The sequence below is a fragment of the Pseudarthrobacter enclensis genome (genome assembly GCF_030811655.1).
GTDB lineage: Bacteria > Actinomycetota > Actinomycetes > Actinomycetales > Micrococcaceae > Arthrobacter > Arthrobacter enclensis_A.
Genome location: NZ_JAUSRE010000001.1, coordinates 56,099 through 171,441, shown reverse-complemented (window position 1 = coordinate 171,441; position 115,343 = coordinate 56,099). Strand labels below are relative to the sequence as shown.

The 115,343-nt window shown below is 67.3% G+C and carries 86 protein-coding genes, 1 tRNA gene and 1 pseudogene (2 of these 88 running past the window's edge); 40 read left to right on the top strand and 48 right to left on the bottom strand.

The window, feature by feature from the left end; translation table 11 throughout:
* The 12 genes and pseudogenes from J2X98_RS00730 to J2X98_RS00670 form a co-directional block, all read right to left on the bottom strand.
* On the bottom strand, positions 1-1,003 hold the 5' portion of the coding sequence (locus J2X98_RS00730) for an FHA domain-containing protein (RefSeq protein ID WP_307303447.1). 989 nt of this gene lie to the left of the window's left edge; 1,003 of the gene's 1,992 nt are visible here — the first part of the coding sequence; the start codon lies at positions 1,001-1,003; its stop codon lies beyond the left edge, outside the window.
* Entirely contained in the window at positions 990-1,925 is a 936-nt protein-coding gene (locus tag J2X98_RS00725) for a PP2C family protein-serine/threonine phosphatase (RefSeq protein ID WP_307303445.1), read from the bottom strand. Before J2X98_RS00725 ends, J2X98_RS00730 begins: the two co-directional genes overlap by 14 nt.
* Entirely contained in the window at positions 1,922-3,385 is a 1,464-nt protein-coding gene (locus J2X98_RS00720; RefSeq protein ID WP_307303700.1) for an RDD family protein, read from the bottom strand. Before J2X98_RS00720 ends, J2X98_RS00725 begins: the two co-directional genes overlap by 4 nt.
* Before the next feature lie 294 nt (positions 3,386-3,679).
* Positions 3,680-3,760, bottom strand: a pseudogene (locus tag J2X98_RS00715) (zinc-ribbon domain-containing protein); the annotation flags it as partial.
* The gene (locus tag J2X98_RS00710) at positions 3,757-6,351 is read right to left on the bottom strand and encodes a transglutaminase-like domain-containing protein (protein ID WP_141940663.1); all 2,595 of its coding nucleotides are present in this window, start codon (positions 6,349-6,351) and stop codon (positions 3,757-3,759) included. The gene J2X98_RS00710 and the pseudogene J2X98_RS00715, both read right to left, overlap by 4 nt.
* On the bottom strand, positions 6,348-7,691 hold the full coding sequence (locus J2X98_RS00705) for a DUF58 domain-containing protein (protein WP_307303444.1): 1,344 nt from the start codon (positions 7,689-7,691) through the stop codon (positions 6,348-6,350). Before J2X98_RS00705 ends, J2X98_RS00710 begins: the two co-directional genes overlap by 4 nt.
* 70 nt (positions 7,692-7,761) lie before the next feature.
* Positions 7,762-8,733, bottom strand: a complete 972-nt coding sequence (locus J2X98_RS00700) for an AAA family ATPase (protein WP_307303442.1) — start codon at positions 8,731-8,733, stop codon at positions 7,762-7,764.
* Between the two features lie 53 nt (positions 8,734-8,786).
* Entirely contained in the window at positions 8,787-14,879 is a 6,093-nt protein-coding gene (locus J2X98_RS00695; protein ID WP_444964464.1) for an Ig-like domain-containing protein, read from the bottom strand.
* Between the two features lie 208 nt (positions 14,880-15,087).
* Positions 15,088-16,296, bottom strand: a complete 1,209-nt coding sequence (locus tag J2X98_RS00685; protein ID WP_141940659.1) for an adenylate/guanylate cyclase domain-containing protein — start codon at positions 16,294-16,296, stop codon at positions 15,088-15,090.
* Positions 16,286-16,885, bottom strand: a complete 600-nt coding sequence (locus J2X98_RS00680; protein ID WP_141940658.1) for a PH domain-containing protein — start codon at positions 16,883-16,885, stop codon at positions 16,286-16,288. The genes J2X98_RS00685 and J2X98_RS00680 overlap by 11 nt, the downstream gene beginning before the upstream one ends.
* The gene (locus tag J2X98_RS00675; RefSeq protein WP_141940657.1) at positions 16,878-17,786 is read right to left on the bottom strand and encodes a biotin--[acetyl-CoA-carboxylase] ligase; all 909 of its coding nucleotides are present in this window, start codon (positions 17,784-17,786) and stop codon (positions 16,878-16,880) included. The genes J2X98_RS00680 and J2X98_RS00675 overlap by 8 nt, the downstream gene beginning before the upstream one ends.
* Before the next feature lie 57 nt (positions 17,787-17,843).
* Positions 17,844-18,731 carry an SDR family oxidoreductase gene (locus J2X98_RS00670; RefSeq protein ID WP_307303434.1) on the bottom strand — a complete coding sequence of 296 codons (888 nt, stop codon included), beginning with the start codon at positions 18,729-18,731 and terminating at the stop codon, positions 17,844-17,846.
* A 215-nt stretch (positions 18,732-18,946) separates the two neighbouring features.
* On the opposite strand from J2X98_RS00670, the gene J2X98_RS00665 reads away from it, so the two are divergent.
* From J2X98_RS00665 to J2X98_RS00650, 4 genes are all read left to right on the top strand, one after another.
* A complete protein-coding gene (locus tag J2X98_RS00665) occupies positions 18,947-20,530 on the top strand; it encodes an acyl-CoA carboxylase subunit beta (protein WP_307303433.1) in 1,584 nt (527 codons plus the stop codon).
* The gene (locus J2X98_RS00660; protein ID WP_307303431.1) at positions 20,527-20,766 is read left to right on the top strand and encodes an acyl-CoA carboxylase subunit epsilon; all 240 of its coding nucleotides are present in this window, start codon (positions 20,527-20,529) and stop codon (positions 20,764-20,766) included. Before J2X98_RS00665 ends, J2X98_RS00660 begins: the two co-directional genes overlap by 4 nt.
* A gap of 152 nt (positions 20,767-20,918) precedes the next feature.
* Entirely contained in the window at positions 20,919-22,604 is a 1,686-nt protein-coding gene (locus J2X98_RS00655; RefSeq protein WP_307303429.1) for a DUF885 domain-containing protein, read from the top strand.
* Between the two features lie 187 nt (positions 22,605-22,791).
* A complete protein-coding gene (locus tag J2X98_RS00650) occupies positions 22,792-24,231 on the top strand; it encodes a dicarboxylate/amino acid:cation symporter (RefSeq protein WP_307303427.1) in 1,440 nt (479 codons plus the stop codon).
* A gap of 98 nt (positions 24,232-24,329) precedes the next feature.
* On the opposite strand, the gene J2X98_RS00645 is transcribed toward J2X98_RS00650, so the two are convergent.
* Positions 24,330-24,887, bottom strand: coding sequence for a hypothetical protein (locus J2X98_RS00645; RefSeq protein WP_141940652.1), 558 nt, complete (start codon positions 24,885-24,887; stop codon positions 24,330-24,332).
* Between the two features lie 165 nt (positions 24,888-25,052).
* Between J2X98_RS00645 and J2X98_RS00640 the strand changes: the two genes are divergently transcribed.
* The 6 genes from J2X98_RS00640 to J2X98_RS00615 all read left to right on the top strand — a co-directional run bounded on the left by J2X98_RS00640 (position 25,053) and on the right by J2X98_RS00615 (position 32,118).
* Positions 25,053-25,724, top strand: coding sequence for a TetR/AcrR family transcriptional regulator (locus J2X98_RS00640; protein ID WP_307303424.1), 672 nt, complete (start codon positions 25,053-25,055; stop codon positions 25,722-25,724).
* Positions 25,725-25,741: 17 nt separating this feature from the next.
* Complete coding sequence (locus J2X98_RS00635; protein WP_307303422.1) at positions 25,742-28,264, top strand: MMPL family transporter; 2,523 nt, start codon at positions 25,742-25,744, stop codon at positions 28,262-28,264.
* A 9-nt stretch (positions 28,265-28,273) separates the two neighbouring features.
* The gene (locus J2X98_RS00630; RefSeq protein ID WP_141940649.1) at positions 28,274-28,918 is read left to right on the top strand and encodes a Maf family protein; all 645 of its coding nucleotides are present in this window, start codon (positions 28,274-28,276) and stop codon (positions 28,916-28,918) included.
* Positions 28,919-29,048: 130 nt separating this feature from the next.
* A complete protein-coding gene (locus J2X98_RS00625; RefSeq protein ID WP_141940648.1) occupies positions 29,049-30,854 on the top strand; it encodes an acetyl/propionyl/methylcrotonyl-CoA carboxylase subunit alpha in 1,806 nt (601 codons plus the stop codon).
* A gap of 17 nt (positions 30,855-30,871) precedes the next feature.
* Entirely contained in the window at positions 30,872-31,309 is a 438-nt protein-coding gene (locus tag J2X98_RS00620) for a YybH family protein (protein WP_141940647.1), read from the top strand.
* Positions 31,310-31,386: 77 nt separating this feature from the next.
* The gene (locus tag J2X98_RS00615) at positions 31,387-32,118 is read left to right on the top strand and encodes a glutamine amidotransferase (RefSeq protein WP_307303419.1); all 732 of its coding nucleotides are present in this window, start codon (positions 31,387-31,389) and stop codon (positions 32,116-32,118) included.
* 70 nt (positions 32,119-32,188) lie between these two features.
* On the opposite strand, the gene J2X98_RS00610 is transcribed toward J2X98_RS00615, so the two are convergent.
* Positions 32,189-33,598 carry an MFS transporter gene (locus tag J2X98_RS00610; protein WP_307303416.1) on the bottom strand — a complete coding sequence of 470 codons (1,410 nt, stop codon included), beginning with the start codon at positions 33,596-33,598 and terminating at the stop codon, positions 32,189-32,191.
* A 281-nt stretch (positions 33,599-33,879) separates the two neighbouring features.
* Between J2X98_RS00610 and J2X98_RS00605 the strand changes: the two genes are divergently transcribed.
* From J2X98_RS00605 to J2X98_RS00595, 3 genes are read left to right on the top strand one after another with little or no spacing between them, the layout of a single operon-like run.
* Positions 33,880-35,292, top strand: a complete 1,413-nt coding sequence (locus J2X98_RS00605; RefSeq protein WP_307303414.1) for an MFS transporter — start codon at positions 33,880-33,882, stop codon at positions 35,290-35,292.
* Between the two features lies 1 nt (position 35,293).
* Positions 35,294-37,519 carry a molybdopterin oxidoreductase family protein gene (locus J2X98_RS00600; protein WP_307303411.1) on the top strand — a complete coding sequence of 742 codons (2,226 nt, stop codon included), beginning with the start codon at positions 35,294-35,296 and terminating at the stop codon, positions 37,517-37,519.
* Positions 37,516-39,075 carry an FAD-dependent oxidoreductase gene (locus J2X98_RS00595; protein ID WP_307303409.1) on the top strand — a complete coding sequence of 520 codons (1,560 nt, stop codon included), beginning with the start codon at positions 37,516-37,518 and terminating at the stop codon, positions 39,073-39,075. Before J2X98_RS00600 ends, J2X98_RS00595 begins: the two co-directional genes overlap by 4 nt.
* Here J2X98_RS00595 and J2X98_RS00590 read toward each other — a convergent pair whose 3' ends face one another.
* Together J2X98_RS00590 and J2X98_RS00585 are read right to left on the bottom strand one after the other, a co-directional pair.
* Positions 39,076-40,209, bottom strand: a complete 1,134-nt coding sequence (locus tag J2X98_RS00590; RefSeq protein ID WP_307303407.1) for a hypothetical protein — start codon at positions 40,207-40,209, stop codon at positions 39,076-39,078.
* 108 nt (positions 40,210-40,317) lie between these two features.
* Positions 40,318-41,733 carry an NAD(P)H-quinone dehydrogenase gene (locus tag J2X98_RS00585; RefSeq protein WP_141940641.1) on the bottom strand — a complete coding sequence of 472 codons (1,416 nt, stop codon included), beginning with the start codon at positions 41,731-41,733 and terminating at the stop codon, positions 40,318-40,320.
* A gap of 103 nt (positions 41,734-41,836) precedes the next feature.
* Here J2X98_RS00585 and J2X98_RS00580 point away from each other — a divergent pair, with 103 nt between their 5' ends.
* Positions 41,837-42,655 carry a purine-nucleoside phosphorylase gene (locus J2X98_RS00580; protein ID WP_141940640.1) on the top strand — a complete coding sequence of 273 codons (819 nt, stop codon included), beginning with the start codon at positions 41,837-41,839 and terminating at the stop codon, positions 42,653-42,655.
* A gap of 56 nt (positions 42,656-42,711) precedes the next feature.
* A complete protein-coding gene (locus J2X98_RS00575; protein ID WP_307303404.1) occupies positions 42,712-44,463 on the top strand; it encodes a phospho-sugar mutase in 1,752 nt (583 codons plus the stop codon).
* 69 nt (positions 44,464-44,532) lie between these two features.
* On the opposite strand, the gene nirD is transcribed toward J2X98_RS00575, so the two are convergent.
* Positions 44,533-44,913 carry a nitrite reductase small subunit NirD gene (gene nirD / locus J2X98_RS00570; protein WP_141940638.1) on the bottom strand — a complete coding sequence of 127 codons (381 nt, stop codon included), beginning with the start codon at positions 44,911-44,913 and terminating at the stop codon, positions 44,533-44,535.
* Positions 44,914-45,172: 259 nt separating this feature from the next.
* On the opposite strand from nirD, the gene nirB reads away from it, so the two are divergent.
* The 6 genes from nirB to J2X98_RS00540 all read left to right on the top strand — a co-directional run bounded on the left by nirB (position 45,173) and on the right by J2X98_RS00540 (position 52,241).
* Entirely contained in the window at positions 45,173-47,815 is a 2,643-nt protein-coding gene (gene nirB, locus J2X98_RS00565) for a nitrite reductase large subunit NirB (protein ID WP_307303401.1), read from the top strand.
* A gap of 2 nt (positions 47,816-47,817) precedes the next feature.
* Positions 47,818-48,849: a uroporphyrinogen-III C-methyltransferase gene (gene cobA, locus J2X98_RS00560; RefSeq protein WP_307303399.1), complete on the top strand. Its 1,032-nt coding sequence runs from the start codon at positions 47,818-47,820 to the stop codon at positions 48,847-48,849.
* A gap of 14 nt (positions 48,850-48,863) precedes the next feature.
* Complete coding sequence (locus tag J2X98_RS00555) at positions 48,864-50,027, top strand: uroporphyrinogen-III synthase (RefSeq protein ID WP_307303397.1); 1,164 nt, start codon at positions 48,864-48,866, stop codon at positions 50,025-50,027.
* A 216-nt stretch (positions 50,028-50,243) separates the two neighbouring features.
* The gene (locus J2X98_RS00550) at positions 50,244-51,113 is read left to right on the top strand and encodes an FAD-dependent oxidoreductase (protein WP_307303395.1); all 870 of its coding nucleotides are present in this window, start codon (positions 50,244-50,246) and stop codon (positions 51,111-51,113) included.
* A 92-nt stretch (positions 51,114-51,205) separates the two neighbouring features.
* Positions 51,206-51,925 carry a deoxyribose-phosphate aldolase gene (gene deoC / locus J2X98_RS00545; protein WP_307303393.1) on the top strand — a complete coding sequence of 240 codons (720 nt, stop codon included), beginning with the start codon at positions 51,206-51,208 and terminating at the stop codon, positions 51,923-51,925.
* 52 nt (positions 51,926-51,977) lie between these two features.
* Positions 51,978-52,241: a hypothetical protein gene (locus J2X98_RS00540; protein ID WP_307303390.1), complete on the top strand. Its 264-nt coding sequence runs from the start codon at positions 51,978-51,980 to the stop codon at positions 52,239-52,241.
* A 96-nt stretch (positions 52,242-52,337) separates the two neighbouring features.
* Here the strand turns inward: J2X98_RS00540 and J2X98_RS00535 are convergent, their stop codons facing one another.
* Positions 52,338-53,150 carry a metal-dependent hydrolase gene (locus J2X98_RS00535; protein ID WP_141940631.1) on the bottom strand — a complete coding sequence of 271 codons (813 nt, stop codon included), beginning with the start codon at positions 53,148-53,150 and terminating at the stop codon, positions 52,338-52,340.
* A gap of 6 nt (positions 53,151-53,156) precedes the next feature.
* Complete coding sequence (mfd, locus tag J2X98_RS00530) at positions 53,157-56,840, bottom strand: transcription-repair coupling factor (protein WP_307303388.1); 3,684 nt, start codon at positions 56,838-56,840, stop codon at positions 53,157-53,159.
* A gap of 236 nt (positions 56,841-57,076) precedes the next feature.
* Here mfd and J2X98_RS00525 point away from each other — a divergent pair, with 236 nt between their 5' ends.
* The 3 genes from J2X98_RS00525 to J2X98_RS00515 are packed head-to-tail and all read left to right on the top strand — an operon-like array spanning position 57,077 to position 59,349.
* Entirely contained in the window at positions 57,077-58,582 is a 1,506-nt protein-coding gene (locus J2X98_RS00525; protein WP_307303386.1) for an SDR family oxidoreductase, read from the top strand.
* Positions 58,583-58,626: 44 nt separating this feature from the next.
* Positions 58,627-59,124, top strand: coding sequence for a DUF2505 domain-containing protein (locus J2X98_RS00520; protein ID WP_141940629.1), 498 nt, complete (start codon positions 58,627-58,629; stop codon positions 59,122-59,124).
* Between the two features lie 3 nt (positions 59,125-59,127).
* Positions 59,128-59,349 carry an SCO4848 family membrane protein gene (locus J2X98_RS00515; protein ID WP_307303383.1) on the top strand — a complete coding sequence of 74 codons (222 nt, stop codon included), beginning with the start codon at positions 59,128-59,130 and terminating at the stop codon, positions 59,347-59,349.
* A gap of 69 nt (positions 59,350-59,418) precedes the next feature.
* Here J2X98_RS00515 and sufU read toward each other — a convergent pair whose 3' ends face one another.
* From sufU to J2X98_RS00470, 9 genes are all read right to left on the bottom strand, one after another.
* Positions 59,419-59,868, bottom strand: a complete 450-nt coding sequence (sufU, locus tag J2X98_RS00510) for a Fe-S cluster assembly sulfur transfer protein SufU (protein ID WP_307303381.1) — start codon at positions 59,866-59,868, stop codon at positions 59,419-59,421.
* 23 nt (positions 59,869-59,891) lie between these two features.
* Entirely contained in the window at positions 59,892-61,217 is a 1,326-nt protein-coding gene (locus J2X98_RS00505; protein WP_307303380.1) for a SufS family cysteine desulfurase, read from the bottom strand.
* Positions 61,218-61,678: 461 nt separating this feature from the next.
* On the bottom strand, positions 61,679-64,252 hold the full coding sequence (locus J2X98_RS00500) for a LuxR family transcriptional regulator (RefSeq protein ID WP_307303378.1): 2,574 nt from the start codon (positions 64,250-64,252) through the stop codon (positions 61,679-61,681).
* Between the two features lie 70 nt (positions 64,253-64,322).
* Positions 64,323-66,959 (bottom strand): helix-turn-helix transcriptional regulator, encoded by a 2,637-nt coding sequence (locus J2X98_RS00495; RefSeq protein ID WP_307303376.1) that lies wholly within the window; start codon positions 66,957-66,959, stop codon positions 64,323-64,325.
* Positions 66,960-67,167: 208 nt separating this feature from the next.
* Complete coding sequence (pth, locus tag J2X98_RS00490; RefSeq protein ID WP_141940624.1) at positions 67,168-67,773, bottom strand: aminoacyl-tRNA hydrolase; 606 nt, start codon at positions 67,771-67,773, stop codon at positions 67,168-67,170.
* Positions 67,774-67,893: 120 nt separating this feature from the next.
* Positions 67,894-68,514, bottom strand: a complete 621-nt coding sequence (locus J2X98_RS00485) for a 50S ribosomal protein L25/general stress protein Ctc (protein WP_141940623.1) — start codon at positions 68,512-68,514, stop codon at positions 67,894-67,896.
* 328 nt (positions 68,515-68,842) lie between these two features.
* Positions 68,843-69,823, bottom strand: a complete 981-nt coding sequence (locus J2X98_RS00480; protein ID WP_141940621.1) for a ribose-phosphate diphosphokinase — start codon at positions 69,821-69,823, stop codon at positions 68,843-68,845.
* Positions 69,824-69,825: 2 nt separating this feature from the next.
* Positions 69,826-71,304, bottom strand: a complete 1,479-nt coding sequence (gene glmU, locus J2X98_RS00475; protein WP_307303373.1) for a bifunctional UDP-N-acetylglucosamine diphosphorylase/glucosamine-1-phosphate N-acetyltransferase GlmU — start codon at positions 71,302-71,304, stop codon at positions 69,826-69,828.
* Positions 71,305-71,407: 103 nt separating this feature from the next.
* Positions 71,408-71,479, bottom strand: a tRNA-Gln gene (locus J2X98_RS00470).
* Between the two features lie 133 nt (positions 71,480-71,612).
* Between J2X98_RS00470 and J2X98_RS00465 the strand changes: the two genes are divergently transcribed.
* A complete protein-coding gene (locus tag J2X98_RS00465; RefSeq protein ID WP_141940619.1) occupies positions 71,613-72,239 on the top strand; it encodes a TetR/AcrR family transcriptional regulator in 627 nt (208 codons plus the stop codon).
* 171 nt (positions 72,240-72,410) lie between these two features.
* Here the strand turns inward: J2X98_RS00465 and J2X98_RS00460 are convergent, their stop codons facing one another.
* The 5 genes from J2X98_RS00460 to J2X98_RS00440 all read right to left on the bottom strand — a co-directional run bounded on the left by J2X98_RS00460 (position 72,411) and on the right by J2X98_RS00440 (position 78,568).
* Entirely contained in the window at positions 72,411-74,240 is a 1,830-nt protein-coding gene (locus tag J2X98_RS00460) for an ABC-F family ATP-binding cassette domain-containing protein (RefSeq protein WP_307303371.1), read from the bottom strand.
* A 33-nt stretch (positions 74,241-74,273) separates the two neighbouring features.
* On the bottom strand, positions 74,274-75,233 hold the full coding sequence (locus tag J2X98_RS00455; RefSeq protein WP_307303368.1) for a 4-(cytidine 5'-diphospho)-2-C-methyl-D-erythritol kinase: 960 nt from the start codon (positions 75,231-75,233) through the stop codon (positions 74,274-74,276).
* Positions 75,230-76,102, bottom strand: coding sequence for a 16S rRNA (adenine(1518)-N(6)/adenine(1519)-N(6))-dimethyltransferase RsmA (gene rsmA / locus J2X98_RS00450; RefSeq protein ID WP_141940616.1), 873 nt, complete (start codon positions 76,100-76,102; stop codon positions 75,230-75,232). Before rsmA ends, J2X98_RS00455 begins: the two co-directional genes overlap by 4 nt.
* A gap of 109 nt (positions 76,103-76,211) precedes the next feature.
* Positions 76,212-77,405, bottom strand: a complete 1,194-nt coding sequence (locus tag J2X98_RS00445) for a resuscitation-promoting factor (protein ID WP_307303365.1) — start codon at positions 77,403-77,405, stop codon at positions 76,212-76,214.
* Positions 77,406-77,662: 257 nt separating this feature from the next.
* Positions 77,663-78,568: a TatD family hydrolase gene (locus J2X98_RS00440; RefSeq protein ID WP_307303363.1), complete on the bottom strand. Its 906-nt coding sequence runs from the start codon at positions 78,566-78,568 to the stop codon at positions 77,663-77,665.
* A gap of 162 nt (positions 78,569-78,730) precedes the next feature.
* Between J2X98_RS00440 and J2X98_RS00435 the strand changes: the two genes are divergently transcribed.
* The 3 genes from J2X98_RS00435 to J2X98_RS00425 are packed head-to-tail and all read left to right on the top strand — an operon-like array spanning position 78,731 to position 83,781.
* The gene (locus J2X98_RS00435; RefSeq protein ID WP_307303361.1) at positions 78,731-79,822 is read left to right on the top strand and encodes an AAA family ATPase; all 1,092 of its coding nucleotides are present in this window, start codon (positions 78,731-78,733) and stop codon (positions 79,820-79,822) included.
* Positions 79,823-79,831: 9 nt separating this feature from the next.
* On the top strand, positions 79,832-81,295 hold the full coding sequence (locus J2X98_RS00430) for a DUF58 domain-containing protein (RefSeq protein WP_307303359.1): 1,464 nt from the start codon (positions 79,832-79,834) through the stop codon (positions 81,293-81,295).
* Entirely contained in the window at positions 81,292-83,781 is a 2,490-nt protein-coding gene (locus J2X98_RS00425) for a DUF3488 and transglutaminase-like domain-containing protein (RefSeq protein ID WP_307303357.1), read from the top strand. Before J2X98_RS00430 ends, J2X98_RS00425 begins: the two co-directional genes overlap by 4 nt.
* A gap of 66 nt (positions 83,782-83,847) precedes the next feature.
* Here the strand turns inward: J2X98_RS00425 and J2X98_RS00420 are convergent, their stop codons facing one another.
* Together J2X98_RS00420 and rsmI are read right to left on the bottom strand one after the other, a co-directional pair.
* A complete protein-coding gene (locus J2X98_RS00420; protein ID WP_307303356.1) occupies positions 83,848-85,347 on the bottom strand; it encodes an NAD-dependent succinate-semialdehyde dehydrogenase in 1,500 nt (499 codons plus the stop codon).
* Positions 85,348-85,527: 180 nt separating this feature from the next.
* Complete coding sequence (gene rsmI / locus J2X98_RS00415; protein WP_307303354.1) at positions 85,528-86,403, bottom strand: 16S rRNA (cytidine(1402)-2'-O)-methyltransferase; 876 nt, start codon at positions 86,401-86,403, stop codon at positions 85,528-85,530.
* A gap of 45 nt (positions 86,404-86,448) precedes the next feature.
* Here rsmI and J2X98_RS00410 point away from each other — a divergent pair, with 45 nt between their 5' ends.
* Both J2X98_RS00410 and J2X98_RS00405 read left to right on the top strand, forming a co-directional pair.
* Positions 86,449-88,170, top strand: coding sequence for a dolichyl-phosphate-mannose--protein mannosyltransferase (locus J2X98_RS00410; RefSeq protein WP_307303352.1), 1,722 nt, complete (start codon positions 86,449-86,451; stop codon positions 88,168-88,170).
* Positions 88,171-88,237: 67 nt separating this feature from the next.
* Positions 88,238-90,067, top strand: coding sequence for an AMP-dependent synthetase/ligase (locus tag J2X98_RS00405; RefSeq protein ID WP_307303350.1), 1,830 nt, complete (start codon positions 88,238-88,240; stop codon positions 90,065-90,067).
* On the opposite strand, the gene J2X98_RS00400 is transcribed toward J2X98_RS00405, so the two are convergent.
* Together J2X98_RS00400 and J2X98_RS00395 are read right to left on the bottom strand one after the other, a co-directional pair.
* Entirely contained in the window at positions 90,058-91,230 is a 1,173-nt protein-coding gene (locus tag J2X98_RS00400; protein ID WP_307303348.1) for a TIGR01906 family membrane protein, read from the bottom strand. The genes J2X98_RS00405 and J2X98_RS00400 overlap by 10 nt on opposite strands.
* A 123-nt stretch (positions 91,231-91,353) precedes the next feature.
* Positions 91,354-92,346, bottom strand: a complete 993-nt coding sequence (locus tag J2X98_RS00395) for a stage II sporulation protein M (RefSeq protein ID WP_186338478.1) — start codon at positions 92,344-92,346, stop codon at positions 91,354-91,356.
* Between the two features lie 88 nt (positions 92,347-92,434).
* Here J2X98_RS00395 and J2X98_RS00390 point away from each other — a divergent pair, with 88 nt between their 5' ends.
* On the top strand, positions 92,435-93,235 hold the full coding sequence (locus J2X98_RS00390; protein WP_307303346.1) for an RDD family protein: 801 nt from the start codon (positions 92,435-92,437) through the stop codon (positions 93,233-93,235).
* 1 nt (position 93,236) lies between these two features.
* Here the strand turns inward: J2X98_RS00390 and J2X98_RS00385 are convergent, their stop codons facing one another.
* The 4 genes from J2X98_RS00385 to J2X98_RS00370 form a co-directional block, all read right to left on the bottom strand.
* The gene (locus J2X98_RS00385; RefSeq protein WP_307303344.1) at positions 93,237-94,475 is read right to left on the bottom strand and encodes a L,D-transpeptidase; all 1,239 of its coding nucleotides are present in this window, start codon (positions 94,473-94,475) and stop codon (positions 93,237-93,239) included.
* Between the two features lie 64 nt (positions 94,476-94,539).
* Positions 94,540-96,006, bottom strand: coding sequence for an adenosylhomocysteinase (gene ahcY / locus J2X98_RS00380; RefSeq protein WP_141940604.1), 1,467 nt, complete (start codon positions 96,004-96,006; stop codon positions 94,540-94,542).
* 72 nt (positions 96,007-96,078) lie between these two features.
* Positions 96,079-96,306 carry a Trm112 family protein gene (locus tag J2X98_RS00375; RefSeq protein ID WP_141940603.1) on the bottom strand — a complete coding sequence of 76 codons (228 nt, stop codon included), beginning with the start codon at positions 96,304-96,306 and terminating at the stop codon, positions 96,079-96,081.
* Positions 96,307-96,384: 78 nt separating this feature from the next.
* Positions 96,385-96,771 (bottom strand): DUF3499 domain-containing protein, encoded by a 387-nt coding sequence (locus J2X98_RS00370; protein WP_307303340.1) that lies wholly within the window; start codon positions 96,769-96,771, stop codon positions 96,385-96,387.
* A 118-nt stretch (positions 96,772-96,889) separates the two neighbouring features.
* On the opposite strand from J2X98_RS00370, the gene J2X98_RS00365 reads away from it, so the two are divergent.
* Entirely contained in the window at positions 96,890-97,402 is a 513-nt protein-coding gene (locus tag J2X98_RS00365; protein WP_141940601.1) for a metallopeptidase family protein, read from the top strand.
* Positions 97,403-97,429: 27 nt separating this feature from the next.
* Here the strand turns inward: J2X98_RS00365 and J2X98_RS00360 are convergent, their stop codons facing one another.
* From J2X98_RS00360 to J2X98_RS00350, 3 genes are read right to left on the bottom strand one after another with little or no spacing between them, the layout of a single operon-like run.
* Positions 97,430-99,136 carry a DUF5719 family protein gene (locus tag J2X98_RS00360; protein ID WP_307303338.1) on the bottom strand — a complete coding sequence of 569 codons (1,707 nt, stop codon included), beginning with the start codon at positions 99,134-99,136 and terminating at the stop codon, positions 97,430-97,432.
* Positions 99,129-102,503: a glycosyltransferase gene (locus J2X98_RS00355; protein WP_373460815.1), complete on the bottom strand. Its 3,375-nt coding sequence runs from the start codon at positions 102,501-102,503 to the stop codon at positions 99,129-99,131. The genes J2X98_RS00360 and J2X98_RS00355 overlap by 8 nt, the downstream gene beginning before the upstream one ends.
* 29 nt (positions 102,504-102,532) lie before the next feature.
* Entirely contained in the window at positions 102,533-103,066 is a 534-nt protein-coding gene (locus J2X98_RS00350) for a WhiB family transcriptional regulator (RefSeq protein ID WP_141940598.1), read from the bottom strand.
* Positions 103,067-103,455: 389 nt separating this feature from the next.
* Here J2X98_RS00350 and J2X98_RS00345 point away from each other — a divergent pair, with 389 nt between their 5' ends.
* A complete protein-coding gene (locus tag J2X98_RS00345; RefSeq protein ID WP_141940597.1) occupies positions 103,456-104,157 on the top strand; it encodes a TIGR03089 family protein in 702 nt (233 codons plus the stop codon).
* Between the two features lie 11 nt (positions 104,158-104,168).
* Here J2X98_RS00345 and J2X98_RS00340 read toward each other — a convergent pair whose 3' ends face one another.
* The gene (locus J2X98_RS00340) at positions 104,169-104,729 is read right to left on the bottom strand and encodes a GtrA family protein (protein ID WP_307303332.1); all 561 of its coding nucleotides are present in this window, start codon (positions 104,727-104,729) and stop codon (positions 104,169-104,171) included.
* Positions 104,730-104,952: 223 nt separating this feature from the next.
* Here J2X98_RS00340 and J2X98_RS00335 point away from each other — a divergent pair, with 223 nt between their 5' ends.
* From J2X98_RS00335 to manA, 4 genes are all read left to right on the top strand, one after another.
* Positions 104,953-106,101: a 5-(carboxyamino)imidazole ribonucleotide synthase gene (locus J2X98_RS00335; protein WP_307303696.1), complete on the top strand. Its 1,149-nt coding sequence runs from the start codon at positions 104,953-104,955 to the stop codon at positions 106,099-106,101.
* Positions 106,098-106,682 (top strand): 5-(carboxyamino)imidazole ribonucleotide mutase, encoded by a 585-nt coding sequence (purE, locus tag J2X98_RS00330; RefSeq protein WP_307303331.1) that lies wholly within the window; start codon positions 106,098-106,100, stop codon positions 106,680-106,682. The genes J2X98_RS00335 and purE overlap by 4 nt, the downstream gene beginning before the upstream one ends.
* 10 nt (positions 106,683-106,692) lie before the next feature.
* Positions 106,693-108,345, top strand: a complete 1,653-nt coding sequence (locus tag J2X98_RS00325) for an LCP family protein (RefSeq protein WP_307303329.1) — start codon at positions 106,693-106,695, stop codon at positions 108,343-108,345.
* A gap of 61 nt (positions 108,346-108,406) precedes the next feature.
* On the top strand, positions 108,407-109,651 hold the full coding sequence (manA, locus tag J2X98_RS00320; protein ID WP_307303327.1) for a mannose-6-phosphate isomerase, class I: 1,245 nt from the start codon (positions 108,407-108,409) through the stop codon (positions 109,649-109,651).
* Between the two features lie 75 nt (positions 109,652-109,726).
* Here manA and J2X98_RS00315 read toward each other — a convergent pair whose 3' ends face one another.
* Together J2X98_RS00315 and glpX are read right to left on the bottom strand one after the other, a co-directional pair.
* Positions 109,727-110,782, bottom strand: coding sequence for a lipid II:glycine glycyltransferase FemX (locus tag J2X98_RS00315; protein WP_307303325.1), 1,056 nt, complete (start codon positions 110,780-110,782; stop codon positions 109,727-109,729).
* Positions 110,783-110,870: 88 nt separating this feature from the next.
* Positions 110,871-111,893, bottom strand: coding sequence for a class II fructose-bisphosphatase (gene glpX, locus J2X98_RS00310; RefSeq protein WP_174237577.1), 1,023 nt, complete (start codon positions 111,891-111,893; stop codon positions 110,871-110,873).
* A gap of 198 nt (positions 111,894-112,091) precedes the next feature.
* On the opposite strand from glpX, the gene J2X98_RS00305 reads away from it, so the two are divergent.
* The 3 genes from J2X98_RS00305 to J2X98_RS00295 all read left to right on the top strand — a co-directional run bounded on the left by J2X98_RS00305 (position 112,092) and on the right by J2X98_RS00295 (position 114,938).
* Positions 112,092-112,799 (top strand): DUF4245 domain-containing protein, encoded by a 708-nt coding sequence (locus J2X98_RS00305; protein ID WP_307303324.1) that lies wholly within the window; start codon positions 112,092-112,094, stop codon positions 112,797-112,799.
* A 10-nt stretch (positions 112,800-112,809) separates the two neighbouring features.
* Positions 112,810-113,424 (top strand): carbonic anhydrase, encoded by a 615-nt coding sequence (locus J2X98_RS00300; RefSeq protein WP_307303323.1) that lies wholly within the window; start codon positions 112,810-112,812, stop codon positions 113,422-113,424.
* Positions 113,425-113,510: 86 nt separating this feature from the next.
* Positions 113,511-114,938 carry a class II fumarate hydratase gene (locus tag J2X98_RS00295; protein ID WP_141940587.1) on the top strand — a complete coding sequence of 476 codons (1,428 nt, stop codon included), beginning with the start codon at positions 113,511-113,513 and terminating at the stop codon, positions 114,936-114,938.
* 111 nt (positions 114,939-115,049) lie between these two features.
* On the opposite strand, the gene J2X98_RS00290 is transcribed toward J2X98_RS00295, so the two are convergent.
* Positions 115,050-115,343: the 3' portion of an NUDIX hydrolase gene (locus J2X98_RS00290; protein WP_141940586.1), read on the bottom strand. 177 nt of this gene lie beyond the right edge of the window; 294 of the gene's 471 nt are visible here — the last part of the coding sequence; the start codon falls outside the window, past its right edge; it ends in the stop codon at positions 115,050-115,052.

Here is a 115,343-nt window from a genome sequence, read left to right as displayed (position 1 = left end):
TCCGCATCACTGTGCGGTCCCACAAGTGGTCGTAGGAACTGGTCAGCTCCACCGACGGAACAGCCTCGCCCATGCCGGTGCCGTGCCCGGCGGCCACGCCATCCGCCGGTTCCATCCCGGCGGCCCTGGCCACCAACTCTCCGTCCGCGTCGATGATGGCGCCGGGGGCGATCGTGGCCTCCGGGTCGATGAGGGGCGCCGGGTCCATGAGGGCCGCCGCGGACGCCGGTTGGAGGTCTGCGCCCGCCAGGCGCTCATCGTCGGGGTCCATGCCGGGAGGCTCCCCGCCGCCAAGTTCCCCACTGTCCGGGTCCTCGTCGGCTGGGTCCTGGTCCAGGGTTCCCCCCACTGTCTCGGCGGAGGCTTCCTGGCCGCGAAGGACACCCTGCGGCGACGGGCCGGAAACGTACTCGCCGCCGATGCCGTCCACCTCACCGGTGGTATTCACCGCGAAGGGACCATCGGCAGCGGCGGGAGCCTCTGCAACCCCGGTGGGCGCCGCAGCAGGACGGTCGACGGCGGCGGGCCCTGAAGGTGCCCCGAGGGTCAGGGACTGCAGCAGGACAACACCCTCCCCCAAGGGCAGTTCAGTCAGGGGCGTTCCACGCTGTCCCGCGTCCTGCCCGATTGTTCCGGCGCTGTCCGCGATCACCAGGCGGCAGGTCCCCGGCACCACGAACCTGCGTTCGTTCCAGGTGGTCACGTCCCGGCCGTCAAGCTCGACAGCTCCCCCGGGCTGGTCGACGGCGAGGTCGATCCCGCCGCGCAGGAAGACCCGCAGGGAGCCGTTGAAGTCAAGGATGCCGAACGACGGGATGCGGGTAAGGGATCCGCCGGAGCTGCTGGTCACGGCCGCCAAGACCTCGTGCGGCTCAGGACGCCCGGCCAGGAGCTCCCATAGTGCGCCCGCGAGTTCAGCAGGTGCCCCGGGACCCAGCAGGACTGCGGTCCGGGACCGGATGATGCCCAGCCAGTGGCCTGGGGTGTAGCTAGCGCCGGTCATCGTCCGGCTCCCCCTCATGGTCCGTGCTTGCCACCACCGGTTCGGGCAGGGGCTCCGTGACCGCTTCTGACGCCGGGGGACGCGGCAGCGTCACTTCGTCTCCGTCATCGGAGGTCTGCCGGGGCGCCGTGGTGCCCGCGCCGTCGTCGTTCGCTACGTTCCGTGCGTCCACCACGATGGCGGTGACGTTGTCCCGGCCACCGCTGCGCAGGGCAGCCTGGATCAGGGTGTCCACCGCGTCCTGAGGGTCCGCCACGGTACTGAGGATGCGGAGGATTTCGTCATCGCTGAGTTCGCCGGTCAGCCCGTCGGAGCACACCAGGATGCGGTCGCCTTCCTCGACCGGGAGGAGCCAGTAGTCCGCCTCCGTCTCATCCCCTGTGCCCAGGGCGCGGGTGACCACGTGCCGGCGCGGGTGGACGGTGGCTTCCTGGGCGGTGATCTCGCCCGCGTCGACGAGTTCCTGGACCTCGGAGTGGTCTACGCTGATCTGCTCAAATCGTCCCTGGCTGAGCCGGTAGGTGCGGGAGTCGCCGATGTTCAGCACCAGCCAGTAAGGCATGCCCATCTGTTCCACGAGGACCGCGCCGGTCAAGGTGGTGCCGGCCCGCGCTCCGGTGGCTTCGCGGATGGAGTTGTCCGCACGGACAAGGTACTGCTGGAGGACACCGGCCGTGATACTCCGTTCGCCAGAGGCGATTTGGGGCATTTCGGCGAGCGCACGCACACACAGGCCGCTGGCGATTTCGCCGGCCTCGTGCCCGCCCATGCCGTCTGCCACGGCAAACACGGGGTCGGCGGCGATGTACGAATCCTCGTTCAGTTCCCGGCGGAGTCCCCTGTCCGTCCCGTAGCCGTACGTGAGGCTGAGGCCCGGGCCCGGCTGGATGGTGGGGGAAACACTGGCGGGGTGCTGGTTCATGCCTGTCCTAGGTAAAAGGTACGGTCTCCAAAGTGGACGCTGGATCCCGGGCTGACAAACGTGGGGACGCCCGGCACCAAGGGGGTGCGCAGGCCGTCCGGTGTGGTGACGGCGCTTCCGTTGGTTGACTGCCGGTCCGTCACCCAGATGCCCGCGCCGTCGGTGAGCAGGTGCAGGTGCGTCTTGGAAATGGAGCGGCCGGGATCATCCACGGCCAGCAGTTGGGCGTGTTGTTCCCCCGCCTGGCCCACGGGGTTGCGGCCCACCAGGACGCTGCGGTCCAGCTGGAAGTCACGGCCGTCGTCCAACCGGATGCGGAGGACGGCTACCGGGGCCGGTCCGCCGGCGCCGGGGCGCACTTGGGTGCGTTCGACGTCGTCGTCAACCTGCTGCGCGGCCACGCGGTGGCCCTGGGACGGGTCGGTGGGAACGGCTGCGGCAGGAGCGAAACCCGGGGCGGCACCACGGGCAACGGGGGCAGCCTGTACGGGGGCGTCGGTTGCGGGCGGCGCGAATGATGCCGGCGACGTGTAGGGCATGGTGTGGGACGGCATGATGGTCGACGGCGCGGGTAACTGGCCTGCACGGCTTGGGGATGCCGGCGCGGGAGATACGCCAAACTGTGGGGCCGGCGTGGCAGGTAACGGTGCGAACGCCGCCGGAGCTGCAGGGGCCGGCGTCCCCGGGCCCTGCATCAACGGGCCCTGCATCAACGGGCCCTGCATCAACGGTCCCCGCATCACCGGGTTCTGCGTAACTTGGACCCGGTGCTGCGGTGCAGGCGCCGAAGCCTGGGCCTGCTTCGCTCCTGCTACCGGGGACAGCACCTGCTGCACGGGGGGAAGGTCCAGTGGCGCAAAGCTGTACGGCCCCTGGATTCCCCCGGTGGTGATGGGATCCCTGCCTGCCTTGACGTCGAACACCAGCGTCCTTGCAGCTGCATCGTTCCAGCCGCGCAGGCCGCCGTTCCTGTCCCATCGGCAGGACACCACCACCAGTATTGCCCAGGCGGCACCCACGAGGAGCAGCGGCCCAAGGATGAAGAGAGCGGCATCGAACCACTTGAAGACGACCACCAGAACCGCGGCCAGCAGGGCCAGCAGGACGCCGGCGCCGGTGATGAGGCCACGCAGGAAGACGGCGCCGGCACCGGGCGCATAGCCATCGTGGTCGGCGCTGCGGATGCCCATCAGCAGGTTGCCGGGCGTTTTGCCGCTGCGGGCCTCCAGGCCGAGCACGACGAACAGGTAGGCCAGGGTCAGTCCGAGGCCGATGCTGCCGAACAGCACCAGGGAAGAGGTGTCATAAATGATGAAGCCGCCGCTTCTGGTCCGGGTGATCCCGGCGAAGCCGATGGCAAACGCCACCACCAGCACCGCCACCCCGGGCAGCCAGTCAATGACGGCAGCACCAAGCCGCTTGCCCGCCGCAGCCGGAACAAGCTGAAGGTTTACTGCCATTCCCGTTCCTCCCCCTGGAGCGGCTTCCACCGCGGCAAAACCGCCGGTGCTGCCCGGCCCGGAGCCCGCGTGCGGGCTGTCCGTGTGTGGGCTGTCCGTGTAGTAGGCGCCCACGTGCGCGGCGCCCTTCAATGCTGTGCCCGCCGGCTGACCTGCCGGGGGCCTTTCTACTACCGGGATAGTACCGGGAATCCCGGGCGTGTGCGCGGGGCGCGCCTCCCGGGCATCGCGACGGTCCCGTTCCGCGGGAATGCCCTCGAGGCGGCTGCGGCGCGCTGCCCGGTTGGGCAGCTGTGCGCCGCAGGCGGGACAAAACGTGGCCCCCGCACGAATCTGCTGTTGGCAGCGCGGGCAGCGTTCGGCGTCGGCGGTCACTGCTGTGCTGGTCCTTGCTGGTCCGGTGCCTGCTGGTCCGGTGCCTGGTGCCCCGCCCCGGGTGCGCCCGGCTCCTGCGGCGCGGCGGCTGCGCCGGAGGTACGACGGCGGCGGGCAGCAAGGATCCCGGCCACGCCGGGCAGCGCCAAGAGGCCGCCGCGCAACGTGATGCCGTTGCCGGAGTTCATGGCGGTCCGGGCATCGGCCAGCAGCGAACGCGGCGAGAAGCGTGCCTGTTGGCGGCGCCAGAAGCCCATCCCCGCGGTCAGCTCCTTGAGCGAACCGTCAACGATGGTCCAGTACTCACGGACGTCCTCCTCCGTGGGCTCGCCGGCGCCGAAGATCGAAGCGTCAGCCCGGCGGGCCAGCATTGTGGTGGTGCCCTGGGTGGCAGGGAACGCCTCGGCCAACACGGCAGCGCTTTCGCGCCGCGTCGAACGGGCGTCGACGGCGGCGCCCAGGTCGGTCGCCAGGCTCACCACTTCGCTCCAGCCCCCGCCCACCCGCTGGGCGGGGAGGCCGTCGCTGAAACGCGACTTCCGCCGTCGTGACTTCAACAGGGCAACCAGCAACAGCGGGAAGGCCAGGACCACCAGCGGAATGGCGGCGACGCCCAGCGCACCCAGGAGGGCACCCCAGAAGAGCCACGGGTTGTTCTTCTTCTGGTCCGCGTCCAGGGCGTCCGGCGAAGAGTCCGGCGGCAGGTCCGCCGGCTCCTGCGGCGGGGGCGGCGGCTGCAGCACCTGCGGCTTGGGCTTGGACTTGTTCTCGGGGTCCGGCGGGATGGGAATGTTGTCCTTGGGCGGGGTGGGATCAAAGCTGACCCAGCCAACCCGTTCAAACGCCACCTCAACCCAGGCGTGGACGTCCTTGCCGGTGATCTTCACTTCGCCTGCACCGTTTTCCGGGCTTGTCGGATCGGGGTAGAAACCCATCACCACGCGGGAGGGGATGCCGAGGTGCCGGAGCATCAGGGACATGGCCACCGCGTACTGCTCATCGTCACCGAGCATCTGCTTGGCAGTCAGCAGGCTGCGGATACGGGCCGAACCGTGGCCCGAAACGCTGGGCAGCTGGCCCTCGCTCACCAGACCGTTGCTGAACGCCCCCGTCTTCTGGAAATGGGCCTCGATCTGGCGCACCCTGTCGATGGCGGTGGGGGCATCAGCGGACAGGTCGTTGGCCTGGGAACCCACCACCGGCGGCACCTCCAGCGGGTCCGGGAGGGAAACCTTGGCGAAGTCGTACTGGGTCAGCTGACCGTGCTCAAGCTTGACGGGATCGGATACCTGGACGCTGTATGAATCGCCGCGGGACAGGCCGTTGGTGGTCACGGCGGTGTCCGTCCCCGGGTTGAAGTAGAGGCCGGCAGCAGCTGCCGAACCTGCCTGGTCAAAGCTTATGCCCGTGGTCTTGCGGCCGCCCGGGACGAAGAAGCCCTGGTAGTCCTCGATGTTGATGCTGATTGAGTAGTCGTTGGCGGGCACCACCCCTCCCGTGTCGGCGAGCGTGTTGATGGACTTGGCATCGCCCACCTTGCTGAAGTTGCCGGAGCCGTTGGGATCCATGTTGTAGTTGGTCCCGTTGAAGGCGTCCAGGGCGCCCAGGCGAACACGCCCGTCCTTCGGCAGCCCCTTGACCACGAACAGGGTGTCGTCCTTCTTGTCCTTCACGTACGTCCGGAAGCTGGCCAGAGGTGTGATGTAGTCCTTGGGGTCGAATGGGGGCACCACCACGTTGCGGAGGACCTTGCGGTCATCCCCGGCGCTGACAAGCGGCGCAGCCACCGCGGTGATCCCCACGCTGAGGACCATCACGCCCGCGGCCATGCCGAGCCTGCGGATCCTGGCACGCCGGGCAGCAGCGCTGTCTGTCTGGGGGCTATTGACGGCCACCCTCCGGGTGCTGTTCCGCCGCAGGACGTCCCGCCGGAACGTTGCCCAGGCGATGCCCAGCACGGTCAGGCCGATCCCGCGCTCGAGCGTGAGGAACGCCGCGTTGGTGCTGAAGGCGATGCCGGTGACGAACAGGACCAGCACGGGCAGGAGGGGCAGGTACGGGCTGCGGGCCCGCCAGGTCAGGAGCGCAGCAACGAGCGCCATGAGCAGCGAGCTAAGGAAGGGCACGATGAGCACGCCGCCGGCCGTTCCCACGGGCACGCCCACCGTAAGCATGTCCTTCCAGGCGAAAACGACGCCCAGGAGCAGGGTCCGCAGCGAAGCAAGGCTGGGGACGAAGCCGGCAATAGCGGAGTCCGGCACCGCCAGCCAGGTCCCCAACACGAGATACGCAGACAGGGCCAAGGCCGTGGTGATCAGCATGCCCAGGCGCAGGTGGGCGTTGGCCGCGCCGATGGCGAGGCCAAGGATGATGCCGCCGAACCCGGACAACAGGTAGTAGGGGTCACCTCCGAAGCTCAGGCCGAACCCGAGCAGGCCCAGGCCCAGCAGGACCACCAGGGCCCCGGTGTCGAGCAGGAAGTGCCACAGCGGCTGCCCGGTTGCGAAGGCCGATTCCGGGTTGGCGGCCTTGCGGCGGGTACGGGGTTGCGGGGACCGCGTTGATGCCGTCCGGCCCGGTGCGGCGCTCATGCGGCCGCCTTTCTCAGCACGATGGCAAGGTCGGCCAGGTCGCCGAGCGTCAGGACGGTGAGGTCTGCGATGTTGGCCCTGGCGGGCGCGGCCCGGGCTTCCACCCGGACCGCAAGGCTTCGCACGCCGGGCGGAACGGAGGCGGCGGCGGAACGCAGTTGCGTTGCCGTCACATTGCTGCCCACCACGAAGAAGACCACGGAGGCGTTGGGGACCGTATCAGCCAGGGTCCGGGCGAGGTCGACGGCGGTGCGGCGCATAGGAGTGCCCACGATCCGCGTCATGTCATCGAGCATGTTGCGCCCGGTCTCGCAGCGCAGCGGCCCCTTCTGGGTGAGGACGTCCAGTTCGCGCTGTTCCCGGATGGCCTGCCGGCCGATGGACGCAGCCACGGAAATGGCCATCTCAAACTCGTTGTCCGAGGCGTATTCGTCAGTATTGATGGACAGCGAGATGGCCAGGTGGGCCCTGCGGGTTTCCTCGAACTGACGCACCATCAGTTTGTTGGTGCGGGCAGTGGTCTTCCAGTGGATGTGGCGGCGGTCATCGCCCGGCACATAGTCGCGCAGGGCGTGGAAGGAGACGTCGGCGCTGGAGAGGTCCGTGGTGGGCATGCCCTCGAGGTCCCGGATGAAGCCTGCGGCGGAACCGGCCAGGGGTACAGTGCGCGGGTGGACGAAGAGGTCCTCCGGCTCTGTCCACAGCACCTGGCGGCGGAGCAGGTGCAGGGGGTCGGCGCGGACGGAGCGGACAGGCCCCACCACGATGACGGCACGCCGGGCGGTGGGAATGGTGAAGAGGTCCTCGTGGACCTGCCCCGGCTTCATCCGCGGCAGGTGGAACACGGCCGTGGTGCTGCCCACGGGCAGTTCCAGCGCGGCCGGCAGCAGCGGCCGTGCCGAGGTGTTGGAGACCGCAATGCTGCCCACCGCGCTGTCTCCCACCGCCACCCTGGTACGGGCGAGGTCCAGCACCACGCCATAGGAGGACCGGCCCAGGATGAAGGCCACGGCGAGGACGAACATGGCGAAGGCGGCTATGGACGCTGCAGTGGCTTCCTGCCAGCCGAACGCCTGCCCGGTGATCCACAGCAGGACGGCGGCGGCCAGGACGGACCACCCAAGGATGCTGACCACGGACAGCACCGGCCACGCGTACTTCAGCCAGCTGTCCCGGACGGCACGCCAGGCAGGTGCCATGGCCTGCAGGGCGGTACTGCTGGCCTCTGACCATACTGCTGCCGGATGCAGGCGGGTGGTGCGGCCGTTCCAGTGGAGGAGCTGCTGGAGACGCTCCGCGAGCCGGGTCAACGGGGTGCCGCTGGACGTGCCGTCGGACATAAAGGTGTGCCTTCGTTGTTGCGCTGGAATGGAAAGGTGGCGGCTGCAGCTTCGCGCTGCAGCCACCGGGTCAGGCGTTGGTCCGCTGCTGCGGGGCGGCTACGTCTGCCAGGATCCTGGTCAGCACGGCCTCGGCGGTGGCACCGGAAAACTCGGCTTCCGGGTCCATGACGAACCGGTGGGTCCACACCACGGCAGCCAGCTCCTTGATGTCATCCGGCAGGACGAAGTTCCGTCCCTGGGAGGCAGCCCAGACCTTGGCAGCCCGGACCATGGCCAGGGCGCCACGGACGGACACGCCCAGCCTGGTTTCCGGAGCGGTGCGGGTCTCCTCGCACAGCCGCGAAATGTACTCCAGCACCGCGGTATCGATATGTGCGGTGGCGGCGAGGTCGGCCATGTCGGCGACCGCCTGGGTGGTGATGACGGCGGACAGCTCCTTGGAGCGGTCCCTCAGGCTGCTCCCGCCCAGCAGCCGCACCGTGGAGGCGTGGTCCGGGTAGCCGATCGAGGTCTTGATCAGGAAGCGGTCCAGCTGGGCCTCGGGAAGCCGGTAGGTGCCGGCCTGCTCGATGGGGTTCTGGGTGGCCAGAACCATGAAAGGGCGGCCCGCGGAGTAGGTGACGCCGTCCACGGTCACGCGGGACTCTTCCATGACTTCCAGCAGCGCGGACTGGGTCTTGGGTGAGGCGCGGTTGATTTCATCAGCCAGGACGATGTTGTTGAAGATCGGGCCCTTGTGGAACTCGAATTTCTGCGTTTTCTGGTCGTAGATGGTCACCCCCGTGACGTCCGACGGCAGCAGGTCCGGCGTGAACTGGATGCGGTTGTTGGAGCCCTGCACCGTGGCGGCCAGGGCCCGGGCCAGGGAGGTCTTGCCGGTGCCGGGCGCGTCCTCGAACAGGACGTGGCCTTCGGCCAGCATGGCGGTGAAGGTCAGCCGGATGACGTGTTCCTTGCCCAGCACCGCCTGCCCCACGTTGGCAACCAGCTTTTCGAACGTGTCGGCAAACCACTCGGCCTGCTCGATGGTCATGGTCATGAAAAGCTCCTCTTTTTCTATACGGTTCGGTGGCAGTCAAGGGGCTTGGTGAATCAACATCTGCCGACATCCGGGCCGCTAATGTCGATGGTGGCCAGCTTCACGTACCATCCCGCCCACGGGCCACCGTCCATGCGGTACCACTTGTAGTAGCTGGGCGGGTTGGAGGTTTCGCTGGACCCGTAGATGTTCATCCAGCAGGCGCTGGGGATCCAGCCGTCGGAGTAGGACACCCAGTTTGCGTCGCTTCCGCCGCACGAGGGCGGTGAGGAACTGTAGCGGTCGGGAACGCCCGGTTTGCCGGGGCAGCTGTTGACGACCGATGCCTTGACCCTGACCTTGGTCGGGGCAGGCGGCGGGGTGGGGTCGGCACCGGACGTGGAAGTGGCGGGACCGCCAATATCGCCATTCACAACGGAGACGGCCCGAACCCGCAGGTTGTGGCTCTTGCTCCAACCTCCAGCTGAGGCGTCGAAGCGGTTGGCGGTGCCAACATTTTGCCATCCCCCGCCGTCCATGCTGACCTCGAAGTGGTTGAGCGGCCGGCCATTCATGTTGGGGTTGTTCCAGGTCCAGTGCACCTGGCCGTCGCCCTGCGTGGACGCCATACCGTTAACGCCCGGCGCGTTGGGCGGTCCGTACGGATTGCCCGTGCCGATGGCCTTGGCATCCCCGGACATGTTGTTCTTGGTGGAGGTGGCGATGATCGTGACGGTCACGTCGGTTCCGTTGGGAAGCCCGTTGATGTTGCCCCCGGGGGCAGCGATCGATCCGGACTGGCCCGAGGACGTCCGGTAGGAGTAGGCGATCTCGCTCGCGGTGGAGCCGTTGCGCTGCGCCTCCGTGAGCGGGGTGAACGTGACCTTGAGCTGTCCGCTGTTCCCGGTGTCCGCGACAGTTCCGCTGCTCACCTGGCCGGGTTTGCCTGCCGCCCGGATGGGTGCCGACTGGGCGCTGGTGGCGCTGGTGCCGGCCTTGTTGGTGGCCGCCACGGTGAACGTGTAGTTGGACTCCGAGTTATCCACCGTCACGTTCTGCGACGTGCCACCCACCTGCTGGCTGGATATCGCCGCACCGCCGCGGAGGGTGGTCAGGGTATAGGCCGAGACGGGGTCACCGTTGTTGTTCGGCGCGGACCAGACCACCCGCAGCTGGCTCTGCGAGCCGACCGGCGTTGCCTGGGACACGCTCGGGGCGGTAGGCGTGGCGGGCACGCCCGCGGGGACCTCCGCGGCTGAGTACGCGCTCCATTCGGACGGATCCCTGGCATCGTTGCGTGCCAGGACCCGGACCTTGTAGGACACGCCGTTCTGCAGGCCCTTCCAGACATAGTTGACGGACGTCAGTCCCTGGACCTGGGCGTTCTGGCCGGCCGGTGCCGGGGAGATCTCAAGGTCGTAGGACTTCACCGGTGAGCCCTTGCTCGCCGGAGCGGTCCAGTTGACCGTCAGTTGCTTGTCACCGAACTTCAGCGACGGCGCCAGCGGCGTATCCGGCTTCACGTCGGGGCGGACATCAGCCGATGCCGGGGACCGGTCGGACTCACCGAACTCATTGGTGGCCGTCACCTGGAAGTGGTAGGTGGTGTTGTTGGTCAGGCCGTTCAGGGTGCAGGTGTTGGCGGGGCAGTCCTGCCGGAAGCCACCTTCCCCATAGACGGTGTATTTGGTGATGGGCGAGCCACGGTCCGCAGGAGCGGACCAGTTCAGCAGCGCAGTCTGGTCCCCCACGCTTTGGGCCTGGGGCGTGGTGGGTGCTGCGGGCTTGTCCTTGACGGTGAGCCGGATGCGCGCCGTGGCATGCCGGGAATCGTCGCCGGTCTTGTCCTCCACCGTATAAGTCACCACCATGGTTCCGGTAAAGCCGGGCGCCGGCGTGACGGTCACCGAGTCACCGTTGACGCCCACAGTGCCGCTGCCCGTTTCGGTGTTGGCGGCAATGATCTTCAACGGGGTCTCGGGGAATGGGTTGGCGTCGTTGGCCAGGACGTTGATGGTCACGGGCTTGCCGGCGGCAGCGTTTGGTTCCACATCGTCGTTGGCCACAGGCTTGGGCCGGTTGGAAGCGGTGACCCCAAGCTGGTACGTGGCCGTCGCCGCGAGGCCCCGGGGATCCGTGGCCTTCACCTGCACCGCGCCGCGGGTTCCGGGAGCCGTCGAATCGGCCGCCGACACCTTCAGGGACTTGCCCTCAATGCTCGCATTGAAGCCGGCGGGGGCATTCCCTACGAGCTCGTACTTCATGTTTTCGACGTCGTCCCGGTCAGGGTCGGAGGTCAGTTTGCCCAGGTCGGTGCTGGCCGAGTCGCCCTTGGGGACGTCCACGTCAGCCCCAAGCAGCTCCGGCGGATTGTTCTTGTTGGGGTCCGGGAGGACCTTCGTGCGGATGCTGAGGGTGGACTTCAGGCCGGCCGGATCGTCAGGTCCCGTACCGTCCGTCACCTCGAAGGTCAATGACCCCGGCCCAACGTAGTCCGCACCTGCCGCGTACTTCAGGCCGGCGCCGTCCCGGGTGACCGGGTCGCCGCCGTCGGCACCGATGAGCTTGATCCGGTCAGCCTGGGTCAGGCGGGGCGAGCGCCCTTCCCGTACCTTGACCCATTCCTTGAGGTCGACGTCGACGGACTGGCCGGCGACCACTTCGAGGACTTCGTCCTTGGCGAGGGTGGGTACCTGCTGCCCGAGGCCGGGCACCCAGATGATGGCCGTGGACTGCAGGCCGTCAACGTCCTCTACGGTGTACGGGATGAGCTGGGGCTGTTCGGTGAGGTCGACCAGCACATTGCCGTTGCCGCCGGGCCGGGCCGTTGCGGCCCCGGTACTGATCTTCAGGTTTTCGCCCACGCCGTCCGGGTCCTCGTCGTTCTTGAGGACCGGCACGTCCACGGCAGTCTTGCCCATGGCCTGCGCCGAGGTCACCCTGTCATCCCGCGCAATCGGCGCCTTCAGGGGTACGTCCTTGTCCACCACCAGGCGGATGGTGGCCTGCGCGGTGGCATCCCGGTCATCCGCAACGGTGTACCGGACGTTGTAGGTCCCGGCCTCGTTCGGGGCCTGGAGGATGATGCGGCCGCTGTTCTTGCTGACGGTGGCCTGAAGGGCGGGATCAGCCTCGATGCCGTCGGTCAGGATGCGGATGCGGTCGCCGTCGGGATCCGTGTCATTGGCGGTTGCGTCCACTGCGATCTGGCGGCCCGGGCGCACCCGGACCTCGTCGTCCACCGGGGTGGGCTTTTGGTTGGTCTCGCCGCGCGGCGCGATGCCCACCGTCACGGTCCCCGTGTTCACGGCCCCCTGGCGGTCCACCACCTTGTAGCGGAAGGTATCGGTACCGGCACCGTCCCCGGCTGCGGTGAAGTCAATGAAGTTGCTGCCTACTGTGGCCGTGCCCATGGCAGGAGTGCTGTCAATACCGGTCAGCTGGACGGAGTCGCCATCGGGATCGATTCCGTCCAGTGGAACGGGGATCCTGACAGTGCCTGCCGCCACTACGCGGGCAGTGAGGTTCTTCGGCTGGGGCCGTGAGTTCTCGGCGCCTTCCAGCGGGAGGATGTGGATAGTGACGGCGGCGGCGCTCTTTTGGCCTTCCGGATCCACGGCGTTGTAGATGGCACGCACGGTCTTTGGCTGGCTCCCGGCGATGAACCGCAGGTTGTTCTCGGAGACGAAGCTCTTGCCGTCGGCCGGGTCCACGGGCTGCGGCAGCACGGGGTCCACCGTCAACTCCTGGCCCTGCGGGTGCGTGTCGTTGTCCAGGACCGGAATAGTGACTACGTCGTTGACACGGACATTCACCTCGTCCGGTTTGGGCTGCGGCGCTTCCAGCACCGCAGGGGCCGGGACGGGTACCACGGACACGCTTCCGGTAGCCGATTTCCTGCCGTTGGACATGGTGTATTCGAACAGGATGGGATCCTTGGTCCCCAGGATGTCCGTGATCCGCAGGACGCTGTGGTTGATCACGCTGACGGATACGGCGGCGTGATCAGGGAGCTTGACGGACTGCAGCACCAGGACGCCGCCGGAGGGATCGGAGTCATTGGCCAGCGGGTCCAACAGCACGCTTCCGCCGGTGGGCATCAGGGCTACGTCGTGGACGGCCACGGGGTCGCCGCCGTCGTTACCGGACTCCACGTCCACGCGGATGAGGCCTTGGCTGCTCTGGGGCCCGTTGCTGGCGATGTACGTCAGGTAGACGGGTCCGGGGGTAGTACTGCGGAAGGTGAACGTGCCGCCGTCGGTAACGGGGCCAAGTTCGGCGGGGCCGTTGGCTTCCACCTGTGCCAGGCGGAGGGCGCCGCCGTTGGGGTCGACGTCGTTCTTCAGCGGGGAGATGACCAGGTCCTGGCCCACCACGGCGGTGACGTGGTCAGCGTTGACCACCGGTGCCAGGGCTCCGGGCGGCCGGACGTTGACCACTACCTTGCCGGTGACGGTGGCCCGGCCGTCCCAGATGGTGACCTGGACGTTCTTCTTGCCGGCGGTTGCGCCGGAGTCCTGGAAGGTGAGCAGGCCGTCGCGCCGGACCTTGACCTGGTCCTGGTCGTTGTCCGCTTTCGCGTCCAGCAGGACCAGGTCGTCGCCGTCGGGGTCGATCCAGTCGGTAAGGATGTTCTGGCTGACGGTTTTGCCCTGTTCCACCAGCATGGTGGTGTCCTCACCGCGCTTGAACTTCGGCGGCTTGTTTTCGTCCGGTCCCACCACGCTGAGTGTGACCTGGCCGGTTGCGGACAGGCCGCGTCCGTCCGAGGCACTGTAATTGAAGGTCTCCGTGCCCGGCTTGGCGTCCGCCTGCACGGTGATCTGGAAGGCAGTTCCGCCGTAGATGCTTTCCAGCGTCCCGACTTTCGGTCCGGCGCCCGCCGCAACAGCCGCCGTGAGGACGTCGCCGTCGGGGTCCGAGTCGTTGTCCAGGACGCTGAGGACGGTGGTGCGCCCGGGCCGGACCCCGATGACGTCGGGCTTGGTTTCCGGCGGACGGTTGGGCTTGGTGCGGTCCGGCAGGATGTTGATCGTGTTGTTGTCCGCCGACTCCTGGTCCTGGTCGTCGGACTGGTTCTTGGGCGGGATGACGTCGTCCCAGTTGTTGACCAGCTGCATGTTCTGGTTCACCAGCCACACGTTCCCGGAGTTCACATCATTGAGGACCACCAGGTCCCGGTTCACCCGGAAGACGTACGACGGCGACGCACTCGCCTTCGGCACGTCCACCTTCTTGTCATCACCATCATTGACACAGTCCCGGACATACTTGTTCGCCCCAGACCACGCCGCATGCACACAACCGCCCAACTGCACCGGAGCAGCCGGGACGCCCTCGCCGTCGAACGTCACCGTCTTGGCCGTACCCCCGCCCAGCGGCTGCTTCACCAACGCCTTGCGCGTCGCAACAGCAACAACATCACTGCCAGGCCCCGGCTGCTGGAGCTTCGCATCCCGCGCATCATCCAGCGCCAACCGCTTCCCACCAGCCAAAAACAAATTCCCCGCTGCAGCATCCAACACCACCGGCTGGTCCCCCACCACCGTCATCTGCAAATCCCCGGCACCCTTAAGCCCATCCCAGGCGCTGGACTCGGACGACACCTTCTCCCCACCGGCATCCACACCCGTCACCGTCACCACCCCGGTCTTCGGATCCGCAGAATAAATCCGGTCATCAGAACCAACCACAGACACAATGCCCGCAGAACCCACCAGCACCGGCTCCGACGCTTCCTTATCAAAACCATTCACCGTCGACGGCGAAACAGCCCACACCTTCCCCGACGACGCCTCCGTTACAGAAATCGTCTGCGCACCAAAACTCACCACAGCAGAACCCGGCAACTGCTTATCCCCACCCAAACGCATATTCGCCGGAGACACCTGGTTCAACGTCGAACCAGTCACATCATCGACAAACACCTCACCCGCATGCTGCAACACATCAAACGTCGTCGATGCCGGCGTGACCGCGCCATCCAACACCCGGGACGGATAATTCAACCGCCCCACAGCATTCTTCGACTTCGACACCACCCACACGCCACCGTCATTCAACTCCACCTCAGTGGTCTTAAACCCCGGATACAACACAGCACCCGTCACCACTACCGCCACCACAGCACCAAAAGCAGTACCAGCGATCCGGCGGGAGCGCATCATCCGGCGCCATGGGGATACAGCGGCGCCAGGGCTCTTAGGGCGCGTTTGTCCGCGACGGTTCATGAGTGGAAATCCCCCGGATAGATTTTGGCTCGTTGCCGGGCAGCCGGCATCACAGGACCCCCGGGCACCACAACGATACCCCTATACGCCAGCAAATGGACAAATACTTCCGGGCCGGTTTGGAAACCCGGCGCCGGGTCGCGTCCTAGTCCAGGACCAGGCCCTTGCCACGGCCGCGGGAGAGCTGGACCGGGTTGATCTCGCCGAAGCCGCGGACGTTCTCCGGAGCCTGGGGCGTCATCACGAACCGCTCGTCGTGCTCCAGCGCGGACGCCGTCATGGAATCCACCAGCACCGTCCCCGGGTCGGCGAGGGTGGTCAGGCGTGCCGCGAGATTGACGGTGGGTCCGTAGATGTCGCCCAGGCGCGACAGGATCCTCCCCCACACCATGGCCACCCGGGCTTCGGGGAGGATCTCGTCCTCGGTGAAGGCCTCGGCCAGTGCCAGCGAAATCTCTGCCCCGGCCGCCGGGGTTTCGGCGATGTACAGGACTTCGTCACCCACGGTCTTGACCAGCCTGCCGCCGCCCACGGAAATGATCTCGGCGCATTTGTTCTCAAAGCGCTGGACCAGCCGCGCGAGAGTCTTCTCGTTCATCCGCCGGGACAGGCTGGTGTAGGACACCAGGTCTGCGAACCCCACGGCGCGGGCCAGGGGCAGCGGGGCGTCGTCCTCGTCGCCTTCCCGGCCCTCTTCGCTGGCCTGCAGGCCGGCCTCGGCCCGGACTGCCAGCCGCTGGACCCCCGCGTTGAGCTGCCGCCGCCAGGAGTAGACCAGGACCTCCTCAAGGGCGTCCACCAGTGCGGGAAGTTCGTTGACCAGCCGCTTGCGGGCCACCGCGTCGGTGACTCCCTGTTCGTGGACCATGTCCTCCACCAGGGCTTCGATCTGCCAGACGACCATGCGGTCGGTCATCTGGCCGATGGAGCGGGTGACCGAGATGGCGGCTTCCTCCGTGAGCTTGCCGGCTCGGACCAGGTCGACCACGGTGGACAGCGCCGCCTGGTCCCGTTCGGTGAAGGCAACGTCCTCGTCGCCGAAGTTCGGAAATCCCAATGCCCGCCAGAGCTTGCGGGCGGAGAGGAGGGAGAGCCCGGCGCCGGCGGCAACTTCACGACGGCGGAGCTTGCGTTCCCCGCCCAAAAGGCGGGCTTCGAGGGCTTTCATGGCGAGGCGTTCGGCGGACATGACGCCGGTGGGCGGGTGGCGGTCCATCCCGGTCGCCGCCGCGGTGGAAGCGGGTTCGGATCCGGTCGGGTCGGTCGACGGGCCTGCGGAAGATCCACCGTCGGGACCAAAGGCGGCGCGGGTTGGGATGTGCTCGACGCGTTCCTGCTGGGCCTCATCGGTCATCCCGTCCACCTTCTCTCATGTCCTCCGGAAAAGCACCGGCGGGGTAATACGTCGCGCCGCCCGGCTGGGCCCCGCTGTCGTCCGGCAGTTCCCCGATCGCGTCGAGGATAAAGTCGCGGAACCTGGCAACCTCGGGCACATCGCGAAAGGTCACAAGACCCTGGTGCCCGGTTTCCAAGGATATATTCCCCGAGCGCACCAGTCGCTGCAGCACCGATTCATGGACCGTGAGGTTGCGCACCGATGCCAGGTTCACCTGCTGGTCGCGTCGGTTCAGCAGTCCGTAGCGGGCCACCAGCCGGTGGCTGGTCAGGATGTAGCGTGTCCCCTGCCAGCGGAGCAGGCGGGGCAGGCAGTAGCCCAGCCACACGGCAGCAGCTGCGACGATGCACGCGGCGACCAGCCAGGGAGTCCATTGGCGGCCGAGGGCGGGGGCCAGGCGTGCTGCGCCGCCCCGGATGATCCAGGCGCTGCCGTACGCCGCCAGCGCCGGGGCCAGCACGAACGCCACGGCTGCCCCGGCCAGCTTCCTGGGCTGCGGGCGGGTAGTGACGATGACCTGCTCCCCGGGAAGGAGGTTCTTACGCATAACCGCCTTGGTCGGGTTCATCCGGCGAGGTCCAGGGCCGCAGGTGCACCACGTCCCCCGCAGTCACCACATGCTCGCGTGAGTTACTGTCCACCACCAGCAGGGAGCCGTATTCGTCCAGCCGCGAAGCGTGTCCAATGATTTCGTGGTCGCCGGGCAACTGCGCGCGGACCTGCTTGCCCAGCGTGACCATCACGGCTTCCACCCTCTTGTGAAGGGACGGGCCACCGGCCATACCGGCAGCGGGGTCGCCGTCGGCGTTGCAGAAACTGCGGTACAGGGCCGCAAAGTGCGACAGGTAGCTCTTCAGGAGGGCGGTGCGGTCCGTGGTGCGGGCACCTTCCAGGGCCACCGAGGTGGCCGTGGGAACCGGAAGCTCATTCTCACGCAGCGTCACGTTCAGGCCGGTGCCCAGGATGACGGGGGGCACCCTGCCGTCCGTCATGGGTCCAAGCTGGGCCAGGATGCCCGCGATCTTCCTGCCCCGCACCAGGACATCGTTAGGCCATTTGAGCTCCGCCGGAATGCCGGCCGTCTCCAGGAGGGTCTCGCGCAGCGCGAGTGCTGCGATCAGGGACAGCCACGAGTAGCTCTGGGTGGGCAGCGGCCTGCCCTCTGCGTTGACCGGGCGCAGCACCACGGAGACGGACACCGAACTCAGCGGCGGCGCTTCCCAATGCCGGTCCAGCCGGCCCCGCGCCGCGGTCTGGTACTCGGCGGTGAGAACGGAGAGGTCGGGCCACGCCGCCGGATCCACTGTGGCGCCGCGCAGTAGGTCTGCGTTCGTCGAGCCGGTGGAGTCCACCACGTCGAGCCGGGGAATCCCCGTGGCGGAGAGGAAGCGCTGGTCGGCCAGGTCCCCTCGGTTCAGGGGGGTGCCCGGTGCGTGTGCGTCGTCCATGCCTAAATCCTACCGAGCCGAATCGTGCCCGGCGGTGCGCCGCCCAGGCAGGTTTCGCTACAGGAAGATGTCCGGGACCAGCCGGTCTTCCGGTGCGCCGAGGCTGTAGGGGCGGAAGTCGGTCACCCCGGCGGCGCTGAGGACCTGCTCATCCGTGTAGAAGTTGCCCGACGGCGGGGCGCCGGGTGCAAGGTTGCCTCCGGTGAGGACTGCGTGGGCTGCGTCCGCCATGATCTGCGGTCCGCGGGCCGCAAGGACCATGGCCTCACCGTGCGGCATGTTGCGGATGGCGGCTGTGTCGATCAGCGTGCAGGGCCAGAGCGAGTTCACCCGGATCCCGTCGGCCTTCAGTTCCTCGGCAAGGCCCAGCGTTGTCAGGCTCATGCCGTATTTGGCCATGGTGTAGGCGAGGTGCCGGGCCGCCCAGGACGGATCGAGGTTCAGCGGCGGCGAGAGGGTGAGGATCTGCCCCTGCTCGGAGGCCCGGAGTGCCGGGAGCGCAAGCTTGGACAGCAGGAAGGTGCCCCGGACGTTGATGTCCTGCATCAGGTCGTACCTCTTCATGTCCACAGCGTCCGTGGCGGACAGGTCGATGGCCGAGGCGTTGTTAATGACGACGTCGATTCCGCCGAAGCGGTCAACGGCGGCTTCCACGGCGCCGGCAACATCCTCATCCCGGCGCACATCGCCCACCAGCGGCAACGCCTGGCCGCCGGCCTTTTCAAGTTCGGCGGCGGCGGTGTACACCGTGCCCTCCAGTTTTGGGTGCGGTTCGCCCGTCTTGGCCAGGAGCACGATGTTGGCGCCGTCGCGCGCCGCCCTCCTGGCGATGGCCAGGCCGATTCCCCGGCTTCCGCCGGAAATGAGGATGGTCCGACCGGCGAGGGAACCTGCTGCCCGGTACGGGCTTTCAGAAGCATGCAAAGCATCGTCGCTTGAAGTCATGAGACCACTGTAGCCCAACTAAGTTACCAGCGAGTAACATTGTGGAGGGGTTGCTGGAACGGCAGAAAATTGTAGGATCCCTACAGCTGCGGGCGTCCAAAGCGTCACTAGACTTGCCAGCAGGGTTCGTCTTTTGTGTGGATGCTACTTAACGCTCCGGACAGTGCGGCCCGCCAGCCAACAGAACTGACCTGCTACAGAGCCGGAGACACTTGATGAGCCACGATCTGACAACGACAGCGGGAAAGATTGCCGATTTCCGCGACCGCCAGGCGCGTGCCGAACAGCCCTCCGGCCCTGAGGCCATCGAAAAACAGCATGCACGCGGCAAGAACACGGCCCGCGAGCGCATCGCCATGCTGCTGGACGAAGATTCGTTTGTCGAGTTCGACGCCCTGGCCGTGCACCGTTCCACCGCCTTCGGCATGGAAAAGAAGAAGCCGCTCGGCGACGGCCTGGTTTCCGGCTACGGCACGGTGGACGGACGGCTGGTGGCCGTCTACTCCCAGGACTTCACGGTCTACGGCGGCTCCCTCAGCCAGGTCAACGGCGAAAAGATCGTCAAGGTCCAGGAGTTTGCGCTCCGCAACGGCTGCCCCGTCGTCGGCATCCTGGACGGCGGCGGCGCCCGCATCCAGGAAGGCGTGGCCTCGCTGGCCATGTTCGCGGATATCTTCCGCAACAACGTCCACGCCAGCGGCGTGGTGCCGCAGATCTCGCTCATCATGGGCCCGTCCGCCGGCGGCGCTGCCTACTCGCCGGCACTCACCGACTACGTGGTGATGGTGGACAAGACCTCGCACATGTTCATCACCGGCCCCGACGTCATCAAGACGGTCACCGGTGAAGACGTGGACATGGAAACCCTCGGCGGCGCCCGCCAGCACAACGCCACCACCGGAACTTCCACCTACCTGGCCTCGGATGAAACCGACGCCATCGAGTTCGTGCGCGAACTGCTGGACTTCCTCCCCTCCAACAACCTCGCAGAGGCACCCGTCCTGGGCCACCAGCAGGAGCTGGAGATTGACGACGACGACGTCGCCCTGGACACGCTGGTCCCGGATTCCGCCAACCAGCCCTACGACATGCGTGCCGTAGTGGAGCAGATCGTGGACGACGGGCACTTCCTGGAGATGCAGGCCCTGTACGCCCCCAACGTGATGATCGGCTACGGCCGCGTGGAGGGCCACACCGTAGGCATCGTGGCAAACCAGCCGTTGCAGTTCGCCGGCACCCTGGACATCGCCGCCTCGGAAAAAGCGGCCCGATTCGTGCGCCACTGCGACGCCTTCAACATCCCCATCATCACCCTGGTGGACGTCCCCGGCTTCCTCCCCGGAAAGGACCAGGAGTTCCAGGGGATCATCCGCCGCGGCGCCAAACTCCTCTACGCCTACGCTGAGGCCACTGTTCCCAAACTCACCGTGATTACCCGCAAGGCCTACGGCGGCGCCTACATCGTCATGGGCTCCAAGAAGCTCGGTGCCGACCTGAACCTGGCCTGGCCCACGGCCCAGATCGGCGTCATGGGCGCGCAGGGCGCCGTGAACATCCTCTACCGGCGCGACCTCGCCACGGTTGCCCAGGACGGCGGCGACGTTGAAGCCCGCCGCGCCGAGGTGATCCGGCAGTACGAGGAAGAACTCCTCAACCCCTACCAGGCGGCCGAACTTGGCTACGTGGACGCCGTGATCGCCCCCTCGGACACCCGCATCCAGATCATCAAGGGACTGCGCGCCCTGCGTGACAAACGCGCAAGCCTCCCCGCCAAGAAGCATGGGAACATCCCGCTGTGACCCCGAGCCCAAATGCGCCTGAGGCCGCCGAAACTCCCGCCACTCCCCTGCTCTCGGTTGTCAAAGGGCAGCCGACCGCCGAGGAACTGGCCGCACTGACCGCCGTCGTCCTTTCCCTCGGCGGCGAAAGCGCTGTCCCTGCCCGGACACCGGCCGTGCGGCACTGGGTGCGGCGGCAGCAGCTTCGGCTTGCCCCCGCCCCCGGGCCGGGCGCCTGGAAGCGCAGCCAGGGCTGACCCTCCCCACCGCCTCCCTAACCTCGCTTCGCTCGGCCAGGGAACCCCCGGCGGCGGGGGCCCACCCACATCCGGCAACCTCGCTTCGCTCGGCCAGGGAACCCCCGGCGGCGTGGGCCCACCCGGCCGGCCTGAGCGGCTAGGCTCGGAATGTGACTATCGACACTGCACCCGCCGCCCGTCCGCGTACCCGGATCGACGCCGTCGCGGACGACTACACCGACACCCTGATCAGGCTCAACCCGACGTTCGCCACCACCCTTGGCCTGCCCGGACATGAAACGGAGTACCAGGACTTCTCACCGGCCGGCATCGCAGGATTCGCCGAGGCGGCACGCGACGCACTCGCCGCGCTGGAGGGCCTGGAACCGGAGGACGACGTGGACGCGGTCACCCTGGACGCCATGCGGGAGCGGCTCGGCCTGCAGCTCCTCATCCACGCCTCCGGCTGGGAGTACGCGGAGCTGAACAACATAGCCTCCCCGGCCCAGGACATCAGGGCCATCTTCGACCTCATGCCCACCGGGACGGAGCAGGACTGGGAGCACATTGCGGGGCGTGCGCACAACGTGCCAGCTGCCATCCGCGGCTACACCGAGTCGCTGCGCCTGGCCAGGGACGCCGGCAAGGTGGCCGCCGCCCGCCAGGTGCGGATCGTCATCGAACAGGTGACCAAGTATGCCGCCGGGGACGGCTTCTTCGCCAAGCTGGCGGCGGAAGCCTCCACGGCCTCCGGAGCGTTGCCGCCTGCGCTGCAGGAAAAGCTCGACGCCGGCGTTGACGCCGCACGGCGTGCCTACACCGGGCTGGCAGAGTTCCTGCGTACCGAACTGCTCCCCGCCGCGCCCGAAAAAGACGCCGTGGGGAGAACCCGTTACTCCCTGGCCTCCAGGTCATTCCTCGGTGCCGAGGTGGACCTTGAGGAGACGTACACCTGGGGCGTCCAGGAACTCGACCGCCTTATCGCCGAACAGGAGAAGGTGGCAGCCGCCATCAAGGCAGGGGCCTCGATCGCCGAGGCCAAGGAAATCCTCAACAACGACCCCGCGCGCCAGCTCAAAGGCACCGATGCCCTGCGGGAATGGATGCAGCACCTTTCGGACAAAGCCGTTGCCGAACTCGCCGGAGTGCACTTCGACATCCCCGACGTGATGAAGAAACTCGAATGCCGGATCGCGCCCACGGACGAAGGCGGCATCTACTACACGGGCCCCTCCGACGACTTCAGCCGCCCCGGCCGGATGTGGTGGTCCGTCCCCGCCGGCGAGGACACATTCACCACCTGGGCCGAAACCACCACGGTGTACCACGAGGGTGTTCCCGGCCACCACCTCCAGGTGGCCACCGCAACCTACCGCCGCGAACTGCTGAACAAATGGCGCCGCAACGTCTGCTGGACCTCCGGCCACGGCGAAGGATGGGCGCTGTACGCGGAAAAGCTCATGCAGGAACTGGGCTACCTCAGCGACCCCGGCGACCACATGGGCATGCTGGACATGCAGCGCATGCGCGCCGCCCGCGTGGTCTTCGACATCGGCGTCCACCTTGAACTCGGGATGCCCGAACGCTGGGGCTCCGGCACCTGGACCGCCGACAAGGGCTATGCCTTCCTCAAGGAAAACCTCCCCATCAGCGAAGGCCAGCTCAACTTCGAATTCACCCGCTACCTTGGCTGGCCAGGACAGGCGCCCTCCTACAAGGTGGGGCAGCGGCTCTGGGAACAGATCCGCGCCGAACTCGAAACCAGGCCCGGATTCGACCTCAAGGAGTTCCACACGAAGGCCCTCAACATCGGCTCCGTTGGGCTGGACACCCTCCGCCGGGCGCTGTTGGGATAGCCCGGACAGCGCGGCCATCACCCCCGGCGCGGAGAGACATTAAGCACACCAATGCCGGGAATAAGTAACACAAGCCGCTGTGTGCCTTGTGTTACCGGGGTTTTCCTATCTCTCCGTCAACTGCTGGCGCGTAATATTTCTCAATATTCTTTCGACGTGGTATTGAGCGGAGGTCTAGCTTGTTCTGGTGAGCACTCAGACAAGCACCCCGTCCCCCGCAGGGAAGACCGGATTCCAGCTGCCCAAGTGGGCGGGCTCCTTCGGCTTCCAGATCATCGCCGCCCTCATCGTGGGCCTTGGCCTCGGCCTGCTGGCGAAGTACACCGGCAGCACCAAGGCGAACCCCAACGCGCTCGGCGCCACGCTGCAGACCATTGGTTCCAGCTACGTGTCTTTGCTGCAGACCGCGGTCGTGCCGTTGATCTTCACCGCCGTGGTCAGCTCGATCTCCAACCTGCGCCAGGTATCCAACGCCGCCAGGCTGGCCTGGAACACGCTGCTGTGGTTCGCCATCACTTCCCTGATCGCCGTGCTGATCGGCATGGGCCTGGGCGTGCTGCTGCAGCCCGGCGCCAACACCGGCATCACCGGGGACGCCAAGTACACCGGCAAGTCCGGTGACTGGTGGGCATTCCTCGTGGGCCTCTTCCCCAAGAACTTCCTCGGCCTGGGTGCAAGCTCCACCGTCGGCGACGCCGGCGCCGTCACCACCTCCATCAGCTTCAACGTCCTGCAGATTCTGGTCATCGCCATCGCAGTGGGCGTCGCCGCACTCAAGGTCGGCAAGGCCGCGGAGCCCTTCCTGAACCTTAACGCCTCAGCCCTCGCTGTGATCCAGAAGGTCCTCTGGTGGATCATCCGCATCGCACCGCTGGGCACCATCGGCCTGATCGGCAACGCCGTCGCCGTCTACGGCTGGGACACCATCGGCTCGCTTGGCAAGTTCACCGTGGCCATCTACGCCGGCCTGGCCCTGGTGCTGTTCTTGGTCTACCCCGTCCTGGTCCGCAGCCATGGCCTGTCCATCAAGCAGTACTTCTCCGGCGTTTGGCCTGCCGTCCAGCTCGCCTTCGTATCCCGCTCCTCCGTGGGAACGCTGCCGCTGACCCAGCGCGTCACCGAGCGCAGCCTGGGCGTCCCCCGCGCCTACGCCTCCTTCGCCGTGCCCCTGGGCGCCACCACCAAGATGGACGGCTGCGCAGCCATCTACCCCGCAGTCTCGGCAATCTTCGTGGCCCAGTTCTTCGGCATCCACCTGGACTTCAGCCAGTACCTGCTGATCGCGCTGGTCTCCGTCCTCGGTTCCGCGGCAACCGCCGGCACCACCGGCGCCGTGGTGATGCTCACCCTGACGCTCTCCACGCTGGGATTGCCGCTGGCCGGCGTCGGACTCCTGCTGGCCATTGATCCGATCCTGGACATGGGCCGCACCGCAGTGAACGTTGCGGGCCAGGCACTTGTCCCCACCATCGTGGCCAAGCGCCAGGGCATCCTGGACGAGTCGCTGTACAACGCCCCCCGCAACGGCACCCCCTTCGTCGAGGAGGAAGCTGTGATCGGCGAAAACGCCACCGACGGCACCACAGCCGACACCGCACCCCGCGAACTGCAGGATGCAAAGGCGTAACTCCCAAATAACCAAAAGAACGTCCCCGGGAAGTCTTCCCCGGGGACGTTCTTTGTTAAGGACGGCCGGCGGCTACACCGCAGACGCCAGCTGCCTGGTTAGCGGCCGCCGCCCCCGATAACGCCGTTCTGGACGGCCTTGGTCACGGCGTCGGCCTCCGCCTGCGTCAGCTTTCCGTCGGTGACGGCCTTGTCCAGGCGCGTCTTCAGTGCTGCTGCCCGCTCAGCCTGCTCCTCGCTGCGGATCTCCTGCAGGGCTGCCGTTACCTTGGCTTCATCAATACCCAGCGACTGGGCAAGCGATTTAGCCAGGGCCGCTTCACGGGCGGCGGGGTCCGGCTTCTGGCCCTCAGCGGGCGGAGTGGTGGGCTTGTTGGCGTCACGGAAGGACTTCAGGGCGTCGGCAACCTTGGCCTCGTCCACGCCGAGCTTCGCTGCCAGCGCCGACGCCTGCTCCATGCCCTGGCCGCCGCGGGCGCCGTGCCTGCCCATGTGCTCCTGGCCGGTTCCGGTGCTTCCGTCGGCTGAAGCGCTCGAGCTCGCACTCGGCGTGGGCGTTGTGGTGGTGGCCGAGGCCATGCCGGCAACGCCGATTCCGGCACCAAGCGCCAGCGCGGCGGCTGACAAACCCAGGGTCATCTTCTTCGTGCGTGTCATCTTTTGTCTCCTGATTCGCCGCCTTGGGGACGGCTGCTCGTGTTGTGCCTCTTGGCGAGACATAACAAGCTTCTCCGCCGATGTTCAGGAAAGGCTGTTGTGAACCTTTCGTTCACCTGTGAATGCAGGTTGCATAGAGTGCAAACTTGCACATAGTGTAAGCGCGTGAGCACACTCGATTCTCCTGCTGATGCCGGCCCCGCGCCTTCCCGGCGGGAGCTGAACAAGGCCGCCACCCGGCAGGCCATCACTGATGCCGCCCTGGCCCTCCTGCGCGGCAAGGGCCCGGGCAACTTCACGGTGGAGGACATTGCCGAGGCAGCGGGCATTTCCCGCCGCACGTTCTTTAATTACTTCGGCAGCACCGACGCGGCCCTGGCCTCAATCGTCCATGGATTCCTGGACAACGCCATCCAGCAGCTGCGCCTCAGGCCGGCGGACGAACCTTTGCTCGAATCAGCCCGGGCCGCCCTCGTGGCCCTCGCCGATCCCAAGGCCGTGGCACCGCTCGCTGAACTGTTCTCGCTGACCCAGCAGAGCCCCCTCATGGCCCACCCCGAACTCGAGGCCTGGGATCACTGCCGCGCGCAGGTGTTCATGGTTGCCCGCGAGCGCCTGGCCGGAACCCCCAGCGAGGCGGATGAGCTGTACGTCCACGCCCTGGCCGGCTCCGTCATCTCCTGCGGAAAGGCCGCCATGGAGGTCTGGTTCAACCGCCGCGGCCCGGACCTTTCGCCCGCTTCCCTGGCCGAGCTACGGCAACTGCTTATCGACGCCATGGCCCTGCTGGGCACCGGCTTCACCACCCCTGCACCATCCACGTCCCGCTCCTCCTGACCAGATCGGTATTCCGCATGGCACTCCTCCTCTACCGCCTCGGCAAGTTCTCCTACCGCCGGCGCTGGCTTGTCATCTCACTGTGGCTTGCCGTGCTGGTGGCCGTGGGCGGCTCGGCCGCAGCCTTCCACGGCACCCTCTCCAACAACTTCCAGATTCCGGGCACCGAAACGCAGCGGATCGCGGACAAGCTCAAGCAGGAGCTGCCCTCCGCCTCCGGCGGCAGCGCCACCATCGTCTTTGAAGCGCCCGACGGCGGTTTCACGGCCCAGAGCCGGGCGGCCGTGACGGACGCACTCAAAAAACTCCAGACCCTCCCGGACGTCCGCGGCACAGTGGATCCGTTCGCCACCCAGGCCCAGGTGGACCAGGCAGGCAAGGCCATCACCGATGGCGAACAGCAGCTGGCCGCGGGCCAGGCCCAGCTGGACGCCTCCCGCGCCCAGCTGGAAGCCGGCAACGCCCAGCTGGCGGCCGCCGAGCAGCAGCTCACCGCTGCCGGCGCCCCGGCCGCGGTGATCGAGGCCCAGCTGGGCCAGCAGAAGGCAGCCCTGGCACAGGGCCAGGCAAAGCTCGACGCCGGCGCCAAGGAACTGGAGGCGAATAAGGCCAAGCTGGAACTTGGCAAACGCCAGGCCCAGGCAGCATCAGCCATCCGCTTCGTTTCAGAAGACAACAAGGCAGCCGTGGCGCAGGTGCAGTTCAACACCTCCATCAACGGCCTGGCTCCTTCCGTTCGCAAGCAGGTGCAGGAGATCGCCCATGAAACCTCCTCGGCAGGTGTCACGGCACTGGCCAGCAAGGAAATCACCGAGGACATCTCCGCCCTGTTCGGCACCGCCGAGATCGTTGGCATCGCCGTAGCAGCCCTGGTGCTCATCCTCATGCTGGGGACCCTGGTGGCGGCAGGACTGCCGCTGCTCATGGCCATCATGGGCGTCGGCGTGGGAGTGGGCATCACCTTCGCACTCTCCGGCCTGTTCGACATGAGCTCCATTTCCCCCATGCTGGCCCTCATGCTCGGCCTTGCCGTGGGCATCGACTACTCGTTGTTCATCGTCAACCGGCACCGGACCCAGCTCCTGGCCGGCATGGACCCCGAAGAGTCCGTGGCCAGGGCCAACGGCACGTCCGGCAACGCCGTGGTCTTCGCGGGCCTCACCGTGATCATCGCCCTGGCCGCCCTGGTGGTTCCTGGCCTTCCGTTCCTCACGGTCATGGGTCTCGCTGCGGCGGGAACAGTGGCGGTGGCAGTCCTTGTCGCCATCACCCTGACCCCCGCCATGCTGTCCCTCATCGGGCGCCGCATCATCTCCAAACGTGCCTGGGCCAAGGCTGACGCGCACAACGCCCAACCGGACCACGAGGCCGCGGACCTTGCCGTTGACCGGGAACGCAGCACCCGGGGCTGGGGCGGCCTGGTCACCAGGCACCCCTGGGTGGCCCTCGTTGCAGGTGTCCTCCTCCTCGGAACCCTGGCCCTGCCGGCCACCCAGCTGCAGCTCGCCCTGCCCGACGGCGGCTCGGAACCGGTGGAGTCCGAGGCATACCAGGCGTACGACCTCACCGCCCGCAGCTTCGGCGAAGGCGTCACCGGTCCCATCGTGGCCGTCGGCGAGTTCCCCGCGGGCCTGGACTCGGCCCAGGCGCAGAAACTGCAGTACGACATTGCGGACAAGCTCCGTGCCGTGGATAACGTCGTGGCCGCCGTCCCGGTTGCCCTTAGCGAAGACCGCCGCACCGCCGTCTTCCAGGTCATCCCCAAGGAGGGCCCGGCCAGCGCCAGCACCGTCAAGGTGGTCTCCGAACTGCGTGGCCTCAACGGTGAAATCAAGGCCGACTATGACGTCACCATGGGCCTGACCGGGCAGACCGCCGGCAACGTGGACGTCTCCACCAAGCTGGGCGACGCCCTGCCGCCCTACCTGGCGATCGTCGTCGGACTTTCCCTGATCCTGCTGCTGCTCGTGTTCCGTTCCATCGTGGTCCCGCTGCTGGCCACGGGCGGATTCCTGCTGTCCCTGTCCGCCGCCTTCGGCGCTGTGGTTGCCGTCTACCAGTGGGGCTGGCTGGGGAACGTCTTCGACGTGGCCAACCCAGGGGCGGTGCTGAGCTTCCTTCCGATCATCCTGATCGGCGTGCTGTTCGGGCTGGCCATGGACTACCAGGTGTTCATTGCGTCGGGCATGCGCGAGGCCTACATGCACGGTTCGCAGGCCAAGGAAGCTGTGCGGGTGGGATTCCGGCACGCAGCCGCCGTGGTCACCGCAGCCGCGATCATCATGGTCAGCGTGTTCTCCGGCTTCATCTTCAGCCACCTCACCATGGTCCGGCCGCTGGGCTTTGCGATGGCCTTCGGCGTGCTGTTCGACGCGTTCGTGGTCCGCATGACCATCGTGCCCGCCGTGATGTACCTGCTGGGCGCCAAGTCGTGGTGGCTGCCGCGGTGGCTGGACCGGTTCCTGCCGGACGTGGACGTGGAGGGCGCCAAGCTCAACCGCGGCCAGGCCGCAACCGCTCCGGGCGAGCTGGTCCACTAGGCTGAAGCCGTGCTGCATCTGATTCTCGCCTCCCAGTCCCCCGCCCGCACCAAGCTCCTGGCGGAAGCCGGCATCCGGCACACCGTGCTGGTGTCCGACGTCGACGAGGAAGCCGTCCAGGCGAAGTACGGCGTCACCGACCCGCACGACACCGCGCTGCTGCTGGCCAGGGCCAAGGCGGAGGCCGTTGCGTCGTTGCCGGAAGCGGAAGGCGCCCTGGTGCTGGGCTGCGACTCCGTCTTCGAGTTCGACGGCGAGGCGCATGGCAAGCCGTACACCGCCGAGGTGGCCCGCGAACGCATGCTCCGGATGAGCGGCAGCGCCGGGGTGCTGCACACAGGGCACTGGCTGGTGGACTGCAGGGACACGGACGACGACGGCGGCGCCGGCCGCGGCTCGGGCGCCACGCTGGGGGCGGTGGCCTCCGCCGAGGTTTCCTTCCAGGACATGGATCCCGAAGAGATCGACGCCTACATCGCCACGGGTGAGCCGCTGCACTGCGCGGGCTCCTTCACCATCGACGGCCTCGGCGGGGCCTTCATCCGGAAGGTCGACGGCGACCCACACGCCGTCGTCGGTCTTTCCGTCTCCACACTCAGGGGCCTGCTCGCTGCCGCCAGCGTGCGCATCACGGACCTCTGGCCGCCGCGGTAAAGCACTTCATTTACGGCCCTCCTTGTAGCTTCCCTACAAAGGAGGGCCGCTTTACACGCGGATTCCGCAAGTAATATCGGCGGAACCCTCAAAACCGCGCTAGGCTCCCTGAAGGAAAGAAGGAGACGCCTTGTCAGCAAATTTGGAGCATTCCGCAGGAACCACGCAGCCGAGCCTCACAAAGGTGCTGATCGCCAACCGCGGCGAAATCGCCGTGCGGATCATCCGGGCGGCCCGGGATGAGGGCCTTGCCTCCGTGGCTGTCTATGCAGACCCGGACCGTGACGCACTGCACGTCCGGCTCGCTGACGAGGCGTACGCCCTGGGCGGCACCACCGCCGCCGAGTCCTACCTGGTCATGGACAAGATCATCGACGCCGCGCGCCAGTCCGGCGCCGACGCCATCCACCCCGGCTACGGCTTCCTCGCCGAGAACGCCGAGTTCGCCGCCCGCGTGATCGAGGCCGGGATCACCTGGATCGGCCCCTCCCCCGAAGCTATCTCCGCCCTGGGCGACAAGGTCCAGGCCCGGCACATCGCGGAAAAGGTGGGCGCTCCGCTGGTGCCCGGCACCGCCGACCCCGTCGAATCCGCCGGCGAGGTCCTGGATTTCGTCGACCAGTACGGGCTTCCGGTGGCCATCAAGGCCGCCTTCGGCGGCGGCGGGCGCGGCATCAAGGTGGCCCGCACCCGGGAAGAGATCCCGGAGCTTTACGAATCGGCCGTGCGTGAGGCCACTGCCGCCTTCGGCCGCGGCGAATGCTTCATCGAACGCTTCCTGGACGCCCCGCGCCACGTGGAAACCCAATGCCTGGCAGACGCCCACGGCAACGTGGTGGTGGTGTCCACCCGTGACTGCTCGCTCCAGCGGCGCAACCAGAAGCTCGTGGAGGAGGCCCCGGCACCTTTCCTCACCGAGGACCAGAACCGCCGGCTGTACGAATCCTCCAAGGCCATCCTGAAGGAGGCCGGCTACCTCGGTGCCGGTACCTGCGAATTCCTGGTGGGCCAGGACGGGACCATCTCCTTCCTTGAGGTCAACACCCGCCTGCAGGTGGAGCACTGTGTCTCCGAGGAAGTCACCGGCATCGACCTGGTCCGCGAACAGTTCCGGCTGGCACGCGGCGAGGAACTGGGCTACGGCGACCCCGAAGTGCGCGGGCACTCCATCGAATTCCGTATCACCGGCGAGGACCCGGGCCGGAACTTCCTGCCCGCCCCCGGCACGCTCCGCGTCCTGAAGAACCCCACAGGCCCCGGCGTGCGCGTGGACTCCGGCGTGGAGCAGGGCGACGTGATCAGCGGGAACTTCGACTCCATGCTCTCCAAGCTCATCATCACCGGCGCCAGCCGGCCGCAGGCCCTGCAGCGCGCGCGCCGCGCACTCGAGGAAATGGTGGTGGAGGGCATCCCCACCGTCATCCCGTTCGACCTCGCAGTGGTCTCCGACCCCGCGTTCGCGCCCGCCGAAGGCCCGTTCAAGGTCCACACCCGCTGGATCGAAACCGAATTCACCAACAACCTTCCCGCGTGGACTCCGGAGGGCACCGCAGATGCCGACGGTACGGCCGGGGACCGCCAGCGCGTGGTGGTTGAAGTGGGCGGCAAGCGCCTTGAAGTGGTTCTCCCCGCGTCCCTGGGCACGCCCGGCGCCGCAGCCGCCGGCAAGCCGGCCAAGTCCAAGAAGCGCTCCCGTTCGGCCGGCCCCGCCGCCGCCACCGGCAACGCACTCACCTCCCCCATGCAGGGAACCATCGTGAAGGTGGCCGTTTCCCACGGCGATGTGGTGACCGAAGGTGACCTTGTAGTTGTCCTGGAAGCCATGAAGATGGAGCAGCCACTCACCGCACACCGTTCCGGCACCATCACCGGACTGACAGCAACCGCGGGCGAAACGGTGTCCGCAGGCGCCATCATCGCCACCATCGAAGACTAGAAAGCGGCCGCCCAGCCATGCTCGCACCAAGCTTCCAGGAAGAAGTGGACCGCTACCACCAGGCGGTCCCCGAGATCACCCGGGGCAACCCGGCACCCATCAAGGACCTGTACTCAAGGCTCGATGACGTCACCCTTGCCAATCCGTTCGGCGGCATTGCCCGCGGCTGGGCGCAGGTGGAAGCCCGGCTGGACCAGGCCGCCCGGCAGTTCCGGGACGGCGAAATGCTGGGCTTCGATACCGTGGTCTCCTACACCGCCCGTGACACCGCCTACCTGGTGGAGACCGAACACTTCCGGGCACGGCTGGACCAGGCGGCTGCCACCGAGGAGTTCGCGCTCCGCGTGACCAGCATCTTCCGGCGCGAGGAAGGCTACTGGAAGCTGGTGCACCGCCACGCGGACCCGGCGGCCCGGCCACAGTCCCGCCGGTCGCTGATGCAGCCGCCTGCCTAGACCGTTCCCTGCCGCCTGGCTCCGGGCCCGCCTGCCGCGTGCTGGCGGGCAGCTGCGCCAGGAGGCAGACTTAGCTCATGCTGCCTTTCCTGCTCCTGGCCTCCCGGGCGGAGGATGCCGCCGCCGAGGACGAGTACGCCGCGTACCTGAGGTATGGCGGACTGGACGAGCGGGAGCTGCACCGGGTCCGGCTCGAAGCCGCGCCCCTGCCGGCCCTGGACCTGTCACGGTACTCCGGCGTGATCGTGGGGGGCAGCCCGTTCACCTCCAGCGACCCGCCGGAGCATAAGAGCCCGGTCCAGCACCGGGTGGAACGCGAGTTGTCCGCCCTCCTGGACCAGCTGGTTGCCCTCGACTTCCCGTTCCTGGGGGCCTGCTACGGGGTGGGCACGCTCGGCAGCCACCAGGGCGCCGTAATTGACCGCACCTATGGCGAGCCGCTGGGCGCGGTGGAGGTGGAACTGACCGAAGAAGGACTGCAGGACCCCATCCTGCAGGGGATGCCACAGGCCTTCACGGCGTTGACCGGACACAAGGAGGCCGTGAGGTTGCTGCCCAGGCACGCGGTGCTGCTGGCCAGCTCCGCCACCTGCCCCGTCCACATGTTCCGCATCAGGACAAACCTGTACGCCACCCAGTTCCACCCGGAGCTGGACACTGACGGCCTGGTGACGCGCATCGACATCTACCGGCACGCCGGGTACTTTCCGCCCGAGTCCGCCGAGGAACTGATGGCCAACGCCCGCAGATTCACGGTCACCGAACCGATGACGGTGCTGAAGAACTTCGTGGCCCGCTACTCCCGCTGATCGCTGTACCCCGCTGGGCAAGAGAATGCCCGGCAGACCACCAGGGTCCGCCGGGCATTTTCCAGGGGTGTCAGGCCACGTTGTTCTCGTAGTCGACGTCGCGGGTTTCGCGGGTGAGGAACAGCGCGATCAGGGTCAGCACCGCCATGGCGGTCAGGTAGACACCCACCAGGAAGGGGCTTCCCTTTGCCTGCTCCCACAGGGCCACGGCGATGAACGGGGCCACCGCGGCACCCAGGATGCTGGAGAAGTTGTAGCTGATGGCCGAACCGGTGTAGCGGACGTTCGTGGGGAACAGTTCCGGCAGCAGCGCTCCCATGGGCCCGAAAGTGAGGCCCATGAGCGAGAACCCGAGGATCAGCAGGCCCATCGTGCCCACGAAGCCGCCGCTGAACAGCGGGACAAACAGCAGGCCGAAGACGAAGATGCCGGCGGTGACAGCGATCAGCATCTTGCGGCGGCCGTATTTCTCGGCCAGGGGCCCGGAGACCAGGGTGAAGATGCCGAAGAAGACGACGCCGGCGATCAGCATCCAGAGGAAGTCGTTGCGGCTGTAGCCCAGGCCGGGAACGAACGCGGCAGCAGCGGCCTCGGACATGGGCTTCCCTGCCTTTTCGGCTGCCGCCTTGGCGCCTTCCAGGGTGGGCTTGGTGCCGTAGGTCAGCGTGAACGTGGTCATCAGGTAGAAGAGCACATAGGTGGCCAGCATGATGAAGGTGCCCAGGATCAGCTGGCGCCAGCTGGTCCTGAAGACGCGGCCCAGCGGAAGCTTTGCCACCTCGTTGGATTCCACCACCTTGGTGAAGGCGGGCGTTTCGATCAGTTTGAGCCGGACGTAGAGCCCCAGGATGACCATGACGGCGCTAAGCAGGAACGGCACGCGCCAGCCCCATGCCGCGAAGGCCTCGGGCGTCAGGGTGTAGCTGGCCACAAGGAAGATGACGTTGGCGATGATGAAGCCGATCGGGGCACCCAGCTGGGGGAAGGTGCCGTAGATGGCGCGCTTGTTGGCCGGGGCGTTCTCCGTGGCCAGCAGCGCGGCGCCGCTCCATTCACCGCCGAGCGCCAGGCCCTGGGCGAAGCGCAGGACCACCAGCAGCGCCGGGGCCCAGAACTCCCAGCCCGGCACCAGCGCCGTGGGCAGGCAGCCGATCAGGAATGTTGCTATACCCATGGTCAGCAGCGACGCCACCAGCGTGCCCTTGCGGCCGAACTTGTCGCCGAAGTGCCCGAAGACGATGGAGCCGAGGGGGCGGGCGATGAAGGCCACGCCGAAGACGGCAAACGAGCTCAGCAGCTGCGTGGTTTCGTTGGCGCTGGGGAAGAAGAGCTTCGGGAAGACGAGCACTGCGGCTGTGGCGTAGACGTAGAAGTCGTAGAACTCCACTGTGGTGCCGATCAGGCTGGCCACGATGACCCGGCCGCGGGAATTCACCGGCTGCTGTGCACCAGGCAGCGCGGTGGTATCGGTGGATGACATAGGTAAACGCTTTCGTGAGACCGGCCGGGCACAGGGGAAGCCTGCCTCCCGGCGCGAGTAGTTAGAGTTCGATCTTACTTCGCCACGTCCAGTCAATGGACGAAACGTCCACTATCCGGACCTGTGTTGCGTGTCTCATTTTCTGGTCCGTGAGGGTGGCCTCACGCGGCCGGCAGTGGGCGGATAGGCAAAAGTCACAGCTCGTTAACAAACATCGACGGTCCGCGAAACGCGCCGTCCCTACCTTGGGAGGAACATCATCCCCTTGAAGGAGGTAACCCGTGACTGTTGACCGCACCGTCGAGGCCGCCGTGCAGCCCGGCCCCGCCCGCACCACAGACACCCCTGTCCTTGAGTTCCGCCCCGGCCGATGGATTGCCAACTGGGACGCCGAGAACAAGGAACAGTGGGAGTCGGCCGGCCGCGCCATCGCACGGCGGAACCTGAACTGGTCCATCTTCGCCGAGTTCCTCGGCTTCGTGGTGTGGCAGCTCTGGTCCATTGTGGTGGTCCAGCTGCCGGCCGCCGGTTTTACGTTCTCCACCTCCGAAATCTTCTGGCTCATCTCCATGCCCAGCTTGGTGGGGGCAACGCTCCGCATCCCCTACACCTTCATGGTTCCCCGCTTCGGCGGCCGCAACTGGACGGTCGTCTCCGCCCTGCTGCTCCTGATCCCTTCCACCGGGCTGGCCCTCTGCGTCTCCAACCCCGGGACGCCGTTCGGCGTAATGCTCCTGGTGGCAGCCCTGGCGGGCTTCGGCGGCGGCAACTTTGCCAGCTCGATGGCCAACATCACCTTCTTCTACCCGGCCAGGGAGAAGGGCTGGGCGCTGGGACTGAACGCCGCCGGGGGTAACCTGGGCGCAGCCGTCGCGCAGCTTGCCGTTCCCATAGTGGTCACCCTGCTGGCCGCCGGTACGGTGAACCTTCCCATGGCCGGATGGATGTGGGTTCCATTCATCCTGATTGCCGCGTTCGGCGCCTTCAAGTACATGAACAACCTCACGAGCGCCAAGGGGGACGTGGCCGGCTCAGTGGCGGCGCTCAAGGAGCCGCACCTGTGGATCATGGCGCTGCTGTACATCGGCACCTTTGGCTCGTTCATTGGCTTCGCGGGGGTCTTCCCCAAGCTGATCAAGGACTACTTCCCCGCGTTCTCCTCCATCTCTGTGGGGACCGTGGCATTGTCCCTGGCATTCCTCGGCCCGCTGGTGGGCTCCCTGGCACGCCCGTACGGCGGCCGCATGGCGGACCGCATGGGCGGGGCCAGGATGACAGTCTCCGCATTCGGGGCCATGGCCGTGATCACACTGACCATGATCTGGACCCTGCCGTTGAAGAACTTTCCGCTCTTCCTGGTCCTCTTCCTGATGCTCTTCACCGCCAGCGGATTCGGCAACGGCGCAACATACCGGATGATCCCGGTCATCTTCGCCACGTCCAGCCGGGCCGCACGGAAGGGCGCAGATTCCGTGGCCACCCAGCGCCTGGCGTCCTCGGCGCTCGGCCTGATCTCCGCGATCGGTGCATACGGCGGCTTCGTGATTCCCCAGGTCCTGAATGCCTCCAGCACCGCAAGCGGCTCCTACACCCCGGCCTTCTACGGATTCGTCGGCGCCTACATCCTGATGCTGCTGGTCTGCTGGACCTGCTACATCCGCAAGGCCGGCCGGAACGCGATGGGACACGTCTAACATGCCCAAAAGCGCCGACACGCACTGCCCATATTGCGCGCTGCAGTGCGCCATGACGCTCACTCCCCGCGCGGACCTGGCCCCGGCTTCACAGCCGGGGCCGGGCCCCGCGCCTGTACTTCCTGGAACCAGCCCGGCAGCAGCAGCCGTCCCGGGAGCGCAGGTTGAGGTCCAGGGCCGGGACTTTCCCACGAACCGAGGCGGCCTGTGCCGGAAGGGCTGGACCTCGGCTTCCCTCCTGAACCACGCGGGCCGGATCACCGACCCCCTGCTGAAGGGCGCCGACGGCGTGCACCGGCCCATCGGCTGGGACCAGGCCCTGGATCTGGCTGCCAGAGCCGTGAAGGACACTCAGGCCCGCCACGGCGCGGACGCCGTCGGCGTTTTCGGCGGCGGCGGCCTCACCAACGAGAAGGCCTACCAGCTGGGCAAGTTCGCCCGGCTGGCCCTGGGAACTTCCCGCATCGACTACAACGGCAGGTTCTGCATGTCCTCCGCAGCCGCCGCAGGCATGCGCGCCTTCGGCGTGGACCGCGGCCTGCCCTTCCCGCTCGAGGCCCTGGATACGGCCAGCGCCATCCTGATGCTCGGATCAAACGTTGCCGAAACCATGCCGCCGTTCGTGCAGCACCTCAAGGGCGCCCGTGACGCCGGCGGACTGATCGTGGTGGATCCGCGCCGGTCCGCCACGGCAGCCTTCACGGCCGACGGCGGCGGGCTCCACCTTCAGCCCCTCCCGGGCACCGACCTCACCCTCCTGCTGGGCCTTTCCCACGTGGTCATCCACGAAAACCTGGCGGACGCCGCCTTTATCCAGGAGCGCACCTCGGGCTACAACGCCGTGGTCCGCAGCGTGAACGCCTTCTGGCCCGAACGCGTCCAGTCCATCACCGGTGTCCCCGCGGAGCTGATCCGCGACACCGCCCGGATACTCGCGGCCGGCGCCCGCAACGGCGGCAGCTACATCCTCACCGGCCGGGGCGTGGAACAGCACGTGGACGGAACCGACACCGCCACTGCCGCCATCAACCTCAGCCTCCTGCTGGGCCTGCCCGGCTCGGCCCGCAGCGGGTACGGCACCCTCACGGGCCAGGGCAACGGCCAAGGCGGCCGTGAACACGGCCAAAAGGCGGACCAGCTGCCCGGGTACCGCAAAATCACGGACCCCGCAGCCCGCGCGCACGTCGCCGCCGTCTGGGGCGTTCCCGAAGACATGATCCCCGGCCCGGGCCTGCCCGCCGTGCAGCTGCTGCAGTCACTCGGAAAGCCCGACGGCGTCCGGTGCCTTTTCGTCCACGCCTCCAACATCGCGGTGGCAGCACCTGACGCCAACGCCGTGATCCAGGGACTGCGGAGCCTGGACTTCCTGGTGGTCTGCGACTTCTTCCTGTCCGAAACCGCCGCGGAGGCGGACCTCATCCTTCCCGTCCTCCAGTGGGCCGAAGAGGACGGCACCCTGACCAACCTGGAGGGACGCGTCCTCCGCCGCCGCCGCGCCATCTCCCCTCCCGCCGGTGCCCGCAGCGAACTGTGGATCATGGCCCGGCTCGCGGAGCGGCTGGACGCACCCTCCACCTACAGCGAGGATCCCGAAACGGTCTTCGAGGAACTGCGGCTCGCCTCCGCCGGCGGACTGGCCGACTACTCCGGCATCGACTACGCCATGCTGGACCGGGGCGAAGCGGCCTACTGGCCCTACCCGGCAGGCAGCACCGGAACCCCGCGACTGTTCCGGGACGGCTTTGCCCACCCCGACGGCAAGGCGGTCCTGGTCCCGGTGGCGCCGCGCCGCCGTCGTACTCCCGAAGGACTGGCAACGGACCCCGCCGGCACACCCATGACCCTCATCACCGGCCGGCTCCTGGAGCATTACCAGTCCGGCGCCCAGACCCGCCGGGTCGCCGAGCTCGTCGCCGCCCAGCCCGAGGCCAGGGCCCAGCTCCACCCGGCGGCCGCAGAGGCCCTGGGCATCACGGACGGATCACTGGTGTCCGTCTCCAACGGGCGCGGCGAAGTGCTGTGCCGGGCCGAACTCAGTACGACCATCCGCCCCGAGACGGTCTTCCTGCCCTTCCACTTCCCCGGCTCCGAAAGCGCCAACCGGCTGACCGAAGCCGCCACGGACCCCGTCTCCGGGATGCCCGAATTCAAATTCAACACGGTATGGGTGCGGCCGGTGCCTGCGCCCGGTTCCGCCCGCCAACTGCAAACGACGGAGGCCTCATGAGCGAGCAGATTGTCATCGTGGGATTCGGCCCGGTGGCCGCCAGGCTGGTGGACGAACTCCTGCCAGCAGTCCGCGGAGGCCACGTCCGGCTCACCGTGGTGGGCGCGGAGGCTGAAGCTGCGTACAACAGGGTCCTGGTCGCCGACCTCGGCGTCGGCCGGACCACCGCGGACGCATTGGCCCTTGCCGATGCCGCAGATCTGGCTGCCCAGGGAGTGGACGTCCGCCTGGGACTCCGGGCCAGGCGCGTCGACAGGGCGCGGCAGCAGGTCCTGCTCTCGGACGGTGCGACGGTCCACTACGACCGCTTGGTGGTTGCCACCGGGTCCCGGCCGGTGATCCCCAACCTCACTGGCATCAATCCGGACCCGTCCTCCCCCGTCCTGCCCGCCGGGGTCACGGCACTGCGCGACCTCCGCGACGCCGCCGTACTCCGGGAGGCGGTGGACGGCGGCAAGCGGGTGGTGGTACTGGGCGGCGGCGTCCTGGGCCTGGAAACCGCGCTGGCGGCAGCCGAAGAAGGCGCCACCGTCACCGTGGTCCACAACGGGCCGCATCCGCTGGGCCGCAGCATCGACCGGGGCGGCGGGGCGGTCCTGGCCGCCGGGCTTCGCCGGTGCGGCGTCCGGGTGGCGGGCAACGCCCGCTCCACCGGGGTTGAGCACAACGCGCCCGACGGCGGCTTCTCGGCCTTGCTGCTCGACGACGGCTCCGCGATTGACGGCGACCTCCTGGTCATCTCGTGCGGCGTGCGTCCCCGGACAGAGCTGGCCGAGGGCTGCGGCCTGTCCACCGGCACCGGGATTTTGGTGGACCACCGGCTGCGGGCGCACCACGAACCGCACATCTTCGCCATCGGAGACTGCGCCGAAGTCCGCTGCCCGGATCCGGGCTGCGCCGAATGCCGCAACAGCAAGGGGCCGTCCGGGCTTGTGGGCCCGGGATGGCGGCAGGCCGAATGGCTGGCCGAATATCTCACCCTCCTTGCGGAGGGCTCAGCTGCGGGGGCGGAACTTTTGCCCGCGCTGCCCGCGGAACAGCCCGGCGTCGTGGTACTCAAGGCACGCGGAATGACCATGGCCGTGGCCGGCGACAACTCGGCGGACCCCTGGGACGAAGAAGCCCTCACGGCGGGAGCGGCAGCGGGCAGGCCGCGCCTGCAGGTGGCCCAATGGGCGGATCCGGAACATGGCCGGTACGTCAAGATGACCACGCGCGGAGGCGTGCTCGAAGGCCTTGTAGCCGTGGGCGTGCCGCGGACCGCCGCTGAACTGGTGGGGCTCTTCGAACGCGGCGCCGAGCTGCCGGCCGACCGGTCACTGCTGCTGCGCCTCGACGGGCCGGACCAGCTGCCGGGAGCCTCCGCCGACCCCGCCGGTACCGTATGCCGGTGCGCCGGGGTGAGCGGTGCTGCCATCACGGCAGCGGTGGCCGACGGCTGCTCCACGGTCACGGACGTCTCCAAGGCCACCCGCGCCGGCACCGGCTGCGGCGGATGCCACGAGGACATCAAGGGCCTCATCGAACGGCACTTCCAGGCAGTGGCCGCAGCCTGACTAGAACGCCGCGCCCCGTACCAGCGAGATGAGTTGCTCCTTCGTCTGCTCTGCAGTGGGTCCGGCCGGGGAAATCAGGACCTGCGCCAGGAATGTCGCCACGGTCTGCCCCTTGACCGCCTGCACGGACAGGATCGTGATGGGCACGTCCCCGGCCGGTCGAAGTGCCTTGGGCCCTGCGGGTTCGGTGGTCATGGAGAACGCAGCACTGTCCCCGATGCCATCCACCGGCTCGCCGCCCATGGCCGGGGCACCGAGTGGGGAACCTGAGGTCTTGAGGACTTCGACGCTGAAGATCATGGAGTCGGGCCCGGGTGTCCCCAGTTGGCCAAATGTGTAGCGGCAGCTGACTTCGCCCGGAAGAATCTGCGGTTCCGTTGCCGCCCCGAAGGCCTGCTTGACCTGGGCGGGACTGAAGAGCGCGCAAACGGCATTGTTGGTGGTGGCAGGCGGACCCACCGGCGGAGCGGCAGGGACGTTGAGCTGGCTGCCGTTGCCCCAGCCCGCGTCCGCTGCAGCCTGGGCGAGCGCCTTCGCCATGGCATTGCCGTCGGGGACGGCGCCGCCATCCATCGGCGGTCCCGTGACATACGGCATTTCGAGGGTTTCGCTGCCCCTGACGGCGGTCAGGACCACGTTGGCTGACGCGCCGCCGGCCTCGCCGCGGAAGTATCCGGTCCACTGCAGGCAGGCGAAGTCACCAATGCCGGTAACCGGCGAACAGTCGGACGTTGCCTTCGCTTTGGCGATGTCAGAGTCGGAAGCGGGCGAAACCAGGGCAACGGACAAGGCGGTCAGGCCCCGTTCCGGCGATTTGCCCGAATAGCTGCACAGGTAGGCCTTGCTTCCCGGTGGCCGGGCCGGGCTGTTCTGGCCCACGGGCACAAGTCCGGGGTCCACCTTGGCCGCGATCCCGGGGGTGATGAGGTCGCACGCCGGGCTGCCGGTGCCGGATCTGCCCGCTGTTCCGCCTGCTCCGCCCGCGCTGGGAGGCGGTGCTGATGTCGAACCCGGGCCGCCTTGGCCTGCCGGCGGGGAGCACGCGGCCAGGAGCAGGGCGAGCACCGCCGTCGTCATCGCTTTCCCAACGCCAGGGCCTTTGTTCGCATGTGCCAGGGTCCGCGCAGCCGTCATGGCATCAGTGTGACGCCCGCGCCACCAAGGGCCACAGAGTCGAAAGTACCGGGGCGTGGGTGGACAATCCCGGAGGGGTCCACCCTCCCACTGCCGCTGCGGACGGCCTTACATATGGACGTGCAGGCGGCGGGCAGCCTCGGAGATGGATCCGGTCAGCGACGGGTATACCGTGAAGGTGCTGGCAACGTCGTCAACGTGCAGCTTCTGCTTGACCGCAATGGAGATGGGGAAGATCAGCTCGGAGGCGTTGGGCCCCACCACCACACCGCCGATCACCGTGCCGGAGCCCTTCCGCGCAAAGATTTTCACGAACCCGTCCTTGGCGTTGCGCATCTTGGCGCGGGCGTTGCTTTTCAGCGAGAGCTTGATGACGTCGGCCTGGTATTTACCGGACTCGATTTCGGCCTCGGACACTCCGACGTTCGCGATTTCGGGCGAGGTGAAGATGTTGGATGCCACCTGGTGGAGCTTGAGCGGGGTGACGCCGTCCCCCATGAAGTGGGCCACGGCGATCCGGCCCTGCATGGCGGCCACGGAGGCCAGCGGCAGGACGCCGGTGCAGTCGCCGGCTGCGTAGATGTTGGGCGCGGTGGTGCGTGAGACGCCGTCCACCTTGATGTGGCCGCTGTCGCTGACGGCCACTCCGGCCTCTTCGAGGCCGATGCCTGCGGTGTTGGGGATGGAGCCCAGGCACAGCAGGCAGTGGCTGCCGGTGACCTTCGTGCCGTCAGAAAGCGTGACCACCACACCGTCGTCCGTGCGTTCCACCGTCTGTGCGCGGGAGCGGGACAGGACGCGGACTCCGCGGCGTTCGAAGACTTCCTCCAAAACCACGGCGGCATCGACATCCGAGCCGGGCAGCACACGGTCGCGGCTGGAGACGAGGGTGACTTTGGAGCCGAGGCCGTTGTAGGCGGAGGCGAATTCGGCCCCGGTCACGCCGGAGCCCACCACGATGAGTTCCTCCGGCAGGTCGTCCAGGTCGTAGATCTGGGTCCAGTTCAGGATCCGTTCCCCGTCCGGGCGCGCCGTCTCCAGTTCCCGGGGGTGTGCGCCCACGGCCAGCAGGATGGTGTCGGCCTCCACTGTCTCCGTCCCATCGGCCGTCAGGACCTCGATGGTGTGGGGGTCCAGGAGGCGGCCGGAGCCGGCGATGATGCGAACGCCGCGCTTCTCCAGGCCGTCACGGATGTCCTGGGACTGGGTGCGCGCCAGGTTGAGGAGCCGGTCATTGATGTGCTTGAGGTCGGCGTGCATCACCGGCACGAAGTCGCCGCCGTCTACGTCGAACTTCACTCCCAGCTCTCCGGCCTCGGCCACCCGGGTCATGAGGTCAGCCGTGGCGATGAGGGTCTTGGAAGGGACTACGTCGGTCAGCACGGCGGAGCCGCCCAGCCCGGCGCGTTCGATGATCGTGACCGTCGCCCCGAGCGAGGCGGCCACCATGGCGGCTTCGTATCCGCCGGGACCACCTCCCAGGATTGCGATCCGGGGGGAACTGAAATCTGGATGCGTAGTCACAGTCATCCATTCTCGCCCATCCACCGCCTGACCACCAAGAAAACAGGGCGTCCCGGGGCCAGCCGTGACAGGGGTAACAGGGGCGGCAGGATAACTTGTACTGGTGAGTACAACAGACTTCCTGAACACGGACCCGTTCGCCGCCGCCCGCGCCGCCGCGGACTACATCGCCGAAGAGACAGGCGTGGACCGCCACGACACGGCCCTGGTCCTGGGCTCCGGCTGGGGCGAAGCCGCCGACCTGGTCGGCGAGACCACCGCCACCTTGTCCGCAGAGGAAGTTCCGGGCTTCCACGCGCCTGCCGTGGAAGGCCATGTGGGCACCATCCGCTCCGTGCTGACCAAGGAGGGCAAACGCGCCCTGGTCCTGGGCGCGCGGACCCACTACTACGAGGGCAAGGGCGTCCGCGCCGTGGTGCACGGCATCCGGACCGCGGCAGCCGCCGGATGCAGCACACTGGTCCTCACCAACGGCTGCGGCGGACTCAACGAGGCCTGGGCCCCCGGCACCCCGGTACTGATCCGTGACCACATCAACCTCACCGCCGCTTCCCCCTTGGAAGGCGCTACGTTCGTGGACCTTACGGACCTGTATTCGCCGCGCATCCGTGGGCTGGCCCGCGAAGTCGATCCCACCCTGGACGAAGGCGTGTACGCCCAGTTCCCCGGCCCCCACTACGAGACGCCCGCGGAAGTGCAGTACGCCAAACGGATCGGCGCCGACCTGATCGGAATGTCGACGGCGCTGGAGGCCATCGCCGGGCGGCACGCCGGAATGGAGGTGTTCGGCATCTCATTGGTCACCAACCTTGCCGCCGGCATCAGCCCGCAACCGCTGAGCCACCAGGAGGTCATCGAGTCCGGACAGGCTGCAGGACCACGGATCTCCCGGCTGCTGGCAGACATCATCGCCAAGCTGTAGCGGCCGCGGCCGCCGGTTGCCGCGCGCGGACCGGCAATGACGATAGCGTTATGCCCATGACGACTGCCGATGCTGAACTTCGCCTGCTCGCCGAGGCCCGCGAATGGGCTGCCCAGGACCCGGACCCCGCAACCCGGGAGGCCCTCCTTGAGCTGGTCCGCCTGGTGGACGACGGTGATCCCGGAGCCCGGCAGGAACTGGAAGACAGCTTCCGCGGTACCCTGCAGTTCGGCACCGCCGGCCTGCGCGCTGCCTTGGGTCCCGGTCCCAACCGGATGAACCGGGTAGTGGTGCGCCGCGCAGCCGCAGGTCTCGCCGCCTTCCTGGGGGACGCCGTGGGAAAGGCCGCGCCCGGTACCCGGCCCCGCGCCGTCGTCGGCTATGACGCCCGGCACAACTCGGATGTCTTCGCGTCAGAAACGGCTGCCATCTTCACTGCGGCAGGCATCGAAACCTTCCTCCTCCCGGGCGCCCTGCCCACTCCCGTGCTGGCGTACGCCGTCCGGGCCCTGGGCTGCGACGGCGGCGTCATGGTCACCGCAAGCCACAACCCGCCGCAGGACAACGGGTACAAGGTGTACCTGGGGCGGCATGCCGTGGCGGCGGATGGGGACGGCGCCCAGATCGTAGCGCCCTACGATGCGGAGATTGCCGCGCGGATCGACGCGGTGGGAACACTGGGATCAATAACGCTTGCGGCGGATGGCTGGACCGTCCTGGACGGCTCGCTCGCTGCCGACTACGAACGGGCGACGGCGGCACTCGCCATGCAGGAACGCTTTCCCGCGCGGGACCTGCGCATTGTCCTGACCCCCCTGCACGGCGTCGGCGGCGGGACGGCCGTCGACGTCCTGGCGGCGGCAGGTTTCACAGATGTCACCGTGGTGGCGGAACAGGCCGATCCGGACCCCGATTTCCCCACCGTAAGTTTCCCCAACCCGGAAGAACCGGGCGCGCTGGACCTTGCACTGGAGGCGGCAGCCCGCCTGGATGCGGACCTGGTCATCGCCAACGACCCCGACGCCGACAGGGCTGCCGTGGCCGCCAAGGACCCCGACACCGGCGCATGGCGGATGCTCCGCGGCGACGAGGTGGGGTCACTGCTGGGCGCCCACATGGTGGCCCGGCTCGCCGACGGCGCTGCCACCGGCGCTGATGGGGACAGCCCCGGCGTCTTCGCCAATTCGATCGTTTCCTCGAGGCTGCTGGCCCGCATCGCCGCCGCGGCCGGCTTTGCCCACGAGGAAACGTTGACCGGCTTCAAGTGGATCTCCCGGGTTCCCGGCCTGGTTTACGGCTACGAAGAGGCACTGGGCTATTGCGTGGCGCCGGACCTGGTGAAGGACAAGGACGGCATTTCCGCAGCCGTCCTGATCGCAGAACTCGCGGCCACCGCCAAAGCAGCGGGCAAAACCGTCTTCGACACGCTCGATGAGCTCTACCTCCAGCACGGCCTGCACGCCAGCGACCAGCTCAGCATCAGGGTGGCGGACCTGGGACTGCTGGACGCCATGATGAACCGCCTGCGGGTCTCGCCGCCGGAATCGTTCGGACAATCGGCGGTAGAGGTCTTCACCGACCTGGCCGAGGGCAGCGCCGAGCTGCCGCCCACCGAAGGCCTGCTGTACATCACGCGCAACCTGACCCGCGTCATCATCCGGCCCAGTGGCACGGAGCCGAAGCTCAAGTGCTACCTGGAGGTCATTCAGCAGGTGGAATCCGCCGCGGAACTGCCGGCGGCCCGCCAGGCGGCACGGGCCTCGCTGGACGAAGTCCTGCACGACGTCAGCGAGGCGCTGGGACTGTAGGAACTGCGGTTTTAACCTCAAAGGGCGCCTGGGCCACGAAAGGCCCGGCGCCCCTTTGGGGTCTAAGTGCTACAGCTCCACCTCAACGAAGCCGTCCGTGATGCGGGTGCTGTACGCCGCCAGCCGAAGGCCGGGCGTAGTGAAGCATTCGCCGGTTTGAAGGTCGTAGAGCTCCTTGTGCAGCGGCGAGGCGATAGTGGGGCGGTTCCCCTTCGAACCGAGGATGCCACGGGCCATGACGTGGGCCCCGGTGGCCGGATCCTCGTGGGCCACAGCGAAAACTTCGGCCGGGGCGGTGCGGAACAGGGCCACCTGGCGGCCTGCCACCAAGGCAGCCTCTCCCCAGGCAGGCTCCAGGTCGTCAACCGCGCAGACGCGGTACCAGCCGGTCTCGAATCCAGCGAGGTCTGATTCGGCGGCGAGCGCCCCAAGTTCCAGTGTTGCCGTCATGTCCGGCTCCTTTCCCTGTGCCTGTTGTCCTTTGCAGTGGCCGCTTCTGCAACCGTGTTCCACGCTAGGGTCCGGGTGTTTCAACCGGGTGCGGGCAATGTGTCCGGTGCGTAAAAGAGACCTAACGCCGCACGAAATGTCCCCGTGATGCAGAAGTTAAGTTGGCGAAACAATTGGGAAACTGAGGCGAAACTGCCCCTCCCTAGGCTGGAGGCACAAGCTGCAGAGCACCGTCTGCGGCCCATGCGAAAGGCCCACAGTGACCGAACAGACTTCAAGCACAGAGACTCCGCGCCGCATCGTCGTCGCCGGCGGCGGCCCCGCGGCCCACCGTTTTGCGGACGCCATGCATGCCCGGGGCCTCGACGGCTGGCATGTCACGGTCCTCACCGAGGAAGCCCACCTCCCGTACGACCGGGTGGCACTCTCGAAGGCCCTCACCGATACCGGGGTGGACCTCACCCTGGGCACAGCCTCCATGTGGGAGCACGGATCGCTGGTCCTGAAGACCGGCGAGCGGGTGGTGAAAATCAACGCAGGCGCCAAGACGGTGGAAACCGCTGCAGGGAACAGCTATCCGTATGACGAACTGGTGGTGGCCACCGGCTCCGACGCCGTGCGCCTGCCCATTCCCGGCGCCGACAAGGCCCACGTCTACCGCACCCTCGAAGATGTGTGGGCCATCAACAAAGCCATCGCGGAGCTGACCGAAAGGCTCGGCCGCAAAATCAACGCCGTGACCATCGGCGGCGGCCTCCTGGGACTCGAATCGGCTGCCGGCACCGAGCAGCTGGGTGCCACGCCCGTGGTCATCAACGGTGCGCCGTGGCTGATGAACACCCAGCTGGACGAGGGCGCAGGCCAGGCCCTGGGGCGCCTCATCGAAGCGAAGGGCTTCGAAGTCCACGGCGGCGTGTTCCCCAGCGAAGTTTTGACGGACGACGACGGCCAGGTCACCGGGGTGCTCATGGCGGACGAACGCATCATCCCCGCTGACCTGGTGATTGTGGCGGTCGGCGTCAAGCCCCGCGATGAACTTTTCCGCGCGGCCGAGGGCGGAGAACAGGTGTTCAGTTTGGGTCCCCGCGGCGGCGTGGTCATCAACGACTACTGCGCCACCGAAGTCCCCGGCATCTGGGCCATTGGCGAGGTGGCCAACTTCGGCGGCATGTGCCTCGGCCTGGTGGCCCCGGCCAACACCATGGCCGAGATCGTGGCCGACCGGCTGCACGGCGGCGACGCCACCTTCCCCGGCTTCGACACCGCCACCAAGCTGAAGCTGTCCGGGGTGGACGTGGCCAGCTTCGGCGACGCCTTCGCCAGGACAGAACACGCACTGGAGATCGTGTACGCGGACCCTGCCCGCGGCGTCTACCAGAAGATCGTCACCACCGACGACGCCAAGACCCTCCTGGGCGGCATCTTCGTGGGTGACGCGTCTCCGTACATGAGCCTGCGGCCGCTCCTGGGCCGCGAACTTCCCGCAGAGCCCGGCGCCTTCCTCAGCGCGGCAGGCGGCGGCGAAGCTCCCGAGACCGAACTCCCGGATGACGCCACGCTGTGCTCCTGCAACAACGTCACCGCCGGCACCATCCGCGACGCCATCAACGGCTGCGGCGCATGCGAGGGCAATGCCCCGGTCCAGGAACTCGGGGAGCTGAAGGGCTGCACCCGTGCCGGCACCCAGTGCGGTTCCTGCGTGCCCATGCTGAAGAAGCTGCTGGAAACGGAGCTGACCAAGTCCGGCGTCGAGGTCTCCAAGGCCTTGTGCGAGCACATTGAACTGTCCCGCCAGGAGCTGTTCGACGCCATCCGCGTCCTGGAACTGACCTCCTTCGAGGAGATCATGGCCAAGTACGGCACGGGAGCGGGCTGCGACATCTGCAAGCCCACCATCGCCAACATCCTGGCCAGCCAGAACAGCGCCTACGTCCTGGACGCCGGCCGCGGCACCCTCCAGGACACCAACGACCGCGCCCTGGCCAACATGCAGAAGGACGGCACCTACTCGGTGGTCCCCCGCATCGCCGGCGGTGAGATCACCCCCAAGAAGCTTGGCGTGATCGCCGCCGTTGCCGAGAAGTACGGCCTCTACACCAAAATCACCGGCGGCCAGCGGATCGACATGTTCGGTGCACGCCTGGAGCAGCTGCCCGAGATCTGGAAGGAACTTGTGGACGCCGGCTTCGAGTCCGGCCAGGCCTATGGCAAGAGCCTGCGCACGGTGAAGTCCTGTGTCGGTTCCACCTGGTGCCGCTTCGGCGTCCAGGACTCCGTGGCGATGGCGATCAAGCTGGAGCTGCGCTACCGCGGCCTGCGCAGCCCGCACAAACTCAAAATGGGTGTCTCCGGCTGCGCCCGTGAGTGCGCCGAGGCCCGCGGCAAGGATGTGGGCGTGATCGCCACCGCGGACGGCTGGAACCTGTACGTCGGCGGAAACGGCGGCGCCACCCCCGCGCACGCCCAGCTGCTGGCCAAGGACCTGGACGACGAGACCCTGATCAAGTACATCGACCGCTACTTCATGTACTACATCCGCACCGCGGACCGGCTGCAGCGCACGGCGCGCTGGCAGGAAGAACTCGACGGCGGCATCAAGCACGTCGAGGACGTGGTGGTCAAGGACACCCTGGGCATCGCCGAGGAGCTGGAAGCCGCCATGGCCAAGCATGTGGACACCTACGTCGATGAATGGGCCGACACCCTGAAGGACCCCGAGCGGCTCCGCCGGTTCCGTTCCTTCGTCAACGCCCCGGACCAAAAGGACGACTCCATCACCTTCGTCCCGGACGAGCGCGGCCAGATGCGTCCCGCCACCCCCGAGGAAAAAGGCAAAGTCCTGATCGGCTCTTCCATCCCGGTCCGCGCCGCCACACCGGAAACCATTGGAAACGAGGCATAGCCATGCAGCTCAGTATCGACCTCACCGGCCGGGACGTCCTGGTGACGGGCACCCACGCCGCCGCGCGGCAGGCGGTGCGGCGGTACCAGGCCGCGGGCGCCGTCGTCCACCGCCTCATCAGCCCGTACGACGCCGGGCAGCCCGCCCAGGTGCCGCAGGGGACATTCCTGGTGGCCGCCGTCGAGGACGGCCAGCCCGGGTGGGCTTCCCTCCTGGACCGCTGCCGGGAAGCCGGCATTCCCGTCGCCGCCGAACCGGCCGCTGGCCCCGCGGGCCACGTAACGCTGGTGGGCGGCGGCCCGGGCACCAGCGACCTGCTCACCGTGGCAGCCGTCAAGGCGCTCCGGGACGCCGACGTCGTGTTTTACGACCGACTGGCCCCGTACCAGGAACTGCCGCTGCTGACCTCCGCAGAACTGGTGGACGTTGGAAAGAAGCCAGGGCACCACAAGGTCAGCCAGTCGGACATCGAGAAGCTGATGGTGGAAAGCGCATTGGCAGGCAACAACGTTGTCCGGCTCAAGGGCGGTGACCCCTACGTGTTCGGCCGCGGCGGCGAGGAAGTTGCCGCCTGCGTGGCAGCGGGCGTCAAGGTCCAGGTGGTCTCCGGCGTGACCAGCGCCATCTCCGTGCCGGCCGCGGCAGGCATCCCCGTCACCCACCGGGAAGTCAGCCACATGTTCACAGTGGTCTCCGGGCACGCGCCGCTCACCGAAAAGGAACACCGGCACCTGGCCGGCCTGGGCGGCACCATCGTGGTGTTGATGGGCATTGGAACCCTCCACCAGCTCGCCGCGGGCCTGCGCCGTGCCGGAATGCGCCCGGACATGCCCATGGCAGTGGTGGAGCGGGGCTACCGGCCCGGCCAGCGCACCACCATCGCGGACCTCGGCACCATCGCGTCCGCCGCCGCCGGCTGCAGCAACCCGGCCGTGCTGGTCATCGGCGAGGTGGTGCGGGTGGCTGAGGCCAACCGCGGGCATGCCCACGCCGCCGACCTGGACATGCTGGCGGCCTCGCTGCTGGGATCATGAAAGGATTGACCCCCATGACCGCACTTGCCCCGGCCAAACAGACGCAGCCCGAACCACCGCAGGCTGACGAAGCTCCAGATGCTGCCGAATCGCCGCTGGAGGGGTTCCGCATCGGAGTGACGTCTGACCGGCGGTCCCGCGACCTGATCGAAGCCCTTGAGCGCCGCGGCGCCGAGGTGCTGCACGCCCCCGCGCTGAAGATCGCTCCCGTCCAGGAGGATATGCGCCTCATCGAGGACACCAAGGCCGTCATCGCCGCCAAGCCGGACCTGTGCATCGCCACCACCGCCTACGGGATGCGCCGCTGGTGCGAGGCTGCGGACTCCTTCGGCATCGGCGACGAACTGCTGGACACGCTGGGGAACTGCCGCATGTTCGTCAGGGGACCGAAGGCACGCGGTGCGGTGCGCGCGGCAGGCCTTGCCGACGTCGGCATCAGCAGCGACGAAACCACCTCCACCCTGGTGGACATGCTGCTCACTGAGGGAGTCCGCGGCAAAACCGTCGCCATGCAGCTGCACGGTTATACAGATGTCCGCCAGATCGAACGCCTGCGCATGTCCGGCGCCACCGTCCTGACCGTCACGCCCTACCGCTGGGTTAAGCCCGACGGCGAGGACAAGCTTCCACGGCTGATCGAAGCTGCCTGCAGCGGCAACCTGGACGTCCTCACCTTCACCAGCGCCCCTGCGGTGGACGCCATGTGGAGCACTGCGCACGAAATGGGCCTGTACAAGCAGCTGGTGGAGAGCCTGAAACTGAACGTCACCACCGCCGTCGTGGGACCGGTGACTGCGCAGCCGCTCCTGGATGCGGGCGTCACGCCGCTGATCCCGGAACGGTTCCGCATGGGTGCGCTCATCCGGCTGGTGTGCGAGCACCTGGCCCTGAACCATGTCCGGCGGCTGGACACCCGCTCGGGGAACATCGAGCTGCGCGGCCGCAGCCTGCGCATCGACGGCCAGCAGGTGGAGCTGGCCCCCGCCCCCCTGCTGCTCCTGCGCGCCCTGCTTGGCGCCGGCGGTGCGGTCCTGTCCCGCGAATCCCTGTCCGACCTGCTGGAACTCCGGGGCTCGGTGCACGCGCTGGACATGACCGTGAGCCGCCTTCGCTCATCGCTGCCGGACGGAAAGCTGATCGAGACCGTGGTCAAGCGGGGGTACCGTATCCGCGTCTAGCAGCACCTCCGAACGTGGTTTGGCAGCGGCGAATGTGTCGACTTCCCCATCGATGAGAGGTGCGTCACGGGTTCTGTTACCGGCCGGTAAATACTGGCGAACAAGGGGTCCGGAAACGGCAACCGACGGGTAACACAACCGAAAAAGCAGGGCCCTACGCTGGGTTCCATCACGAAGTTCCGGCCGGTTCCCGGCCGCCAGCGAAAGGGCCAGCACATGTCCGCTCCGGCACCCTCAACATCCGCTTCCGCCGCAACCCGCATCGTCATCGCCGGTGCCGGTCCCGCCGCCCAGGCCCTGGTGGCACAGCTCGACCGCGCACAGTTCACCGGGACCATCACGGTACTGAGCAACCGTGATGACGCACCTGGGGAGCTGCTGGAGCTGGCCATGCTCCCCCAGGTTTCCGTGCGGTTCGGCCAGCCCGCCAGCCACATCGACGCCGTCAACCGCACCGTGGCCACCGCCGATGGCATGGAATTCGCCTACGACCAACTGGTCATCGCCACCGGTTCGGCCCCCGTGGCCGGGCCTGTGGACGGCGCCGCGCAGTGCCTGAGCTACGCCACCATCGACGACGCACCCCGCATCGCGAAGAGCGTGCAGAAGGTAGCCCGGGAGCTCGGGCGCCGCCCGGTGGGGATCCTGGTGGGAACCGGCGCCGCGGCCGGACAGGCCGAGGCGGTCCTGCGGGCCAAGGGCGTACGGCCCATCCGCACCACGGCCCGCCCTTCCGCCGTCATCCCGGCCGTCGTCGCCGGATCGGCTCCCCGGACGGCCGCAACCGCGGTGGTCTTCGAGGACGGCAGCAGTATGACCGGAGACCTCGTGGTCCTGGCCGAGGAACGGGTGTCCAGTGAAGGCCTGGCCGCCAGCGCGGGCCTGCGCAACGCTCCGGGAGGCGGCATCGTGATCACCCGCGACTACCGGACCTCCGTCCCGGGAATCTGGGCCATCGGCGACGCCGCAGCGTTCGACGGCGTCCGGCTGGGGCTGCTGGTGGCGGCCGCTTCGGCGGCAGGCGCCTGCGCCACCCAGCTGCTGACGGCAACCTCGGCAGCCCCGGTCCTCCAGGCGGCCGCCTGAGCGGGTGCTGCTCCCGGCGCCCTCCGCTGTGACAAGATGGTTTCCGAAACCGAGCCAACGCCGGGCCCACAAGGCCCTTCGAGAGGACCATCATGAGCAACGAAGCCACCGTTCACGCCGGCACCGCCGGTCCGGCCGCGGCCACGAACATTGCCTCCTACATCGACCACACGCTGCTCAAGCCCGAAGCCTCCGAAGCCGATGTCCTGAAGGTCTGCGCCGAGGCGGCGGAGTACGGGTTCAAGTCCGTCTGCGTGAACCCCATCTGGGTCAAGACGGTCACCACCGCGCTCAAGGGCTCGGGCGTCCTCACCTGCTCCGTGGTGGGCTTCCCGCTGGGGGCCACCCCCACCGATGTGAAGTCGTTCGAAGCCCGCGGCGCCGTGCTGGACGGTGCCGACGAAATTGACATGGTGATCAACATCGCCGCCGCGAGGGCAGGTGACAAGGGCGCCCTGGTGGAGGATATTGCGGCTGTGGCAGAGACCGTCCATGCCGGCGGCGCCATCCTGAAGGTCATCATCGAAACAGCGCTCCTGACGGATGGGCAGAAGGTGCTGGCGTGCCAGGCGGCAGTGGAGGCCGGGGCGGACTTCGTGAAGACCTCCACGGGCTTCAACGGCGGGGGTGCAACTGTTGAAGACGTGGCCCTGATGCGCCGGACCGTCGGCCCGGACCTGGGGGTCAAGGCCTCCGGCGGCGTACGGTCGCTGGCGGACGCGCAGGCTATGATTGCAGCAGGTGCAACACGAATTGGTGCCAGCTCCGGAATTGCCATCGTCAAGGGTGAACAGGGTTCAGCCGCTTACTGACCGGAACCGCGAGCCGCCACAGATCACGCCCCGCGGGGCCGAGGAGGAACACATGTCCAGCCAGATCAACCCGTCCAGCCAGGACACGGCGTCCAACCGTGAATACGTCCGGACCCCGCAGAACGAGAACAAGCTCGGCGGCAGCATCGTGCTCTTCGTGATCTGCTTCGCCCTGTTCCTGGGCGCCATCTACTCGCTGTCCTTCCTCAGCCTGGGCAACCCCTGGCCGATGGCCGTCTGCCTGATCCTCTTCGCGCTGGCCTTCTGGCTTCCGCAGACCATTTTCGGCCGCTCCGACTCCGCGGGCGAGCACTAGGCCCAAACAACTGCCACCCAGTTGGGACAGGCATCAGAAGCAGCCAGGACCCCGGACATCGTCCGGGGTCCTTTGCTGTCTGTCAGTTCCTGGGCGCTAGAACCAGAGCCTGATCCAGGCCCCCGCGGCAGCAGCCACACGGCCCCAGTGGTGCTGGGCGATGGCCCAGCCGGATACTGACATGCCGACCATGGCGTAGGCGCTCACAGGGATCAGCACCAGCCACTCCCGTTTGGAGCCGGCCCGCCCCAGCAGGGGTACGGACAGGGCGCCGTTGGGCCGCCATACGTTCCGCAGGAGGGGCAGCCGGCGCAGCACCTTCGGGGGCCGGAGTACCAGCGGCCACAGCAGCGGCACTCCCCCGGTGGTGATCAAATCACCGACGATGTGCACCACCACGCCGATCAGCATCGAGGTGGGCAGCCACGTCCACTGCTCCGGCGCGTAGACGGTGACCAGACCGGCCATCACCAGCGCGAAGATCCAGTTCGAGATGAACCCGCTTTTGGGAAACAGTTTCAGCGCCTTCGCGGCAATATTGATCAGGAACATGCACAACAGGCCGGCGCCGATGGACAGCCGGCCCCAGCCGGTGTCCATGTGGACCTGCGAGGCCAGTCCGGCCAGGAACACGAAGAACGCCGCCCCAAGGATGGAGTGCGTGCCCTGGCGGTGGCCGCCGCTGGCGTTTTCAATGCCCCGCGCGATCACGTTGGAGAGCGGCGGCAGGGAATGGGCCACCGTGCTGGAGCGGTGGTCCCAGTCGCAGACCAGGGCTGTGCCCGCGGTGGCCATGCCGCCGATCAGGATGCCCGTGGGATCCAGCGGATACCAACCCAGGGTGTAGGGGCCGGTGGACGCAACAGCTACCCACGCCGCGGCTCCCGACGCGGCGTGGTGTCCTCCCATCAAGTGTTAACTCACCGCCAGCGGGGCGTCGGAGAAGATGTTCCGGATCACGCCGTTGGCCCACTCCAGGATCTCGGCGTCCTGCAGGTCCCGGCCCCCGATCCGCGCTGTCTTGGGCTTGGGGATCAGGACCGCGTCCAGCGCAGGCTTGGCCTGCGACCCCGGGTACATCCGGTTCAGCCGCATGGTCTTGGACTCGGGGAGCGTGGCCGGGGAGAACTTGATGAAGTTTCCCTGCAGCGCCACGTCGGACAGGCCGGCTTCCCGGGCGCCAACCCGGAACCGCGCCACCGCCACCAGGTTCTGCGCCGGCAGGGGCAGTTCACCGTAGCGGTCCACCAGCTCCGCCTGGACCTCGTCGATGGCCTCGTTGGTGAGGGCCGCTGCGAGCTTCCGGTAGGCCTCCAGGCGCAGCCGCTCCCCCGGGACATAGTCATGCGGCAGATGCGCGTTGACCGGCAGCTCGATCTTCATCTCCGCGGCCTTCTCCTCGGCTTCGCCGCGGAAATCAGCCACGGCCTCGCCCACCAGCCGGATATACAGGTCGAAGCCCACGCCCTGGATGTGGCCCGATTGTTCGCCGCCCAGCAGGTTCCCGGCGCCGCGGATCTCCAGGTCTTTCATGGCCAGCTGCATGCCGGCGCCGAGCTCGTTGTGCGCGGCCACGGCCTTGAGCCGTTCGAGCGCCACCTCGCCCAGCGGCTTCTCGGACGGGTACAGGAAGTACGCGTAGGCACGCTCGCGGCCGCGGCCAACACGGCCGCGCAGCTGGTGCAGCTGGGACAGCCCGTACTTGTCCGCGCCGTCCACGATCAGGGTGTTGGCGTTGGAGATGTCCAGGCCGGTCTCGATGATGGTGGTGCAGACCAGCACGTCGAACCGGCGCTCCCAGAAATCGACGATGATCTGTTCCAGCCGGCTTTCGGACATTTTGCCGTGCGCCACCTCCACACGCGCCTCGGGCACCAGTTCGCGGATCCTGGCCGCGGTCCGCTCGATGGTGGACACCCGGTTGTGGACCAGGAACACCTGGCCTTCGCGCATCAGTTCGCGCCGGATGGCGGCAGAGGTCTGCTTGTCCGTGTAGGGCCCCACATAGGTCAGGACGGGATGGCGTTCTTCCGGCGGAGTGGCCAGGGTGGAGGTTTCGCGGATCCCGGTGAGGGACATTTCAAGGGTCCGGGGAATCGGCGTGGCGCTCATGGCCAGCACGTCCACGTTGGTGCGCATCTTCTTCAGCGCCTCCTTGTGTTCGACGCCGAACCGCTGTTCCTCGTCCACGATCACCAGGCCCAGGTCCTTGAACTCGAAGTCCTTGGACAGCAGGCGGTGCGTGCCGATCACCACGTCCACGGCCCCGCTCTTGACGCCTTCCGCCGTTTCCTTGGACTCCTTGGCGGACTGGAACCGGGACAGCGGCTTCACCCGCACGGGGAAGCCGGAGAAGCGTTCGGTGAAGGTTTCGTAGTGCTGCTGGGCCAGCAGGGTGGTGGGCACCAGCACGGCCACCTGCTTGCCGTCCTGGACGGCCTTGAAGGCTGCGCGCACCGCGATTTCGGTCTTGCCGTAGCCCACGTCGCCGGACACCAGGCGGTCCATGGGGATCTCCCGCTCCATGTCCGCCTTGACCTCGTTAATGGTGGTCAGCTGGTCCGGGGTCTCCACGTACGGGAACGCTTCCTCCAGTTCCCGCTGCCAAGGGGTATCGGGGGCAAAGGCGTGGCCGCGGGAGGCCATCCGGGCCGAGTACAGCCGGATCAGCTCGCCGGCGATCTCCTTGACGGCCTTGCGGGCTTTGGACTTGGTGCTGGCCCAGTCAGCGCCGCCCATCTTGCTCAGGACCGGGGTGTCGCCGCCCACGTAACGGGTCACCTGGTCCAACTGGTCCGTAGGCACGAACAGCCGGTCGCCGGGGGCGCCGCGCTTGGCGGGCGCATATTCCAGCACCAGGTATTCACGCACGCCGTCACCGCCGCCTGCCACCTTGCGCTGGATGAGTTCCACGAACCGGCCGATGCCGTGCTGTTCGTGGACCACGTGGTCCCCCGCCACCAGCTGCAGGGGGTCGACGGCGTTGCGCCGCTTGGAGGGCATCCGCCGCATGTCCTTGGTGGACCCGGCGGAGGTGCGGCCCAGCAGGTCGGCTTCGGTGAGCAGGCCGAGCTTGAGCCCATCCAGGACAAAACCACGGCCGACGGCGGCAGTGGTCACTTCGATGATGCCCGCCTGCGGCTCGTGGTCCAGGCTGTCCACCCGGGCGCACGGAATGTCGTTCTCGTGGAACAGCTCGGCCAGGCGCTGGGCCGGGCCCGGACCTTCGGTGGCCACCACGATTCGCCACTGGTCCCGGACGTGGGAGCCGATGAAGTCCATCATCTCCGCGACGTCACCCTGGTAGCCCCGGGGTTCGCGGGCGTGCAGGTTCAGCACGTCGATCTCGGGCAGCAGTTCGGCGTCCTGCGCCAGCGACGTGATGGACCACCAGGACACCCCGTGCCCCAGCGCAGAGCCGCGCGTTTCGGCCAGGGACCGGAAGCTCGCCGAGTGCAGGGCCGCACTGGCCTGCGAGCTGAGGTCCAAAGGTGCCGCCCCGCCGTCGGACGCCGTGGACCAGGCCGCCTCGAGGAACTCCTCATTGGTGGCGGCCAGGTCATGGGCGCGTGTACGGACCTTCTCCGGTTCAATCACCACTGCAATGGAATCGGCCGGCAGTTGGTCCACGAACGGAACCATCGCGTCCACCAGCACCGGTGCCAGGGACTCCATGCCCTCCACGGCGATGCCGCCGGCGATCTTTTCCAGCATGTCAGCCGCCGCGGGAAGCTGGGCCTTCAGGGTGGCGGCGCGGGACATGACGGAAGGGGTGATGAGGATTTCGCGGCAGGGCGGGGCATGCAGCTCCGTGGGGTGGTGGATTCCGGGTGCTGACAGCGAGCGCTGGTCGGCCACGGCAAACCACCGCATCTGGTCCACTTCGTCCCCGAAGAACTCCACCCGGATGGGGTGGTCCTCGGTAGGCGGGAAGACGTCGATGATGCCGCCGCGGACGGCGAACTCGCCGCGGTGGGTCACCATGTCCACCCGTGCATAGGCGGCGTCGGCGAGGCTCTTCACCACGTCGGTGAACGGAACGTCCTGGCCCACTTTCAGGGTGACCGGAACCAGGTCGCCCAGGCCGGCCACCACCGGCTGGACCACGGCGCGGACGGGCGCGACGACGACGCGCAGGCTGCCCGCCGTCGAACTTTCCGGATGTGCCAGGCGGCGCAGGACGGACAGGCGCCGGCCCACGGTATCCGAGCGCGGCGACAGCCGCTCGTGCGGGAGTGTCTCCCAGCTGGGGAACTCGGCCACCGAGTCGGCGGGCAGGTAGGCGCGCAGGGCCGCGGACAGGTCCTCCGCTTCCCGGCCGGTGGCGGTGACTGCCAGCACCACGCCCGGCGCACCGCCTTCTGCCGCCGCCGCGAGCCCGTCCGCCATCTCCGCCAGCAGCACCGGGCGCAGGCCTGCAGGGGCGCTGATCTGGTAATCCTGCCCACGGACCGCGAAGCCACGGGCAGCCTCTGCCCGGACGCGGGCGAAGGTCTGGTCCGGCTCCAGGGCGCGGCGCAATCCGTCGAGCGACGGGCGCGGGACGCCGGACGTGCCCGTGCTGGATGTGCCGGCGGCGGACTGGCCGGGAAGACTCATGGCAGAAGCTCCTGTGGTGTTCATCGAAGGCAAGCAGGCAACGCGAAAACCCGAAATTCGCTGCGAATCCCGGGTACTCCCAGCCTACCGCGCAGGAACGACATGGCAGCGCGGCACAAACCTCCTGGGAATACATCTAGGCTGGCAGCACCGGGCTTCCCGCCGGGCCTTCTCCGCCGGAGCAGCCGTCCTGACCGGCCGCCGCTCCGAATTCCAAGGGACGAACAGGAGCAAGCATGACCGCAATGAGTGCCCAGCCAACACCAACGACCGTCCTTGTCACCGGCGCCACCGGCTACATCGGCGGCCGCCTGGTGCCCAGGCTCCTCGAGGCCGGCCACACCGTGAAGGTCCTGGTCCGCTCCCCCGACAAGATCGCCGGCGTCCCGTGGCGGGACAAAGTCGAGGTGGTGGAAAGCAGCCTGGACGACGGCGACGCCCTCCGCGAAGCCCTGGCCGGCGTCGACGTCTTCTACTACCTGGTGCACTCGATGGCCGCCGGGGCGGGATTCGAGGCGAAGGAACAGGCCATGGCCCGGACGGCCGCCGACGCAGCTGCCGCCGCGGGCGTGCGGCGGATCGTCTACCTTGGCGGGCTGCACCCGCAGGGCGTGGAGCTTTCCATGCACATGCGCTCACGTGAGGCAGTGGGCAAGGTGTTCCTGGACAGCCCGGTGGACGCCATTGTGTTCCAGGCCGGCGTGGTGATCGGCTCCGGCTCGGCCTCCTTCGAGATGATCCGGCACCTCTCGGAAACGCTGCCGCTGATGCCCGCGCCCAGCTGGGTGCGGAACCGGATCGAGGCCATTGCGGTGCGCGATGTCCTCTACTACCTGGTGTCCGCCGCGTCGCTGGAGGGCCCGATCAACCGGACCTTCGACATCGGCTGCCGGCAGGTGCTGACCTATGCGGGCATGATGAAGGAGTACGCGGCTGAAGCGGGACTGCCCTACCGCGTAGTGCTGGCCCTGCCGGTGCCGGCGCCCAAACTGGCAGGTATGTGGGTGGCCCTGACCACCCCCATCCCGCTCTCCATGGCCGTTCCCCTGGTCCAGTCCCTGCAGCACGATGCCGTGTCCAACGAACACGACATCGACCAGTACATTCCCCAGCCCGACGGCGGCCTGACGCCCTACCGGACAGCGGTGGCCCTGGCGCTGGGCAAGGAGCGGGACGGACAGGTGGAGACCACCTGGGCCAATGCCGGCGCCGACTCCGATCCGCTGCCCAGCGACCCGGAGTGGGCCGGGCACAAGGTGTACATCGACGAACGGACGTTCCACGGCGATGTGGACCCCGCCCACGTGTGGACCATCATTGAGGGCATTGGCGGCCGGAACGGCTGGTACTCCCTGCCCCTGGCCTGGCAGGTCCGGGGGTGGCTGGACAAGCTCACCGGCGGTGCAGGCCTGCTCCGCGGCCGCCGGCACCCGCACACGCTGGCCGCAGGAGAGGTTGTGGACTGGTGGCGGGTGGAACGGATCGAACACGGCAGGCTGCTGCGGCTGCGGGCGGAGATGCGTGCGCCGGGACGGGCGTGGCTTGAGCTGTCCGTGGAGCCCGACGGCGGTGGCAGCCGCTACCGGCAGCGCGCCATTTTCTTTCCCAAGGGATTGAGCGGACGGTTGTACTGGCTGGCTGTGCTTCCCTTCCACAGCCTGATCTTCCCGGCCATGGCACGGAACATCACCAGGGCTGCGCAGAAACTGGCCGATGCGGACCGCGCCCAGGTGACACCGTAGGATGTTGGAGGCGTAAATCCTTTCCCCACGTCCCAGGAGGACCCATGGCGCTGAGCGCAACCACCACCCTTCCGCATTCCGTTGACAGCGTGGCCGCTGTGCTGGTGAACGAGGATTTCCAGCGCCACGTCAGCCAGCTGGTGGGCGGCAGCCTGGAATCCTTCACCGTGGACGGCGACATTGCAGGTGCGTTCAACGCCACCTCCGTGCGCACGCTTCCCACCACCCGACTGCCGGAAATCGCCCGCAAATTCGTGGGTGAGCACCTCAAGGTGACCCAGGTGGAAAACTGGGAAGCACCCGCGGCAGACGGCTCGCGCCAGAGCAACATCTCCCTGAAGATCGCCGGGGCCCCGGTGGACGTCACCGCCGTGCAGCGGCTGGTGGCCGACGCCGGCGGAACCCGGGTGGAGCTTGAGGGCGCCGTAAAGTCCTCCGTTCCGTTCCTCGGCGGCAAGATCGCCGACGCCGCGGAGCCCATGGTGGCCAAGGCACTGAACCTGCAGGCCGCACAGGCACAGGCCTGGCTGGAAAGCCACTAACCCGTGCAGCTTCCCGTCTTCGCCGCCCTGGTCCTGATCGTGGCCGGCATCTGGTCCCTGGTGGTCTGGCCGCAGTTCCTGCGCCGGGTGATGAAGGATCCCCGCGCCCGCGATGCGGCCGGAAAGGCAACAAAATTCCTGACCGTCCATGTGGTGCTGGTCAGCATCTCCATGGTGCTGGGACTCGCTACCGCTGTGATCGGCGTCCTCGGCCTGATCGGCTGACGGAAACTGACAGAAAAGCCCGGGCCTTCCTCCTGCTGGATGAAGGCCCGGGCTGCTTGCGTTTCGGGCTCAGGCGGCCTGGTTGAGGGCGTCTTCGGCGGCCACCCAGGAAATCATGGCGCACTTGACCCTCGCGGCATACCGGGCCACTCCCTCGAACGCGGCGGCATCTCCCAGCAGCTCGGGATCGGCATGGACCTTGCCGCGCGAGCGGAGCACCTCCCGGAAGCTGTCGATAACCTCATGCAGTTCGGCCACGGTCATGCCCTGGGCAAGGTCGGTGAGGACGGAGGCGGAGGCCATGGAGATGGAGCAGCCCGCCCCGTCCCAGGCGATCTGCGCCACTTTGCCGTCCTGCACCGCGAGCCGAAGGGTCACTTCGTCCCCGCACACCGGGTTGAGCTGGTGCGACTGCCCCGTTGATGTGCCCTGGGGCGCTTCCGTCCCGGCGAGGCCGCTGCCGTGGCGGGCCTTGGAATGATCCAGGATGATCTGCTGGTACAGCTGGTCGAGGCTCATGGTGCTACCTTTCGTCTTCTCCGCTACGCGCGGAAGTAGGCCCGGACGCCGGCCACGGCTTCGAGGAAGCGGTCCACGTCGTCCGTGGTGTTGTAGAGGTAGGCGCTGGCCCGGGTAGTGGCCGTCAGTCCGAGCCGCCGGTGCAGGGGTTGGGCGCAGTGGTGACCCACACGGACGGCGATTCCGCGGGAGTCCAGGAACTGCCCCACGTCGTGTGCGTGGACGCCCTCGACGTCGAACGCGGCCAGGCCGATCCGCTCTTTTCCCGCGGCCGGGCCGAGGACCCTGATGCCGGGAATGCTTTCGAGTCCGGACACCATGCGCTGGCCCAGTTCGGCCTCCCATGCGTGGATGCGCTCCAGTCCGGTCTCGGTGAGGTAGTTGGCGGCGGCTGCCATGGCCACCGCCTGGGAAATCCGCTGGGTGCCGGCTTCGAAGCGTTGCGGCGCCGGAAGGTACTCGGCCCGCTCCATGGTGACGGTGGTGATCATTGATCCGCCGGTCAGGAACGGCGGCAGGATGTCCAGTAGCTCCTGCCGTCCGTAGAGCACGCCGATTCCGGTGGGAGCCAGCATTTTGTGGCCGGAGAAGACTGCGAAGTCCACGCCGAGTTCCTTGACGTTCAGGGGCAGATGCGGTGCGGACTGGCAGGCGTCCAGGACCACCAGGGCTCCTGCGCTGTGGCCCAGGGCTGTCAGTTCCGTCACGGGGTTGATGATGCCAAGGACGTTTGACGCGTGCGTGAAGGCCAGGACCTTGGTGCGGGCGCCGATGATCGCCGCGGCCTGGTCCATGCGGAGGCTGCCGTCGTCTGCGATGGGGATGTACCGGAGCGTCGCCCCGGTGCGGAACGCCAGTTCCTGCCAGGGAATGAGGTTGGCGTGGTGTTCCATCTCGGTCACCACGATCTCGTCGCCCGGGTTCAGCGCCAGTTCCTTGAGCCCCCGGTCACCGCGACCCTGGGCTGCCCACAAACCGGCATTGGACAGCGCGTAGGAGAGGAGGTTCAGTCCTTCCGTGGCGTTGGATGTCCAGATGGTTTCCTCGTAGTCCGCACCAATGAAGTCGGCAATCGTCTGCCGGGCATCTTCGAAGGCCTCGGTAGCCTCGACTGCAAGATGGTGGGCTCCCCGATGAACCGCGGCGTTGCGCTGTTCGTAGAATTCCTGTTCGGCCTCGATGACGCTGGCCGGGTTCTGGGACGTGGCGCCGGAGTCGAGGTAGACCAGCGGCTGTCCGTTGACCAGTTGGTTGAGGACCGGGAAGTCGTTCCTGATGCGCAGCACCTCGGCGTTGTCAATGGCAGGTACGGCGCGTTCCAGTGTGGCTGGCGTTGATACTACGGCCAAAACGAACTCCTTGGGCTGCCAATGTCTGACATCCAATTGTCCCACACACGGCGGTGGCGGCCGCCCCGGAGGGGTAGCCGCCACCGCTGCCCCGGGCTTCAGCCGAGGGAGCAGAGGGCCGGCGACGGCTGGGGGGAGAGTCTCGGTCTCAGAAGACTCTGACGTCGCCGGCCCCGTCCATGCCCGGTCCGCGGGGACCGGAAAATTGAAAGGGCCTCAATGTGTCCGTGTGGCTGCTCTGCGGCCTCCAGCCTGCCGCTTTGCTTTGCCTCCTTAAGTAAATCCGGGAGTGCCCTCCCGTACACGAGTAGGGAGTACTCGATTCCTCCCGCCCGTACTACTAGCCCTCGGTGCTCCTACGCGCTGTAAGACCCGGGGCCGGCGGTTCAGGACGCTTCCGCTGCGGGGGCGCACGCGGAAACCAGGCGCCGGGCGCCTGGGCGGCTTGCTTTGGGAAGCGCCTACTTGGGGAGTGCCGATTCCAGTTCGTCGCGGCTGCGGACGCCGAGCTTGACGTAGGTGCGGTACAGGTGGCCTTCAACCGTCCGGACCGACACCATCAGCCGCTGCGCAATCTCCCTGTCGGTGAGGCCCTGCACGGCCAGTTCAACGATGTCCTGTTCCCGGCGGGTGAGCCGGATGGTGGGTGCCGCCGCTATGAAGCGTCCTTCACGGAAGCGCTCACCGAGTTCGTGGTCGCACTTCTCCCGCTGGGCAACCGCCTGCCGCGACCGGCGGCGTTCGCCGGCCTGCTCCAGTACGGTGCTCGCACGCGCGTAGGCCTCCCGGGCCAGGTTGGCAAAGCCTGCCTCCTCCAGCGAGGCAGCCGTCGCCATGAGAGTGTCGCCGTCGGCGTTTTCCCATGCGGTGGCCAGCGTCAGCATTGACTCAGCCCACCGGCCTTCCACTTCCCTGGCCACTGCCTGGACCATGGGAACCACCGAAGGGTCCCCGAGGTCCCAGCACATGGCCAGGACTTCCAGGAGGTTTCCGCTCCTGGCGGAGGCCTCCGTGGTGGTCATCAACGTCTGCAGGGCCGCCAGGCCCTTGCCGTCACGGGCCAGATATTCGCCGGCCGCTGCCACGTAGGCTTCAGCGGGAAGATCATGCGCAGGCCAGCCGGTATCGGCATCCTTGTGATCCTGTTCCAGGCGTTTTGCCTGCTCGGAATCTCCGAGCCGTGCCGCGGCGTAGAAGCCCAGGGCGGCGCCAAAGCGATACAGGTGCAGCGGGTCATTCAGCCTGAGCGCTTCGACGGCGGGCAGCAGGACCTGGTAGGCGCGCTCCATCCTGCCCTGCCGCAGCAGCGAGTAGCCCTGGAGCAGTTGGAGGCTGCCATTGAAGGTGGCCGCGCCCTGTGCATGGCCGGCCGCGTAGTGGTTGATTTCCCGCTCTGCCGACTCCCATTCACCCATGGCGAGGTAATCGGAGACGAGCCGTCCCAGCACGAACTCCGGGAAGAAGAACAGGCTGTCTTCCAGCGGGGGCAGCTCCGAAGCAGCCAACAGGGCCGCCTCAAGTCCCTGGACCGGCCGCCCCGCTGCGGCAAGGGCATGGGCCAGGAGACCCTCGGCCAGGGCGCGGAGGGGTTCTGCCCCGAGTGCCGGCGGGCGCGTGCGCACGGCCTCCACTTCGTCACCCAGCGCCTGGACGTTCACCTCGGCCCCCAGATGAAGCAGGTGCAGGAGCTCTTCCTGCCAGCTCTTTTCGGCGTCGCCGCCGGGCACGATGTGCTTTTCGACGTCCCCGGCAACCATATCCAGGGGGTGCCCGACGCCCTGGTGCGCGGAGACCCGGAGCAACAGCACGGCGGGCCCCTGGGCGTCGTCGGCCAGCGGAAGCCAACATTCATCGAGGAGGGCAGCGGCCTGGTGGTAAGCGCCTTCATTGTAGAAGGCGCGGGCCTGGATCGCCTGGGCAAGCGGAACCAACGCGGGCAGGTGGATCCGCGCCGCAATGGTCCGCGCGCTCTGGTTGCGGAACCTGAACAGCGCTTCTTTTGCCGCCGCCAGCATCTCCTCATCACTGACCCGGACGCCGCACTCAAGGGCCCACTCCACGGACCGCAGCCGCCCTTCCCCCTGCAGCAGGGCCGGGTCCTGGTGCGCTTTGACCTTTTCCAGCAGTTGAAGGCTGCGGGAGACCGACACGGTATTCCTGATGGCCCCGGCAAAGAGGCCGTTCCACATGGAAAGCTCGGCCGGAACGCCCGGCGCTTCGACGATCATCTGCTGGTCCAGGAGTGAGCGGACCACTGCTGCACCGCTGATGTCTTCGATGACTTTCCTGCCCACCGGGCCGGCCAGGGCAATGAGCTTCAGCGCTTCCTGTTCCTCGGGCCGTCGCCGGAGGTGGTCTTTGGCAACCACCGCTGCCAGCCGTGCCCCGTCGGAGGGCAGCGCGCCCAGGAGCATCCAGATTCCGTTGCGCTTTGCAAGGACGCCTGCCTCCGCTGAATCGTGGAGCAGGGCATCAAGGATCCGTGGATTGCCACCCGAGGCGTTCCAGATGGCGTCCACCGTTGCGCCGGGGACCGTCCCGTCGAGAGCGTGTTCCAGGACCTCCTCAACCTGTTCCCGGTTGAGGGGGCGCAGGTCCACCCGTTCGGCCAGGCCGTCGTACCAAAGCTGGTCAAGCGGCTGGGGCAGGCCTGGGCGGGGACGGGCGGCCGCCACCACCGTTGCCCAGCCGGCCGAAATCACTTCAGCCAGCACGCCGGCCGAAGCATCGTCCAGGTGGTGGGCATCGTCCACGGCAAGCAGCACTGCCGTCCCGTTGCCGGCCTTCAACTTCTCAAAGTATGACCACATCGACCGGAGCACAGCCACGGGCGAGACGGATTCCTCCGCCGTGAGTTCCCCCGTGTAAGGAGTCAGGACACCGAACGGGACGCCGGCCAGGGCCGAACTGGCATGGATGCGCAGAATGGTCATGTTCCCTGCAAGGCGGTCCGTCACCGCGTCAGTCACCGCCGACTTTCCAATGCCGGGGCCGGCCATGATGAACACAGCGTGGTGGGTTCCGGCCCCAAGCATTGCGCAGATGCGGTCCACCGGCTCACGGCGGCCGGTCAGGAGCCGGTGTGGGGACGAAGGCCTGTGGCCGTTAGACGAGTCCAGTCAGATCACCCCTTGAAGTCACGCCAAGCTTGGTGAAGACCTGGTATAGGTGGCCTTCGACGGTGCGGACGGAAACCCCCATCTCCATGGCGATGTCCCGGTTGGATGCTCCACGTCCGGCCATCCGGGCAATCTGCCGCTCCCGGCTGGTCAGGAGCGGGCTTCCGCTGCTGGGCACGATGGGGAGGTTGGCCACGGTGGCCGCCAGGATGTCAAGCCTCGCCTGTGCGGTCCTCGCCGAAAGGGCGTCCCCGTCCTGGCGGGCGAAGTCCACGGCCAACGCCATGCACCTGGCCTCGACGGCGTCGAGTTCCAACGTGGCAGCGAGTTCGCCGCCTGCCAGGAGGGACTTGGCGTCCTTCGTCCTGCTTCCGACGGCGATCAGTCGGGAGACTTCGGCCAGCGGGCCCTGCCGGTGGCCAGCAATCTCCTCGAGAAGCCGGAAGTCGGCGTCGCTCCCGTTCACGGTTGCCGCCAGCAGTGAGATGCCTGCCACCGTGTACCTTCCCGCTTCCAGGTTCCGACGGGCTGCCTGCTTCAATCCCGCGACAGCCTCCGCATCCCCCAGCCAGCGCCCGGCGACGAGGGCGCAGAAATCGACGATGCATTCCGTGACGAACCCCGAGCGGCCTGGCATCCGTTGCAGTTTGGCGAGGTGTTTGCGGGCCATGGCCGCATTGCCCGTCTGGGCGTAGGCCAACGCCGTGGCTGCATACGCTGTGCGCAGCGCGGACTGGACCGGCTGCAGCTCCAACTGGGCAGTGGCGGAAATCAAGGGCTCCAAGGCGGCCTCGCCACGGCCGGAAAAAGCGAAGGCGACGCCGGCCGCGAGTTCGGTGGCCGCGCTGCGGTACGGAAGCCGGTGCAGCTGGCCGGAGCTGAAGGGGCTGAGGAGGTCGATGCAGCGCCGCCACTGGCCGGCCATGAGCAGAACGACGTAAGCCTCCCTTGTGTAGCGCTCCCGCAGGCCCACGATGTGCGAGGCATCGGTGAGTTGACCCCCCAACTGGCGCATGAGGCCAAGGGCGTCCATTTCGCGTCCCGTCAACGCAAGGGCGCCCATCAGGATGATCGCGGCCTGGATCCGGAACGCGGTGTCAGGGTTGGCGTCAGGATCGGCCGCCTGCTCGAGCGCCGGGATCATGGCTGCAAAGTCACCGGCGTGGGCACGGTACTCGAATTCGCTCAACGCGATGCGGTTGGCAGCCACCGAGGCGGGCTCGGGCCAGGAGGAATGCCGGGCTGCCGGGTCCAGGTGTTCGCGCGCGTCCGCCAGGAGCCCCGGGACCCGGGCCGCCCGTTCCGGAATGGAGAGCATCACCCGCGCCTTCGCGGCGACCACCTGGGCGTACTCGTCGGGGTCGAGGGCCTGGAGCTCGGGCTGGGAGATGTCTTCCAGGGCGGACAGCGCCTGGACCGGCATGTCCAGCTGGAGATACGCGGCAGCTTTTTGCCGTTGCGCGGACGCCCACTGGGCGTCCGACCGCTGAAGCATGCCGGCGTAGGCCAGGGCAAAACGGGGGTCGAAGAGCTGGACCGCTGCCTGGGCGGCCGCGAGCGCCAGCGGCGGGCTCAGTTCGGCCTCGCACTCGTGGGTCCAGGCGGCGAAGGACATCAGTTCTTCCACGGTCATGAACGCCGGGTCCGGCTCCTCGCCACCAAGCAACATACTGCGGAGTTCATGACGGCGCGAAATACTCAGCCAGGTCCTGACGACGTCCCCGATGTATTTCTCCCGCAGCGACACCCAACGATATTCGGAATCGTCGATCTCCAGCAGGCCGCCGTCCTCCATGTCGGCAATGACATCCGAACCATAGATGGCGGTAAGGCTGGCCAGTTCCACCCGCCGTGCGCAGGAGAGCATCTCGATGACTTCCCGGGTTTCGGGTGTTTCCCGTGACCAGCGGGAGCGGACGATGTCATCCAGGCTCGCTGCGCCGTCCAGCACCACCTTGTCCCGCAGTGTCCAGACAGAGTCCGACAGGACCAGGTTGCCGGAGAGCTGCTGTTCTGTGACCAGGGCTTTGAGCAGCAAGGGATTCCCGCCCACCATCTGGTGGTAGGTGCTGACCAGCGAGGAAGCTACGCGGTGCCCCAGGAGGGACAGCAGGACCTGCCGCGTTTGGAGTTCGTTGAGGTTGCTCAGCCGTACTTCGGTCAGCTTCCGGTCCGTCAACAGCCAGTGGAAATCCGCCGGCAGGTCGCTGGAGTTGGGCGCGACCGCGACGATCTTTGCCGTACCGGTCAGCAGGACGTTCAGCAGCACCCCCGCACTCATGTCGTCGATGCTGGCAGACGTGTCCAGGGTAATGATGCAGGGCCTGCCCGCGGCGTCGCTGCGGATCAACGACGTGATGCCGCGAAGGATGGCCGTGGGCGACCCCATGTAAGCCTGCGGCAGCCTTGCCAACAGGAATGAAAGGCAACCGTAGGGCGTGGTGGACCCGGCAGGGCCGCTGCGCAGCTGCAGGGACCAAATGTTGGGACCGAGGTCCGCCACTGCGGCGCGGGCAAGGGAGGACTTCCCCACTCCCCTGGCTCCGGTGATGACGACGCCCAGTGAATCCTGGCTGGTCAGGGCGGTGCGGACGGCGTCGAGGTTGACGCTTCGAGCAGGCATGGACCATTGCTGGCCCTCCGGCGCCGTGGAGGGGGGCGTGGGCAGCACGTCACCGTGAGGTGTTGACCCACGTCCCCAGCTGAGTGGCTCGATTGACATGAACTTTTCCCCTACATCCTGCATTAGCGGGATGTAGCCCCATTGCTCCCCCGCATAGGAAGAAGAGTACCTCGTGCCACAGACAAGGAAACAGGGTCAAAGGGAACTTTTACGATTCCGGCGCGCGTGATCCTGACTTGGCCGGATGGAACCTCTGCTGCGCGGCGGTCAGCCCTTCCTTGAGCAGGGACTCGACGGCGTCGGCGGCATCATCGAGCAGGAAGGGCAATTCCTTCTTCTCCACAGTGCCGAAATCCCGCAGTACGTAGTCTGCGGTGTCCATCCTGCCGGGCGGCCGTCCCACACCTACGCGCACCCTCAAGTAGTCCTTGGTGCCCAGCGCCTTGGAGATGTCTCGAAGCCCGTTGTGGCCGCCTTCCCCGCCGCCGAGCTTGAGTTTGACCGTGTTGAAGGGGATGTCTATCTCGTCATGGACGGCCACCACATGGTCTGCCGGGATGCCGTAGAAGCCGGCGAGGGAAGAAACCGGGCCGCCCGAGACGTTCATGTAGCTCATCGGTTTGGCCAGGACCACCCGGGGGCCGCCGATGCCCAGCCGGCCCTCCAGGACCTGGGCGCGGGCTTTGTGCGTCTTGAATCCCGCCCCGATCCGGCCGGCAAGTTCATCGAGCACCATCTGGCCCACGTTGTGCCTGTTGCCTTGGTACTGGGTGCCGGGGTTGCCGAGGCCAACGATCAGCCAGGTGTCTGTCATGGAATCAATCCTATTGATGCGGTGTGGGTGGACCGGAAACTGCGGGGAGGGACACCGCAGGCGGAAACGAACAGTGGCCGGACCCATGCGGGTCCGGCCACTGCGCAAACTGCGGAATGGTTACTCGGCTGCGGCTTCTTCGGCTGCAGGAGCTTCCCCTGCTCCGGCCTCGGCGGGAGCTTCGGTTTCTGCTTCCTCGGCGATTTCGACGGCCTCGGAGATGTTCACCACGAGCGCTTCGGCGTCGGTCAGGAGGACCGTCCCCTTGGGCAGCACCAGGTCGGAGCCGTGGATGTGCTCGCCGGCAGCGCGGCCTTCGATGTTGACGACGACGGACTCGGGGAGGTGCGTGGCCTCCGCTTCGAGGGACACAACGGTCAGTTCCAGGTTGTGCACGGTGCCGGGTGCGGTTTCGCCCTCGACGTGGACAGGAACGTCAACCGTGACCTTCTCGCCCTGGCGGACGGTCAGGAGGTCGATGTGCTCGATGATCTGCTTTACGGGATCGCGCTGAACATCCTTGACCAGGGCCAGGTGGCCTTCGCCGTTGATGTCCAGGGACAGCAGGGCGTTGGGGGTGCGGACGGCCAGGGTGGTGGCCTTTGCCGGCAGGGTCACGTGGATGGGCTCTGCACCGTGGCCGTAGATGACGGCGGGGATCTGGTGGTTCGCACGGGCGCGGCGGGCGTAGCCCTTGCCGAATTCGGTGCGCAGTTCTGCTGCGAGCTTCTGCTCAGACATGGATATCTCCTTGAAGACTAAACGGTGTTCAGCAAGGGCGGAGGTCTGATGTGACCTTCAACGCCGGGCGGCCGGAAGGCGGCCCTTCAAGAAGGCGGTCCCCACGGGGACCAGCAGACCCAGTCGATAACGGAGGCTATGCCCTCCCTCGCCAAGGTATCGGGAAACAGCCTACCAGTCGCGGGCGGTTTCCCTAAATTCCCACCGGCTGCCTGAGCTCGCAAGCTCACCCAGGGAACCCTGCCGGCGTGGGCCCAGGGCGGGCATGGGTGGTTGAGGCCGTCGAAACCCAAGGGCTGGTTTCGAAAGCCTCAACCACCGGCGGCGGCTAGGCCTTGCCGTCGAACAGGCTGGTGACCGATCCGTCGTCGAACACTTCGCGGATGGCCCTGGCGATCAGCGGCGCGATGGAAAGCACCGTCAGCTGCGGGAAGCGCTGGGACGAATTCAGCGGAAGGGTGTTGGTTACCACAACTTCACGCGCGCCGGACTCGGACAGGCGGCGGGCGGCCGGGTCGGAGAACACGGCGTGCGTGGCGGCAATGATGACGTCCTTGGCCCCGGCGTTCTTCAGGACCGTGACGGCGCCGGAGATGGTTCCGCCCGTGTCGATCATGTCATCGATCAGGACACAGGTGCGGCCCTCGATCTGGCCCACCACTGTCTTGGAGACGGCCTGGTTGGGAACGGTCAGGTCGCGGCTCTTGTGGACGAAGGCCAGGGGCGCGCCGCCGAGGCGTTCGGCCCACTGCTCGGCAACGCGGACGCGGCCGGTGTCCGGGGAGACGACGGTGATGTTGTCCGCCGCGACGCGGGTGCGGATGTAGTCGGCGAGCAGCGGGATGGCCATCAGGTGGTCAACCGGGCCGTCGAAGAAGCCCTGGATCTGCGAGGTGTGCAGGTCCACGCTCATGATGCGGTCCGCGCCGGCGGTCTTGTAGAGGTCCGCCACCAGGCGGGCGGAAATGGGCTCGCGGCCGCGGCCCTTCTTGTCCTGCCGGGCGTAGGGGTAGAAGGGCGACACCACGGTGATGCGCTTTGCTGAGGCCCGCTTCAGCGAATCGATCATGATCAGCTGTTCCATGAGGTGGTTGTTCAGCGGTGCCGGGTGCGCCTGGATCACGAAGGCGTCCGTGCCGCGGACGCTCTCGCCGGCGCGGACGTAGATCTCGCCGTTCGCGAAGTCGTAGGCGTCAACGGGAAGGAGGTCGGTGCCCAGTTCCTTTGCGATTTCCCGGGCCAGCTCCGGATGGGCCCGCCCGGTGGCGAGCACCAGCTTCTTTTCGCCGTGCGCCGTAATTTCGCTCATTGTTACTTGCCCTCTTCTGTAGATGCCGGGGTACTTGAGGAGTCATTGGTGGCCGCCTGGGCCAGTTCAGCGGAGCGGGTTCCCGGACGGTGCGCGGGCACCCATCCTTCGACGTTGCGCTGGGCAGCGACGCTCAGGGCCAGCCCTCCGGCCGGTACGTCTTTGCGGATCACCGCGCCGGCGCCACTGTAGGCGCCGTCCCCCACGGTGACGGGGGCAACAAAGACAGTATTGGAGCCTGTACGGACGCCCGAGCCGATCACCGTGCGGTGCTTCTTCTCGCCGTCGTAATTGGCCGTGATGTTGCCACAGCCGATGTTGGTGTCTTCGCCGATTTCGGCGTCCCCTGCGTAGCCCAGGTGGGACAGCTTGGAGCCGCGGCCGATGGTGACGTTCTTGGTTTCGTAGAACGCGCCGATCTTGCCCTTTTCACCCAGCGCGGTGCCAGGGCGAAGGTAGGTGAAGGGACCGACGGCGGCGCGGGGGCCGATGACCGAACCGGAGCCGTGGGTGCGGACCACCGTGGCGCCCTCGCCGACCTTGACGTCGGTGAGGGTGGTGTCGGGGCCCACGACGGCGTCCCTCGCCACCGTGGTGGCGCCGTGCAGTTGGGTGTTGGGCAGCAGGCGGACGTCCTCGTCCAGGGTGACCGAGGAGTCAATCCACGTGGTGGAGGGGTCGACGACAGTGACGCCGGCACGCATCCAGGCTTCCACGGTGCGGCGGTTCAGTTCCGCGCCGAGGGCGGCGAGCTGGACTCGGTCGTTGGCGCCCTCCACCTGCCAGCGGTCGGCGGTGACGACGGCGGCAACCCGCCCGCCCGCCTCCCGCGCCAGTCCCAGGACGTCGGTCAGGTATTTTTCGCCCTGCGCGTTGTCGGTGGTGACCTTGGCCAGGGCGTCACGGAGCACGGCGGCGTCGAAGGCGTAAATTCCGGAGTTCACTTCCCGGATCAGCTTTTCGGCGTCAGTGGCATCCTTGTGTTCGCGGATTCCGGTGACGGAGCCGTCCCCGCCGCGGAGGATGCGGCCGTAGCCGGCGGCGTCATCGAGGACTGCCGTGAGGACCGTGACGGCGTTGCCATCGCGTTCGTGGGTGGCAACCAGTTCGGTCAGCAGGTCACCCGACAGCAGGGGCACATCGCCGTAGGTAACCACTACGGTTCCTGCCAGGTCCTGGTCGGCATGCAGCGCCTCAAGCGCAGCTTCGACGGCGCGGCCGGTGCCGGGGACGTCGTCCTGGTCAACGATGACGGCCTGCGGGTCCAGGGCAGCGACGTGGCTTTCCACCAGGTCCCGTTCGTGGCGGACCACAATGGCCAGCCGCTGCGGGTTGATGCTGCGGGCCGCCCGGAGGGCGTGGCCCACCATGGACAGGCCGCCGATTTCGTGGAGGATCTTGGGGGTACGCGATTTCATCCGGGTACCGGCGCCTGCTGCCAGAACGATTACAGCGGCCGGGCCGGTATTCTCGGGGATCACGTACGGGCTCTCCTTGCTTGGTTGTGCTGGCGCTTCGGGGTGTTCTGCGGGCCACGCCGCTGCGCACCGGGTGCCATCCTCATGATCGCTCCTTGCCCAGCAGTTCCGCCCATAGGATTCGAACCTATACTCCACGGCTCCAAAGGCCGGGGTGCTGCCGTTACACCAGAGCGGACCGTGCCGGAAGACTCAAGGCCCGGGCACAAGTCCCTATTTTGCCACGGGTTCAGGCCGCCGCGCGACACGGCGGGTCCGGGCCCGGCGTTCCTCCGGGAATCCCGCCGCCTGCGGTGGGGCATGATGGGAAGGTGAGCAACAACCTTCCGCGGATGCGGATGACTGGCCTGCAGCGCAGAAGCCAGCTGATCGACGTCGGCCGCGGCCTTTTCGCCGCACGGGGGCTGGACGGGACCACCATTGAGGAAATCGCGGCCTGCGCCGGAGTGTCCAAGCCGGTCATCTACGAGCATTTCGGTTCCAAGGAAGGGCTGTACACCGAAGTGGTGGACTGCGAGTTCCACATCCTCCTGGACGCGATCAACGCAGCCCTCACCGAGGAAGCCAAGCCCCGCGTCCTCGTCGAGCGCGCAGCACTCGCCCTGCTCACCTACATCGAGGAGCGCACCGAGGGTTTCCGCATCCTGATGCGCGACGCTCCCCCCTCCCAGCCGGAAGGCGCCTTCTCCACCCTGCTCTCCCACGTCACCGCACGCGTGGAGCACATCCTCTCCGACGAATTCTCCCGCCGCGGCTTCAGCGGCGAGGACGGTGCCATGTACGCCCAGATGCTCGTCGGCATGGTGGCCATGACCGGCCAGTGGTGGCAGGACAGCCGCCAGCCCGACAAACACACCGTAGCCGCGCACCTGGTCAACCTCGCCTGGAACGGCCTGACAGGCCTCAAAAGGGACCCTGGGCTGCAGTCTGAACTGTGAGCCCAGGCCGCCTTCGTCCTGGTCGCCTACACGGCGCAGGGGCCCTTCGCCGTCACTTAGACACAGCGCATAGGTGACGTTCCGGTCGCTGGGCGACCTCCACGCCACGATGCGCCGCGATGCGCGACTACACGAAGGCCCCCAGCTCCGCTCTTGCCCGCGTCGCCTTTGTCAGTCGCCCAGGAGTTCTGAGGACTCCAGCCACTCCATTTCCAGGGCGTCCTTTTCGTCCGTGAGGTCCTTGAGCTGCTTGTTTTGGTCGGCGAGCTTGTCGAAGTCGCCGGCCTCGGTGGTCCTCACCATGGCGTCGTGGAGTTTCTTTTCCTCCTGATCGAGCTTCTTGAGCTGCCGCTCGATCCGGTTGAGGGCTTTGCGGGCCTCGCGCTTCTCGGCTTCGGTGGCACCGTTTGCCGTGGCCGCCGTTGTTTGGCCGCCGGCGCTGGTCACAGGGTTTCCGCCGCCGGTAACGGTGGAGCCGGCCTGGGCCGCTTCGCGCAGTTCAAGGTACTGGTCCACGCCGCCGGGCAGGCCACGGAGCTTCCCGTCGCCAAGGAGGGCCATCTGGTGGTCCGTCACGCGTTCCAGCAGGTAGCGGTCGTGGCTGACCACCACAAGGGTTCCGGGCCAGCCGTCCAGGACGTCCTCGACGGCGGCCAGTGTGTCGGTGTCGAGGTCGTTGGTGGGTTCGTCGAGCATCAGCACGTTGGGTTCACCCACCAGCAGGCGGAGCAGCTGCAGGCGGCGCCGCTCGCCGCCGGACAGGTCGCGCACCGGCGTCCACTGCTTCTGGTTGGTGAACCCGAGCTGCTCCACCAGCTGGCCAGCCGTGAATTCCTTGCCGCCAACATTGAAGGAGCGCTTTTCCCGTTCGATGACCTCGATCACGCGCAGGTCCGCGACGTCGTCGAGTTCCTTGACCTCCTGCGTGAGGACGGCGGTGACCACGGTCTTTCCGCGCTTCAGCCTTCCGGCGTCGGGGGTGATCTCGCCGTTGAGCAGCTTCAGGAGGGTGGTCTTGCCGGCACCGTTGACACCCACCAGGCCCAGGCGCTCCCCCGGGGCCAGGCGGAGGGTGATGTTGTCGAAGAGCTTCCTGCCGTCGTCGCCGCCCTGGAAGTTGAGGGAGACGTTTTCCAGGTCCAGGACGTCCTTGCCCTGGCGGGCGGTGGCCATTTTGCTCAGCGCCATGGAGTCGCGCGGAGCGGGAACGTCGGCGATCAAAGCGTTGGCCGCCTCGATGCGGAATTTCGGCTTGGCAGTGCGGGCGGGTGCGCCCCGGCGCAGCCACGCCAGTTCCTTCTTGACCAGTTGCTGGCGCTTGCCTTCCACCACGGAGGCCATTCGGTCACGCTCGGCCCGGGCCAGCACGTACGCGGCGTAGCCGCCTTCGAACGGGTCCACGATCCCGTCGTGGACTTCCCACGTCTTGGTGCAGACTTCGTCAAGGAACCAGCGGTCGTGGGTGACCACCAGGAAGGCGCCCTGGTTGGCCCGCCAGCGAGTTTTGAGGTGCCGGGCCAGCCACGCCACGCCTTCGACGTCCAGGTGGTTGGTGGGCTCGTCCAGCATGATGACGTCGTGGTCCTCGATGAGCAGCTTGGCCAGCGCCACCCGCCGCTTCTGCCCACCGGAGAGCGAGTGGACGTTGGCGTGCCAGTCGACGTCGGACACCAGGCCGCCCATGATCTCCCGGATGCGGGGGTTCCGTGCCCATTCGTAATCGGCCTGGTCCCCCACGATCGCGGCACCCACCGTCAGGTCGCCGTCGAGCACGTCGCTCTGGTCCAGGTATCCCACGTTGACGTCGCCGCGTTTGGTGACGCGTCCGGAATCCGGTGTGGAGCGCAGCGCCAGCAGGCGCATCAGGGTGGACTTGCCGTCGCCGTTGCGGCCCACCATGCCAATGCGGTCCCCCTCCTCCAGGCCCAGGGTGATGCCGTCCAGGACGGTGCGGGTCGCGTAGGAAACCGTGAGGTTCTCGCCGCCGAGAAGGTGTGCCAAAGGGAACTGCTTTCTGCTGCCGGATTGGAAGTACTAAAGGAGGGTGTCGGAGATGATGCGCGCCCCCGGGACCGGGCCGTGGACCGGGAGGGCTGTCAGGCCATGGCGCCGAAGGTCCTCAGCCAGCGCCTCCGCCGCAACGGAATCATCGGCCAGCAAAGCCACAGTGGGGCCGGAGCCGGAAACCAGCCCGGCGATGGCGCCGTGGGACTCGCCGATTCCCAGCGTATCGCGCAGTGACGGGGACAGTTCAATGGACGCCCGCTGCAGGTCGTTGACCAGGACCCGGCCCAGAGATTCGGCATCGCCGCCGCGCAGCGCCGCCAAAATCTGCGGATCAACGCCGCTGGGTTCTGTGGCGTCGACCCCCTCGGCCCCGCGCAACCGGTCAAGTGTCCGGTACACCTCGGGCGTGGACAGGCCATAGTCGGCCACCACCAGGACCCAGTGGGTCTGCGCCTTCGCCAGTGCCGGCGACAATTTGTCGCCCAGGCCAAGACCGACGGCGGTGCCACCCAGGAGCGAGAAGGGGACGTCGGCGCCCAGTTCGGCTGCAAGATGCGCCAGTTCCTCGCGGGACAGTCCGCTGTTCCAAAGGGCATCGCAGGCCAGGAGCGTGGCAGCGGCATCTGCCGATCCCCCGCCCATTCCACCGGCCACCGGGACGCGCTTGGTGATTTCCAGGTGCACGCCCGTGGCATGCTCGGACACATCGGCCATGATGGCGGCTGCCTTGTAGGCCAGGTTGCTGCTGTCCAGGGGAATGTCGACGTCGTCCAGGTCCAGGGTGCTCTCCGGACTGAGGCTGATGGTGATGCCCGGGGTCGCGGTACTGGTGGCCGCCACTTCCTCGTAGAGGGACACGGCAAGGTACACGCTGGCGACGGAGTGGTACCCGTCCGGCCGGAGCGGACCCACGGCCAGGGACACGTTGACCTTTCCAGGCGCCTTGACCCGCACTGTCCTGGCGGCGAACCGCCCTGCCGCGCTCACGGGCGGTTTTCCCTGGCTTCGGCGATCCTGGCGAAGGCGGCGATGTCGATGACCTCGCCACGCGCCGTGGGGTCCACACCTGCTGCAAGCAGGCAGCGTTCCGCTTCCGGGGCTCCGCCGGCCCAGCCGGCCAGCGCGGCACGAAGTGTTTTCCGGCGCTGGGCGAACGCAGCGTCCACCACGGCGAACACCTGTTCGCGTGTAGCGGTGGTGGCCGGAGGTTCGCGCCGGGTGAAGGACACCAGCCCGGAGTGGATTTTGGGCGCGGGCCAGAAGACGTTCATACCGATGACACCGGCCTTGCGCATCTGGCTGTACCAGGCGGCCTTGACGGACGGTACGCCATAGGTCTTGGAGCCGGGACCGGCCGCCAGCCGGTCCGCGACCTCATCCTGCACCATCACCAGCCCGTGCTGCAGGCTGGGGAAGTGCTGCAGGAGGTGCAGCACGACGGGGACCGCCACGTTGTAGGGCAGGTTGGCCACCAGCGCGGTGGGTTCCACCGGCAGTTCGGTCACCTTCATGGCGTCGGCCTGGACCAGGTGGAAGGATCCTGCCGCGGAGGGCCGCCATTCCTTCACCGTCTCCGGCAACCTTGCGGCAAGGACGGGATCGATCTCGACGGCGACAACCGCCGCGGCCGCATCCAGCAGGCCCAGGGTGAGCGACCCAAGCCCAGGCCCCACTTCGAGCACCGTCTCTTCGGGTCCCACCCCTGCGGCGGCTACAATCCGGCGGATGGTGTTTCCATCGATGACGAAGTTCTGGCCCAGGGTCTTGGTGGGCCTGACCCCGATTTCCTCTGCCATCCGGCGTATGTCGGAGGCACCGAACAACGGTGCGGGCGCGGCGGGAGTCGGTTCAGTCACCTAGGTATCCTATCCCGCGCCGCGGATTGGCCCTGCCGGGTTAACGGCAGTGGCCGGGCCCGGAGTACCCGGCCCGGCCACGATGTTTCCTGCAGTCAGGAACTGTAAATCAGCTACTGGCAGCCCAACCGCAGCCCCAGGGCGACAGCCCGCGCTGCGCGTATACGCGGTTGGCGATGTCGATCTGCTGCGCCTTGGTGGCCAGGCTCGCATTGGGGGCATAGGCGCCGCCGCCGGCGCCAATCCAGGTGCGGACGTCGAACTGGAGGCCGCCGTAGTAGCCGTTGCCGCTGTTGATGCTCCAGTTGCCGCTGGACTCACACTGGGCAATCTTGTCCCACATGGCCTCGTTCATCATGGCCGGTGCGGCTGCGCCGGTGTTGGCGCCCGCGGCGGGGGCCGGGGCAGCCTGGGCTACCGGCTTGTCCTTTGTACCCACGGTGACCTGTTCGTTTACAGGCTGGACTGCGACGTTCTCCGACACGAGCGTGCGGGAGGCTTCCCGTCCGTCCACGAGGACCAGCTTGAAGGTGCGCTCCAGCTTTCCGGCCACGCCGGCCTGGGTCACTTGCTTCTCACCCTTCAGCATGTCCGCGCTCTCGGCGGTGACAGTCTGGAACGGCACGTCCTCGCTCGTAGTTGTGGTCTGGCCGGTGTCCACGCGGGAGACCTTGATGACCATGTTGTTCACCACATTGGCGTTGGCAGGCTGGGAGGTACGGTCATTGGCACCGAGGGTCACACCGGAGTCCTCCAGGACCTTGCCGACAGTGGGGGCGGTGGTGGTGGTGGTGTTCACCTTGCCGTCGGCCACGATGCTGACGGTCTTGGGGGTGGAGATGGAGACATAGGAGCCGGCCAGCGAGAGGGTGGCGTCCTTGGGCGCCGAAACCTCGGATGCACTGGCAACCCCAAGCTCGGTCACCAGGTCTTCAACGTCCTGGGCCGTAGTGTTCACGGTCTTCTCGGCACCGTCCAGGCTGACCTTGACTTCCTTTGCCTGGTTGATGTTGATGACCGTGCCGTTCTGCACGGTTGCATCAACCGAAGGCGAAACGCGATCGCCGGGCTTCAGTTCCAGGTTGGCGCTCCTGACCACCTGGGCGACTGTTCCACCAAAGGACTGCACGGACGACGTCTTGCCGTCCACGTTGAGCGTGATTGTTTTGTTATTGCCCACGAAGGCTACGAGGCCTGCGACCAGGCCGCAAAGCACCAGCAGCTGGGCGCCAACCTTTATAAAGCTGAACTTGCCGTCCGATGTGAAGAACTTGATCACGATTGCCCGTAACTCTCGGTCCATCCGGGCACGGGGAAACGCGCAGAAAAATGCCCGGAACAGACCTGGAAAGGACAGTCCGGGCAACGATGCGCCGCCACACTCCTGGCAGTGGCAAGGCTGGCTGGAGTCCAGGCCGGGCCGGCTGCGCAAGGAGTGAAATTACCCGATGGCCTTCCCCGACCCCGGCTAATAGTTTCCCACTGTAACCGTAGCGTTATAAAGCGACCAACATTTTTGCATACCAGATATGCATTTACCGGGAGGATGAGGTCCGCGGATCAGGCCCAGGATCCGTATGCCCGTACGGTATTTTCACTGATGGCGGCGCACAGGCCGGAGAGGTCGGAGCCTGTCAATTCTGCCATGGCCCGCACGGTGTACGGGACCATGTAACTGGCATTGGGACGCCCCCGGTGCGGGTGCGGGGTGAGGAACGGGGCATCGGTTTCCACCATGATGAGATCCCGCTCTGCCACTGCGAGCGCGGCGCGCAGGTTTGCGGCATTCCTGAAGGTCAGTGTGCCGGCAAATGACATCCACCAGCCATGTTGGTTGCAGGTCCGGGCCAGTTCCTCGTCACCGGAGAAGCAGTGGAAGACCACCCTTTCCGGCGCCCCTTCCTCATTCAGCACGCGCACAACATCGGCGTGCGCGTCGCGGTCGTGGATCTGGAGCGTGAGGTCCAGCCGCTTGGCAATATCAATGTGCCGGCGGAACGAGTATTCCTGGTGGCGCAGCCCCTCACCTTCCGTGCGGAAGAAGTCCAGGCCCGTTTCGCCGATGGCCCGGATCCGGGGATGCGCGGCCAGGTGTTCTATCTCGGCGAGCGCGGCTTCGAGTTCATCGCGGGCAGCATAGTGCGGAGCGTCGTTGGGATGCAGGGCTACAGCTCCCAGGAGCCGTGGGTCCTGGTCCACCGCGGCCACCGTGAACCGTGAGGATTCAAGGTCGCAACCCACCTGCACGGCCCCCTGGACCCCCACTGCCTCTGCTGCGTCGAGAGCGGCCTTGATCCCCACAGGCCCCTCCCCTTCCGGAAAGTCCAGATGGGTGTGGTTGTCCATGACCGGAACGGGCAGGGGTTGCGGCGCAGGCGGGAAATTCCTCCGGCGGACGGCTTCCGGCCCGGTGGCCCCGTCAGCGGCAGGCGCCCTGTAGGCGGCAGGGATCGACGAATCGCACATGTGCCCAGCCTATCGGCCGCGGGCCTCCCCAAATTTGCCGGAACTCTCTGTCAGGCATGGCAGTTGTGTTAGTAGTCTGGAACGAGTACACGCGCACGCCCACCGTGGGGCGTAGGCAGGCTCGCTGTCCCGTCCACGTGAACCCGGGCTGAAAGGTTGCCGATGGAACCCCACCGACGCACTGCCACCAATGGAAGCGCGCCAAACCTCAACCTGGCCGGCGTCTCCGATCCCGTCAGCCACCTGAACGGACACCGTCCGGTGGCCATGGACCCAGGGGCTTTCCACGCGGCGGCACAGCGCATCCTCACCACCGTAAACACCGTCATCGACGGCAAGTCCGACGCCGCCAAGCTGGCGCTCACTGTCCTCCTCGCCCAGGGCCACCTGTTGGTTGAGGACGTGCCCGGCGTCGGGAAAACCCTGTTGGCGAAAACCCTTGCCCGGACCATTGACTGCACCGTCAACCGCATCCAGTTCACCCCGGATCTCCTGCCCTCCGACGTCACAGGCGTGTCAATCTACAACCAGGCCTCCAGGCTCTTTGAATTCCGTCCGGGCGCGGTGTTCGCAAACATCGTCATTGGCGACGAGATCAACCGTGCTTCGGCCAAGACGCAGTCCGCCCTCCTGGAATGCATGGAGGAGCACCAGGTCACGGCGGACGGCAGCACCTACAGGCTCGATGAACCATTTATGGTGGTGGCCACGCAGAACCCCATTGAAATGGAAGGGACGTATCCCTTGCCCGAGGCCCAGAGGGACCGCTTCATGGCCCGGATTTCGATGGGATACCCGGACATGGATGCCGAAATCGAAATGCTGGAAACCCACCAGGCCGTCTCCCCGCTGGCCAATGTCTCCCCCGTTGTCACGGCCGCCGATGTCGCCGCCATGACCGCCGCTGTGCAGAAAGTCTTTGTCTCCGGGCCCGTCAAGGAATACACGGTCTCGGTAGGCAGGGCTACCCGGGAAAGTCCCATGCTGCGCCTGGGCGCCAGCCCCCGCTCCATGCTCCAGCTGCTGCGCGCTGCCAAGGCCACTGCTGCCCTGGACGGACGCGACTTCGTCCTGCCGGACGACGTGGCGGACGTGGCCCAGGCGGTCCTGGCGCACCGCATCATCCTGGACCGCAAGGCCGCGGGTGCAGGTGAAACCCCGCACAGCGTCCTGCGGAACATCCTGTCCCGGCTGCCCGTGCCCCAGGCCCAGGCCGGCCGGGCTGCTGCCGGTACAGTCGGCAGGAACCGCTAGGCAGGCACCATGGGCCTGCTGGACAAGCTTCCTCGCTACCTGTTCACCAGGCGCGGCTGGGGCATGCTTGCTTCCGGCGCCTTCACGCTTGCTGCGGCCCAGGTGATGGGACGCCGGGACCTCCTGACCCTGGCCCTGCTGCTGCTCGTACTTCCCCTCATCTCCCTTGCCGGCGTCCGCCTGGCCAAGCCCCGGTTCCGGGTCTACCGCGAGTTCAATCCTTCCCCCGTGGAAACCTCGGCCCCTGCCGCCGTGCATCTTGCAGTAGCCAGAACGGACCCTGGGAGCGGCCGGGTGGCCATGGAGGAACGGCTGCCCCCGCAGTTCGGGCACGCACCGGCATTCCGGTTTCCGTCCCGGTCCGCCTCCGGCGGAGTCAGCCGCTACGAGTACCGCCTCAGTTCCAGGCACCGGGGCCAGTTCAGGATCGGGCCCGTGACCGCCGAGTTCACCGACCCCTTCGGGCTGTCGCTGCACCGCCAGGCAATCGACGACGGCGACGTCCTCACGGTGACGCCTGCCGCCGTCGTCCTGCCTGCCACCGGACTGGCCGGAGCGCGCGGCTATGACGGTGTCACCGCCACGCGGGTGCGGGCAAACCCGAGTGATGACGACGTCATGACCCGCGAATACCGCCACGGCGATCCCATGCGGAGGGTGCACTGGGCCGCCACGGCCAGGCACGGGGCACTGATGGTGCGGCAGGAGGAATCCGTCACCACGCCCGAAGCAACCATCCTCCTCGACCACCGCCCGGGTGCCTTTGGCGGCCCCGGAGCGGCAACGGACTGGAAGCGGGGCCAGGACGGCCACCCAATGGCCACCAGCGAAACCTTCGAATGGTGCGTTGTTGCCGCAATGTCCATCAGCGCTCACCTTGCTGAGCGCAATTACAGCCTGCGCCTGCTGGATACCGGAGGGGATCCGGCATTCCTGCACTCTCCTTCTTCGCCGGAACCGGCAACTGAAGCGTACGCCGGGACGTCCGGCCTGCAGTCCATCGCAGAAAGCCTCGCCGCAATCCAGCTGTCCGGAAGCCCGCATCCGCGCCGGGACGGTGCGCGCCGGAACGCAGCCGGCCGAGCGTCCCAGTCCCACGGAGCCACGGCCCTCCGCATTCCACCAGACACCACCCATGAGCCACCGGCATTCGATGACCGTCTGATGGACAAACTGTCCGCGCACCGGATGCGGGGGCCTGTGATAGCAGTCCTGGGCCGCATTACCGCTGAGGAAGCCGTGGCCCTGGCACCGGCTGCCGCGTACGGCACCAACGCGTTCGCCATCGTGGCCGTGGAGCGGCCGGCTGAGGCCCGGAGCGTCCTGGAAGTGCTGCGCCAAGGCGGCTGGCAGGCCGTGGCCGTTGATCCAAAAACGCAGCTTGCCGGGGCCTGGGCCCAGTTCGACCAGGATCCCGCCCTGCCGTCGGCTCCGGCGTCAGAGGTCCGGCGGGGAGCGGGGTTGACCAGATGACCGTGGCACCGGCCCGGCCAACAGGCGGGGAGCAAAAGGCGGCACGCCAACCAGACCGGCCGGACCGGACGCGCGCGGGCGCCTACCCCTGGGCCATGGCGGCAGCCATCATGGTGGCTGTCTCCGGGGCGGCACTGTCCCTCAACGGCGTCCTGCGCGGCTGGAACTGGTATTGGCCGGGCCTCACCACGGTCCTGGTGGTGGGGTTCACCCTCGCCGCGCTGCGTTCGCTCCGCGCCCAGCCCCTGCTGGTCACTGCCGGAGGATTCATCGCGCTGGGTGCCGTGCTGACGCTGACCTTTTTCCGCAGTTCCAGCTTCCTCTGGGTCGTTCCCACCACCGCCACCCTCCAGGACCTGAACCGGCTTATCGGGCGGGCCAGCGAAACGGTCCTTGGCGAGACAGCCCCCGTGGCGCCCAATGCCGGGATCGTGCTGGTCTCCTGCGCCGTGCTCGGCCTGGCCGTCATCCTCGTTGACGCGCTGGCCGTACCCCTGGGCATGCCGGCCGCCTCCGGAATGGGCCTGCTGGCTTTGCTGGTGGTTCCCGCCATGATTAAGCCTCAAAGCGTGGGTGCGTGGAGTTTCCTTGCCACCGCAGCGGGCTACCTGCTGATCCTGGCCTGCAGCCAGTGGTTTGCTCCGGACGGCAGGGTGGAGCCCGGGCCGGCCCGGAGTCCGGGGGTGGTGCGGCGCGCAGCGCTGACCGGAGCCGTGGCCCTGGCTGCAACCTTGGTGCTGCCACTGGCCATCCCCGGCTTCGACAGCGGTACCTTTCCACAAGGGTCCCGGCTCAATCCGTGGGGCGCCTCCAACAGCCTCAATCCGATGATCACACTGGGTAACAGCCTTCGCGCTCCTGACGGCAGCGGCAGGATCACCTATGCCACCAACTCCGGGACACCGCTCTACCTGCGCTCGGTGACCGTGGACAACTTCGACGGCGATTCCTGGGGACCGGATGACCGCTCCGCCTCCCGGGTACCCCTGGACGGCCGGATCGACCCCGGCTATGCAATCCTGGCGGACGAGCAGGTCCGGCTGGTCACCGCCATCGACGCCGGATCCTTCAACAGCCCCTACCTGCCAGTACCCTACGCCCCCGAAACCATCAGCGGGCTCGGCGGCCAGTGGACGTGGGACCCGGCCACCCTGAGCATCAAGGGGACGGACACCACCACGCGAAGGCAGGAGTACCTGGTCACGTCCGCACTACCCAAACTTTCCGCAGCACTGCTAGCGCAGTCCTCGGGACAGGTGCGGGACGTTCCGGACGTCTTCACCCGGATACCGGCCAACGTTCCGGAGATCGTCAAAACCACGGCCCGGACCGTCGCGGCAGCCGCGGGAGCGCCGTACCAGAAGGCCATGGCCATCCAGAAGTACCTGCGATCGTCTGAGTTCACGTATTCGCTGCAGTCGCCCGTGCAGGGCGGTTACGACGGCAACGGCCTCTCCGTCCTGGCGGACTTCCTGCAACAGAAGAGCGGTTACTGCATCCATTTCGCCTCCGCCATGGCGGTAATGGCCAGGCTGGAAGGCATTCCAAGCAGGATTGCCGTGGGCTATGCACCCGGCAGGCTGACCGGTGCAACGGTCACGGTGGCCGGCCAGGGGGCCCTTCCGGAGTACGAAGCCGATGCGCGCGACGCCCACGCCTGGCCGGAGCTCTACTTCCAGGGCCTGGGATGGGTACCGTTCGAACCGACGCCGTCCCGGGGAGTGGTACCGGACTACGCCGTTGACGGGCCGGCCCCATCGGTCCCGGATACCCTGGGGAACAATGACGGGCTCGTTCCCGACGCCGCCCCCGTACCCACCACCCCGCCCAGTGCCACCGCCCAGGCCGCACCCGGCGCCGGAAGCAGCAGCACCGGCGGCACGGAGCTCATGCCGTGGCTCCTCGGCGGTGGCGCTGTGGCAGGCCTTGCCCTCCTGGCCGCCGCCCCGCACCTGGTCCGCGCCGGGACACGCTCGCGGCGGCTGCATCCCAAGCGGGCGGACCGTGCCGTTCCGCTGGCATGGAACGAGGTCATGGACCTCGGCACCGATTACGGCCTTCCTGCGGAGCGAAGCGAAACACCGCGGGCTTATTCGGCGCGGTTCCGGGAAGCACTGCTGGGTGAGCCCGGGGGCATGGACCGGGACGCGCATGCCGCCATGGCCACCCTGACCTCCGCCATTGAGCGTTACCGTTACGGCCGCCCCGATCAGGGCGGTTCTCCTGACAGCGGCCTTGTGGCCGGTACTGCAGCAGAGGAGATTGCCGCCGTCGCAGCGTCCCTGCGGGCGAACGCCACGCTGCCCAGCCGATTGGGCGCGGCATGGCTGCCGCGGTCAGTTACCAGACGCCTGGGTCAGCTTGCCGGGACTCCGTTCAGTGCGGCCAACAGGGCATTCGGGGCCGCAGCTGCTGCCACGGCCCGCCTGTGGCACGGAAGCAGGGGCCGTGCGCACGACGCCGGGCGCAGGGCAGGCGGAGGCTGAATCGAAAGTGCCGGCCGGGTTAGCCCGGCCGGCACTTGTTTGTTTAAGGCGGCGGGCCGCCTGGTACTAGCCCGCGTAAGGGTCGGCGATGCCGATGTACTGGGTGTAGAGGTATTCCTCGATGCCCTCCAGGCCACCTTCGCGGCCCAGGCCGGACTGCTTGACGCCGCCGAAAGGTGCGGCGGCGTTGGAGATGACGCCGGCGTTCAGGCCGAGCATGCCGGTTTCGAGCTTTTCGCCCATCCGGATACCGCGGTTGATGTCCTTGGTGAATACGTACGCCACCAGCCCGTACTCGGTGTTGTTCGCCAGACGCACAGCCTCATCCTCACTGCTGAAGGTGATGATCGGGGCAACAGGACCGAAGATCTCCTCGGACAGGATGCGGCTTCCCTCGGAGACGCCGGACAGGATCGTGGGCTGGTAGAAGTACCCCGGCCCCTCCACGGGAGCGCCGCCCAGGACCGCCTTGGCACCCGATGCAACAGCGTCGGACACCAGCTCGTGGACCTTGTCACGGCTCTTTGCATCGATCAGCGGGCCAACCTTGGACTCCGGCTCGGTACCGCGGGCCGTGGTCATTTCCTTCATCTTCGCGGCGAACTTCTCCGCGAACTCACCGGCCACGGACTCGTGGACGATGAACCGGTTGGCAGCGGTGCAGGCCTCTCCCATGTTCCGCAGCTTGGCGGCCATGGCGCCGGTGACTGCGGCGTCGAGGTCCGCATCCTCGAACACCAGGAAGGGGGCATTGCCGCCCAGCTCCATGGAGGTCCGGAGCACGTTTTCGGACGCGTCGGCGAGCAGTCGGCGTCCCACTTCGGTGGAGCCGGTGAAGGACAGCTTGCGCAGCCGGGAGTCCTTGACCAGGGGTCCGGTGGTGGCGCCTGCCGTTGAGGTGGGGATGACGTTGAGGACGCCGGCGGGCAGCCCTGCTTCCTGCATGACGGCTGCGAACAGCTGGGACGTCAGGGGTGTCAGGTTTGCCGACTTCAGGACCATGGTGCAGCCGGCGGCTACGGCCGGGGCGATCTTGCGGGTGGCCATGGCCAGCGGGAAGTTCCAGGGGGTGATCAGCAGGCAGGGGCCCACCGGCTTCTTGGTCACGAGGAGGCGGGACTTGCCGTCCGGCGAGACGGAGTAGCGGCCGAAGGCCCGGACTGCTTCCTCCGAGAACCAGCGCAGGAATTCGGCGCCGTACGTCACTTCGCCGCGGGCTTCGGCCAGCGGCTTGCCCATTTCCAGGGTCATCAGCAGGGCGAAGTCTTCCGCCCGTTCGGTCACCAGGTCGAAGGCGCGGCGGAGGATCTCCCCGCGTTCGCGCGGCGGCACCTTAGCCCAGGAGTCCTGGGCAGCGGCGGCAGCGTCCAGGGCCGCGGCGCCGTCTTCGGGGCCGGCGTCGGCAATGCTCAGCAGCACCTTCCCGGTGGCGGGATCCTCGACGTCGAACGTCTTGCCGGAGGCGGCATCGCGCCACTCACCATTGATGAGCAGCCCGGTGGGAACGGAGGCCAAAAGCCGGGTTTCGCGCTCGGCGGTAACGGCCGGCTGTGCAGTGACAGTCACGATGACTCCCTCGTCAGTAGGGTTGTGGCAGCCCGTGGCCGCGGCCGGAGTGACCGGGATCATGGGGCTGATTAACAGCCAGACTACTGCGGGCCACCCGCATGGTCTACGCCGTTGCGCACTGCGGGATCGCAGCTTCGCTGTGCAGCTGCACTAAAGCCGGACGCGTGGCCGAGGGCCCTAGCGGGCGGCGAGGACTGCCGAGTACAGCTCCCGTTTACTCACCCGCGCATCGTCAGCGACGGCGGCAACTGCCTCCTTCAGGCGGATGCCCTGTGCGACCAGCTCGTTGACCGCCGCAACGCGGTCTTCCGGAGTTCCGGCCGCCTGCTCGGGGGCGCCGCCGACCACCACGGCGATCTCGCCGCGGACCTCGTTGTCCTCAGCCCATTTGAGGAGTTCGCCCACAGTGCCACGGATCACTTCCTCGTAGGTCTTGGTCAGTTCCCGGCAGACGGCGATGGGGCGGTCCGGGCCGAACCTTTCGCGCAGGGCGCGCAGCATGGCTTCGAGCCGGTGCGGCGCCTCAAAGAACACCATGGTGCGCCGCTCACCTGCGAGGTCAGCCAGGCGCGAGGCCCTTTCACCGGCTTTGCGCGGAAGGAATCCCTCGAAGCAGAACCGGTCTGTGGGCAGTCCGGACAAGGCCAGCGCGGTGAGGACGGCGGAGGGGCCGGGGACCGCGGTGACGGGAAGTCCCGCGGCGATGGCCCCTTCCACCAGCCGGAAACCGGGGTCCGAGACCGCAGGCATTCCGGCGTCCGTGACCATCAGGAGCGTGCTGCCGGTACGCACCTGGTCCAGGAGCTCGGCCGTCCGGGTAGCCTCATTGTGTTCGTGGTAACTGATGATGCGGCCGGCCACGGCCACGCCCAGGCTCTGGACCAGGCGGTGGAGGCGGCGCGTGTCTTCGGCGGCCACAATGTCCGCCGTGGCCAGCAGTTCCACGAGCCGGGCGGAGGCGTCTCCGGTGTTCCCGATGGGAGTGGCGGCAAGGACGATACGTCCCGCCGCGGAGGTGCCGGTCTCGGAAAGGGGGCTGGGGTTCGGGTCCACCCACCCAGCCTACTGCTGCCGGAGTCTCCAGCCGCAAAAGGTAGCATGGGGCTCGTGACGCACACCTCGACGCGGCCCGCCGGGGCCGGGAAAAACAGCCCGGAGTCCCCCTCAGGAGCAGGCGCCACAGCGGCGCCCGGCAGGAAGGCCGAGCGGGGATGGATCAGCCGCCCGGACCACGCGTTTACCGCAGAGGCACTTCGGGAACGGCTTATCGGCGCCGGCCTGCAGTGGCGGGACTATCCGCCGTCGCTGCGGCTCTGGTTCATCCTGGTTCCGGTCCTGACGGCCGTCATAGGCGGGGTCCTCCGTTTCGTCCGCCTCGAAGTACCCCACAAGCTGGTGTTCGATGAGACGTATTACGTCAAGGATGCCTACTCCTACCTCATCAGCGGTTATGAACGCAGCTGGCCTGACAAGGCCAATGATTCCTTCAACGCAGGCAATCCCGACGTCCTGCTGAACACGCCCGAGTATGTGGTCCACCCGCCGGTGGGCAAGTGGATGATCGCGGCCGGCATGTGGCTGTTCGGGCCGGAGAATCCTTTCGGCTGGCGCTTTGCCGCGGCCCTCACCGGCACCCTTACCGTCCTGCTCATCTCCCTCATCGCACTGAAATTGTTCCGCTCGCTTCCGCTGGCGGGCGCCGCCGGGCTGCTCCTCGCCGTCGACGGCCACCACCTGGTGATGTCCCGGACCTCGCTGCTGGACATCTTCCTGACGTTTTGGGTACTCGCCGCCTTTGGTGCCCTGCTGATGGACCGCGACGACGGGCGCCGCCGGCTGGCGGACCGCCTGGCCCGTGCCGCTGCGGCCAACGGTGGACAGCCCCCGGCCGGGGCGCTGCTGTCCGGGCCGTGGCTGGGCGTGCGGTGGTGGCGTGTTGCCGCCGGAGTCTGCATGGGCCTGGCCGTGGGGACAAAGTGGTCCGGGCTCTTCTTCCTCGCCGGTTTTGGCCTCCTCACGGTGCTGTGGGACCTCAGCGCGCGGCGCGTGGCGGGCATCCGTGGCTGGATCAGCGGCGGCCTGATCCGGGACGGAATTCCCGCGTTCCTTGGCATGGTCCCCGTGGCAGGAATCGTCTACTCCGCCACCTGGACAGGCTGGTTCCTCTCGGACAACGCGTACTTCCGCCATTGGGCGGAAAGCAACCCCTCGCCGGAATGGGGCTGGCTTCCCGACTCCGTCCGGTCCCTGGTGCACTACCACCTGGAAGCCTACAACTTCCATCAGGGCCTCAGTTCCGAGCACCCGTACCAGGCCAGTGCCTGGAGCTGGCTGGTGATGGGACGGCCAACATCGTTCTTCTATGAGTCCCCGCCCCAGGGGACGCCCGGCTGCGACGTCGAGAAGTGCACCTCCGCCATCCTGTCCGTCGGAAACCCGCTGATCTGGTGGGCAGCCGCCATTTCCCTGGTGGTCCTGCTGTTCTGGTGGGCGGGGCGCCGGGACTGGCGGGCCGGAGCCGTCCTGGCCGGCGTTGCCGCGGGCTACCTGCCGTGGTTCATGTACCCGCAGCGGACCATGTTCTACTTCTATGCGGTGTCGTTCGAGCCGTTCCTGGTCCTGGCCCTGGTGTACTGCATGGGGCTGGTCCTGGGTAAGGCGACGGACCCGCCCCAGCGCCGCCGCGCCGGGCTGCACCTGGTAGTCCTGTTCCTTGTGGCCGCCCTCCTGCTGTCCGCGTTCTTCTACCCCATTTGGACCGGAGAGGTCATCCCCTACGTCGACTGGAGGGCCCGGATGTGGATGCCGTCCTGGATCTAGGGCAGGATGGCAACAAAGCCCTGAAGGAGCCGCTGCCGCGGCATGGCAGCGGAAACGGAGACCTGCTGTGAGAGAAGCGAGCACGGAACTGCTGGTTGAGCTGGACGCCAACAGCAACGTGACGGACCTGCTGCTGGAGCAGCACGCCGCCAACCCGGCGCGTGCCCTGTACCGGCGGAAGGGCCCCAACGGCTGGGTGGACGTCCCCGTGCAGAAGTTTCTCCAGGACGTCGCTGCCCTGGCCAAGGGCCTTATCGCCGGGGGCCTGGAACCCGGGGACACCGTGGCCGTCATGTCCCGCACCTCGTACGAGTGGACGCTGGTGGACTTCGCCATCTGGTTCGCTGGCGGCGTCACCGTGCCTATCTACGAAACATCCTCGGCCAGCCAGGTGGAGTGGATCATCCGTGATGCAGGGGTCCGGCGGGTCTTTGCCGGCGACCGCGCCACGGTGCAGTTGGTCACCGGCGTGGTGGCAGGATCGGCCGAGCTCAGCGACCGCCTGGTCAATGTGGTGCGGATGGATTACGACGGCGAGGCACCGGACCTCGCCAGCCTCGCTGCTGCCGGCGCCGGAGTCAGCGACTCCGAGCTGGAGCGGCAACGCAGCCACGCCGGGCTGGCAGACCTCGCGTCGCTGGTCTACACGTCCGGCACCACGGGCAAGCCCAAAGGGTGCGAGATCACCCACGGGAACTTCGCCCTGGTCGCCAAGAACATCGTTGCGTTCCTGCCGGAGATCCTGCTGAAGGACCAGGCCCGCACCCTGATGTTCCTGCCGTTGGCGCACGTCCTGGCGCGGGCCGTCCAAGTGGTCTGCGTGAGTGCCGGCGCCACCGTGGGCCACACGCCGGGGGCTGCGCAGCTGCTTGATGATCTGGGGACGTTCCGGCCCACCTTCCTCCTGGTGGTGCCGCGCATCTTCGAAAAGGTCAGGGCAACGGCCGCGCACAAAGCGGCCCTGGCAGGCAAAGGCAGGCTCTTCGGCGCCGCCTCAGCGGCCGCCATCCAGTACTCACGCGAACAGGACCGGCAGAGCCGGGGTGAAGGTCCGGGGCCAGGGCTGCTGAGCCGGGTCCGGCATGCAGTGTACGACCGTGTGGTCTATCCCAGGCTGCGCCAGGCGCTGGGCGGCGACGTGGGGTACACCGTTTCCGGTGCCAGTCCGCTGGCCTCGGAGGACGCCCACTTCTTCCGCGGTGTGGGAATCCCCGTACTCGAGGGGTACGGGCTGACGGAGACCACAGCGCCCTGCACCGCCAACACTCCGTCCCGCACCAGGGTGGGAACCGTAGGCATCCCCATCCCGGGGACCACCATCCGAGTGGCCGAAGACGGCGAGATCCTGGTCAAGGGAATCGGTGTCTTCAGGGGCTACCACGCCAACCCTGCCGCGAATGCCGAAGCGTTCGTGGACGGCTTCTTCCGCACCGGTGACCTCGGTGAGCTGGACAAGGACGGCTTCCTGACCGTCACGGGCCGGAAAAAGGACCTCCTGGTCACGGCGGGCGGGAAGAACGTGGCGCCCGGGCCGCTGGAGGAGAAGATCCGCACCCACCAGTTGGTGGGCCACGCCGTGGTGGTGGGCGACGGCAAGCCTTTCGTCTCGGCCCTGCTGACCCTGGATCCTGAGGGGCTTGCCCACTGGCGCGCCGAGCGTGGTTTGCCTGCGCTTCCCCTTAGCGAGGCCGCAACGGACCCCCAGGTCCTCGCCGCCCTGCAGGAGGCGGTCGACCTGGCCAACCAGACGGTGTCCAAGGCCGAATCGGTGCGCACCTTCCGGCTGATCGACGCCGACTTCTCGGTGGAATCCGGTCACCTGACGCCGTCCCTGAAGCTGAAACGCTCCGCCGTCGTCAAGGAATTCCAGGCGGAGATCGCCAAGATCTACGGCTGAACGGTCTTTTCCTGCTTGCCGCCGGCAGGCTTGTCCTCCCTGGGAACTCCACGGCGCCTGCGCGTGGGCCAGGTGAGCACCAGTGTCACGATCGACGCCAGAAGCACCATGGCCCCGATGGCGATGCCCGCGTCCATCCAGAACTGGCTGGGGAACAGCCGGATCAGTGTGTCGTCCAGGCTGAAGGTCCACGAGCCGTCGGCAAAGAAGATCCGGTGGAAGTCGGTGAAGAACTGCTGCCATCCCAGCGCCGCCAGCGTGCCAAGGCCAAGGATCAGGACCAGCGTGATGATGGACCCGGCGAAGAACCCGCGCCGGACCCCGCCGGTGCTGCGCCGGCGCAGGTACAGAATGGCGATCAGCGCGAGGAGGAGCAACCCAGCGCCGGCGCTGAAAGTGGAAAGGATGACGGTCTTGACGTCAGCCATATGGCTGACTTCGCCGTCCTTGAAGAGCTTGTCGCCTCCGCGCTGCACCAGGTCGCCCAGGTAGCGGGGGCCGGCCCAGTTGCTGAGGTAGTCCACGGCGTACGAACCGTAGGTCATCCTGTCGTCGGTGTTGAAGCCGTACCCATCGCCCGGGAAGCCGGGACGGTTGTACTCCACCCAGAGAAACAGCGGGCTGGTCACGGCCCGGACGGCCAGGATCAGGAGGATGAAGGGGTAAATGATGGCCAGCAGGACCTGCATGACGCGCGGCGCCACGGGCTTGGCGTTAGCGGCACTCTCACGCTCGGCATTCCTGCGCTCCACCTCCTCCTGGGGCGGCCGGACGTGCAGTGCCGAGGTGGGAAGGGGTTCCTTGAATACGGACGAACCGTCGCTGCCGGCCGGATCCTTTTCCGGGGATCCGGCAGCCTGGTTTCCAAGCGCGGAAGATCCGACCGCGGCTTCGGCCGCTTTGCGGTCGGCCCGGCTTTCGGGCTGCACGGCCTTGTCCGTGCCGGCTGGTGCGTTCCGGACGGATCCTTCCGTGCCGGGCCCTGCCCCGCCGGACTCGTCGCGGTCAGCGGCGCTCCCGCTCCCCTTCCGCCCGGTGGATCCGTCCCCTCCGTCGGCTGTCAGCCAGGAGAACGCGGGCTCGTCGGAATCCCCGGACGTGTCCAGGAAAGGTTCCGGCTGCGGCACGGCGCTTTTGGCGCGGGCCGGTGTTTCGTCATTCACAGCAGCGTCACTTCCGTTGGGTTCCGTGCCGGGCCCAGTCAGCCGGCGCGATTATTCTGCTGACGAGCCTACCGTCCGGAACTTCCACTGGGCGAGGAACCACCCCGGCAGGATTACAACGATTCAGGCAGCGATTTCCGTGTAGCCTGCATCTTCGCCGCGGAGGTCGCCGCGTTCGCCGGCCAGGTATGCCCGCCTGCCCAGCACCAGGACGTACGTCCAGTACGCTGCGAGGACAGCGGCTCCGATACCGATCCTGGCCCAGGCGGGCAGCGGACTCGGCGTCACGAAGCCTTCCACCAGGCCCGAGACGAACAGGACGAGGACGAGTCCAAGCGCCACCGTTATCAGTGACCGGCCCTCCCCGGCCACGGCCCGGGCACGGGTGCGTGGCCCGGGTGAGACCATGGCCCAAAAGATACGCAGGCCGGCGGCCGAGGCAACAAAGACCGCCGTGAGTTCCATCAGTCCGTGCGGCAGGATGTAGCTGTAAAAGACGTCGGACTTACCGGCAGCCGCGAAGATCCCCGCGGCGATGCCCACCCCCTGGGCGTTGCCGAACAGGATCATCGGTACCCATACGCCGGTAATACCCAAGGCCACGGCCTGTGCACTGATCCAGGCGTTGTTGGTCCAGACAGCGCCGGCAAAGGATGCGGCCGGATTCTCCGAGTAGTAATTGACGAAATCCTCGTTCACGTACTGGGCTGCCGCGGTCTCGGACGCCACGGCCTTGAGCGCTTCAGGGGACGTCCCGATCCATACCGCATAGGCAGCAGCAATGAGGACAAATGCCGTGCCGCACGCGAGGGTGAGCCTGGTCAGCCGGTACAGCGCCGCGGGCAAGGCCACCACGAAAAACCTTGCGAGGTCGGCCATGGCGTTGGACCTGGCGCCGGTGAAGCGCGTCCTCGCCAGTGCCAGCGTCGCGGAGAGGGAGGACGACAGCGCGCTTTCCGGTGCCACGGAACGCACGAGTGACAGGTGCCCGGATGTGGACTGGTAGAGCGTGAGCAGTTCGTCAGCCTCGGCGCCGCTCAGCCGGCCTTTGCCGGCCAGCTCCTGCAGCCGCGCCCATGTATCTGCATTAACGGCGGCGAAGGCATCCATGTCCACGGCAACAGCCTAGCGCCCGGCATTAGACTTTGAGCGTCCGCACCAACCGATCATGCGCAACATCAGCTGCGAAGGGCAGGGACGCAGTGTGAGTCCGATCATCACCGGCGAGGCAGTGGTCCTGGAGCTTCGGCCCGCCAGCTTTGCCGCCCGGGCCCTGGGCCTGGCCATCGACATCGTCGTCCACTTGGTCCTGCTTGTGCTGATCATGATTGGCTTGGCCGCCGCCGGCTCGGACCTGGATGGCGCCGCCGCCCGGGCCCTTGCACTGGCCGCCGTCGTCTTTTGCCTTGTGGTGGTGCCGGTGGCCGTGGAGACCTTGAGCCGCGGCAAGTCGCTGGGAAAACTCGCCACGGGCCTGCGGGTGGTCCGCGAGGACGGCGGCGCCATCCGGTTCCGGCACGCCGTGACCCGGGGGCTGACCGGATTCCTCGAGATTTACCTGACGTTTGGCGGCCTTGCCCTCGCCGTCGCGCTCTTCAACGACAAATCCCGGCGGCTGGGCGACCTGCTGGCCGGCACCTACGCGGTACGAAGCCGGATACCGGCCGAGCAGGCCATCAGGGTTTTCGTTCCGCCGCACCTGCACTCGTGGGCTGCAGCGGCGGACATTGGGCGCATCCCGGATGCCACGGCACGCCGGGCGGCCCAGTTCATCCGCCAGGCGGGCCGGATGGCGCCGCCTTCCCGGGCAGGCATGGCGGCAACGATCGCCGCAGAGCTGTCGGCCCATGTGGCACCGGCCCCGCCGCCGGGGACCGTTCCTGCTGACTATCTGGCCGCCGTGGTCGCTGAACGGCGCAACAGGGAGTTCGGCAGGCTGTCGCAGTCACGCCGCCGGTACATGCAGACAAGGCAACGGCTGCAGCGCCTGCCGTTTGGCGACTGACTCAGTTGGCGTACTCGCTCCAGGGGATGTTCCAGTCCCCGAACCCGTCGGTGTTCGCAGCGTAGTCGCCCTCGGTGTTGATGATCTGGACCACGTCACCGGTGCCCATGTTGTCGAATACCCAGGCTGCACCGTCCGGCAGGAAACCGATGCAGCCATGGGACACGTTGGTGTTCCCGATATAGGGGAATGCGGAATCGAGTGCCTGGTGGATGTAGGCCCCGCTGAGCGTAAGGCGGATGGTGTATTCCACGTCCGCTTCACCGTAATAGGCGGGGTCACCGGGTTTCAGTCCGATGCTTGCCGCCCTGAAGTGGTCAAAACGGTTTTTCTCCATCAGCACCGCGTACCCCTTCGCGGAGGGGAAGCGCTTGTCCCCCATGCTGACGGGCAGGGTCTTCACGGGCTGGTCGTTGACGCTCAAAGTAAACGTGTGTGCCGTGGCATCTGCAACGGCCACCTTCTTGTCTCCGATCGAGACGTTGACCTTCTTGTTGAAGTTAGCGATCTGGCCGTTGCCCAGGTCAACGCCGAAGAGCTGCATGTCCATGGTGACGGTCGAGTTGGCTGCCCAAAAGTTCTCCGGGCGGTAGCGCACCATGGTGTCGCTGTACCAGTGGAACGCCCCCGTCTGCCCTGCGGAGGTGCTGATCTTGATGGCCTTTTCCACCGCCGCACGGTTGGTCACGGGCTCGCTGAAGATGACCTGCAGTGGCTGGCCTACGCCAACCTTCATACCGTTCAGCGGATAGACGGCGGCGTCGGCCTCGTGCGAACTGGACACGGTATTAAAGGACTGCGTGGTGCTGGTCTCGCGTCCAGCTGAGTCCTTGACCACGTAGGTGTAGCTGTACTCGGTGTTGAACTCGAGGGGCGCCGTGGCGGACCACGACGTCCCACTCGGGTCGATGCTGCCGTCAATGGTCTTCCCGGCAGTGCTGGCCAGGGTGACACGCTGGATGGTCCCGTTGCCCACTTTCAGGGACACCGGGGCCGCTGGATTCACCTGCTTGGCACCGTTGGCGGGCGCCGCGTCAAGCTGGACCGGCGGCACAACGGGCGATGCAATGCCCGGCGACGTCCGCAGCGCGGAGCCTGCTTCCGATTCGAGGGGTCCGCCCGCAAGGCCTGGAGCGACGGCGGCGAAAACCCCGCCCACGGCGGCCAGGATACAGACCGCGGCCACGGCAAGGACTTTCTTGGCGGTCCCCCTGCGACGGGGCTTTACATCAGGCTCCATGTTTTTGATCCTAGGTGCAGGACATAACGGCCCGGGCGCTTGACGGCACCCGGGCCCCTAGGTCTCAGTAACGATAGTGCTCCGGCTTGTAGGGGCCGGCTGCATCAATGTCCAGGTATTCCGCCTGGTCCTTGGACAGTTCGGTGAGCTCGACACCCAGGGCGTCCAGGTGCAGCCGGGCCACCTTCTCGTCCAGGACCTTGGGCAGGACGTAGACCTTGTTTTCGTATTCGTCCTGGTCCCGCTTGGTCCACAGCTCAATCTGCGCAATGGTCTGGTTGGCGAACGAGTTGCTCATGACGAAGGACGGGTGGCCGGTCGCGTTGCCAAGGTTGAGCAGCCGGCCCTCGGACAGGACGATGATGGAGCGTTCCCCATCAGTGCCCTCATCGAAGACCCACTCGTGGACCTGGGGCTTGATTTCAACCTTCTTCACACCGGGGACCCGGGCCAGGCCGGCAATGTCGATCTCGTTGTCAAAGTGGCCGATGTTGCCCACGATGGCCTTGTTCTTCATCCCGGCCATGTGCTCGGCCATGATGACGTCTTTGTTGCCCGTGGTGGTGATGAAGATGTCGCCCTGCGGCAGGACCGACTCCAGCTTGGCTACCTGGTAGCCGTCCATGGCAGCCTGCAGGGCACAGATGGGATCGATCTCCGTGACGATGACACGCGAGCCCTGGCCGCGCAAGGCCTCGGCCGCGCCTTTTCCGACGTCGCCGTAACCGCAGACCACGGCAACCTTGCCGCCCATCAGCACGTCCGTAGCGCGGTTGATACCGTCGGGGAGGGAGTGGCGGATGCCGTACTTGTTGTCGAACTTGCTCTTGGTCACGGAGTCGTTGACGTTGATGGCAGGGAAGAGCAGCTTGCCCTGGTCCGCGAGCTGGTAGAGGCGGTGGACCCCGGTGGTGGTTTCCTCGCTGACGCCCTTGATCGTGGCGGCCGTCCGGGTCCACTTGTGGGGGTCTGTGGCAAGGGAGCGGCGCAGCACCTCGAGGAAAATGCCGTATTCCTCGGAATCCTCCGGCGCGGCGGAGGGGACGGTGCCCACGGCTTCGAACTCAACGCCCTTATGGACCAGCATAGTGGCGTCGCCGCCGTCGTCGAGGATCATGTTGGGGCCCAGCTCGGGGTTCGTGTCGGCACCGGGCCAGGTGAGGATCTGCTCGGCGGTCCACCAGTACTCTTCAAGCGTCTCGCCCTTCCAGGCGAACACAGGCACGCCCTGCGGGTCTTCGACGGTGCCCTTGCCAACCACCACGGCCGCAGCGGCCTCGTCCTGCGTGGAGAAGATGTTGCAGGAGGCCCAGCGGACCTCGGCGCCCAGCGCGGTGAGGGTCTCAATCAGCACGGCCGTCTGCACCGTCATGTGCAGCGAACCGGCGATCCGTGCGCCCTTAAGGGGCTGCTCGGGGCCGAACTCCTTGCGGAGCGACATGAGGCCGGGCATCTCGTGCTCCGCAAGGCGGATCTGGTGGCGGCCGGCCTCCGCCAGGGAGATGTCGGCAACTTTGTACTCAAAAGTCATGGGTGGTCCTTTGCTTGGTCCGGGAACTGGTCCAGTCCCGTTCTGCTGTGTCTGTGCTGGCGATAGGGCGTACTAGTGGCCGGCCGTGGCGGGATCGTGCTGGTCTGAACCCGCCGACGCTGCTGCGGCAAGCAGTTCCGGAGGCAGCAGCAAAGGGATCCCGTCCTCGATGGTGTACCGGGTCCTCACCCCGGTCTCCCCTGCGGCGGTGGCGACCAGCTCCTCCCCCTCCTGAACCAGGGCAGAGCCGGTGACGGGGCAACGCAGGACGGACAACAGCTCGGGGCTGATCTTTGGCATTTGGTCATGCTCCCTGGCGGGCGCGCTCGCGCCGGTAGCGGAAAAGATGTGCAGCTCCAGCGTACCGCCAGATGGGGGTCAGGAAGGTTCCCGGAGGACACGCAGGTGTCCCCGGCGTGCCCCTTCAGTAGCGCCGGGTGCTTCCAAAGCGGAATGGTGGGCCCGCTGAGCGGGAGCCTGGGCTTCCGGGGGAAGCGCCGCCGCATCCCGCACGGCGTTGGCCAGCGCCAACAGGTCATCGGGTCCGGGCTGCTGGGGGGTGGAAGGCATTGCCAGCCGCAACACTTCCCAGCCGCGGGGAACCGTCAGCGAATCGGCGTGCTGCTCGCAGAGGTCGTAGCAGTGGGGCTCCGCGTAGGTGGCGAGCGGGCCCAGGACAGCAGTGGAGTCTGCGTAAACGTACGTCAGGGTGGCTACCGCCGACTGGCGGCAGGCAGACCTTGAACATTGACGTATAGCTCCCACGACATCACAGACTACCCCTTCAGGGACCAAAAGCCGCGCATTGCGGCCGCTGTCCGGCGCGGGCGCGAAGCTGCGGTGATGTATCGCGTAAATGCTCCCCCGGGTTTAGAGTCGATATATGCAGTCATCGAACCATGAATCAGGTTTTTCGGTCCGGTTGGCTGACCCTGATGCTCACGTGGCTCAGGGTGGGGATACCAACGGCAGGAGCTTTTTCAGGCGGCGCCGGAACCGCCATGGCCGCGGCCTTCGCGGCGAGGTAATGTTGCCCACCCACCCTGGATACCGGACCCGCGGCGACCGGTTCGATGACATGGTGCTGGACTCCGCGCAGCGGCTGCACGACATCTGGGGAAAAACGCTGGATGGCGTCAGGTTCGGGGTGGACGAGATCCCGCCCGACCTTGAACAGCTGGCAGCGAACGGGTCCCCGGCACCCATGGGCGCCTACATTCCCGCTGCCGGTGATGACGGGCCCACCATTACCGTGTACCGGCGGGTTGTTGAGCAGGCATGCTCCAGCGCGGAGGAACTGCAGGACCTGGTCCACGACGTAGTGGTTGAGCACACGGCAGAGATGCTGGGCGTGGCGCCGGAGACCCTGGACCCGGTATACCGGCGGCGCTACTGAGCCAGTAGTGCCGGGAACCAGCGGCTCCTAGTAGCCGAGTTTTACCGGGACGGTCTCCTGGCCGGCTGCGGCCGCGAGGAAAGCCAGGGATGAAACGTCGTTTCGCCCGTCCTGGCCCACCAGCACGGCTCCATAGGCGGCGGCGTCACCCGACGCGGATACTGCGCAACCTACGACATCCGATCCTTCGGCCTGATCCGGGATGCTGATGGAGGCGGTTGTGCCTCCGGCAATATCGGCCGTGGCGGGTGCACGAACTTTCCCGTCGGCGGTGATGGGCGCGTAGGTGATGGTGGCCCTGGCGTCCAGGGCCCCGAATACCAGTTGCCGGAGACCGCCTTTGGGGACGGGAACAATGTGCTGGCTGCCAAGCCGCACGGCGGAGGAAGCCCAGGCCACGTCCGACGGCTGTCCCGCTTGTAGTCCGCGGCTGATGCGGGCGGCGGCAACAAAGGAGACATCGGATGAGGCCGAGACGGTGTACTGCCCGGCAGGTACTCCGGACAGGGATACCTCCGTGGTCGAACCTGCTTTGGCGGTGATGACGCCACCGGAGGGAAGCGCATGCTGGCCGTCCCGCCCGTACAGCTTGACCTCCACCACCGCGTCCGATGCACCGGGAACGGTCAGCTCAAGCGCCGGTCCGGCATCCTTGTAAGCGGTCTGGGCCGTCAGTGCGGCAACTCCTGCGGGGTCCTGGATGTCCACTCCGGTCATCACTTGGCGTATGGCAGGGGCAGTCCCGGGGGTGATGAAATCCACGCCGCCCGGAGTGAGGCCGCGCAGGACACTCTGCTGGATGGAAGCAGCCACCGGGCCACCGGCGCTGCGCACGTGCACGCCGAGCCGGGACTCATTGGGGGCCAGGCCGGCAAGGACAACACTGCGCGTCGTGCCGGGCGCGACCAGCAGTCCCCGGCTCCCCGGGGCCTGGATCTGGCCGCCTGCTCCAAACAGTTCCAGGCTCACGGTGGCCGGGGTACTGGAGGCATTCGTCAGCGCCAGCACGGAGGTGCGGCCGACAGTGGTTGCCGCCCCCACCAGCCATTGGTCGTTCGAGGGCTGCCCGCACGTGGCCGCGGCGCTGCCTCGGAGGTCGCCGTCGCTGGCTGTGTATTTCATGGCCCCGGCCGCTGAGGCATTCTGGTTTGCCACGGGGTTGGCGCTGAGGACGCTCACCTGGTCCACGGTCCGGTCGGCGAGGACGCCGGCGAGGAGCTGCTGTGGGGCTCCGGGGGTCGGGGCGGGTCCAGGGTCCTTGGAAATATCGACGGCGGCCGTACCGTCCAGGTGAGCCAGCCGGCTTCCCGGGAGTACGCCTCCCGCGCTGAGGACGGCGGCAGTGACTTTGGTTGCGGCGGACGCCGATTCAGGCCGGAACTGCGCGTCGGTTCCGGCCTCTGTACCCTCCAGCAGCCGTGCGGGTCCGGGGCAGACACCTACGCTGGCTCCCGCCGGAACAGCGGCTTCGGCCGCCGGCACCGTCCGGCTGGAGGAAGGAGCCGGCACCAGTGATCCTGCCGCCACCACTGCTCCGGCGCCGGCAATGATGAGGACGCCCGCGGCAACTCCGGCTACGGATGCCACCCGCCCTTTGCCGCCCGGCACCCGGCTGGCGCCACGCGGGGACGCCTTCCTGCCGTGGTTCTTCCCGGCCGATGCCAAGGTTCCGGGCACGTCTTGCTGGTCGGCCCCGGCCGGAACGCCGGCGTCCGGCGTGGTGTGCTCATGCATGTTGGTGTTCCTTACGCAGGGAGCCCTCGTCACGGGAGAGGCCGGTCCGCGGCCGTCGTGCCGGCATGGGGATTGCCAGGATGATGGTCAACCCAATGATCGCGATCTGGGAAGCGGCAGCCCAGAATGACCATGGGTTCTCGTAGCGGACGGTCAGCTGGCCGGCCGATGCAGGAAGCGTAAAGGCCTGGGACCAACCGGCGGTAGTGGAGGTAAGCTTCCGGCCGTCCAGCCACGCGCTCCAGCCGGGATCCGCCCGCTCGGCAAGGACAACCAGCCGGCCTTCCGGTCCTGCCGGGACGGCAGCGTCCACATCATCAGTGCCGGAGTCGACCAGGGCGGTGGCAGTCCCACGGGAATCGACAATCCGGACCCGGTGGGCGACGTCAGCCGCCTGAAGGACCGGCTGGTTCAGCGGGCTGACGCGCCAGAGCCAGCCAACGTCGGTCTGGCCCACTGCGACGAGGCCCGGAACTGCGTCCATCCGGCTGGCGGTCAGCTGGGCTGCCGTATCCGCGGAACGGAGCACGACAAATCCAACGCCGAGCTGTTCGAGGTCGGGGCGCGGGTCCACGCCCTGGCCCGCAACGAGGGTGGCCACGACGCGCCGCAGAGCTGCGGTGACGTCGTCGTCACCGCGGACTTCTTCGGCGCCTGGTGCGCCGATGACGCTCCGTGCGGAGGCGATGGCGGAGAGGCCGTCCAGCGTAGTGCCGGATCCGCGCATCAGCGACGCGCTGAAGGTACCGTCGTCTCCGGTGCTCAGCAGGAGGGTGCGCGTCTGTTCGGGACCGGTCCCCCGGTCGATGGCGGTGGCGGGAAGGGACCGGCCGGGAGCGGCTTCCACGAGCCGTGCAGCGCCCAGCGCTCCCCCGGTGCCGGAAGTGTTCGGCGCTGAAGAGAGGGCGGTCCCCTGGGTTGCCGCGGGCTGGTTACCCGCTGCGGCGGCCGGACGCAGTAGGTTCTGTGCGGACCAGTCGGCCATGCCCGCGAGCGGGCCCGCCAGCAGCACCACCAGTCCCAGCGCAAGCGCGGCGCGCGCCGCCGTCTTGGTCTTAGCTCCGTTCCCGGCAGCCTTGTCCGCAGCGGACAGCAGTTGCTCGGCGCCCAGGATGGCTGCCGCAAGAAGGGCGAAGGACGCGGCCGAGACTGCCGGGCCGGAGAAGGGCGCCACCAGGAGGCCCGCGTTCAGCCCCGTCACTACGTGGCTGCAGAACCAGCCACTGGCCAGCGCGATGACCGCGGCAATCCAAAACCATCTGGCGGTCCCTGCCCGCTGTCCTTTTGAAAAGACTCCCAGGATGGCGAGGAGCAGCACGGGCGCCGCGATAAGCAGGGCGAGCAGCAGGGCCCACGGCACGGTGCCGCTGGTGAAGGCAGCCAGTCCCTGGAGGCCGGCGCCGGGGTCGAATGAGAGCGGCTGGCCCAGGACCTGCTGCCACAGCGGTGCGGCGTCGAACCCAAGCGGAAGACCGGGATCGGCAAGGAGGGCCCGGGGCCTGTCGAGCGTTGACAGCGCGAAGGGGATGAACAGGGCGGCGGTGGGCAGCAGCGCCCACCACACCGTTCGCCCGCGGCGGCGCAGCAGCAAACCGCAGAGCAGGATGACCACGGTGGCCGGGATGACCAGTGACGGCGCCGACGCCGTGGTGACTGCCAGGGCCAGGCCCGCTGCAGCGGAAGCGGTCCAGGAGGGCGTGCCGTTGACCCCCGGCTTGGCGGGGGTCTGTTCGCCGGCCGTGTCAACGGATGGCGCGTCGGCGTTGAAGCGGCCGTGTCCTACTGCGGAGCCCGTGGCCCGCAGCAGGCCCAGGACCACCAGCGGCAGCGTGATGTGTGCAACCAGCGCACCGGCGCGGCCTTGGTTCAATGCAACCTGCAGTGCCGGTGAAGCCGCCCAGAAAAGGGCTGCAACCAGGCGCAGCCGGCGGCGCACTGTCAGGCCGCCTGCCGCAAACCAGGCGGTGAGGCCGGACAGCGGGGACCCAAGCAGAAGCAGCCAGGCCATGGCCGGGTTGGCGTCGCCACCGCCGAGGACTCCGATGAGCCACAGGACGTAGTCAAAGGGATCGCCGTGCCCGGGAAGTCCGGCTCCAAGGCTGATCCACCACGTGGAGGCGTTGTGCCAGACGTCCCCGAGCCGTGGAGAAACAGGAATAAGGGCGCCGCCGGCCACCGCGCCGGCCCGGAACAATCCCGCCAAAGCCAGGAGTGAGGCCACGGAGGCGATGATAACGGCGGCCAGGGCACCGTTGCCCACCCATCCGCGTCTGGTGGTGGCCAGGGCGGCAAAGTCATCGGCGGCGTCACCTGTGGGCTGGTGCGCGAGGGGATCCTGGACAAGGTCGTCAGTACCTGATCCGTCGGACCCCAGCGCCTCCATCAGCGACCGCCGGTGGCTCCAGACCTCCCGCCGGGGCGTCTGGAGCTTGCGGATGACGGACCGGCGGATACGTCGCGTGCGTTTGGCGGTCCGGCGGCCCTTTGCCAGGGCCCGGGGCCTGGCCAGTGCGGCGCAGGTTGCAAGGAGCTGGGAAATGCCGTGGCCGGGATCCTTGACCACGATGCTCAGGACCAGCTTGAAGAGGCTGCCGAGCAGGGCGCCGATGCCATGGACGGGCACCATCCACAGGGGGCTGTGTTTCAGCCGGAGGTGGACCTGGGCTTTTCGCGCCGCGGCCGGGTTCCCAAGGGCATGCGGCCGGTGGGCCACGTGGAACATGCGGGCGGCAGGGACCACCACGACGCGATGGCCCGCCAGGCGGTTGCGCCAGCAGAAATCCACATCGTCACCGCTGCCGGGCAGTGCGGGGTCGAACCCGCCCAGTTGCTCCCAAACGTCGCGGCGGACCAGCATGCCTGCGGAATTGACGGCGAAGGTATCAGACCTGCCGTCATACTGGCCCTGGTCCATTTCATCGGCATCGATCAGGGTAAGCCGTTCGGCCCAGCGGCTCGTGGAGAGCCCGACGTCAATGAGCCTGCGCGGTGAGTGCCAGTCCAGTTGCTTGCAGCCTGCAACGGTGACCGAAGGCGCGCGTTCCACGGCGCCGAGAAGTTCAGCGAGGGCTTCAGGCGCCGGCGCTGCGTCGTCATGCAGCAGCCAGATCCACTCCGCGGTGGCACCCTCGGCGGACTCCGTGAACGGCGCCAGCTCCGCGAGGGCAGCGGAGACGGCGGCGCCCATGCCGCCCTTGGCCCGGGCATGGCGGACGACACTGGCCTCCCCAAGCGCTTCACTGAGAAGGCGGACGGAGTCATCGCCGGACCCGGTGTCCACGCCGATGGCGCGGTCCACGGGACGGCTCTGGGCAGCCAGTGCTGAAAGGGTTCTGGGCAGGTAGGCACTGCCGTTGTGGGCAACCACAACGGCAGTGACGTGCACATCCTGAAGAATTAGATTGCTCGCTTCCTTAGCCGCCGGCGTTCACGCTCGGAAAGGCCTCCCCAGATGCCGAACCGTTCGTCGTTGGCCAGCGCGTACTCCAGGCACTGCGACCGTACGTTGCAGGCCCCGCAGACTTTCTTGGCATCGCGGGTGGAGCCGCCCTTTTCGGGAAAGAAGGCTTCCGGATCCGTCTGGGCGCACAGGGCGTCCGTTTGCCAGCCCAGCTCCCCCTCGTCATCGAAATCCTGCTGAAGCGGCAACCCGATCCATACCGGCTGGACATTGCCGGCGGCAGCGAGTTCCATTGGGGGGTCTAGGTCATCTTCGGACTCAGTAACCCCTTCGAGGAGGGCCTGATGCGCCGCGAGGAACGCCGTGGCCTGGTCCTCCAGGATAGTAGTGGAATCCCTGTTGTACCGCTCCGCAGCATCAGGATCGGCGGGATCCACGTACCAATCACTCGGCACCCCCCGCGCACGGTATTTTGCCGTTGCCTGACCGGCTACGACGGCATCTTCCTGGATACGCTCTGCTTGCCCCACGGCGACCCTCCTGATGTTTTCAGCCACTGCCTGGATACGTGGACACTCGGTTGTGTGCCGGTATTTACGCAATTGCTTTAGTTACCTAATTACACGTGTGTAACTAGGGTGAGTCAAGCCGTTGCCGGGATAATAGACACTTGCCGCGGTGATGCTTGCGCACGCCACGCCCGGGATTTTCATTCACCCGGGCGTGGCGGAGCGGCCAGGGGCACCCGGAAGCTCAAAAAAGCGGTCCAAACCTTGTGCTGGCGGGGAAAATACCCGCTCTTGTGGAAAATAGCAAGCATCCTTAGCAATACTGGTGATTAACATCACATTCCGTCGGCCCGCCTGCCAGGGACGTCCGCCCGCATTCCCCGGGTAGCCGTGAGTGGCAGGATGAAGCCATGACGACAATCCCGGCTATCGGCCTCATGCACAGCCTCCGTTCCGGCAACGCCACGGCACCACGCCTCACCTGGTACGGACCCGACTCCGAGCGCGTGGAACTGTCGGGCCGCGTCCTGGACAACTGGGCAGCCAAGACCAGCAACCTCCTGCAGGACGAACTCGACGCGGAGCCGGGCATGCGACTGCGGCTCTCGCTGCCCGCCCACTGGAAGGCTCTGGTTTGGGCACTGGCTGGCTGGCAGCTTGGCCTGGAAACGGTGCTCGACGGCGGTCCCGCCGATTTCCTCGTGACGGACAGTCCCGGCGCGCACGAGGGTCAGTACGACGCCGTGATTGCCGTTGCGCTGCCGGCACTCGCCATGCGCTGGGCGGGCGACCTCCCGGCCGGCTGCCTGGACTACGCTGCGGAGGTGCGGTCCCACGGGGACGTGTTCATGCCCCACACAGACCCGGACCCGTCAGGCCGCGCCGTCCTCACCGGTCAGGGAACGTCGGTCCTGCACGGGGAGCTGATCACTGGTTTTGCGGTGCCGCACACGGACGGCGCCAGGCTGCATGTCCCGGCCGCGGCCGGACTTGAGAACGCCTTGGCGCATGCGCTGGGGGCCTGGCAGCGTGACGGCTCCATAGTATTGACTCACCCCGAGGTGGCGCTCACCGACAAACTGCTGGCGGCCGAACGAATCCACGGGAGTTAGCAGCGCCTCCGTCAGGCCTGCGGGCCGCCATCGGTAGGAGTGGAGGCCGCCCGCTCAGCGGCACGCGCGGGCTCGCGGTGGGGGTGCGCCTCGATGATTTCGTGGTCGTGGGAGAACTCGGGTTCCTGGTCCAGTTCCTGGTTGAAGACCAGGAAGCGGTAGGCAAAGAAGCGCACTACCGTGGCCACCAGGATGCCGACGACGCCGGCCAGGAACAGCAGGTTCTTGTCGTCGATGCCCATCCCGTACTTGGCCAGGGCCGTCAAGCCGGTGGAGATGCCAATGCCGATCCCGTTAATGATGACGAACATGACAAACTCACGGACCACATTGGCCTGGCGTCGGTGCCTGAAGGTCCAAAAACGGTTCGCCACCCATGAGAAGACGGTGGCGACGGTGGCGCCCACGAACCGCGCTTTCGCTTCGCTGTCAGACATGGGTCCGTGCATCAGGTAGTAGGTCAGGCCGTTATCGATGACGAACGCCACACCGCCCACCGCTCCAAACTTGGCCACCTCACGCCAGAAGAGCGAGGCGAGCCCCCGGATACGATCTGCAAGTGCGTTAAACATGACCCTCCATGGCCGCGACGAACTGTGGGCCACTCGGCCAAGGGTCCATTTTAGCCCCCAAAGCTTTGAAAGGCCCCCCGGCGGCAGGTGCCCGTTGCGCGGTCCGGGGAGAAACTGTTCTTCCCGCGGACCGGTAAAACCGCCGATCCTTTCCGTTTTCGGTAGGCTGGCACATGTGACTTTTCCAGTGATAGGCGTGGTTGGCGGCGGCCAGCTCGCGCGAATGATGGCCCCTGCCGCTACTGCACTCGGCTTCGAACTCCGCGTCCTCGCCGAGGGCGACGACGTTTCCGCAGTGTCAGCCGTACCCGCGACGCCAGTAGGCGATTACAAGGACCTGCAGACGCTCCTGGAGTTCTCCAAGGGCCTGGACGTGATGACGTTCGACCACGAGCACGTGCCCACGGACCACCTCCGCGCCCTCCAGGAGGCCGGAGTCAATGTCCAGCCCGGACCCGATGCGCTGGTCCACGCGCAGGACAAACTGGTGATGCGTGCCGCCATCGACCGCCTGGAACTGCCGAACCCCGCTTGGGCGTCCGTAGTGGACGTTGACGCGCTGGTTGAATTCGGCGATCGGACGGGCTGGCCCGTCGTCCTGAAAACACCCCGCGGCGGATATGACGGAAAGGGCGTCAGGATCGTCGCCTCCGCCGATGAAGCCGCAGAAACCGCCGACTGGTTCGCCGCCATGAGTCCCCTGCTGGCCGAGGCGAAGGTCGAATTCACGCGGGAGCTCTCCGCACTGGTGGCACGCAATCCCGACGGCGAGGCCCGGGCATGGCCGGTGGTCCACACCATCCAGGTGGACGGCGTTTGCGACGAGGTGATTGCCCCCGCACTGGATATTCCGCTGGAGGTCGCTGCCGCGGCCGAGGACGCCGCCCTGCGCATCGCGGCGGAGCTGGACGTGACCGGCGTCCTGGCGGTGGAACTCTTCGAAACCCCCGGCGCCGGAGCCGGGTTCCTGATCAACGAACTGGCAATGCGGCCGCACAACACAGGTCACTGGACCCAGGACGGCTCCATCACCAGCCAGTTCGAACAGCATCTGCGTGCCGTCCTGAACCTGCCCCTGGGTGCCACCGATGCGCTGGCACCCGTGACTGTGATGAAGAACTTCCTGGGCGGGGACAACCAGGATCTGTTTTCCGCATACCCCATGGCCCTTGCCTCCGAGCCCGCCGCGAAGGTCCACTGCTACGGCAAGTCCGTACGGCGCGGCCGCAAGATCGGCCACGTCAACCTGGTGGGCAGTTCCACCGCAGAGGTGGACTCCGTCCGGCGCCGTGCCGCAGCTGTGGCCGGCATCATCCGGGACGGCCGTGCTGCCGCCGAAGAACCATCCGCACTTTTCGAGGAGAACGCATGAGCGCTGAAGCCACCCCCGCTGCCGCTTCCGGCCCCAGTCCCCTGGTGGGCCTGGTCATGGGCTCCGACTCGGACTGGCCCGTGATGGAGGCGGCGGCAGAAGCCCTGGCCGAATTCGGCATCCCTTTTGAGGCGGACGTCGTCTCCGCCCACCGCATGCCCACCGAAATGATCCGGTACGGCCAGACTGCCCACGAACGTGGGCTGCGTGTCATCATCGCCGGTGCCGGCGGGGCGGCCCACCTGCCGGGGATGCTCGCCAGCGTCACGCCCTTACCCGTAATCGGCGTGCCGGTGCCGCTGAAGACCCTGGACGGGATAGACTCCCTGCTGTCCATCGTCCAGATGCCCGCCGGCGTGCCGGTGGCCACTGTATCCATCGCGGGAGCCCGGAACGCCGGTCTGCTGGCCGTCCGGATGCTGGCGTCCGGCACCGACGAGCTTGCCGCTTCACTGCGTGCGGATCTCCTGGACTTCGCCGCCGACCTTAATGCTGTGGCCTCGCGCAAGGGTGCCAGCCTGCGGCAAAAGGTCAGCGAAGTCTTCCCTGAAGGTTCCGGCGCTCTTCGGGGCAGCCGTTAGGGCGGCGGGCATGGCCACCAGCAGCAGTGTGCCCCACACTGGTTCCGGCCCGTCCCTCATGGACCCGGTCCGCTACCCGGTCAGCGCTTCCTCCCCGGTGCGCACCAAGCGCGCCTTCGTGCTGATCCTGCTGACGCTCCTGCTTCCGGGCAGCGCCCAGCTCGTTGCTGGCGACAGGAAACTGGGACGGACGGCACTGCGCGTAACGCTCTCTGCATGGGCGGTCCTGCTGCTGGCCGTACTCCTGCTCCTGCTCAACCGAAGCCTGGTCATCAGCGTCGTCACCAACCCTGTCACGTCCCTGGTCTTGGTGGTCCTGCTCGCGGCGCTGGCCCTCGGCTGGTCGTTCCTTTTCCTGAATACACTGCGCCTCATCCGCCCTGTGCTGCTGGCACCCCGGGCGCGTCCCGCCGTCGGGATTGCCCTGGTGCTGGCGCTGGTCCTCGGCAGCGGCTCAGTGGGCTACGCCGCCTACCTCCTGAATGTGGGCCGCAACGCCATCGGCAACATCTTTTCGTCCGGCCCGGCAATCAAGGCCGTGGAAGGGCGCTACAACTTCCTCCTGATGGGCGGCGACGCGGGCGACGACCGCACCGGCCGCAGGCCGGACAGCCTTTCCGTCCTGAGCGTTGACGCCGAGACCGGTCAGACCGCCATTATTTCGGTCCCCCGGAACTTCCAGAACGCTCAATTCAGCGCAGGCTCCCCCATGCGTTCCATCTACCCTGACGGCTACAACTGTGGCAACGAATGCCTGATCAATGCCATCAACACCGAGGTCACCAACGAACATGCAGACCTCTACCCGGGGGTGCCCGATCCCGGCGCCCAGGCAACCATGGAGGCCGTCTCCGGAACACTGGGCATGCAGATCCAGGCCTACGTCCTCGTGGATATGGACGGCTTCTCCAAGCTCATCGACGCCATGGGCGGCATCCATATCAAGGCCGGCGGCTGGGTCCCGATCAGCGGCGAGACCATTGACGAAGCCAACGGAATCCACGGGATGCCCCTCGGCTGGATCCCCGCCGGCGAGAACAAGCTGGATGGCTTCCACGCGCTCTGGTACGGGCGCTCCCGGGAGTTCGTGGATGATTATGCCCGGATCGCCCGCCAGCAGTGCGTGCAGCAGGCCATGCTGAAACAACTGGATCCCGCCACCTTGCTGTCCAAGTTCGAGGACATCGCCAATGCGGGAACCAAGGTAGTGGACTCCAACATCTCCTCCACCCAGCTGGGCAGCTTCCTGGACCTCGCCATCAAAGCCAGGGGCAAGGACGTCAAGAGGCTCACCATCGGGCCGCCCGACTTCGACCCGTCGTTCTCCACCAATCCGGACTTTGACCAGATCCACCAGCGGGTGGACCAGGTGCTGGCGTCCGCATCTGCCAAGGGTGCACAGTCCGCAGGAATTCCCGACGGCGGGGCCGCAGTTCCACAGGCAGGCGCCGGACATGTCCAGGCGGCAGGGGCTGTCCCGGCCGCGCTGCCCGAAACGGCAAAGGCAGGGCAGCAGCCCCCGCCGTCGGACTTCACCCCGGTGACCACGACGCCGGATGGCGAACCGATCACCGAAGCAATGCTCAACGACCTAAAGCGCCAAGGCGATGAAGAGGCTATCCGCCAGCTCGTGGCCACTAACGGACAGTGCGCCCCGCTGTAGCGCACGGCCATTGGCGGCCAGCAACTCATCACTGCCCATACCCCTAAGGAACGGAACCGTTTTGTACGAGCTTGAGAACGTCCTCAGGGACTACGCCTGGGGGTCGACGACTGCCATCGCCTCACTGCTGGGCCGTCCCGAATCCGGGCGGCCCGAGGCGGAACTGTGGATCGGCGCGCATCCCGATTCTCCCTCGGTGGCCCACGTCCCGGAGGACCGGACCACGAGCCCTCTCGATGCGCTGGTCTCTTCCGACCCCGAACACTTCCTGGGCGCGGAGTCCGTTTCCGCCTTTGGCCCGCGGCTGCCGTTCCTGGCCAAGATCCTTGCGGCCGCGCAGCCGCTCTCCCTCCAGGTCCACCCAAGCCTTGAACAGGCGCGGGAAGGGTTTGCCCGGGAAAACGGGGCCGGACTCGATCCGCATGCCCCAAACCGGAACTACAAGGATGACAACCACAAGCCGGAGATGATCTTCGCGCTCACTCCGTTCGAGGCGCTGTGTGGCTTCCGCCCGGCAGCTGAGACGCGCCGGATCCTGCAGCACATTGCCGGGGCCTTCCCGGGCCGTGAACAGACCCCGGCGCTGCTTCAGGCCCTCATCGACGATCTCGCTGCCGGGGATGAGGGTGCCGGGCTCCGCCAGGCCTTTGAGCGGCTGATCACCGGGGGCGAGGCGGTTGCAGGGGAAACGGCCCTGGTGGTGGAAGCCCTGCTTTCCGGCGGGTCGCTTGAGCCGTTCCAGGCCGAGCTGGGCACGGTCATCAGCCTCAATGAAAAGTACCCGGGCGACCCGGGCGTCCTGATCTCGCTGCTGCTGAACAGGATCTCGCTCAAGCCCGGAGAGGCCGTCTATCTTCCCGCCGGGAACGTGCACGCGTACCTGCACGGCCTGGGCGTGGAAGTCATGGCGTCCTCTGACAATGTCCTCCGGGGCGGCCTGACGCCCAAGCACGTGGACGTCCCGGAGCTCCTGCGTACCATCGACTTCCACCCGGTGGCTTTACCAATGCTGGCTGCGGAACGGACGGTGATGGACCAGGAACTGTTCCGTCCACCGTTCCGGGAGTTCCAGCTGCAGCGCATCGAGCTCGGGCCAGGCTCGGGGCCGGTTCCGCTGGCGCAGTCAGGCGCAGCGGTAGTGATCGTGGTAGCCGGTTCCGTGTACCTCGACTCCCCCAAGGGCGATCTGGAGCTGTCCCGGGGCGGCAGCGCATTCATCGCCGCGGCGGAAGCTCCGGTCAACGTGCACGCAGTGGCTGGGAGCGCCGAGCCGGCCTTGGCATTTGCCGTCACCACCGGTCTCTAAGCCCGCTCCGCTACAGCAACAAAGGGCGACGGCGGCACCCTGGAGGGTGCCGCCGTCGCCCTTTGTCCTGGCGGCTCAGTTGCCGGGCCGCAGCTTCCGTATCAGTGGGCGGATCTGCCCGGCTGCGGTCTTCAGCAGCCGGCGCCCCTGCTGGAGGCCCTTGCGGGCCATCGGCATGGCCTTGGAATAGGCGGGGTAGAACGGGGACAGCGGCTTTTCCCAAGTGCCCAGGAGCATGTCTTCGTGCCGCGCGAACTGCTTCTTGAAGTCGGAGATGCCGTCGTTGAGCAGGCCGTTGAAGTCGTACCGGGTGCAGCCGTCCTCGCGCATTGACGTCAGGGCCGCCCACTTCACGCCGTAGTTCACGCGCTGCTTCTGGCCTTCGGCCGACACCCCGCCGTAGAGTTCGAACGCGGTGGCGCCGCTGCGCGACAGCCACGTGAAGGCAAGCAACTGTTCCCCGTCGAACGCACCGATAATCGGGGACGCGTCGCCGAGGTTCCGGAAGATGTCCCGGTAGTACTGGTCTTCGTGGATGCCGAAGCCCGCCCGCTCTGCGGTCTCATGGTAGATGGCAAGGACCTGTTCCAGCTCGGATTCGTTCTTGACCTTGCGGAACTCCACGTCACTGCGCATCGCCTTGCGGATGTTGGCACGGGTGGACTTGGACATCTCCGCCATCAGTTCGTCGTCGGTCCGGGTGAGGTCCAGGATGAGCGTGCGGGGAATGAGGACGGTGTTGGTCGATTCCCGGAAGCCGGAAGAAGCCACGGCACCGGCAAAAGCGGAGTCCCGGTCCCAGTCCGGCTCGATGCTGAGAGCCACAGCCTGGTGGCGGACTGCGGCGTGTTCGGCCAGGCGGTTGAGGACCTCCTGGGCGTGTTCCAGGGAACACATCGGGCCGCGCGGGATGTAGGCCAGTGCCCGGAAAGGGAAGGGAAGACGGCGGATGAGCAGCTGGGCGCTGCCGATGGTTACGTCCCCCGACTTGACCAGGACCCGGTCCACGGACCAGCCATGCATCGCTTTGGTCTCGCCCCACCCCCACAGCTGTTGCGGGTGTCCCTGGAACTTGTCGACGTTTTCGTCCCAGAGGGCGCGGTCAGTACAGGGAACAACAGCAGGAATCATGGCTTAAACCCTATACCAAGGCATTAACGGCAAAACCCCGGTGCGCACGTGGGCGCCCCGGGGTTTGCCATCCGGCACTGGACGCGGATCAGCTCTTGCGGGCGTAGTTCTCCCACTTGCTGGCCTGGTGCTCGCCTTCGACAAACCGGATCGTGCCCGACTTGGACCGCATCACGATGGACTGGGTCAGGACCTTGTCCTTGGAGTAGCGCACGCCCTTGAGCAGGTCACCGTCTGTGATGCCCGTGGCGGCAAAGTAGCAGTTGTCGCTGGAGACGAGGTCGTTCGTGGACAGCACGCGGTCCAGGTCGTGGCCGGCGTCGATGGCCTTCTGCTTTTCCTCGTCGCTGGTGGGCCAGAGGCGGCCCTGGATGACGCCGCCCAGGGACTTGATGGCGCAGGCGGCCACGATGCCCTCAGGCGTACCGCCGATGCCCATCAGGGCGTCCACGCCGGTGCCGGAGCGGGCCGCCGCGATGGCGCCGGCGACGTCGCCGTCCATGATGAACTTGGTGCGCGCGCCGGCTTCGCGGATTTCCTCCACGAGCGGGCGGTGCCGGTCACGGTCCAGGATCATCACGTTGAGCTGGTTCACCTTCACGCCCTTGGCCTTGGCGATCAGGTGCAGGTTCTGCTTGACCGGAAGGCGCAGGTCCACCATGTCCGCGGCTTCAGGGCCGGTGACGAGCTTTTCCATGTAGAAAACGGCAGAAGGATCGAACATGGAGCCGCGCTCGGCGACAGCCAGGACGGCCAGCGCATTGTTGATGCCCAGGGCGGTCAGGCGTGTCCCGTCGATCGGGTCAACGGCAACGTCCACCTCGGGGCCCGTGCCGTCGCCAACGCGCTCCCCGTTGAACAGCATGGGGGCTTCGTCCTTTTCGCCTTCGCCGATCACCACGACGCCATTGAAGTGGACGGTCTGCAGGAAGGAACGCATGGCGTCCACGGCTGCACCGTCGGCGGTGTTTTTGTCACCGAAACCAACCCAGTGGCCGCCGGCGATGGCAGCGGCTTCGGTGACCCGGACGAGTTCAAGGGCAAGGTTGCGGTCCGGCTCGTCGTGGCCCACAGCAAGGGACGGTGAAATCGTGGAGTACTTCTGGGTCATGGACGCTGGTGACACGTGAACCTCTTCTTCGAGTGGCGATCATTGAACCCGCCTGCCGGTGCAGCAGAACGGTGATTCCTCTGCTATCGATCATAGTCGGGGCGCCGCGCCGCGGGCGGCCCCGTGACGCGGCTCCGCAATGTACGCCGGCCGGGCCCGGGCGCTCCCGGCCGGCCCGAATGGAAGTCCGGTTCAGGGATGGGCGACTATAGAGGGGTGAATGACATCCAGGAAGCCACCAGTCCCAGCCCGGAAGGGGCGCAGCCCGAAGGCCGTCCGGCCCCGGCGGGCGGCAGTGCGGATACCCCCATCAGGCCCGTGATTCCGGCGGCGGCTGCCAAACGCGCCAACGCGTCGGTGATCGGCATGATCATCGCCCTGGTCCTCAGCATCGCCGCGTTCCTGCCCGTTGTCCTCATGAACCCGCAGCCGAAAAGTGACGGCTACCGGCCGGACGTGGATGTTGCGTCGGTGGCGCGGAACGCGGCGGATGTGGCCGGTTTCACACCGGTTGCTCCGGACACGGGCAACACCTTCCGCGCGAACTATGCCCGGTGGGAGGCAGGGACAGCCAATGGTGTCCCCACCTGGGAAGTGGGGTACCTCACCCCCAAGACCTCCTTCATCGCCCTGGTGCAGACCACTAAAGCCAACCCCACCTGGCTGCTCCAACAGACCAAGAACGCTCCCGTCACCGGGACCCGGAATGCCGGCGGCCAGGACTGGGAACTGCGGGATACCGGCAAGGGCGAAAAGTCCATGATCCTGAACTACCGTGGCAGCACCGTGATCCTCTCCGGGGCCGCGCAACTGGACGAACTGGCAACCCTGGCCACCGCCGTCGTCCGGTCCCTCGAAACCAACCCGGCAGTCACGGTTTCCCCGTCCGCCGTCCCCACCCCGTAAAGTGGGGGCCGTGACGACTAACCTGACCCCTGCACTGGCCTGGCGCCGCCTGCGCGAAGGCAACGAACGTTTCGTAAACGGCGAATCCTCCCACCCCAACCAGAACGCTTCACGGCGCTCCTCACTGGTGGACACGCAAAATCCCTTCGCCGTCATCTTCGGCTGCTCCGACTCCCGGCTTGCGGCAGAGATCATTTTCGACGTCGGCCTCGGTGACGTCTTCGTGGTCCGCACGGCAGGACAGGTGATTGACGACGCCGTCCTGGGCTCGCTCGAATACAGCGTCGCGGTGCTGGGGGTGCCGCTGATCGTGGTGCTCGGGCACGACAGCTGCGGGGCGGTCACGGCCACCCGGGATGCCGTTGAAACCGGCGAGATGCCCGCAGGCTTCATCCGCGACCTCGTGGAGCGCATCACGCCCTCCGTCCTGACGTCCCTGCGGAACAACCAGACCGAGGTCAACGACATGGTGGTGGAAAACGTCAAGCAGATGTCCCAGCGCCTTGCCGACAGTTCGCGTGTGATTTCCGACGCAATTCAGGGCGGCCGGACCGCGGTGATCGGCCTCTCCTACCGGCTGGCGGAGGGCCGCGCCGACCTTGTTTCCGGAATCGGCGAGCTTTAACAGCGCCCGGCGGCGGTCCTTCGGGCCGCCGCCAACGCTGCCTTAACGGTTTTCGATGGGGCGCCCGATCGCCATAAGCTAGCCCCATGACTTCCACTGAAGAGTTCCGCATTGAACATGACACGATGGGCGAAGTCCGCGTCCCCGTGAACGCACTGTACCGCGCGCAGACGCAGCGGGCAGTGGAGAACTTCCCTATTTCCGGCAAGACCCTGGAGCGCACCCACATCGAGGCGCTGGCACGGGTCAAGAAGGCTGCAGCCCAGGCCAACGCAGAACTGGGCGTGCTCGACGGAGAGCTGGCCAAGGCGATTGCTGACGCTGCCGATGAGGTGGCTGCGGGCAAGTACGACGGCGACTTCCCCATCGACGTCTTCCAGACCGGTTCCGGCACCTCCTCGAACATGAACACCAACGAGGTCATCGCCGAGCTGGCGACCCGCGCTCTGAAGGCCGCCGGCAGCGACAAGGTGGTCCACCCGAACGACCACGTCAACGCCTCGCAGTCCTCCAACGACGTGTTCCCCACCTCCGTGCACGTTGCCGCAACCTCCGCGCTGATCAACGACCTCATCCCCGCCCTGGGTTACCTGGCCGAATCGCTGGAACGCAAGGCGGCCGAGTTCAAGGACGTCGTCAAGTCCGGCCGCACCCACCTCATGGACGCCACCCCGGTGACCCTGGGCCAGGAGTTCGGCGGCTACGCCGCGCAGGTCCGCTACGGCATCGAGCGCATCAACGCCTCGCTCCCCCGCGTTTCCGAGGTTCCGCTGGGCGGCACCGCCGTTGGCACCGGCATCAACACCCCTGCCGGCTTCCCTGAGCGCGTCATCGAACTGCTCGCCACGGACACCGGACTGCCGCTGACCGAGGCCCGCGACCACTTCGAGGCCCAGGCCAACCGCGACGGCCTCATCGAAGCGTCCAGCCAGCTGCGCAACATCGCCATCTCCTTCATGAAAATCAACAACGATCTCCGCTGGATGGGCTCCGGCCCCAACACAGGCCTGGGCGAAATCGCCCTCCCGGACCTGCAGCCCGGCTCCTCGATCATGCCCGGCAAGGTCAACCCGGTCATCTGCGAGGCTTCCATCATGGTCGCAGCCCAGGTCATCGGCAACGACACCGCCATCGCCTGGTCCGGCACCAACGGCGCTTTCGAACTGAACGTCGGCATCCCCGTGATGGCCGCCAACCTGCTCGAGTCCATCCGCCTGCTGGCCAACACCAGCCGCGTGATGGCGGACAAGATGATCGACGGCATCACCGCCAACGTTGAGCGCGCCCGCTTCCTGGCCGAGGCTTCCCCGTCCATCGTCACGCCGCTGAACAAGTACATCGGCTACGAGAACGCCGCCAAGATCGCCAAGACGGCCGTCAAGGAGGGCCTGACCATCCGCCAGGCCACCGAGAAGCTGGGCTTCGTCGGTGAAGGCGACGGCAAGGTCTCTGAGGCTGATCTCGACAAGGCCCTGGACGTTACCACCATGACGGCCCCGGCCCACAAGGCCTAGCAGCGCCAGTTCCACTCCGCGTACGACGGCGGCCGGCACCTTCCACACGGAAGGCTACCGGCCGCCGTCGTACTTAAGCGTGGCATCCAGAAGGTGCCACCGCGTGGGCCTTTAGGGCTCGAAGTGGACGGCACCGGAAGGGGAAAGGGCCTGGCGGATGCTGGTGAGGTGCCCGGGCATGAGTTCGGGAAGCTCGTCCAGGCCAAACCAGCCGACAGCCAGGGATTCGTCGTCATTGACCCTTGCCTCACCGGAGACGTAGCGGCACAGGAACACTACATCCAGGAACTCGCAGACGTCTCCGTTGGGGTAGGTGACCGGACCGACGGCGCCTACGGAGACCACGCGTTCGGCCTCCGCCACCACCGCGGTCTCCTCGAAGATCTCCCTCACCAGGCCCCGGGC

Coding starts and splice junctions, on each gene's coding strand:
- J2X98_RS00725 (WP_307303445.1), bottom strand. CDS start 1,925: ATGAACCAGCACCCCGCCAGTGTTTCCCCCACCATCCAGCCGGGCCCG.
- J2X98_RS00720 (WP_307303700.1), bottom strand. CDS start 3,385: ATGGCAGTAAACCTTCAGCTTGTTCCGGCTGCGGCGGGCAAGCGGCTT.
- J2X98_RS00710 (WP_141940663.1), bottom strand. CDS start 6,351: ATGAGCGCCGCACCGGGCCGGACGGCATCAACGCGGTCCCCGCAACCC.
- J2X98_RS00705 (WP_307303444.1), bottom strand. CDS start 7,691: ATGTCCGACGGCACGTCCAGCGGCACCCCGTTGACCCGGCTCGCGGAG.
- J2X98_RS00700 (WP_307303442.1), bottom strand. CDS start 8,733: ATGACCATGACCATCGAGCAGGCCGAGTGGTTTGCCGACACGTTCGAA.
- J2X98_RS00695 (WP_444964464.1), bottom strand. CDS start 14,879: ATGATGCGCTCCCGCCGGATCGCTGGTACTGCTTTTGGTGCTGTGGTG.
- J2X98_RS00685 (WP_141940659.1), bottom strand. CDS start 16,296: ATGACCGATGAGGCCCAGCAGGAACGCGTCGAGCACATCCCAACCCGC.
- J2X98_RS00680 (WP_141940658.1), bottom strand. CDS start 16,885: ATGCGTAAGAACCTCCTTCCCGGGGAGCAGGTCATCGTCACTACCCGC.
- J2X98_RS00675 (WP_141940657.1), bottom strand. CDS start 17,786: ATGGACGACGCACACGCACCGGGCACCCCCCTGAACCGAGGGGACCTG.
- J2X98_RS00670 (WP_307303434.1), bottom strand. CDS start 18,731: ATGACTTCAAGCGACGATGCTTTGCATGCTTCTGAAAGCCCGTACCGG.
- J2X98_RS00665 (WP_307303433.1), top strand. CDS start 18,947: ATGAGCCACGATCTGACAACGACAGCGGGAAAGATTGCCGATTTCCGC.
- J2X98_RS00645 (WP_141940652.1), bottom strand. CDS start 24,887: ATGACACGCACGAAGAAGATGACCCTGGGTTTGTCAGCCGCCGCGCTG.
- J2X98_RS00635 (WP_307303422.1), top strand. CDS start 25,742: ATGGCACTCCTCCTCTACCGCCTCGGCAAGTTCTCCTACCGCCGGCGC.
- J2X98_RS00620 (WP_141940647.1), top strand. CDS start 30,872: ATGCTCGCACCAAGCTTCCAGGAAGAAGTGGACCGCTACCACCAGGCG.
- J2X98_RS00615 (WP_307303419.1), top strand. CDS start 31,387: ATGCTGCCTTTCCTGCTCCTGGCCTCCCGGGCGGAGGATGCCGCCGCC.
- J2X98_RS00610 (WP_307303416.1), bottom strand. CDS start 33,598: ATGTCATCCACCGATACCACCGCGCTGCCTGGTGCACAGCAGCCGGTG.
- J2X98_RS00600 (WP_307303411.1), top strand. CDS start 35,294: ATGCCCAAAAGCGCCGACACGCACTGCCCATATTGCGCGCTGCAGTGC.
- J2X98_RS00595 (WP_307303409.1), top strand. CDS start 37,516: ATGAGCGAGCAGATTGTCATCGTGGGATTCGGCCCGGTGGCCGCCAGG.
- J2X98_RS00590 (WP_307303407.1), bottom strand. CDS start 40,209: ATGACGGCTGCGCGGACCCTGGCACATGCGAACAAAGGCCCTGGCGTT.
- J2X98_RS00575 (WP_307303404.1), top strand. CDS start 42,712: ATGACGACTGCCGATGCTGAACTTCGCCTGCTCGCCGAGGCCCGCGAA.
- nirD (WP_141940638.1), bottom strand. CDS start 44,913: ATGACGGCAACACTGGAACTTGGGGCGCTCGCCGCCGAATCAGACCTC.
- cobA (WP_307303399.1), top strand. CDS start 47,818: ATGCAGCTCAGTATCGACCTCACCGGCCGGGACGTCCTGGTGACGGGC.
- J2X98_RS00555 (WP_307303397.1), top strand. CDS start 48,864: ATGACCGCACTTGCCCCGGCCAAACAGACGCAGCCCGAACCACCGCAG.
- J2X98_RS00550 (WP_307303395.1), top strand. CDS start 50,244: ATGTCCGCTCCGGCACCCTCAACATCCGCTTCCGCCGCAACCCGCATC.
- deoC (WP_307303393.1), top strand. CDS start 51,206: ATGAGCAACGAAGCCACCGTTCACGCCGGCACCGCCGGTCCGGCCGCG.
- J2X98_RS00540 (WP_307303390.1), top strand. CDS start 51,978: ATGTCCAGCCAGATCAACCCGTCCAGCCAGGACACGGCGTCCAACCGT.
- J2X98_RS00535 (WP_141940631.1), bottom strand. CDS start 53,150: ATGGGAGGACACCACGCCGCGTCGGGAGCCGCGGCGTGGGTAGCTGTT.
- mfd (WP_307303388.1), bottom strand. CDS start 56,840: ATGAGTCTTCCCGGCCAGTCCGCCGCCGGCACATCCAGCACGGGCACG.
- J2X98_RS00525 (WP_307303386.1), top strand. CDS start 57,077: ATGACCGCAATGAGTGCCCAGCCAACACCAACGACCGTCCTTGTCACC.
- J2X98_RS00520 (WP_141940629.1), top strand. CDS start 58,627: ATGGCGCTGAGCGCAACCACCACCCTTCCGCATTCCGTTGACAGCGTG.
- sufU (WP_307303381.1), bottom strand. CDS start 59,868: ATGAGCCTCGACCAGCTGTACCAGCAGATCATCCTGGATCATTCCAAG.
- J2X98_RS00500 (WP_307303378.1), bottom strand. CDS start 64,252: ATGCTTGGGGCCGGAACCCACCACGCTGTGTTCATCATGGCCGGCCCC.
- J2X98_RS00495 (WP_307303376.1), bottom strand. CDS start 66,959: ATGCCTGCTCGAAGCGTCAACCTCGACGCCGTCCGCACCGCCCTGACC.
- pth (WP_141940624.1), bottom strand. CDS start 67,773: ATGACAGACACCTGGCTGATCGTTGGCCTCGGCAACCCCGGCACCCAG.
- J2X98_RS00485 (WP_141940623.1), bottom strand. CDS start 68,514: ATGTCTGAGCAGAAGCTCGCAGCAGAACTGCGCACCGAATTCGGCAAG.
- J2X98_RS00480 (WP_141940621.1), bottom strand. CDS start 69,823: ATGAGCGAAATTACGGCGCACGGCGAAAAGAAGCTGGTGCTCGCCACC.
- J2X98_RS00445 (WP_307303365.1), bottom strand. CDS start 77,405: ATGGACCGAGAGTTACGGGCAATCGTGATCAAGTTCTTCACATCGGAC.
- J2X98_RS00440 (WP_307303363.1), bottom strand. CDS start 78,568: ATGTGCGATTCGTCGATCCCTGCCGCCTACAGGGCGCCTGCCGCTGAC.
- J2X98_RS00435 (WP_307303361.1), top strand. CDS start 78,731: ATGGAACCCCACCGACGCACTGCCACCAATGGAAGCGCGCCAAACCTC.
- J2X98_RS00430 (WP_307303359.1), top strand. CDS start 79,832: ATGGGCCTGCTGGACAAGCTTCCTCGCTACCTGTTCACCAGGCGCGGC.
- J2X98_RS00425 (WP_307303357.1), top strand. CDS start 81,292: ATGACCGTGGCACCGGCCCGGCCAACAGGCGGGGAGCAAAAGGCGGCA.
- J2X98_RS00410 (WP_307303352.1), top strand. CDS start 86,449: ATGGGGCTCGTGACGCACACCTCGACGCGGCCCGCCGGGGCCGGGAAA.
- J2X98_RS00385 (WP_307303344.1), bottom strand. CDS start 94,475: ATGGAGCCTGATGTAAAGCCCCGTCGCAGGGGGACCGCCAAGAAAGTC.
- ahcY (WP_141940604.1), bottom strand. CDS start 96,006: ATGACTTTTGAGTACAAAGTTGCCGACATCTCCCTGGCGGAGGCCGGC.
- J2X98_RS00375 (WP_141940603.1), bottom strand. CDS start 96,306: ATGCCAAAGATCAGCCCCGAGCTGTTGTCCGTCCTGCGTTGCCCCGTC.
- J2X98_RS00365 (WP_141940601.1), top strand. CDS start 96,890: ATGCAGTCATCGAACCATGAATCAGGTTTTTCGGTCCGGTTGGCTGAC.
- J2X98_RS00360 (WP_307303338.1), bottom strand. CDS start 99,136: ATGCATGAGCACACCACGCCGGACGCCGGCGTTCCGGCCGGGGCCGAC.
- J2X98_RS00345 (WP_141940597.1), top strand. CDS start 103,456: ATGACGACAATCCCGGCTATCGGCCTCATGCACAGCCTCCGTTCCGGC.
- J2X98_RS00340 (WP_307303332.1), bottom strand. CDS start 104,729: ATGTTTAACGCACTTGCAGATCGTATCCGGGGGCTCGCCTCGCTCTTC.
- J2X98_RS00335 (WP_307303696.1), top strand. CDS start 104,953: ATGATGGCCCCTGCCGCTACTGCACTCGGCTTCGAACTCCGCGTCCTC.
- purE (WP_307303331.1), top strand. CDS start 106,098: ATGAGCGCTGAAGCCACCCCCGCTGCCGCTTCCGGCCCCAGTCCCCTG.
- J2X98_RS00325 (WP_307303329.1), top strand. CDS start 106,693: ATGGCCACCAGCAGCAGTGTGCCCCACACTGGTTCCGGCCCGTCCCTC.
- J2X98_RS00315 (WP_307303325.1), bottom strand. CDS start 110,782: ATGATTCCTGCTGTTGTTCCCTGTACTGACCGCGCCCTCTGGGACGAA.
- glpX (WP_174237577.1), bottom strand. CDS start 111,893: ATGACCCAGAAGTACTCCACGATTTCACCGTCCCTTGCTGTGGGCCAC.
- J2X98_RS00305 (WP_307303324.1), top strand. CDS start 112,092: ATGGGCGACTATAGAGGGGTGAATGACATCCAGGAAGCCACCAGTCCC.
- J2X98_RS00295 (WP_141940587.1), top strand. CDS start 113,511: ATGACTTCCACTGAAGAGTTCCGCATTGAACATGACACGATGGGCGAA.